A 115,343-nucleotide genomic window follows, 5' to 3' on the forward strand; every position below is an offset into this window, starting at 1 on the left:
CGGGATCCGGAACCCCAGGGCCGCGAAGGCCGCCGTGCAGTCCTCGTAGCTCTCGCGATCGAGGGAGTCCATGTCCGCGATGGACACCACGGCCTGTTCGGCGAGGGTGCGGAAGCGGGGGAGGGATCGACCAGGGAAGTCCTCTCTGGTGAAGCCCAGTTCCCCCATGGCCTCGCGATAGGCGCGGACGACGGAGGAGTGGACGCTCGCCGAGAGACGGTGTCCGCGATCGTTTCCGAGACGCTCCTGGGCGGCCACGACGCGACGCAAGTATTCCGCGTGCGGCAGCTCCTCCCAGAGCCGGTGCACGAGATCTGGGCTGATGGCGCGCAGCTGGTCGAGGAAGTCCTGGACCTCCGCCGTGCGTGATCCTGCATACGGTGTCGGCATCGACATCCTCCCGAGGCGAGGAAGTGCGCGACCGGCCCTGCCGTGAGCGAGCGCGCAGTGTTCGTGACGGTCAGCTCGACTATCCCACACCGTCCGGCTCGCCGGGGGCGTCGCGGTGCCCCCGGGGTCCGGCCGCGGCGGCGAGGCCGCCGGCGGCGTGAGGCCGGGCGGCGCAGTTGTCGAATCAGGGCGAGGCGACGGGCCCCGCGGGCGAGGCGCTCGGCGACCCGCAGCTCCTTCTTCCCGCCGTCCCCGCTCCCGGTGCCCGTGTCCCGGTGCCCCGCACGTCTCCACACGCCGCGATATCCCCGACGCCCACTTCACCCCGGGCCCCACACCACATGGCAGTTGCTCCAGGGGTATGAGCGCCTCTCTTCCATGGATGGACGCAGCGTGCACAGAACTCGCCAGTCACCGAGTATCGGGCGCGGGGCGCGGGGTCACGTGGCCGTCTTCACTCCTTGACGCCTCCCTCAGCGACGCCCCGGAAGAAGACGCGCTGCAGGGCCAGGAACAGCACGACCAGGGGGAGCACGGCGATGATGGTCCCGGCGGCCACCACCTGGGGGTTGTCCGCGAAGGTGCCCTGGAGGTAGTTCAACCCGACGGTGAGGGTGTACTTGTCCGGGTCCGAGAGGATCAGCAGCGGCCACAGGAAGTCGTTCCAGCTGCCCATGAACGCCAGCAGGGCGACGACGGCGACGGTGCCCTTGACGGCGGGCAGCCCGAGACGCAGGAAGCGCTGCCAGACCGTGGCGCCATCCATCAGGGCGGCCTCGTCGATCTCCCGGGGGATCGCCAGGAAGGCGTTCCACATCAGCAGGACGCTGATCGCGCTCATCATCGTGGGCAGGAAGACGGCGACGAGGGTGTTCCCCAGGCCCAGGGCGTTCACGACCTGGGTCAGGGCGATCATCGAGCTCTCCTGGGGGATGAGCAGCGTGGCTCCGAAGATCGCGAGCGCGATGATCCGACCGCGGAAACGCAGTCGGGCCAGGGCGTACCCGGCCATCGCGCATCCGACGACGCTGAGCGAGACGTTGAAGAACGCGACGAACAGCGAGTTGCCGATGTAGGACCAGACCGGGATCACGTCGGTGACCGCCATGTAGTTGGCGAGGGTGGGGTCCGAGGGCAGGAACTCGGGCGGGGAGGCGTAGGGGTTCTCGCCGACGCCCTTCAAGGAGGTCGAGAGCTGCCAGATGAACGGTCCGATCGAGATGACCACGACACCGAGCAGCAGCAGATAGCGCATGACCAGCTCGGGCGTCCGTGCCGTCTCGCCGTCGGACAAGAGGTGCTGGCGGGGACGACGGCGCCTCGGGGGCAGGGTGGCGCTCGCAGGGGCGTCGGTGACGGTACCGGTGGCCATCTCAGCTCTCCTTCCGGGAGGACAGGCGCAGGTTCGCGATCATCAGCAGGACGGTCAGCAGGAACAGGACGATGGAGATGGCCGAGGAATAGCCCAGGCGACCGGAGAGCCCGGTGCCCGACTCCCGGATCAGCATCACCAGGGAGCTGGAGCGGCCTCCCGGCCCGCCGGTGCCCCCCGAGAGCACGAAGATCTCGGAGAACACGCGGAATGCGGCCAGGGAGGAGATCACGCCGATCAGGAGCATCGTCGTCCGCATGGCGGGGAGCGTGACGGTGAAGAAGCGCCGCACGGGCGAGGCGCCGTCCATCATGGCGGCCTCGTGCAGCGAGGTCGGCACATTGGCGAGCACGGCGAGGTAGACGACCATGTAGTACCCCAGGCCCTGCCAGACGGTCACGATCATCGAGGAGGCCAGCAGCAGGAACTCGTCGGTCAGGAACGGGATCGGGCTGCTGATCACGCCCAGGGAGGACATGACGGAGTTGACCAGCCCGCGGGAGTCCAGGATCCAGGTCCAGATCAGACCGGTCACCACGACGGAGGCGATCACGGGGGTGTAGACGGCCGTCCGGATCGCGCCGATCCCCGGTACCGCCTTGCGCACCAGCATGGCCAGCAGCAGCGGCAGGACCACCAGCGGCGGGACGGCCCCGACCACGTAGAGCAGGCAGTTGCGCAGAGCGACCCAGAACATGGGATCGGCCAGCAGGTCACGGTAGTTCTGCAACCCGGTGAACGAGCCGCCCACGAGCGGCTGGGCATCGGTGAAGGAGAGCACGATCGTGTTCAGGAAGGGGAAGAGCACGAAGACGATCGCGGCCAGCAGCGCCGGCGCCATGAGCAGCCAGGGCGAGAGCGGGGAGTGGGTGCGCAGCCCGCGACGGCGCTGAGGTCGCGATGCGGCGCGATCGATCGCCGGGGCGTCCGCTGTCGCGGGGGCGACGGTCGTGGACGATGAGGTCATGAGCTGGCTCCGATCAGTCGGTTCGCCTGGCTGACGGACGCCTCGAGCGCGTCCCGGGCGCTGGTCCGGCCGACGACGGCATCCGAGAGCTGGCGCTGCAGTTCGATCCGCATCTCCTCGGTCCAGACCACGGGCTGGTGGTTGCGGGCGTCCTCGACCTGAGCGGCCGAGATGACGCGCACGTGGGTGCCGTCGGCGCCGTCCTCCTCGGTGAAGTAGGGGTCCTCGAGCGCGCCGACGGTCGAGGGGAAGACGTTCACCAGACGGGAGAACTCGGTCTGCTTCTCGGCCCCCGTGACGAATTCCGCGAAGGCAATGGCGACCTCGGGGTGCTCGGTGCGGGAGCTGACCGCGATGCCCTGCGAGGTCATGTTGGCGTGTCCGGTGTTCGTGATCGCCGAGGAGATGCCCAGGTTCTCGTACAGCTGCGGGGCGTTCTCCTTGAAGTTCTCCAGGTCGTAGGCCGAGCCGGGGGAGAAGGCGACCTGGCCGCTCTGGAACCGCTCGCCGGCGGTGGTCGCCGTGAGCACGGTCGCATCGGGCAGCAGCCCCTGGCGCTCGTAGGCCTCGCGGAAGCGCTCGACGAAACCGACGGCGAGATCGTCGTCGAAGATGAAGCGTTCCTCCGCGTCGTCCATCAGCGGCACCCCGTACAGCCCGAAGTCGGCGATGACGGGCAGCTGGCCGATCATGTAGTACTCGCCCTGCGCCGCATCGCCCATCACCAGTGCCTGGTCCAGCAGGTCGTCCCAGGTCTCCGGTGGAGCATCGGGGTCGAGACCGGCATCGGCGAACAGGGAGCGGTTGTAGTACGTCGGACCGGTGTTGAGATACCAGGGGTAGGCGAAGGAGCCGTCGGCGGCCTCGTAGGTGTAGTCCTGCCAGGCGCCGTCGAGATAGGCCTCCGCGGCCTGCGGCCGGGCCTCGGAGAGGTCCAGGAGCAGTCCGGCCCGCGCCAGGGGCAGTGCCAGATCGGGGGCGACGTTGATGACGTCGGGCAGGTCCAGGTTGGCGGCGTCGACCTGGAGGCTGTCGGCGTAGCCGTCGGCGGGTTGATCGACCCAGTCGATCGCGGTTGCCGGGTGAGCTGTGACGAACTCGTCGATCAGCCCCTGGAAGTAGTCGAGATACCCGCTGCGCAGGTTCCAGGTCTGGAAGCGGATGCTCCCTTCCAGCTCGCCGTCGGCAGCGATGGGGCCGGAGGGCACCGTCGGTCCTCCGGTGGGTCGCAGTCCGCAGCCGGACAGGAGCAGCAGGCCGCCCAGCGCGCCGCCTGCCACGAGTCCTCGACGAGTGAGCATGTGCTCCTCCTTTCTCCCGCCATCGGGAAGGGTCGTCAGCACCGACGGTCGGCCTCGGCGATTCGGGAGCCCCGGGGTGCTCCGCACGGACGGAACACCGTGCGGCAGCGCTGACGTCGGAAATCACTGTAGCGCTTAAGTTCGCCACCACTGTAGCGCTTAAGCAAGGAGTTGGTGCGCCGTGGTCGCCCGGTCGTGAAGTGTTGGATCTCACGGTCACGGCGCGAGAGGGCGGAGGCCGGCGAAAGGGTCGGATCGCGACGAGGCCGTGGGCTCCGTGGCGCCCGCTGCTCGCGGGGCGGGAGGCGATGCTAGGGTGCCTTAATCGCTTTAGTCGACACGTTGTGAAGGTGATCCCCCCGTGCCGCAGCCCATGCTCGGAGCCAACTACACACCCCGACGAGGGTGGTTCCACTCCTGGGGCTCGTTCGATCCGTCCCCGGTGCGGGAGGATCTCGCCCAGATCGCGCAGCTGGGACTGGACCATGTGCGGATCTTCCCGCTGTGGCCGGTGCTGCAGCCGTCCCGGACCCTGATCTCCCCCACCGCGGTGGACGACGTCCTCCGGGTCGTGGACCTGGCGGGGGAGCAGGGCCTGGACATCTCGGTGGACCTGCTGCAGGGCCACCTGTCCAGCTTCGACTTCCTGCCCGCATGGATCTCGACCTGGCACCGCCGCAACCTGTTCACGGACCCGGACGTCATCGCGGCCCAGCAGGAGCTGGCCCGTGTGCTGGGCACCGAACTCGACCGTCGCCCGCACGTCACGGGCATGACGCTCGGCAACGAGGTGGGACAGTTCGCGGCGTCCTATCACCCCGATCCGCACCCCGTCACGAGCCGGCAGGCCACCGAGTGGACCCGCGCGCTGCTGGAGACGGCCGACCACCACCTTCCCGGCCGTCGCAACCACCACAGCTTCGACGACACGCTGTGGTTCAAGGACGACCATCCCTTCACCCCGGCCGACGCGGTCACTCTCGGGGCCTCCACCACGGTCCATTCCTGGGTGTTCACCGGCGCCGGCCAGACCTTCGGCGAAGGGCATCCCGCGCTCGCGCTCTACGGGCGCTACCTCATCGAGGTCGCCGATCTGTGGCGGCGGCACCTCGGGGCCCCGGCGGACCGGCGGATCTGGCTGCAGGAGATCGGTGCGCCCACGCCCTGGGTCGAGGCCGAGGACGCACCGCAGTTCGCGGACACGAGCATCCGCGCGGCCGTGGCCCATCCCGCCGTCGAAGCGGTCACCTGGTGGTGCTCCCACGACGTCAGCCGCGGCCTCGGCGACTTCCCCGAGGTCGAGTACAGCCTGGGCCTGTTCGACGAGCATGGTCGCACCAAGCCGATCGGCGAGGCGATCGGCGCCCTCGCCGCGGAGCTGCGGGCGGGAGGCGCCGACGCCGACGGCCCGGCCGGTCGAGCCGACCGCACCACCGAGGCCGATCCGTCCCGCCCTGAGCTGCCCGTCCCCGACCTCGCCCGGGACGGCTCCGATCGCTCCGTCCTCGGGCCCCGCGGAGAGGTCTTCGCACAGTGGGTCGCCGAATCGCTCGAGGGCAGGTCCTGCCGCCTCGTGGTCTCCGACGACGACTCACCCGCCGTCGAGGTCACCGACCACAACGCCAGCCCGTCGGCCCCGATCAACCTGCGTCGCGTCGCGCGGCGCTGACCCGTCCGCCACCGAGGAGAATCCATGCACGACAACCGTCCCACCAGCGAGGACCGGGTCCGTCGCTTCCTCCGGGAACTGCTGCCCGCCCGCCGGCACCTGGACACCGCGCCGCTCACCATCGACGCCTGGGAGGCGCCGGACGAGCCGGTGCCCTTCGAGGTCGCGCGCGAGCAGGACTACACCCCGATCTCCGTGGGCGACCGCTGGGGCCGCCCCTGGTCGACGCTGTGGCTGCACGTGACCGGGACCGTCCCCGAGACCTGGACCTGCGACGAGCAGAAGGACATCGAGCTGCAGCTCGACCTGTCGTTCACGAACATGCCTGGCTTCCAGGCCGAAGCGCTCATCTGGACCCCGGAGGGCGAGACGGTCAAGGCGATCAACCCCTACAACCAGTACCTCACGCTCGAGCCCGGCCAGCAGGTGGACTACTACCTCGAGTGCGCCGCGAACCCCAATGTGCCGGGCGACTGGACCTTCGAGCCGACGCCCCTCGGCGACAAGGCGACGGCCGGAGAGGACCCGATCTACGACCTCACCCGGCTGCGCCTGGCCTGGCGCAGCCGCAGCATCTGGGAGCTCGAGCAGGATGTCGTGGCGCTGGACGGACTGATGCACACGCTGCCCGAGCAGTCGCCGCGGCGCTTCGACATCCTCGCGGCGCTGACCGCCGCGCTCGACGCAGCGGACCCTGACGACCTGCACGCCAGCGCGCCCGACGCCCGGGACGCGCTGCGGCCCGCGCTCCGGGCACCGGCCAATGCGTCCGCCCTGACCGTGATCGCGACCGGGCACGCCCACATCGACTCCGCGTGGCTGTGGCCGCTGCGGGAGACCCGCCGCAAGTGCGCCCGCACCTTCTCCAACGTGTGCTGGCTGCTGGAGCACTACGAGCAGCTGACGTTCTCCTGCTCCTCCGCCCAGCAGTACGCCTGGATCCGCGACGAGTACCCCGGTCTCTGGAAGCGCATCAGCCGTCACGTCGCCGAGGGGCGCTTCATCCCTGTCGGCGGCATGTGGGTCGAGTCGGACACCAACATGCCGGGCTCCGAGGCGCTGGCCCGCCAGTTCCTGCACGGCAAGAAGTTCTTCCTCGACGAGTTCGGGATCGAGACGAAGGAGACCTGGCTGCCGGACTCGTTCGGCTACTCGGCCTCCCTGCCGCAGATCTGCGCGCTCGCCGGCAACGACTACTTCCTGACCCAGAAGGTCTCCTGGAACCAGTACTCGACCTTCCCCCACCACACCTTCCGCTGGGAGGGGATCGACGGCACCACGCAGTTCACCCACTTCCCGCCCATCGATGCCTACAACGGTCAGCTGACGGCCGCGGAGCTCGCCTACTTCGAGACGAACTTCAAGGACAAGGGGGCCAGCCACATCGGCCTGACCCCGACGGGCTGGGGCGACGGCGGCGGCGGGCCGACCCGGGAGATGATCGCCTCCCAGGAGCGCTTCGCCGATCTCGACGGTGCCCCCAGGGTGGAGTGGTCCACCCCGACGGACTTCTTCACCCGCGCCCAGGAGGAGCATCCCGAGGCGCCGATCTGGAACGGCGAGCTGTACCTCGAGCTGCACCGGGGCACCTACTCCTCGCAGATCCACGGCAAGCAGGGCAACCGCCGCACCGAGGCGCTGATGCACGACGTGGAGCTATGGAGCGCGACGGCAGCGCATCTCGTCGCCGGCTTCGAATATCCCCACGAAGAGATCGACGCGCTCTGGGACAAGCTGCTGCTGCTGCAGTTCCACGACATCCTGCCCGGCTCCTCGATCGCCTGGGTGCACCGCGAGGCGGAGCACTCCTACGCGCACATCACCGAGCGGGGCGAGGCCCTGGTGGCTGCGGCGCTGCAGGTCCTCGGCGACGACGGCGGCACCGAGCAGCTCGTCAACTCCCGCTCGCGCGCGGTACAGGGCGTCGTCCCGCTCGGCGCGGACGTCCCCGAGCGGCCCGAAGGTGCTCCGGCGCTGTCCCGCGAGGGCGGGAGCCTGGTCGTGGAGACCCCGGAGCTGCATGTCGAGATCGACGAGCGTGGTCTGCTCACCTCGCTGCGCGCAGGACGCGAAGGCCGAGAGGCCATCGCTCCCGGCGCCGGGGGAGCCCTCCTCCAGCTGCACCGCGACGCCCCCAACGCCTGGGACTCCTGGGACATCGACGAGTTCTATCGCCATGTGCACCGGGACCTCGAGGCCGAGTCCGTCCCCGAGGTCACGACCGACGACGACGGCACCGTGCGCGTGGCGGTCGCCTACCGGACCCGCCCGGACGGCTTCCCGGAGCGTCCGTACGAGGGAGCACCCTCGGTGGGCGCGGGGTCGAGGATCGTGCTCACGTACTCCGTCGTCCCCGGAGCGACCGAGCTGGGAATCGACCTCGACGTCCACTGGCATGAGCGCAAGAAGGTCCTCAAGCTCGCCTTCCCCCTGGACGTGCGGGCTGCGGTGATGAGCAGCGAGATCCAGTTCGGGCACATCGACCGACCGATCCCGGTCAACACGAACGAGGACTTCGGTCGGTTCGAGACCTGCGCGCATCGATGGGTCCGGGTCGCCGAGCCGGACTTCGGCATCGCCCTGGCCAACGACTCCTCGTACGGGCACGACGTGCGCCGCGTGCTTCGCGGGAGGAACGGCGCGGGCACGACCACCGTGCTGCGGGCGACGGTGCTGCGGGCAGCGGAGTTCCCGGATCCCCTCGCCGAGGAGGGCGAGTACACCGTGCGCTACGCGATCCGCCCACGGGCGGCCGTCGCCGACGCGATCGACATGGGTGAGGCGCTGAACCAGGCGGAGCGAACGCTCCACCGCTCGGCACCGCTGGAGCCGGTGGCGACCCTCGAGGAGAGCAGCGCGCGCATCCAGACCATCAAGCGCGCCGAGGACCGCTCCGACGATCTGCTGGTGCGGCTGTACGAGTCCGAGGGCCGACGGGCGCTCACCGCGCTCTCCGTCCCCGGGGCGCGCTCGCTCACCGTCGTGGACCTGCTGGAGCGCCCGCTCGATGAGCGCTCGCCCCTCGCGGAGCGGGCGGCGCAGGCACAGGGGGAGCGGATCCCGCTGACACTGAACCCCTTCGAGATCACGACGGTGCGCGCGACGTTCTGATCTCCCTGGTTCTCCGGCGCGGCGGCTGGCCCGCAGCGTAGGCCCAGGCGTCAGCGCGGCCCCGGGTTGCGGGGGTACCCGGGCGGCAGCGGAGACCCGATCGGCGGCGCAGGCCCGGGCGCCGCGCCTGCCGATCGGGCCACGTGCGCCGTTGCCGTGCGCCGTTGTGCGCTCCGCTTCCACACATGGAAGCACAGCGCACAACGGCGGCCGGCCCCGGCCCCACGAGCCTGGCCCCCACGAGCCTGGCCCCCACTAGCCCGCCCCACGAGCCTGGCCCGCGCGAGATGCCGGCGGCAGGATGCTGCTCGGAACTCAGGCGCCGCGACGATTCCGTGAGCGGCCGGCTGAGTGGCCGGCCGCGCGGGCGATGAAGCGGCGCGTTCCGCGGGTGCAGAGCGCTGCGGTGTTGTCGAAATGTGACGGCCCGAGGTGCCGTCGGACACCGTCCGGTGGAATACTCATCAACGCTCCGCTTTGGACGACCGAAAGCATTCGTGATGACGACCAGTGACGCCCTCCCGGTCGAGGCTGCTGCCTCGGCGGAGGAGCGACCCTCGCGCGCGCCCGTCTGGCGCTCCTTCCTGCGCCCGGCGCCCCTAGCCGCCGCCGTCGTCATCGCCCTCAGCCTGCTCTCCGCGATCTTCGCCTCGCAGCTGAGCGCCCTGTCCGGGAACGACCCGTTCACCTTCCACGCGGACGCCCTCGGGCCCGACACCGCCCCCATCGGGGTGCTGGGCGGCATCAGCGCCGACCATTGGTTCGGGGTCGAGCCCGGGACCGGGCGCGACCTGTTCTCCCTGGTCGTCCACGGCGCCCGGGTGTCACTGCTGGTGGGCATCGCGTCGACGGTGATGGCGACGGTCATCGGGGTGGTGCTCGGCGTCATCGCGGGAGCCGTCGGCGGGATCGTCGAGAAGCTGGTGGACTTCGCCACCGACGTCACCCTGGGCTTCCCCTTCCTCATCTTCGCCATCGCGCTCAGCGCCCTGTTTCCGCTGGAGGCGCCTCGGGCCTTGCTGCTCACCCTGGTCATCGGCATATTCGGCTGGCCCGGGATAGCCCGCGTGGTCGCCGCGGAGACCCGCGTGATCGTGCGCCAGCCCTATGTCGTCGCCTCCCGCGTGATGGGCGCCCGCTTCGGGCACCTCTTTCGTCATCAGGTGCTCCCCAACGTCGCCTCGACCGTGATCGTGTACTCGTGCATCTCGCTGCCGGGCAGGATCAGCGCGGAGGCCACCTTGTCCTTCCTGGGCGTCGGCGTGCTGCCGCCCACTCCGTCGTGGGGCCGGTCAATCGGTGACGCCATCAGCTGGCTGCTCGTGGATCCCGCCTTTCTGCTGTTCCCCGCCGCGGCACTGTTCCTGGTGACCTTCTCCTTCAACATCCTCGGCGACACCCTGCGTGACGCCCTCGACCCCCGAGGGGTGCGCTGATGCTCCTCTCCCTGCAGCGCGTCGCCCGCAGCCTGGGCGTGCTCCTCGTCGTCGTCGCCCTCACCTTCGCGATCTTCTACGTCGCCCCGATCGATCCCGCGCTGCGCATGTGCGGAAAACCCTGCTCCCCGGAGGACCTCGAGGCCGCCCGCGGCTTCATGGGGTTCGACCAGCCCTGGTGGATCCAGCTGGGGACGTTCCTGATGGCGATCGTCACCGGGCGCACCTTCGGCTCGGCCGACGTCGTCGTCGAGTGCGCGGCTCCCTGCCTCGGGTACTCCTTCCAGCTGCACCAGCCGGTGACCAGCCTGCTCGCTGACCGTTTCCCGATCTCCCTCTCGATCGCGCTCGGAGCCGTCGCCCTGCAGGCAGCGTTCGGCATCGCCGCCGGCGTGCTGGCCGCACGCCGACAGGGCGGCCCGCTGGATCGGATCGTGACCGGGGTGTCCGTCGTCGCCGCTTCGGCCCCCGCCTTCGTCGTGGGGCTGCTCGCCGTGGTGGTGTTCGCGTTGCGTCTGGGCCTCCTCCCGAGCGGTGGGTACGAGCCCTTCACCGACGGCCCGCTCCAGTGGGCACGCCACCTGGTGCTGCCCTGGGCGACCCTCGCCTTCCTCAACGGCGCCATCTACGCACGGCTCGTGCGGTCCTCGATGATCGAGCAGCTCGGCCTGGACTACGTGCGCACCGCGCGTGCCACCGGACTATCCGAGCGGCGCATCGACGGGTACGCGCTGCGCAACCTCGCCCTGCCGCTGACCACGCTCATCGCCCTCGACCTCGGTGCACTCCTCGGAGGCACCGTCATCACCGAGCGGATCTTCGGCCAACCCGGCCTGGGGGCGCTGCTGCTCGATGCGACCTCCACCGCCGACCTCCCGGTCATCGTCGGCACCACCCTCGTGGGCTCACTGCTCATCGTGCTCGCGAACCTCGGTGCCGATCTCGCCCGCCCTCTGCTGGACCGACGCCTCGCCCGCGGCGGCCGCTCCTCGCGCCGCCCCACAGCCACCACCCCGTCTGCTCAGAACCCTCAGGAGAATCCTTCATGACCACGGCATCCTTCACGCGACGCGGCATCCTCGTCGCCACCCCGCTCGTGCTCGGCGCCGGAACCCTCGCCGCCTGCTCGAACAGCGGGTCCGCCAGCTCCCCCGACGACGGCGGCAAGAACGGGGGCACCCTGACCATCTTCACCACCGGTGAGGAGATGAGCTTCGACCCCGCGACCAGCCAGAACCTCGCGATCACCACGCTGGGGCTGACAGCGCGTCGGCTCACCTCCTGGAAGACCCCGGCCGACGCCCCCACCGAGCTGATCCCAGATCTCGCGACCGACGTCGGCACCCCGTCGAAGGGCGGCCAGACCTGGACCTTCACCCTGCAGGAGGGCCTGCAGTTCGAAGACGGCACCCCGATCACCGCCGGCACCGTCAAGTACGGCCTCGAGCGGTCGTTCGCCTCCGAGCTCACCGGCGGACTCACTTATCACAAGGTGCTGCTCGAGGGCGGCGCCGACTACGCCGGTCCGTTCTCCGACGAGCACCTCGACTCGATCGAGACGCCCGACGACCTCACCCTCGTCTTCCACCTCAACCGCCCCTACGGCGACTTCGGCTGGATCGCCTCGACCCCGGCGTTCGCACCGGTCCCCGAGGACTCAGGCGAGCCCGAGACCTATGCGACCGAACCCGTCGCCAGTGGCCCCTACCGGCTCGAGTCCTACTCCCCGGGCAGCCACGCCACACTGGTGCGCAACGAGACGTGGGACGTCGAGACCGATCAGGCCCGCCTCGGCGGCCCCGACTCGATCGAGTTCTCCCTCGCCCAGGACGCGAGCGTCGTCGCGCAAGCGATCATCGCCGACCGTTCGGACTCCCAGGACGCGTTCCTGGCGAGCTTCGTGCCCACGGCCCAGCTGGTCCAGGCCCAGAACGATCCGAACGTCGGCGACCGTCTGGTCACCTCCGGCCCTGGCGCGCTCGAGTACCTGGCGCTGAACACGGAGTCCGATGCGCTGAAGGACGTCAAGGTCCGCCAGGCCATCCAGTACGCCGTGGACAAGGAGGCCTACCGCACCGCCAAGGGCGGCGAGATCTCCGGCGACTACGCGACCACGCTGATCACCCCGGGCATCGCCGGCCGTGAGGAGTACTCGCTGTACGCGGACGATCCCACCGGTGACGTGGACCAGGCCACCGCGCTGCTCGAGGAGACCGGCGCCGGAGACCTGACCCTGCGCCTGGTCATCACCGACGACCAGACCGGCACCGCCGAGTCCGTCCAGCAGGGCCTCAAGCGCGCCGGGATCACCGTGACGATCCAGCCGCTGGACGAGAACGCCTACTCCTCCGAGGTCACCGCCGGCGATGGCAGCGCCTACGACCTGGTGCTCAGCTCGTGGCAGCCGGATGTCCCCTCGCCGAACGCGAACCTCACCCCGCTGTTCGACTCCAGCCAGATCGGGCACGGCAACTACAACCTCGCTCGCTACGACAACCCGGACGTGGATGCGGCGATCCTCGAGGCCTCCTCGACGCTCGACCCCGAGGAGGCGCACGCGAAGTGGGCCGCCGTGGATCAGCAGATCCTCGAGGACTCACCGGTGGTGCCGCTGATCTACTCGAAGAACTCGTTCATCCACGGCTCCGGCGTGGAGAAGTTCGTGATCGGCGAGTTCCCGGCCTACCCGAACTACCTCACGGTGGAGCTCGGCTGATGAGCACCGCCGACGAGCTCCTGGTCCTCCATGACCTGCAGGTGAGTATCGCCGGCCGGTCCATCGTGACCGGCTTGGACCTCACCGTGCGCGCGGGGAGGATCACCGCGCTGGTGGGCGAGTCGGGATCCGGCAAGAGCATGACGGCGCTGGCCACGATCGGGCTCCAACCGCGCGGCGCCGAGGCGCGGGGCGGCGCCCGGCTGGACGGTGATGAGCTCGTCGGCCGTTCCGCCCCGGAGATGCGGCAGATCCGGTCCGGGCGGATCGGGATGATCTTCCAGGAGCCGGGGCAGTCCCTGTCCCCGGTGATGAAGGTGTCCACCGGCTTCCGGCATGGCCTCGCCGTGCGCGAGGGCATCCGCTCCCGGGCGCATGCCGCGCAGCGCACCCGCGAGCTGCTGGCCTCCGTCGGCCTGCCGGACCCGGACCGCACCGCCGCCTCCTACCCGCACGAGCTCTCCGGCGGCGAACTGCAGCGCGTGGTCATCGCCCTTGCGCTGAGCGGCGATCCGTCGCTGCTGATCGCCGACGAGCCCACCACCGCGCTCGACGTCACCGTGCAGCGCGGGATCCTCGAGCTGCTGGTGAGGATCGTGCGGGAGCGGCAGATCGGGATCCTGCTCATCACCCATGACATGGGCGTGGTGGGCGAGATCGCCGACGAGGTCGTGGTGCTCAAGGACGGCGACGTGGTGGAGACGGGACCGGTGCGCCAGGTGCTCTCCGCGCCCGATGCCCCGTACACGCAGGCCCTGCTGTCCGCCGTTCCGCGGCTCGCCGAGAGCCTCGAGCGGGCCGACGGGGGAGCGGTGCCGGAGCAGCGGGAGGGCGAGCATCCCGTCGTCCGCGTCGAGGGACTGACCGTGGAGTACCACCGTCGCGGCGGCTCGCACCGGGCGCTCGAGGATGTCGGCACGGAGATCCGGCGCGGGGAGATCCACGGCCTGGTCGGCGAGTCCGGCTCCGGTAAGTCCACGTGGGGGAAGGCTCTCGCGGGCCTGGTCCCGGCGCAGGCGCGCACCCTCGAGATCGAGGGCGTCGACCCGCGCACGCTCGGCGCCGCGCAGCGTCGGGCGGCGTACGCGCGGGTGGGGCTCGTGTTCCAGGACCCCGCCTCCTCGCTGAACCCGCGCCGCACCGTGGGCTGGAGCATCGGGGAGCCGCTGCAGCTGGCCGGCGGCATCTCGCGCACCGACATCGCGAGGCGCGTGAAGCGGGCGCTGGAGATCGTGCATCTGCCTGCCTCGTACGTCAGCCGGCTGCCGCATGAGCTCTCGGGCGGTCAGCGCCAGCGGGTCTCGATCGCCCGCGCCCTGATCCTCGAGCCGGCCCTGCTCATCGCCGACGAGCCCACCAGCGCCCTGGACGTCACCATCCAGGCGCACGTGATCGACGTGCTGCGCGACGCGATCGAGGAGACCCGCTTCGCCTGCGTGTTCATCAGCCACGACCTGGCCGTGGTCGGGACCCTCGCCGATCGCGTGACGGTGCTGCAGGCCGGGAAGGCGGTCGAGCAGGGCGCCGCGCGCGATGTCCTCGGGAACCCGCAGCACGAGTACACGCGCACCCTGCTCGCGAGCGTGCCCGACCCCGCCCGGCGGCTGCGCGCCGGCGACCGGCCGGCCGCGTAGACCCGGACGGCAGGGCAGACCCGGACGGCGCGCCAGCCGAGCGGGCCACGTGCGCCGTTGCCGTGCGCCGTTGTGCGCTCCGCTTCCACACATGGAAGCACAGCGCACAACGGCGGACGGCCCCTGCCGCCACGAGCCAGGCATCCACGAGCCTGGCCCCACGAGCCTGCCCCCACGAGCCTGCCCTCACGAGGTGCCCGGAAGCCGGCAGGACGCTGTGGGCACCGGGGCGGTGTGGGCACCGGGGCGGTGCAGGTCAGACCGCCGGCACGGCCTCCCACGCCCGGGACGCCGCGGACCGCACCACGGCCTCGCACACCTCGGCCGCCGCGAGCCCGTCGGCCGCGTTCGGCGCGAGCTGCGTGCCATGGGCGACGTCGGAGAGGAATTCCGCCGCCTCGATGGTCTTGAGGTCGTCGAAGCTCATGGGGATGCCGGGGCCCGGCTGGAAGCGGGAGTACTCGCCGTGACCGGGGCCGGCCAGCACCGTGGTGTAACCGTGCTCGCTGCCGCCCTCGCCGAGCATCACCTCGAACTCGTTCATCCGGGTGAAGGACCAGCGGGCCGAGCCCTCGGTGCCGAACAGCTCCAGGGCGTAGTCGCTGCGGTGGCCGCGCGCCACGCGGGAGGACTCCATCGTCGCGTGGGCCCCGCCGGACAGATGCGCGAGCGCCGCGACCCAGTCCTCGTTCTGCACCGGACCGCGTTCGCTGCCCACCTCGATGCCGCCGTGGCCGACCCCCGCGGAGGTGGGGATCGGACGCTCGGGGATGAACACGTCCGAGGTGGCGGTGACCTCGGCAATGTGCTGACCGGTCACGTAGGAGACCAGGTCCGCGCCGTGGGAGAGCAGATCTCCGATCACGCCGCTGCCCGCCTTGTCCCGGTCGTAGCGCCAGGTCAGCGGACCATCGGGGGAGGAGGCGTAGTCGGCGTTCAGCCAGCAGCGCACGTTCGTGATCCGGCCCAGGCTCCCGTCGGCCACCAGGGAGCGCAGGTGCTGGACGGCCGGCGCATGGCGGTAGTTGAAGCCGACGGCCGTGGCCACCCCGGCGGCGGCCGCGGCGTCGTGGATCTGGCGGGACTGCTGCGCGGAGACGCCCATCGGCTTCTCGATCCAGAAGGGCTTGCCGGCCTCGGCCGCCTTGACCGCGAAATCGCGGTGCAGGAAATTCGGCGAGCAGATCGAGACGGCCTCGACCTCGGGATCGGCGAGCACCTCGTCGATGCTCGCCACTGCCTTGTCGAACCCGAACTGCTCGGTGGCAGCGTGCTGGTTCGCCTCCAGCGGGTCCGCCGCGACCACCAGGCGCGGCCGCACGCCGAGCTCGGGGAAGCGGGACGGGATCCGCTGGTAGGACGTGGCGTGCAGACGTCCCATCCAGCCGAGGCTGACGACGCCGATGCCGATGTCTTCCATACTCACTCCCCGTCGAACTCCGCGAGCAGGCGCTCGCGCATGCGCACATTGATCGCGTCGGCCTCCTCCTCCCAGCCGAACACGCACACGGACATCGGCCCGTCGTACTCGCGCTCGCGCAGGTAGGCGAAGGCGGCGTCCCAGTCGATCTCGCCGCGACCGATCTCGTTGTGCTGGTGGATGCGGGCGTCGACCCCGGGCGGGTTCATGATGTAGCGGTTGCCCACGTTGGCGGTGTGGTCGAAGACGTCCGCGATGTGCAGGTGCTTCAGGCGGTCCCCGGCGTAGTCCATCATCTCGCGCGGGTCGCGAGCGCCCTGGCCCAGGTGGTAGGCGTGCGGGAAGCAGAACTCGTAGTTCAGCCAGTCGCGGTCCACGCCCCGGATGATCTGCACGGCCTGGTCGTTCTCCTCGACGAAGTCGTAGGGGTGCGCCTCGATCGTGCACTCCAGCCCGTACTTCTCGAAGACGGGGATCAGCTCCTCCATCGAGCGGTAGAACTGGTGCTCGCTCTGGAGCGCGCGGTTCGGGTCCCCGGAGAACTCGGTGGCGATCAGCGGCACCTCGAGGGCGTCGGCGATCTCCAGCATCCGCGTCCAGCTGCGCACCTGCGCCTGGCGCTCCTGCTCATCCGGGCTCGCCCAGTCGAAGACGGGGTTGAAGGTCCAGATCTTCACCCCGGTGTCCTTCATCGCCTGCTTGACCTCGGCGATCTGGTGGCGATCCACCTTGGGGTAGTGGTGCCACTCGTGGAAGTCTGCGCGCGGGGACAGCTCGAGATAGTTGAAGCCGAGCTCGCGGGCCTTGTGCAGCTCCTCGGCGACCGAGAGGTGCGGGTGGTACATGCTCGGGTCCAGCAGGATCTTGACCATGGTGTCTCCTGAGGGGTCGGGCGGCCGACGGGGCGTCGTGCGCGATGCGGCGGGTGTGCGGGTCCGGTGGACCGGGGATCACCTGATCCCGAGGCCGCACTCGGCCAGGAACTCACGGGTCGCGATCGCGTTGGGCAGCGGCAGACCGGGATCGCAGGGGTAGAGGTCCTGCTCGCAGATCACGTACAGCTCCTTGTCCATCGCTGCGAGCTTCGCGACCAGGTCCTTCATGTCCGGCAGGCCCTTCGGCGGGCACACCGAGGCGCCCTTGGCGACGGCCTCCCCGAAGGGCCAGTCCTTCTCGTGGGCCTCGCGGGTGAGGTCCGGGTCGAAGGCCTTGATGTGCACGTAACCGATGCGCTCGGGGTACTCGTCGATCATCGCCAGCGGATCGCCGCCGCCGTAGACGATGTGCCCGGTGTCCAGGCAGAAGCTCACCAGCTCCGGATCGGTGGCCTCGAAGATCGCGGCGATCTCCTCCGGGGTCTCGATGTGGCTGTCCCCGTGGGGGTGCAGCACCATCGTCAGCCCGTAGTCCTCCTTGAGCAGCTTGCCCAGGCGGTTGGCGTTGGTGACGTACCGTTTCCAGGCGTCTCCGGTGAGCTTGCGATCATCGGTGAACTCCCAGGTCTTGTCATCGCGGTACAGCGGCGGGAGGTGGACCATGTACTCCGCGCCGACGGCCGCGTGGGTCTCGGCGATCGCCCGGAAGGTCCGCTCCGTCTCCGCCCAGGCCTCCTCCTGGTGCAGGATCCCCCAGCCGGTGCCGGCGACCACCTGGAATCCGTGCTCGTCCATCACGGACTGCAGCTGCCTCGCATCCTGGGGGAAATAGCCCCAGGGCCCGGTCTCCATGACGGAGAAGCCGGCCTCGGCCATCTCCCCGAGCGCCGTGCGCCAGGGGATCTGCTTCTCGTCCTCGGGGAACCACACGCCCCACTGATCAGGGCACACCCCGATGGTGAGCTTGTCGAACGGCGGCTCGGGGTTGCGGGAACGGTCGGTGCGTGGGGCGTCGGTGGAGGTCACGGCGTTGCTCCTTCGATGGTCAGGGCGAGATTGTTCCGGACGGTGGGGTGGCGCGGGGCAAGGCGCGGCGGCTGGTGAGGGATGACAGAGCTGGTGAGGGATGACCGAGGGGTGACAGGGGGCGACGGACGGGCGACCGAGGGGTGACAGGGGAAGTAGTGGACTCCTTCGATCGGCCAACCCGTATGGGCGGTCGGCCGATCGACTACGTCCACTGCTTCCCCGGCCCCGCCGGCGGACCTGACGTGCCCGGCCCGGCGGCGGACCTGACGGGGAAGACTGTCGGGCCGGGCCGGGCCCGATGTGGCCGGGCCCGGCGGCGGCCGCCGTCAGTCGTGGGTCGGGAAGCTCATGGAGGACTCGACGGTCTCGTTCTGCGCGGGCCAGCGCGTGGTGACGGCCTTCTGGCGCGTGTAGAAGCTCAGCCCCTCGGGACCGTGCGCGTGGTGCTCGCCGAACAGCGAGTCCTTCCAGCCGCCGAAGGAGTAATAGCCCACCGGCGTCGGGATCGGCACGTTGATGCCGATCATCCCCACCTGGATCTCCTCCTGGTAGCGCCGCGCGTAGTGCCCGGAGTCGGTGAAGATCGCGGTGCCGTTGCCGAACGGCGAGGAGTTCACCAGCTCGACGGCCTCGTCGAAGTTGTTCACGTGCATGACCACCAGCAGCGGCCCGAACACCTCGTCGGTGTAGGTCGGATGGGTGCTCTCCAGGTCCGTGATGACGATCGGGCCGACGAAGTTGCCGTTCTCGTGGCCTGCGACGACCAGGTCGCGGCCGTCGACCAGGATTCTCCCGCCGGCTGCCTCGGCCTCGTCGGTCATGCGGATCACGCGCTCGCGGGCGTCGGGCGTGATCACCGGCGGCATGTCGGTGCGGGGGTCGTCGCCGGGGCCGACGACGAGCTTCTCGGCCTCGGCCTTGATGGCCTCGAGGAACGGCTCGTGCGCATCGCCGACGGTGACCGCGACCGGGACGGCCATGCAGCGCTCGCCGGCGGAGCCGAAAGCGCCCGAGGCCACCTGCGAGGCGGCCGAGGGGATGTTCGCATCCGGCATCACCACGGCGTGGTTGTTGGCGCCGCCGAGGGCCTGGACGCGCTTGCCGGCGGCCGAGGCGGTGGCGTGGACGTGCTTCGCGATCGGGGTGGAGCCGACGAAGGACACCGCGGAGATGCCGTCGTGGGTGCACAGCGCGTCGACCGTCTCCTTGCCGCCGTGGATCACCTGGAAGACGCCGTCGGGCAGGCCGGCCTCCTGGTAGAGGCGGGCGACGACGTTCGAGGCGGACGGGTCGCGCTCGGAGGGCTTGAGCAGGAAGGCGTTGCCGGTCGCGATCGCGATCGGGTGCATCCAGAAGGGCACCATGGCCGGAAAGTTGAACGGGGTGATGCCGGCGACGACGCCGAGCGGCTGGCGCATGGTGTGCGCGTCCACGCCGGTGGAGACGTTCTCGGAGAAGCCGCCCTTGAGGTCCTGGGTGATGGAGGTGGCGAACTCGAGGGTCTCCAGGCCGCGGGCGATCTCGCCCTTCGCGTCCCCGAGGGTCTTGCCGTGCTCGCGGGAGATGTGCGCGGCGATCTCGTCGCTCGCGTCGATCAGCAGCTCGCGCATGCGGTACAGGACCTGGGTGCGCTTGGCGAGGGAGACCTGGCCCCACTCGCGCTGCGCGGCGGCGGCGACCTCGACAGCGCGGTCGACGGTGGCGGCATCGCCGAGGTGCAGCGTGCCGACCTCCTGACCGGTGGCGGGGTCGAGGATCGGCTGGGTGGAGCCGGTGCCGGCGGTCTCGGTGCCGCCGATCCAGTGCTGGACGTCGTATCCCATGGGTGTTCTCCTCGGTGCGGTGGACGGGGTGGTCTGTGGGGAGCCGGGGTGGCTCGGGTGGGTCAGGTGGCCCGTGTGGGTCAGGTGGGGCTGGCTGCGAACTTTCGTCGCCCTCCGTGACCTCACGGCCTGTACGGCGTTGAGGTCACGCTCAGCGACGAGAGTTCGCAGCCGCGGGTGCTCGGCGGGGTGGCGATATCGGTGGCCGGGAACGATGTGCCCCGGAGCCCGGAGCCCGGAGCCCGGACCCCGGAGCCCGGACCCCGGAGCCCGGACCCCGGAGCCGGGGACGGTCAGAGATAGTGGCGCTGGGGCGCCTTGTCCGCCTCGTACTCGGTCGAGGCCTGCTGCGTGGACTCCAGGCGGGAGACCTGGGGGACGGGCACGTCCCACCAGCCGTTGCCGGGCGGGTTCGGGCCGTACAGGTCGGTGTTGACCACGATCGCGGTGGCGTCCTCGGAGGCCTCGGCCCGGCGGTAGGCGTCGCGGAAGTCGGCCGCGCTGGAGACCTCCTGGACCTCCAGGCCGTAGGAGCGGATGTTCGCCGGGATGTCGAAGGGCAGCTTGTCACCGTCCAGCATCCCGGTGCTCTCGTCGCGCATGCGGTACTTGGTGCCGAAGCGCTGGGAGCCGTGGGACTCCGAGAGGGAGCCGATCGAGGACCAGCCGTGGTTCTGCAGGATCACCAGGATGACCTTGACCCGCTCGGCGACGATCGTGGCGATCTCCTGCGGCGCCATCTGGAAGGTGCCGTCCCCGATGATCGCGACGACCTCGGATTCCGGCCGGGCCATCTTCGCGCCGAGGGAGGCGGGCAGCTCGTAGCCCATGCAGGAGTAGCCGTACTCCAGGTGGTACTGGATGGGGGAGCGGGCCTTCCACAGCGCCTGCAGGTCACCGGGCATGGACCCGGCGGCGTTGATGACGATGTCCTCCTCGCCCATCAGCTCGTTCAGGGCCCCGAAGATCTCGGTCTGGGCGGGCAGCTCCTGGTCGTGGGGCTGGAAGCAGGGCTCGATGAGTTTCTCCCATTCGGCGCGCCTCGTCTGTGCCAGGGCGCTGTGCTCGGCCGGGGCGCGGTATCCGGCCAGCGCCTCCCGCAGGGCGTCGAGCCCGGCGCGGGCGTCGGTGACGACCATGGTCGCGGAGTGCTTGGCGGCGTCGAACGCCTTGACGTTGAGGTTCACGAACCGCGCGTCGGGGTGGCGGAAGGCCGTGTGGGAGGCGGTGGTGAAGTCGGTGTAGCGGGTGCCGACGCCGATGATCACGTCGGCCTCCGCAGCGAGATCGTTCGCGGCATCGGTGCCGGTCGCGCCGACGCCGCCGATCGCGAGCGGATGGTCGGCGCTCAGCGCCCCCTTGCCGGCCTGGGTGTCCAGCACCGGGATGCCGGTGGCGTCCGTGAACGCCGCCAGCGCCGCGCTCGCCTCCGAGTAGATGGTGCCTCCGCCGGCGATCAGCACGGGCCTGCGGGCGGAGCGGATGACCGTGGCCGCACGGTCGAGGGCGGCCGGCTCGGGGACGGGCCGGGCCACGTGCCAGGTGCGCTCGCGGAAGAACTCCAGCGGCCAGTCGAACGCCTCGGCCTGCACGTCCTGGGGGAGGGAGAGGGTCACGGCGCCGGTCTCGGCGGGATCGGTGAGCACCCGCATCGCCTGCAGCGCCGCGGGGATCAGCTGCTCGGGCCGGGAGATGCGGTCGAAGTAGCGCGAGACGGGGCGGAAGGCGTCGTTGACGGAGACGTCCCCGCCGGTCTCGTCCTCGAGCTGCTGGAGCACGGGATCCACGGCGCGGGTGGCGAAGATGTCGCTGGGCAGGAGGAGCACCGGGATGCGATCCACGGTCGCCAGCGCCGCGCCGGTGATCATGTTCGTCGAGCCCGGCCCGATGGAGGCGGTGCAGGCGAGGGCCTGCCGGCGGTTCTTCGTGCGGGCGTAGGCCACGGCGGTGTGCACCATGTTCTGCTCGTTGCGCGCCTGGTAGTAGGGCATCGGGTTCTCGCCCTCGCCCGGGTCGGTCGCGTTCTGCAGCAGCGCCTGGCCGAGCCCGGCCACGTTGCCGTGGCCGAAGATCCCGAAGGTGGCGGGCAGGAAGCGCTCGCGGACGCCGTCGCGCTCGGTGAACTGGGCGGCGAGGAAGCGGACGAGGGCTTGGCCGACGGTGAGTCGGATCGTGCCGGCGCGGGCCGACGAGGGGTCGCTCATGCTGCCTCCGTGATGCGCGATCCGTGACGGGGACGGATCTCGAGGGACACCGTGCGTCGCGAGGGACTCGACGGTGAGTTCATGGGCTCCAGCATGCCCACGCGCTCCGCGCTTGTCAACACTTTGTCAGGACAAGAATCCCACAGGAGGTCTGCAGGTGAGGCGCCGCTGCCTGGAGGTCCGTGCGCGACGCACCTTCCGCGGGGCCCGATCCCTGTGCTAGCTTGCCGGTTAGTCAGTGAGTCCTAGACACTTAGACCGAACATATTGCATCCACGTGGTGACACACGCATGACATGTGGTGCGTGCCCTCGGACCCCGACTCGCCGCCGGTCACCGGATCGACGCCCGGCACGATGAGCATCGCTCGCGCGCCGGACTCACGTTCCAAGGAGGGAACATGAGCCAAGCCCACCACGCGGAACGAGCGCGCATCACCGACCTCGTCCGCACCACCGCGGCCGCCGGCCCCAAGCGCTCGATCGGCTTCCTCGCCGTCGTCGCCTGCCTCGGCGGCTTCCTGTTCGGCTACGACACCGGCGTGATCTCCGGTGCGCTGCCCTACATGTACATGCCGCAGGAGGCCGGCGGTCTCGCCCTGACCTCCCTCGAGGAGGGCCTGGTCGGCGGATTCCTGCTGGGCGGCTGCGCCGTCGGGGCCGTCGTCGGCGGTCGCCTCTCGGACCGCTACGGGCGACGGAACAACATCGTCATGCTCGCCGTCGTGTTCTTCATCGGCGCCGTGGCCTGCGCCCTCTCCCCGAACCTGTGGGTCCTCTATCCCGCGCGCTTCGTGCTGGGCATGGCCGTCGGCGGCGCCTCGACCACCGTGCCCGTCTACCTCTCCGAGACCGCTCCCAAGGAGCAGCGCGGCATGCTGGTCGCGGTCGACCAGCTGATGATCGTCACCGGCCAGTTCGTCGCCTTCGTCATGAACGCCCTGATCGCCTCGCTCCAGGGCGGGCCCCGGGCCGTCGTCGCCGAGGACCCCTCGGGGACGTACGCGGCGGGGGAATCCGTCTCCTGGTCGCTGCTGGCCGGGATCGGCGGCGTGGCCGTCTCCGACGGCAACGGGCACGCCTGGCGCTGGATGCTGGTGCTCTGCTCCATCCCCGCGATCGCCCTGTGGCTCGGCATCCGGATGATGCCCGAGTCCGCCCGCTGGCACATCGGCCGCGGCGAGCTGACCGCGGCGATCGCGAACCTCAAGCGCGTGCGCATCGAGGGCAGGCACGACGTGGCCGTCGAGATCGCCGAGATGGAGGCGAACCGGCGCGCCGAGGAGAAGCGCGAGAAGCTCAGCCTGCGGGCAGGGCTGCGGATCCCCTGGCTGCGCTCGATCATCATCTTCGGCGGCATCTTCGCGATCCTCCAGCAGCTCACCGGCGTGAACACGATGATGTACTACGCCCCGAAGGTCCTGATGGCCGCCGGCTTCGACGCGCAGGCCTCGATCGTCCTGAACGTCTTCACGGGGGTCGCCTCCGTGATCGGCTCGGCCGCCGGGCTGCTCGCCCTGCGTCGGTTCGGCCGACGCCAGGTGCTGCTGGTGGGCCAGACGATCCTCACCCTCTCGCTGATCGCGATGACCGCGATCTTCCTGTTCGGCATCCATCCGTACCTGACGGCCGACGGGGCGGTCTCCGAGGACATCCCCGGCTTCGTCCCGTACCTCGTCGTAATCGTGATCGTGCTGTTCATGCTCGGCATGCAGTCCGGTCCCGGCCCGGTGATGTGGGTGATGCTCTCGGAGATCTTCCCCAACGCCATCCGCGGCGCGGCCAACGGCTTCGCGGTGATGATCCTGTGGATCGCGAACCTGGCGGTCACCGTGACCTTCCCCGTGATGATGTCCGGGATCGGACCGGTGGCGACCTACGGCATCTTCGCCGCGATCAACATCGGCGCGGTGATCTGGTACTTCGTGCGCATCCCCGAGACCAAGAAGTTCACCCTCGAGCGCATCGAATGGGAGTTCCGCGAGGCCGGCGGCGTCATCCGCCTGCGCTGAGCGACGAGTGCCCGCGCACCCGGCGCCGACCTGCACCGCACACGCGGACCACCAGCAACGCACCTCACGCACCACCTACCCCTTTTCGGGAAAGGATCTGACATGACCGCAGCACCCCTGTCCGTGGCCGTCATCGGCGCCGGCATGGCCGGCACGACCCACGCCAACGCCTGGCGCCAGGCCGGCACCGTCTACGACCTGGGCCTGCCACCGGTGCGCCTGGCGACGATCGCCGACATGCACCTGCCCTTCGCCGAGGACGCCGCCGCCCGCTACGGCTACGAGAAGGCCGTCGGCGACTGGCGCGAGGTGGCCGCCGACGACTCCGTCGACATCGTCTCGATCGTGGTCGGCAACGCCCTGCACCGCGAGATCGCCGAGGCCATGGCCGCCGCCGGCAAGCACGTGCTGTGCGAGAAGCCGCTGGCCGGGACCCTCGAGGACGCCGAGGCGATGGCGGCGCTGGAGCAGGAGCACCCGGACCTCGTGCTGGCCACCGGCTACACCTTCCGTCGCAACGCGGGCGTCGCCATGCTCGCGAAGCTCGCAGCCGAGGGCTCGCTCGGGCAGATCGCCCACCTCGACGGCCGGTACTTCGCCGACTACGGGGCCGACGAGAACGTGCCCATGGCCTGGCGCTACAAGGGCCCGATGGGCTCCGGGGCGCTCGGCGACGTCGGCTCCCACCTGGTCGACTCCGCCGAGCTGATCCTCGGCCCCGTGGTCGAAGTCTCCGGCGCACAGCTCGTGCAGACCATCGCAGAGCGCCCGGTCGCCGGCGGCGCCGTCGCCGGCGGCCGCGGGGTCACCGCCGCGGCCGACGCCCCGAAGGAGGCGGTGGAGAACGACGACGTCGCCACCTTCACCGCCCGCTTCGCCTCCGGGGCGGCGGGGACCTTCTCCGTCTCCCGCGTGGCCCACGGCCTGCCCAATTACAAGGCGCTGACCGTGCTGGGCACCGGCGGCACGGCCAGCTGGTCCCTGGACCGCACCGGCGAGATCCAGATCGCCGACGGCTCCTCGCCCCAGGGCCTCGGCGGCATGCGCCAGGTGCTCGTGAACCCTGAGTTCCCCTACTTCGCAGGCGGCTCCTCGATGGCCTTCGGCGGCGTCGGCCTGAACCAGATCGAGCAGTTCACCTACCAGGCGCACGCCTTCCTGCAGCAGGTCGCCGGCATCACCGAGGGCGCCCTGCCGCCGTGCGCCACCTTCGCCGAGGGCCACCGCCAGATGCGCGTCCTGGACGCCGTCGCCCGCTCCGCCGGCGACGGCGGCCGAGCGATCTCGATCGACTGACCCGACCCCTGAGACCCTCGCTGGAAGGACCCCATCCATGACCTTCACCTACGGTGCCTACACCGCCTGCCTGCAGGACCGCACCCTCGAGGAGGCGCTCGACGTCCTCGCCGCGGCAGGACTCACCGGCGCGGAGATCAACACGGGCGGGTTCATCCCCGCTCCGCACGCGAACGTCGACGCCCTGCTGGGCGGCGAGCAGGCCCGGCGCGAGTTCCTGCGGGTCTTCGAGGACAGGGGGATGGCTCTGACCGGGCTGACGGTCTCCGGGAACCCCCTGTCCCCGCTGCCCACCGAAGGCATCGGCCATGCCCAGGACCTGCGCCGCACCATCGAGCTGGCCGGGAAGATCGGCGTGCGCGACGTGGTCGCGATGTCCGGGACGCCGGGGACCGACCCAGGGGCCCGCTACCCGGCCTGGATCGTGAACCCGTGGAACGGCATCGACCTGGAGATCCTTCAGTACCAGTGGTCCGTCGCCGTCCCGCTCTGGCGGGAGATCGACGCGCTCGCCCGGCAGCACGACGTGCAGATCGCCTTCGAGATGCACCCGCGCAACCTGGTCTTCTCCCCGCCGACGTTCGAGCAGTTCCTGGATCGGGTCGAGCCCACGAACATCGGGGTGAACCTCGATCCGTCCCATCTGTTCTGGCAGCAGATGGAGCCGATCGACTGCATCGAGCGCCTCGGCACCCGCATCACCCATGTCCATGCCAAGGACACCGCGGTGCTGCCGGGCGCGGCGACCCGCGGCGTGCTCGACACCGCCTTCGACCCGGTGCCCGAGGATCCCGCCCAGCGCACCCCCACCGGCATCGGCCATTACTGCTCGACCTGGCCGGAAGACCCGGCCTGGCGCTTCGTGGCGCTCGGCGAGGGGCACGACGTCGAGTACTGGACCCGCTTCCTCACGGCGCTGGCCGCGGTGAACCCCGACCTGCACGTGAACATCGAGCACGAGGATGCCGCCTTCGGACAGGTCGAGGGCCTCGAGCGCGGTGCCCGCACCCTGCTCGAGGCCGCCGAGCGCGCCCAGGCGTGAGGCGCGGCGGCCGTCGGGCGGGGCGCAGTGGGCGCCGACCTCCCTCCGACGCGCCAACCGTCCTCGACCGCCCCGCCCCCACCCATCAGATATCCAGGGCCGTCGGGCCCGGACAAGGAACCGATCATGCCTCTGGTCCGCATCACCCAGCAGGACGTCCGCACCCCCGTGCAGTCCCGGGCGATGGCCGACATCGTCCAGGACGTCATGCTGGAGCTGTTCGCCGCCCCGCCCGGGGACCGCTACCAGATCCTGGAGACCCTGCCCGTCGGCTCGATCCTCGCCGAGGACACCGGGCTCGGCATCGAGCGCAGCGACGGCGTGGTGATCATCCACGTCACCCAGCAGGGCCGCAGCACCGAGCAGAAGCAGGCGGTCTACGCCGCGCTCGCCGAGCGTCTCGCGGCCGCTGACCTGGTCCGGCCCGAGGACCTCATCCTCTCCGTGGTCCACAACGACCGCGAGGACTGGTCCTTCGGCCACGGCCGGGCGCAGTTCCTCACCGGGGAGCTGTGAACGCCCTTCATCCGGGGAGCCCTGAGCCCCCTCCCGCCGGGTGCTCCGAGCATCCACCCCACGGGGAGCCGAGAGCGACCGCGGCGGCAGGAGACTCCGAACGCCATCCCGAACATGTTCCATAGTTTGTCTGGACAAAGAGTCCCAAGAATGGGACGATAGGACCATCGAGCGGCACGACCCAGCGGAACGCCCCTGGTCACCGCCCAGATTTCGACGCAGAGAGGCTCTGAGATCATGGCAGCACCCGACCTCGACATCATCACCTTCGGTCGCAGCGGTGTCGACATCTACCCCTTGGAGATCGCCAAGGGCCTCGAGGACATCTACAGCTTCGGCAAGTTCCTCGGCGGCAGCCCCACCAACGTCGCCGTCGCCGCCGCGCGCCTCGGCCACACCCCCGCGGTGATCACCGGCGTGGGCAACGATCCCCTCGGCCGCTACGTGGTGCAGGAGATGGAGCGCCTGGGTGCCTCCGGCCGGTTCGTCGTGACCGACGACGAGCTGAACACCCCGATCACCCTGTGCGAGATCTTCCCGCCGGACGACTTCCCGCTGTACTTCTACCGCCGGCCCAGCGCCCCGGACCTCCAGGTCGCTCCCGAGCACCTCGACCTCGACGCGATCAGAGAGGTCCCGCTGTTCTGGTTCTCCGGGACGGGGCTGTCCGAGGAGCCGAGCCGCTCGGCCCATTTCGCGGCGCTGGAAGCCCGGGGCCGCACCGCCCACACCGTCTTCGACCTCGACTACCGGCCCATGTTCTGGGACTCCGTCGACGACGCCCGCGCGCAGTACCGCGAGGCGCTGGCGCACACGACGGTCGCCGTCGGCAACAGGGAGGAGTGCGAGGTCGCCGTCGGCGAGACGGAGCCCGAGCGCGCCGCCGACGCCCTGCTCGAGGCCGGCGTCGAGATCGCCATCGTCAAGCAGGGGCCCAAGGGCGTGCTCGGCAAGACCCGCGAGCACCGCGTGGAGGTCGCCCCGAACCTCATCGAGGTCATCAACGGCCTCGGCGCCGGTGACAGCTTCGGCGGCTCCCTGTGCCACGGCCTGCTGGCCGGCCAGGACCTCGAGACCATCCTGACCCGCTGCAACGCCGCCGGCGCGATCGTCACCAGCCGCCTGGAGTGCTCCACCGCCATGCCCACCTCCCAGGAGATCGACGCGCTGATCGCGGGCGAGGACCCCAACCACGGCCGGACCGTCGACCAGATGCTCAGCGCCCTGCGCAACCGCGGCGTCGCCGAGGAGGAGAGCGCATGATCACGACCGGCACCGGCTTCGTCAGCACCTACGAGGAGGTCACCCGCGTCCGCCTGGAGGACCCGGGCCGGATCGCCCGGCTCGCGGCCACCCGTCGCCGCCGCACCGTCGCGGACACCGACGGCACCATGATGGTGATCGCGGCGGACCATCCCGCTCGCGGCGCCCTCGGCGTCGGCAGCCGCCCGCAGGCGATGGCCAGCCGGCTCGAGCTGCTGGACCGCATGCGCGAGGCCCTGGCCGTGCCCGGCGTCGACGGGGTGCTCGGCACCGCCGACATCCTCGAGGACCTGCTGCTGCTGGGCGCCCTCGAGGACAAGATCGTCTTCGCCTCGATGAACCGCGGCGGGCTGCAGGGCAGCTCCTGGGAGATCGAGGACCGCTTCACCGCCTACGACGCCTCGGCCATCGCCGCCTCCGGCTTCGACGGCGGCAAGATGCTCACCCGCATCGATCTCGACGACGACCGCACCTCCTTCATGCTCGAGGCCAGCGCGCAGGCCGTCACCGATCTCGCCCGCCACGAGCTGATCGCCATGGTCGAGCCGTTCCTCTCCAGCCGGCCCGGCGGCGGGAAGATCGTCAACGACCTCACCCCCGAGGGCGTCATCACGTCCATCCACATCGCCCAGGGCCTCGGCGCCACCAGTGCCTATACCTGGCTGAAGCTGCCGGCGGTCGAGGACATGGAACGCGTCATGGACGCCACCACGCTGCCCACCCTGATCCTCGGCGGCGACCCCGCGAACGATGACCCCGACCTCCTGCGCGCGACCTGGAAACGCGCACTGGCCAGGCCGAACGTACGCGGGCTCGTCGTCGGTCGCACCTTGCTGTACCCCGCCGACGACGACGTCACCGCTGCGGTGAGCGCCTCCGTCGACATGCTCCGCTGAGGCCCGGGCCGACGGGGCGGGGCCGACGCCGCACCGTTCACCGTGGCCCCGCCCCATCGGCCTCGCCCCATCGACCCCGCACCATCGATCGGCCCCTTCGACAGGAGAGAGATCATGACGACCGTCCCCGACAGCTCCGAGCTGCACCTGCCCGCCGGCTCCACCGGCCGCGGCACCTACGAGACGATCATCGACCCCGGGGCACGCGACGGCTGGGTCCACACCGGCCTGCGCGTGCTCGCCCTCGGCCGCGGGGAGAGCGAGATCGTCACCGCGAACAGCGTCGAGGTGATGGTCGTGCCGCTGTCCGGCGGCTGCGACGTCTCCGTCGGCGGGCAGACCCATACGCTGCGCGGACGGACCGACGTCTTCGCCGCCGCGACCGACGTGCTCTACGTGCCCGTCGGCTCGCAGCTGACCGTCTCCTCCGCCGAGGGCGGACGCTTCGCCCTGGCCACCGCCGTGGCCACGACGGAGCACCCGGTCGCGCTGATCCGCGCCGAGGACGTGCCGGTCGAGGTCCGTGGCGGCGGGAACATGACCCGCCTCGTGCGCAACTTCGGGACCGTCGGCTCCTTCGACGGGATGGACAGCCTGATCGCCTGCGAGGTCGTCACCCCTGGTGGCAACTGGTCCAGCTACCCCGCCCACAAGCACGATACGACCGTCGACGACGGCGAGCACCGCGAATCGGAGCTCGAGGAGATCTACTACTACGAGATCCAGGACGCCCCCGACGGCGGCCCCGGCTTCGGGTACCACCAGACCACCTCCAGCGGCGAGGACACCGAGATCGACGTGCTCAGCGAGGTGCGCAGCGGCGACACCGTGCTGGTCCCGCACGGCTGGCACGGCCCCTGCGCCGCCGCCCCCGGCCACGCCATGTACTACCTCAACGTCATGGCCGGCCCGGAGCCGGTGCGCGCCTGGAACATCACCGACCACCCCGAGCAGACCTGGGTGCGCGGCACCTGGGACGAGCTCGGCACCGACCCCCGCGCCGGCGACTTCCGCTGACGCCCCCGGCCCAGACGCCGGCCCAGACGCCGGCACAGACGCCGGCACCGACCCGCCCCCGTCCTCGGCGCAGACCGTGTCCGAGACATCGATACCACCGCAGGAGACCCTCATGACCTCCACCGCCCGCAGCGAGATCCCCCCGGACGTGCGCGTCGGCGTCATCGGCGTCGGCCAGATGGGCGCCGACCACGTCGCGCGGATCACCGAGCGCATCAAGGGCGCCCGCGTCAGCGTCGTCGACGATTACGTGCGCGAGACCGCCGAGAAGGTGGCCGCCGGGGCACCCGGCTGCCGCGTCGCCGACTCCTGGCAGGAGCTGATCGCCGCCGACGACGTCGACGCCGTGCTCATCGCCAGCCCCGGCCGCTTCCACCGCGAACAGGCCACCGCCGGCATCGACGCGGGCAAGCCGGTGCTGTGCGAGAAGCCGCTGGCGATGACCCCCGAGGACGCCTACGCCGTCGTCGAGGCCGAGAAGCAGGCCGGAGGCGCCTACGTCTCCCTCGGCTTCATGCGTCGCTTCGACCGCGAGTACGCCGAGCTCAAGGACGCCCTGGACGCCGGAGAGCTCGGCGAGATCAGCGTCATCAACTGCAAGCACCGCAATGCCCACACGCTGCCCGGCTTCGACGACACGATGATGGTCCACGACTCCGCGGTCCACGAGATCGACGCGATCTCCTACTTCCTCGGCGAAGCGGTCACCGAGGTCCAGACCGTGCTGCCGGTGCCCGGGCCGCGGGCCGACGACGGCCAGCACGATCCGATGATCCTGATGTTCCGCACCGCCTCCGGTCGGATCATCACCGACGAGCTGTACGTGAACACCGACTCCGGCTACGAGGTGCGCACCGAGGTGCTCGGCTCCGCGGGGATCGCCACCATCGGGATGGGGATCGACCGGGTGACCACCCAGCTCAGCGGCGGCAGCTGGAGCGGCGCGATCCACCCCGACTTCCGGCCGCGCTTCATCGATGCCTACGACGCCGAGGTGCAGGCCTGGGTCGCCGCCGTCGCCGACGGCAGCCGCGTCGCCCGGCGCTCGGCGACCACCTGGGACGGCTACCTCGCTGCGGCCACCTGCGCCGCCGCCGAGGAGTCGCTGACCGCGGGCCGGTTCGTCCCGGTCACCACGCGGCCGCGTCCCTGATGCTCTACTGGGAACGACGCAACCGGGAACGACGCACGGCGCGCGCAGGATGCTCGGGCTGATGGTGCCGACCATCGGCACCGCCACCGCACGGACGACGAGGAGGGGTCATGGGCCCACGCACTGACGACGGCACCACCCCCCTGCAGGTCGACATCGACCGCGGCTCGTCCGACCCGCTGTACCTGCAGCTGGCGCGGGCGATCGAGCGGGCCATCCACGACGAGTACCTCACCCCGGGCTCCCGCATCGAGAACGAGGTCGCCCTCGCCCGACGCCTGGGCCTGTCCCGGCCGACGGTCCGCCAGGGGATCCAGGAGCTCGTGGACAAGGGCATGCTGGTGCGCAAGCGCGGCGTCGGCACCCAGGTGGTGCAGGCGCCGGTGAACCGGCAGGTCGCGCTGACCTCGCTGTACGACGACCTGCGCACCGCCGGCAAGGCGCCGCGCACCGAGATCATCGAATACCGCGTCGGCCGGCCCTCGGCGGAGGCCGTGGACCGCCTCCGGCTCGCCCCCGGGGAGCAGGTGCTGGACCTGATCCGGGTGCGGTACGCCGACGACGAGCCGCTGGCCGTCATGCGCAACACCCTGCCCGAGCGGATCGCCCCCTCCCGGGCGAGCCTGGCCGACAGCGGCCTGTACGCCTCGCTGCGGGAAGCCGGCATCGTCTCGGTGCTCGCCCACGAGCGGATCGGCGCCACCGTCGCCGACGAGGAGCACGCCGAGCTGCTCGACGAGGAGGTCGGCGCGGCGCTGCTGACCATGGAGCGGAAGTCCTTCGCCAACGACGGCAGCGTCGTCGAATTCGGGTACCACGTCTATCGGGCGTCCCGGTACTCCTTCGAGGTCACCCTCGTCGACTCCTGAGGGTCACGGCCGTACGGCCTCCCCACCCGTCCCGGCCCTCGGACGGGGCCGCTCAGCGGCGAGAGAGGGGCAGGGGGAGCCACCGGAAGGACCCCACCTCGACCGTCTCGCCGGTCCGGTGCATCGTGCGCGCCCCATCCGGGCGGTCCGCCCCGCTCGGCGTCCTGTCGTCATCCGCCGCTGATCCGTCCAGGCGCAGCGTGACGCGCCGCGTCCGGGACGACAGGTTCGCGACCAGCACCTCGGCATGATGGCCGCGCTGTGCACCGATCGCCCACAGCAGCCCGTCCGGGCTCCCGGAGACCAGCAGCTGTCCGCCCTGCAGGTCGGCGAGGGCCTCGAGCGCGGCACGGACGAGGAGGGCGGACCCGTCCGCGGTGGACAGCCCGCGCGGTCCCCACTCCTCGAAGAAGGCCAGCGACGCGACGCCGGGGACCGTCAGGGCCGCTGCGCTCGCGATCGTCCACGCGGCCAGCTCCGGGCTCGCCTGGCGCGGATCGTCGCTTCCCGTGCGGTGGGCACCGTAGCCCGCGCACAGGTCCGTGCGGGTCGGCGTCGGGCGAGATGTGGTCGCGACATTGTTGAAGCGCGGGCGCAGGGTGACCGGGCCGATGTGCACGGGGACCCCGGGAGCCCGGGCGGTCACGTCCTCGGCGATCACGCGCTGCATCGAGACGGCCTCGACGAGCTGCTCCGTCTCCCGGGTGTGGAACAGAGGCGTGGTGGCAAAGACCAGCCCGTCCAGGTTCCCGCGAGGCACGCGGTCCCACTCCCGATTGAGCTCCGTGAAGTGGGAGCGGGAGCCGCCGACGACGGGGACGTCGGCCGGCAGCGCCGAACGCAGCGCGGCGACCAGGTCGGGCTCGGATACATGGGAAGCGGCATCGACGATCGCGGCCCAGCGCAGCGGAACGTCGCCGAGAACGCGTGCGATCTCGCCCAGCGCGGTCTCGTCGACGGGGGAGGGGGTGACCAGGAGCAACGAGAGATCCTCGATGCCGGTCAGCGCGCGATGGTGAGCTGCGGGCCAGGCCGGATCGGTCAGCTCGAGCTCGACGTGCCGGTGGACGGCGAGGGGGTCGGAGCCCGACGGGCCGGGATCCGGTGCGGTCGCCGCGCCCACGGCGATCGTGGGGAATGCGCCGGCCTCGATCAGGTCCAGCACGTCGGGACCCGATGGGTCGACGGCGGGCGCGCTGATCGCGGATCTGTCATCCGCGGGCGAGCCGAGCACGGGGGAGCCCTGCGCGGGCGCGTCGACCTCGGAGGAGTCGCGAGCACCCGCGGTGAGGACGACCCGCTGGCGGATCCGCTCGCCGGCGGCCAGCGTGTACGGGAAAGGCTCATCGAGCGAGCGGTTGTAGGTCTTGTAGGAGGCGTCGGACCAGTTGCGCTGGTCCTCCATCTCGAACACATCGCCCTCGAGGTCCAGGCGGAAGCGCGTGCCATGATCGCTCCAGGTCAGCGCGGCGATGTCGCGGGCCGGCTGGTGGGGGCTGATGGCAAGGGGGAAGTGCATCGACTCCTCGCCCCCTTCGGTGTGGTCGACGATGAGCGGCCGCCCGGCCAGGCGGGGCGGGTGCAGCACGACGAGTCCGGTGCGATTGGTGGAGGAGTCCGAGACCGCTGCGACGTCGAAGCTCACGACGAGGCGATCCCCGTCGGCCTCGGCGCGCACGGTGCCCCGGAGGTCGAGACCGAGGTCCTCGATGTCCAGGTCGATCGCCAACGACGAGTCGTCGCGGTGGAGGCGCACGTCGTGCGGCCGGGCGGACTGCCAGTCGACGTCGCGTGCCACGGCCCGGATCCCGCGCAGCACGATCCGATCGTCGCAGCGGATGTCGGCGAGATCGTCGGCCCGCACGTCCAGCGACCAGCGGCCGCTGCGCCAGCGTTCGCCGGAGGGGACGGGGCCCCAGGGGTCCGGGTCTGCTGCGGTGGGGTCCGGCGGGACGGCGCGATCCGACGGGACGCTGGGGCCCGGCGGGACGGCGGGATCCGACGGGACGCTGGGGCCCGGCGGGACGGCGGGATCCGACGGGACGCTGGGGTCCGGCGGGACGGTGCGGCTCGGCGCGGCGACGGGCGGGCGGTCGTCGCCCCCGGCCGGTCCGGAACGCCCGTCCCTCACAGCGAGGTCATGCCGCCGTCGACGGCGAACAGGGAGCCGGTGGCGAAGGCGCCGTCCTCGCTCGCCAGGAAGACCATGATCCCCTCGACGTCGTGCGCCGTGCCGGCGCGGCCCAGCGGTATGCGGCCCACGATCGCGGAGCGTTCGGCGGGATCGTCCGAGATCGTCGTGACCAGCGGGGTCTCGGTGTAGGCGGGCACGACGGTGTTCACGCGGATCCCGTCGGCCGCATAGGCGGCGGCGACGGTGCGGGCCAGGCCGTGGATACCCGCCTTGGTGGCCGAGTAGGCGGTGAAGTCATTGCCCTCCCCGGTCAGGCCGGTGGGACTGCCCGTGAGGATGATCGACCCGCCGCCGGTGGCCAGCATCGAGCGCACGGCGTGCTTGACGGTGAGGAAGGTGCCGGTGAGGTTGACGTCCACGGTGCGCTGCCAGACGTCGAGGTCGAGCTCGGCGATCTTCGCGTCCTGGCCGAACAGCTGCACGCCCGCGTTGGCGACCACCACGTCGGGCGCCCAGCCCGCGGTGCCGAGTTCCGCGAAGCCTGCTTCGACGGCGGCCTCGTCGGAGATGTCCACGGTCAGCGCCCGGACGGTGCCGTCCCCGGTCCCCTCCGCGATGCTCGCCGCGGCGCGGGTGGCGGCTTCGCCGTCGCGGTCGGCGAGCACGACGCGTGCTCCTTCTCGGGCGAAGCGGGAGGCCACGGCGAATCCGATGCCGGAGGCGGCGCCGGTGACGAGGGCGGTGCGAGAGCTGAGGCGAGTCATCGGGAACATCCGTTCGACGGGGGCGGAGCAGCACTGCTGTCGGACGCGACCCTGTCACCGGCCACGCGATCTCCAGTCTGCCCAACCGGTTGACCAGTTGCAAGGCACGCCCGGCTCATGGCGAAATGCCCTGCGAGTCATGAGCGTCGAGCTTCCACATGATGGAAGCAGCACGCTCATGACTACGCAGTAACCCCGCTCGGGCGTGGATTGTCCCGCTCAGGCGTGGATTGCCCCGCTCAGGCGTGGGTTGCTCCGGTCAGGCGTGGGTCGCCCGCTCAGGCGTGGAATGCCCCGCTCGGGCGTCGATGGCCCTGCTCAGTCCTCGATCTCCAGCAGGTCCCGGGCGTTCTTCTCGAGCTCCGCGCCCTCCTCGGGTTCCTGCTGCATCCGCTCGAGGTAGGGCTGCGCACGCTCCACCTGGTGCTCCAGCGCCGTGACCGTGGACAGGAAGTTCTCGTTGGCCTGGCTGCGGAAGGCATCGATCCCGTCCATCGTGGTGAACAGGTTGTCGAAGGCCTTCTGCAGCGTCTCGGGAGAGACCCCCGAGGTCGCGGCCTGTTCCTGGATCTTCACCGTGTTGTCCGCGAGCATCTGCGAGGTGCGGTCGATGAGCGAATCGGTCGTGCTGTTGACCGCGTCGATCTGGTCCAGGACGATCTTCTGGTTCTCCAGCGCCTGGGCCGTGATCACCGCGGTGCGCAGAGCCGTGACCGTGGTGGTGCGGGCGCGGTCCACGCCCTGGGCGAGCTTGGTGTTGTTGTCCTCGATCAGGCCCATCGCCAAGTAGGCCTGCACGGTCACGGCGATCTGCGTGGCCACGTCCTGGCGGCGCTGGCGCACCGCGAAGAGCACGTCGCGCTCCAGGGCGTTCGCCTCGTCGGCCTTCCCCGCCGCGCGTGCCGTCTCGGCGCGGCGCACGGCCTGCTGGTCCAGCAGTCCCAGCAGGTGGGAGGCCTTCTGCAGGGCCCCGAGGTCGTCCCACAGGGCCCGACGCTCCACCGCGAGCTCGGCGTTGTCGCGCTGGAGCATCTCCTGGCCACGGCCCAGGGCCGCGATCACCTCGTCCAGCTGCTTCTGGTTCGACTCGAAGCTGCGGAAGTAGCGCTTGGCCACGTTCCGGCCAGGCAGGAACGACAGCGCCTTGTCGACGAAGGTCTCGTCGGCGGGGGCGAGATCCTCCATCGTGGTGCGCAGCTCGGACAGGGACTTCGAGACCGACTCCTGCGCACTGCCGGAGCCCTTCGCCTCGCGCAGCGACTGCTCCATGAAGCGGGAGGAGGTCCCGGAGGTCCGCTCGAAGGTCCGACGGGCCACGGACCCCAGGGCGTCGACCTGTGCGGAGAACTCCTGCGAATGCGGGTTCAGCGTGGTGATCTGGTCCAGCCACTGGTCGGCGCGGTTCTCGAGATCCTGCTGCTGCTCGGCCGGCAGCTCGGTCAGCATCGAGACGGCCTCGTCCTCCTCGATCTGCTCGACGGGCTCGGAGGCCTCGATCTCGGGGGCGGGTGTGGGCGGTTCGAGCTTGTTCATCGGGGTCTCCTCGACGGTGTCGGGTGCGGTGGAAGGGTGAGATCAGGATGGAGGGGACGACGGGGTGCTACACGTCGATGATCGGGTTCAGGTGCTGGTCTGCGAAACGGGTGCGCAGGAACTCGGCATGGACCTCGAGGGAACGGGAGACGCCGGCGACGAGGTCGCTCTCGATCTGCTCGAGCCCGTCGCCGAGCACGGCGAGCTGGCGGTCGATGCCCTCGAGGTTCTCCAGCGCCTCCTGGCGGGCGCTGCCGGCGAAGGTCTCCAGGAAGCCGATGATGTCGGCGGCGGCATCGACCAGCTCGGGCAGGTACCTCGTGGCCATCCCCTCGAGCATGGTCACCTCGCCCTCGTAGGGGCGCTGGGCGCGCAGCTGCTCCGAGTCGGCGAGGGCGTCGATCCGACGCAGCAGGGTCTCGACGTGCTCGAGGGTGAGGCCGACGGTCGGCTCGGAGGCGCGGCGGCGCAGCGCCCGGGTGCGCTCCCGGGTCTCGGCGGTCGCGCTGCGGACCTTCTCGAGCATCTCTGCGGTGCCCTGAGGTCCTTCGGTCCCGGCGGTGACCTGAGGGGTCTGCGGGGAGCGGAGGGCGCGCACGGCCACTCCGCTGCCGCCGGCGGCGAGCAGTCCGGCGCCGGCGGCGATGCCGAGGGCACCGAGCGGACCGAGGATCGCGGTCCCGAGGCCCACGACGAGGCACGCCGCACCCACCAGGCCGCCCGCCAGAAGGGGGATTCCCAGCGAGAACAGGCCGGAGCGACGGCGGCCGACGGCGCCGGAGGTGGGGTCGTGGACGGTGCCCTCGAGCGGCTTCTCGATCGGGCCCCACAGGTTCCTGCGCTCCGGGGTGGCCTTCCAGGGCAGGTCGACGTCGCCTGGCGCGACGGGGTCCCCGGATGAGGCGGCGTCCCGGGGCGTTGCGTCCCTGGGTGTGGCGTCTCTGGGTACGGCGGCGTTCTCGGGCGCGACGGGGCCGGGGGACGCGTCGTCCCCGGTGCTCGGCCTCTGGGCCGGCTCTCCGTTCCCGTCACTCACACGGACCCGCTGCTCCCTCCGGACGGCGGAGACGAGGCCGTCCGCGGAGTCCGGGACCGGGCCGGAGCCTGGTCGATCCCTCGCGCGGGCGCCTCGTCATGGCGTGCTGGAAGGCTATCGCGAGCACCTGGACGGCTCCAGGGGGCCTGCTCTACGACAGCGGGGAACAGGTGCCTCGGCGGTCACTCAGCGCGGTCCTCCACGACCGAGGCGAGGGCCGCGAGGGAGCGGTCCAGGAACTCCGTGCCGACGGCGGGGAGGCCACCGACCTGTTCGGCGACCTCCGGCGGGGTCGCGCTCCAGTCGTAGGTGAGGCGCACGCCCGTGCCGTCCGGTGCGGGATCGAGGTCGTACCGCCAGGTCCAGCCTCCGCTGGTCAAGCTGCCGTCGGGCATGCGCTGGGAGGGCCGCCAGGCGATGGCTCGGTCCGGCTCGAGGTCGATGACGAGGTTGTGTATCTCGTACCGTCCTCCGGCACCGACGTGGAACATCTCGATGCCGAACACCTGGCCGACCTCGGTGATCCGTGGCGGGGCGGTCTCCAACGATCCGCGCACCCAGTCCGTCGGCTCCGTCAGGTGATGCCGGGACGGGTCGGTGAGCAGGGCGAAGATGGTCTGCGGTGTCGCGAGGACGAACCTCTCGGCGTGCAGGTGCGTCGTCTCGGCAGAGGTGTGCCGGCCGGTGCTCATGCAGGGTTCCTTCCGTAGAGTGCGGCGACCTCGGGGGAGTCGAGCCATCTCTCACCGGTCCCGGCCTGCGGCCAGCCCTCCGGCACGTCCTGCCACGTCTCTTGGCGGCCGAATGGCAGCACGTCCATCAGGGCGAAGGTGTAGGAGAGCTGTTCGATCCCACGGCTGGTCGTGTGCCAGGTGCGATAGACGGTGTCGCCGTCGCGGAGGAACACGTTCAGGGCGAAGCCGCCTCCGGGCGGGGCGTCGACGTCGGCCCCGAAGGAGCTGTTCACGCTCGAGTACCAGTCCATCTCGTTGCCGACCTTTTCCCGGTAGGCGAGCGCTTCCTGGATCGATCCCTGCGTGACGACGACGAAACGGGCGTCATAGCGGCGCAGGAAGTCGAGACGGGTGAACTGGTGGGAGTAGCTGGTGCATCCCCCGCACTGCCACTCGGCTCCCGGGGACCACATGTGGTGGTAGGTGATCAGCTGGGACTGGCCGTCGAACAGGTCGACCAGCCGCACGGGCCCGTCCTTCGACTCCAGCGTGTACTCGGGCATCTCCACCATCGGCAGTCGGCGGCGCAGGGCGGCGATCGCGTCCAGCTCGCGGGTCGCGGCCTTCTCTCGCGTCCGGAGGTCATCGAGGTCGCGCCGCCAGCTCTCGGGGTCGACGACGGAGGGAAGCGCGGTCGGGGTCGTGGTCATCGTGCTCTCCTTCGAGACGGTGCGTTACAGTCCAATGTGAACGCTGTCCACTTTCAGTGTGAACACCGTAAACTTCGTCAGGAGGGCCGTCAAGGGTGTCGGAGAGATCTCGTCCCTATCACCACGGTGACCTGCGGGCGGCGCTGCTGGCCGAGGGGCTGGAGATCGCCCGCACGGATCCCGGAACGCTGTCATTGCGCGAGGTGACACGTCGGGCGGGCGTCTCGCCGGCGGCCGCGTACCGTCACTTCCGCGACCGCTCGGCGCTGATGAGCGCTCTCGCCGAGGAGATCCAGGTCCGCATGGTCACCCGGATGCGAGCGCGGGACAGGAGTGCCCGGCCCGCAGATGCGGCCCCGGCAGCCCTGCGGCGCCTGCGTGGCGTGGGTCTGGGATACATCGACTTCGCGATCGAGGAGCCGGGCTGGTTCGAGCTGGCGTTCTTCGGGACGGCCGACGAGCAGGGCGGGTCCTCGGCGGCGCAGGGGCGACTGGCGGACGGCGGCCGTCCGGGGGCCGTGACTGCGGGTGAATCCGGTCCGGGCGGCGCGCCCGCGAGCGGCACCGATCCGGCGAGCTCGCCCGCCCTGCGGCAGGTCCCGCCCTTCGCGGAACTGGTGGCTGCGCTGGATGAGTGCACGGCGACCGGTGCGCTGCCCGCTGAGCGCCGGTCCGGGGCCGAGTTCTCCTGCTGGTCGGCCGTGCACGGGTGCGCCGAGCTGATGGTCCACGGCCCGCTGCGGGGCGCTCCTGCCCCCGTGGTGCGCGAGGTCGCCGAGCGCGTCGTCGACGACATCATCGCCGGGATCCGCTGAGCGGTGCGCCGCCCGGCGGTTGGGCTCCGTCGATCGCGCACCGGGGCCGTCGCGCACCGGGGCCGTCGCGACCCGCGGCCGTCGCGCACCGGGGCCGTCGCGCACCGGGGCCGTCGCGACCCGCGGCCGTCGCGACCCGCGCACGCCATTGTGCGCTCAGCTTCCATGGGTGGAAGCACAGCGCGCAATGGCGACTCGGGTCAGGGAGACGGGCCGACCGGCTCAGGGACACACGGGCCGACCGACTCAGGGACGCGGGCCCGGGCGGCTCAGGGGCGTGGGCCCGGGCGGCTCAGGGGCGCGGGGTGCCGCCGCCGGCGCGGACGTCGGCCGCCCCGGGCGCCGGGATCTCCTTGTCGAAGGGGATCATCGGACGGCGGATCCGGGAGTGCCCCAGACGCACCAGGTCCTGGTCCACGCCCCCCGGGGTCAGGGCCAGCATCCAGTCCGCGGCCGCCTCGTACTGCTCGGGCTCGAGGTAGCCCATCTTCACGGTGACGACGTCGAAGCCGGTCATCGACAGCCCGAGCCGTTCGAACATCTCCTGCCGCGCCCACTGGGAGCGGCGCCCCGTGACCACCACGGTCAGTCCCGTCGGCCGCTCCCCGTCGAGCACCCGCAGCGCCGCGGCACGGCCCGTCGGCCCCGACTCGTCCAGCGCCGCCACCTCGGCGCGCAGCGGCACCGGGCCCGGATCGCGGGCATCGATCCGGCCGCCGACGGCGAACTCCCCGCGGCCGCCGACGCCCAGGTCCCACGCCGCGTCGGCCGAGACCGGATCGACCAGGGAGACCATCAGCGCGCTGACCTGCCCGGAGAGGATCTCCTCGCGATCCAGGAGCCGGGCCAGGCAGTGGGTGGTGTCGTCGGCCCCGCCGGCGCCGGGATTGTCCCCGGAGTCGGAGATCCAGAACGGGCGTGCCTCGGAGGCGATCGCACGGTCCAGGCACTGCGTGAAGCTGCCGGTCGGGGCGACGAACTCGAAGCGATGACGGGCCTGCCACAGGGAGCCGGCCAGCTCGAGGGCCGCGTCCTCGACCGCAGAGGCGTCGTCGCCGAACGCGACGATCGCGGCCTGGCAGCGGGGCTGATCCGCCCAGGCGAAGCCGATCCAGCAGGAGACGTCGGTGACGCCCTCGCGCTCGGTGAGCGCAGGGATCCCGCCGTAGATCGACGCGGCCGGTTCGATGCGGGTGGAGGTCATCTCCCCGGGCAGCAGGATCGGCACGTGCACGAGCGCCTTGTGCGGCAGGGCGCCGCCGTCGCGCACCCGGGTCGCGGCGGCGACGAGATCACGAAGACCGCGTTCGCGCGTCTCCCAGGCGTCGATGTGCGGGGCGTGGCGGTAGCAGGTCAGCAGGTCGCAGGCGTCGAAGAGGGTCTCGGAGACGTTGCCGTGCAGATCCATGGCGGTGCCCACCACCACGTCCGGGCCGACCGCGCCGCGGATCGCGGTGATCAGGTCCCCCTCGGCGTCCTCGAGCCCCACCACGCTCATCGCCCCGTGGATGTCGAAGAAGAAGCCGTCGAGTGCCTGCTCCGCGTGCGCGGCGGCCAGACCCTCGGTGATCTCGCGCTTCCAGCCCTCGTAGACCTCGCGCTCCAGCTGCCCGCCCGGCAGGGCGCGGGCGTGCAGCACGCCGACGTAGTCCGCCGCCTCGTGCAGCACTCGCCCGGAGTCGGAACCATCGGTGAAGAAGGGGAAGCGGTCCAGGATGTCCGCGGTGCCTCGCCGCACCTCGAAGTCGGAGGCGGAGGAGCGGTAGGGGGTGAAGGTCGAGGACTCGATGGCGATGCCGGCGATGCCGATGCGGGGACGTGCGGGACCGTCCTCTGCCGTGGGGCGGGTGCGTCCGGTCGGAGGCGGGGACGGCGTCGTCGCAGACATGGATGCTCCCGAGGGTTAAACGGTTGATACTGGGGTGCGGACATCCTTCCACCCCGACCGTCGTTCCCGCCATGAGCGCGCCGAGGCGCTCGCAGGAGCCTGCCCATGATCAGCTTCGATGACCGCCACGGTCCGGCCGACGCCGCCCCGGCCGAGGCCTACCCGGATCTCACCGTGCCCGCCTGGTATCGCGACGCCAAGCTCGGGCTGTTCGTGCACTGGGGCCTGTACTCCGTGCCCGCCTGGGCCGATGTGCTGGACCGGAGCGACGTCACCTCCGAGACCGCCTACGCCCGCCACCAGTACGCCGAGTGGTACGCCAACACCGTGCGCATTGCCGGCAGCCCCACCCGGCAGCGGCACGAGCGGCTCTACGGCGTCGGGCATTCCTACGAGGACTTCGCCGATGACTGGCATCCGTCGGCCGACGCCGTGCCGGGGATCGTCGAGCTGGCCGGGCGCGCCGGCGCCCGCTACGTGGTGCCGACGACGAAGCACCACGACGGGTTCTGCCTGTGGGACTCCGCGACCACCCCGTTCACCACCGCCCGCCGCGGTCCGGGCCGGGACCTGATCGCCGAGTTCGCCGCCGCCGTGCGCGCGAAAGGTCTGCGCCTGGGCCTGTACTACTCCGGCGCCCACGACTGGCACGCCAGCGAGTTCCCGCCGCTGACCTCGCACCACGAGCTGTTCGCACTGCGCCGCAACGATCAGGAGTTCGCCGCCTTCGCCGCCGCGCAGCTGCGCGAGCTGATCGACCGTTTCGCCCCCGACCTGCTGTGGAACGACATCGACTGGCCCGACGCCGGCAAGGCCGACGGGCCCGACGCCCTCCAGGAGCTCTTCCGTGAGCACCTCGCCGCCGTGCCGGACGGGCTCGTGAATGACCGCTGGGGCGTGCCCGTCCGCGGCGTGCTCACCCGCGAATACCAGGAGATCACCGAGGTGCAGGAGGAGGTCTTCGAATCGACCCGTGGGCTCGGGCTCTCCTTCGGATACAACGCCGACGAGTCCGCCGAGCACGCGCTGGACGGGACCGCGCTGATCCGCCTGCTGGCCGACGTGGTCTCCAAGAACGGGAACCTGCTGATCAACGTCGGTCCCCGCGCCGACGGCAGCATCCCCGAGCTGCAGCGTCGCGCCCTCGAGGAGCTGGGGCAGTGGCTGGGCCTTCATGGCGCGGCGATCTATGGGACGCGGCCCTGGTTCCACGAAGCGGTGCGGGTGCCGCCGGAGGGCGTGCGCTTCACGCTCGGGCCGGGGGCCCACCGGGCCGACGGCCCCCACGGCCCCGATGGGGCCGATGGGGCCGACGCGGCCCGCGGGGGTGGCGGGGTCGGTGGCGCTGTCCGGACCGACGAACCCGAGACGCTGCACGTGCTGCTGCTCGACCCGGCAGTCGGCTCCGTGACGCTCGACGAGGAGGTCTCGGCCGCGATCCGGGAGGTCGCGCAGGTGCCCGGCGCCGGCGACGGAGCCGGACCATCCGGCACGACGGGCGCTGAAGATGCCGTGCCGCCCGGGGCTCTGGACGCAGGAGGGCGGATCACGCTGACGCCGGAACCGGGGGAGCGGGCCGTCTCGGTGGTGAGCCTTTGTCTGCGCTGAGTCGGGCGCGGCGCTGAGCGCGAGGGCAGGGCGACCTTCATGGAAGCTAGAGCGCGCGGCGAGTTCTGCGCAGTTGGGGGCTCCGGGCCCGGAGAGAACAACTGCGCAGCAGTCGATGCCCTCCGGGGGCCTCTCTCGCCCGATCGGGCCGGATCAGCCCACCAGCAGCCGTACCCCGGTGCCCAGCGCGAGCAGCGCGCCGATGAACCCGAGCGCCATCACGCCGCGCTGGATGGTCTTCTCCCGCAGCCGCTTCTGCACCGCCTCGCCGAGGAAGATGGAGCCGACGACGATCACCACGATCGCGATCCACATCCAGACGGGCATGTCGGGCAGCTGACCGTCGTCCCACGCCAGCTTGGAGGCGAAGGAGACCGAGGAGATCAGGATCCACAGCGGCTGCAGCGTCGCCACCATCGGCAGCACCGGCCAGCGCGAGAGGACCGCGTACACGGTCACGGCCGGACCGCCCACCCCGCCCAGGACGGTGCCCAGCCCCGAGCTGATGCCGGTGATCACTTGGGCCCGTCGGCCGCCGACAGTCACCTCCACCCGGACCAGCGCCACCGAGATCACCAGGCTCAGCAGCACCAGGGAGGCGACGACGAGATACAGCGGGCCGGGCGGGGAGATCGAGGAGACCCAGGCTGCCCCGGGCATCACCGCCACGGCGGGCAGTCCGATCCAGGCCACCGTGCGCCACTCGATGTCGGACCAGATGCGGGGCAGCAGCAGGATCGGCATCAGCGTGCCCAGGAAGTTGGCCAGCATGATGCCCTCATGCGCCCCGATCAGCACCACAGCGTAGGGCGCGAAGAGCATGCCCAGGCCCAGGCCGACCACACGCTGGATGGTCGCGGCGATCAGGACGAGGGCGAGGAGGGAGAGTGACAGGGTGATGCTCACCGGATCAGCTCACTCGGCACGGGTTCTCCCTCAGAACGGAGACGGGGCTGGCCCCGCAGGATAGGAGATCGGTGCCGGACCCGGGCCCAGGATCAGGACCTGGACGAGGGCCGCCGGGTGCACGGCGGGGCCAGGGATCCGAACGGCTCGATCCGGCCGTCGGTCACCCGCGGCCCAGCAGCTCTGCGATCTGCGGATGACCGGCGACGTACCCCTCCAGCAGCTTCGCCCCCAGTTCCGGGGAGCTGACCAGCGGATGCGTGGCGAAGCCCTGCCAGGCGGCGTCGCGGGAGCCGGTGGTGGCGGCCTCGAGGATCTTCCGCTCAGCCGCGCGCAGGGAGCTCATCATGCCCAGCCGCCCCAGCTCCACGGGGGCGACCGGCAACGGGTGCACGCCCGCGCCGTCCACCTCGCACAGCACCTCGAGCACGGCGTCGGCCGGGAGCTCCGGGACGATCCGCTCGGCGGCGGGCGCTCCCTGCCGATCGGCGGCGATGTTGCCGACGTCCAGGATCATCCGCTCCCGACGCCCCGTGGCCAGCGCCGTCATCAGCCGCAGCGCCACCTCTTGGTAGCCGCCGCCGGCGACGTCCTCCTCGCGGCGCTCCTCGTCGCGGGACTCGGCCATGTAGGTCGCCTCGCGCTCGTGGAGGGTGGAGCGCCAGAGCTCGACGGGGGAGGAGCAGCAGGATGCTTCCGTCGGGTCGGCCGGATGCGCGGACGTGGAGCCACTCGCCGACGTGACCGGCGGGCCCGGCGCGATGGCGTCGGCCGCCGCGAGGTAGAAGTCCCCCTGCTGCTTGGCGAGGAACTCCCCGCGCGTGGTGGCGGCGGCGGTGATCCGCTCGATGGCCGCGGTGGTGTGGAGGTAGTAATACAGGTACTCGTTGGGCAGCGCCCTGTCGGCCCGGACCCAGTCCTTGCCGATCAGGCGCGCCTCCTCGATCTCCTCCAGCGCGGCGTCGTCGGCCAGCAGGCCCGGCAGGCGGTCGACCCCCTCGACCGTCACCGAGCGCAGCCAGCCCAGATGGTTCAGCCCGACGTAGTCGACCTCGGCGCCGCGCTCGCCGGCCACCAGGTCCACGTCCAGCAGGCGGCCCACGCGGCGCACCAGCCCGATCGGGGTGTCGCAGATGCCCACCACGCGGTCCCCGAGGATCGAGCGCATCGCCTCGGTGACGATGCCGGCGGGATTGGTGAAGTTGATGGTCCACGCCGTCGGCGCGGCCTCGGCGATCGTGCGGGCGATGTCGAGTGCGACGGGGATGGTGCGCAGGGCGTAGGCGAGGCCGCCGGGACCGATGGTCTCCTGGCCCAGCAGCCCCAGGCCCAGGGCCACCCGCTCGTCGATCGTGCGGGCCTCGGCGCCGCCCACCCGGACGGCGCTGAAGACGAAGTCGGCGCCGGTGACGGCCTCGCGCAGCTCGGTGGTCGCACTGACCTGCGGCGGGTGGGCGAGTCGTCCCTCCGCCTCGAGCCGTTCGCGGACCCCGGCGATGACCTCGGCGATCGTGCCCAGACGCGCCGCGTCGACGTCCTGCAGGGCGATCTCGTCGACCTGCAGGCCGGTGGCGCCGGTGGCCACGGCCTCGTACACCAGCGGCACGCGGAAGCCGCCGCCGCCCAGGATCGTCAGCTTCATGGCAGCAGGACCTCCAGGTCCTCCCCCTCGGAGAGGGCGAGCGCGTCGGGATCGGGGGAGCGGTCGGTGATCAGGCCCGTGAACCGTTCCAGGGAGGAGACCTCGAGGAACCCCGAGCCGGGCAGCTTCTCGTGGTCGGCCAGGAGGAACGCCGAGGTCGAGACCTCGAGGAGGCCGCGCTTGACCGGCACCTCGCTGGGGGTCGAGTCGAGCACGGTCCCGTCGGGCCGGATCCCGGAGGTGCCCAGGAACGCGACATCGACCCGGACCTGCCGCAGCGCGGATTCGGTCAGGGTGCCCACGAGGGACTGGTAGTTCGGGCGCAGCAGACCGCCGAGCACGACGATGTCGACGTCGGGGGCCTCGGCGAGCGCCTGGACCACGGCGAGCGAGGCGGTCACCACGGTCACGGACCGGCGCGCGAGCAGGGGGCACATCGCGGCGACGGTGGTGCCGATGTCCAGGGCGATCACGTCTCCGTCGGCGATGCAGGCCACGGCGCGCTCGGCGATCTGCCGCTTCGCCCTCGAGGCGGAGGTGGCGACGTCGGCGAAGGCCCGCACGTCGGCCTCGGGGCGGATGCTGCCGCGCACGTCGCAGGCGCCGCCGCGCACCCGGCGCACCGCCCCGGAGTCCGAGAGCAGCTCCAGGTCGCGGCGGATGGTGGCCTCGGAGACGGCGAAGTCCGTGCTCAAGCGGCCGACGGTCGCGGAGCCGTGGCGGCGCACGAGGGCGACGATGGCCTCGTGGCGTTCTTCGCTGAGCATGGCGTCACCGTAGCACCGTCCGCGCAATATCGAGCATGAACGAACAGCATTCCGCACAAGACTGCATATGCGAGCATGGTGTGACACCATGGTGCTCTGCGCCACAGCACCGCGGCTGTCGCCGCCCGCCTCCAGGAGGACCCCATGCGTCGTCTGTCCCGTCGTCATCTGCTCGGCTCGAGCGCCGCCGTCGGAGGGCTCGGCCTCCTCGCGGCCTGCGCCCCCGGCTCCGAGACCGGTTCCGGCGCGAGCGACGGGGGTGGCTCCGGCCCCGCCGCCTCCGACGTGGAGACCGACCCGGCGGCGATGGGCGAGATCACCCTGAAGGTCTGGGACCAGGAGGTCCGCGGCGCCCAGAACGACGCCATCGAATCACTCATCGACGCGTTCGAGAAGGAATACCCGAACATCACGATCGATCGGGTCAAGCAGTCCTTCGACGACCTGCAGCAGCAGTCCGGTCTGGCGCTGTCCGGCAACGACGTCCCGGACGTCCTGCAGGTCAACAACGCCCGCGGCGACATGGGCGAGTTCGTCAAGGCGGGGCAGCTCACCGACCTCACCGGCTACGCCGAGGCCTACGGCTGGGAGGAGCGCTTCCCCGAGTCGGTGCTGTCCAAGATGCGCTACTCCGCCGACGCCGTCACCTTCGGCAAGGGCTCCCTGTGGGGCCTTCCGCAGACCGGCGAGGTGTGCGGCATCTTCTACAGCACGAAGAAGCTCGAGGCGCTGGGGGTCGAGCCGCCGACGTCCTGGGACGCGGTGTACTCCCTGGTCGAGACCGCGCTGGAGGCCGGAGAGCTGCCGATCAAACTCGGCAACCTCGAGCAGTGGCCCGCCCTGCACGTCTTCGGTCCCCTGCAGGCCGCCTTCGTGCCCACGGACGACATCGTGAAACTGGCCATGGGCAACGAGGGCGCGGACTGGACCAGCCCGGAGAACCTCGAGGCCCTCACCCAGCTCGCCGACTGGGCCGGCGGCGGCGCGCTCGGCGACTCGCCCAACGGCCTCGCCTACGACACCGCGTGGGCGGAGTACACCGAGGGCGACGGCGTGCTGCTGATCGGCGGTTCCTGGCTGGGCCCGGACATGGAGGCCGTGATGGGGGAGGACCTGCGCTTCATGGCTCCGCCGGAGGGGGCCGACGGGACGATCGCCACCACCGGCGGCACCGGACTGCCCTTCTCGATCCCCGCCGCCGCCGCGAACGCCGATGCGGCCGCCGCCTACATCGACTACATCACCTCGGACTCCGCGATGGAGCTGATCGCGGAGGCCGGCGGCATGCCGGTGCTGCGCACCGCGGAGCTCTCCCCGGACTCCGGCGTGAACAAGGACATCTACGAGGCCTTCGACAAGGTCTCGATCGACGGGGTGCTGCTGCCCTACCTCGACTACGCCACGCCGACATTCGCCGACACCGCCGGCTCTGCCCTGCAGCAGGTCATCGGCGGCGAGAGCGACCCGGAAGGTGCCGCGGCGGAGCTGCAGACCGACTACGTGGAATTCACCGCGGAGGACTGACCCCGCCGATGTCGAAGAGCCCGCCCTCGGCGGTCGTGCGTTCGCGCGTGACCCCGTACCTGTTCATCCTGCCCGCGTTCGTCGTCTACGCGGCGTTCTCGCTGTACCCGCTGGTCCGGGCCGCCCAGTTCTCCCTGTACGACTGGCCCGGCTTCGGGCCCTCGACCTTCGTGGGCCTGGCGAACTACGTCGACCTCGCCGGGGACGAGGCGTTCCGGGCCGCCATCGGCAACGCCCTCGTGCTGATCGCGTTCTACGCCCTGCTACCGCTGGTGATCGGACTGGTGCTGGCGGCGATCTTCCGCCGCGGGCAGGTGCGCGGGATGGGCTTCTTCCGTTCCGTGATCTTCCTGCCGCAGGTGATCGCGCTGGTCGTGGTCGCCGTGGCGTGGCGGAACATCTACGCGCCCAACGGGCCGCTGAACGAGCTGCTGCGCGCCGTCGGGCTCGAGGAGCTGGCCCGCGGCTGGCTGGGCGACCCCGGAGCGGCGCTCCCGGCGGTCGGCTTCATCGGCACCTGGCTGGAGATGGGGCTGGTGATGCTGCTGCTGCTGGCCGGCATGAGCCGCATCCCCGATGACCTCTTCGAGGCGGCGCGCCTGGACGGCGCCGGCCCGGTGCGGGAGTTCTTCGCCATCACCCTGCCCTCGGTGCGCGGCGAGATCGTCGTCGCCCTGGTCCTGACCATCATCGCCGCGCTGAAGACCTTCGACCTGGTCTACATGACCACGTCCGGGGGACCGGGCAACGCCACCACCGTGCCCAGCTACGAGGTGTACTACCGGGCGTTCCAGCTGCGCGAGGTCGGCTCCGCCAGCGCCGTCGCCGTGGTGCTCACGATCCTGGTGTTCGCGATCAACGTGCTGGTCACCCGGATCGGGGAGCGATCACAGTGAGGGTCTCCGCCGGTGAGCGCACGATGAACTACATCGTGCTGGTGCTGTTCGCCCTGTTCGCCCTCGCCCCGATCCTCACGATCCTGGCCACGGCGTTCTCCCCGCAGATCGGCGAGCCGGCCGGACTGCATCCGGGCAACTTCGTCGAGGCCTGGCAGGTGGGCGGCTTCGGCCGCTCGCTGGGCAACTCGCTGATCGTCGCCGCGATCGTGGTCACCGCCGCCGTGACGCTGTCGGTGCTGTCCGGCTACGCCTTCGGCACCATGCGCTTCCCCGGCTCGACGGTGCTGTTCTACGTGTTCCTGCTGGGGCTGATGATCCCCACCGAGGCGACCGTCATCCCGCTGTTCTTCGACCTGCGGTCCCTGGGCCTGACCGACACCTACGCCGCGATCGCCCTGCCGCAGATCGCCCAGTCCGTCGCCTTCGGCACCTTCTGGCTGCGAGCCCAGTTCCGCACGATGCCGGTGAGCCTGCTGGAGGCGGCGGCGCTGGACGGGGCGGGCCCGATGCGCTCCCTGCGCAGCATCGTGGTGCCCTCCTCGGTGCCGGCTCTGACCACGCTGCTGGTGCTGGTGTTCATGTGGACCTGGAACGAATTCCTCATCGCCCTGGTCATGGCCCCCGGCGGAAATCTGCGCACCGCCCCGCTGGGTCTGTCCAACTTCCAGGGCCAGTACACCGCCGAGCTCGCCCTGCTCTCGGCCGGAGCCGTCATCGTCGCCCTGCCGATGGTGATCATGTTCCTGTTCCTGCAGAGGCACTTCATCCGCGGAATGCTCGAAGGAGCCGTGAAGTGATGACCGAGAACCGACCGACCCCTGACAGCCCGGACCTCAACAGTCCGACCCCAGATCTCCCGACGCCCGGCGCACCGACTGCCGGTGCATCGACCCCCGCCAGCCCGAGCCCCGACCGCCTCGCCGCCGATCCCGACCGGCCGACCACGGACAGCGCGCCCTCGGACCCGGCCCCGCCGACGTCGGCCGTCGAGCGACCCTGGCTCACCGCCCGGGAGGCCGCCGCCGTCGATGCCGCCTCCGACTGGGACCCCCTGGCCGGGACCCGCGGCCAGGAGGACCCGCCGTTGGACGTGCTGCTGAGCGGGACGGTCTTCTTCGACATCGTCTTCACGGGGCTGGACCGCCTGCCCGCCCCCGGCGAGGAGCTGTGGAGCAAGGGCATGGGATCCAGCCCCGGCGGCATCGCGAACCTCGCCGTGGCCGCCGCTCGCCTCGGCCTGCGCACCGGACTGGTGGCGGGGTTCGGCGACGACGCCTACGCGGACTGGATGTGGCACACCATGGCGCACGAGGAGGGCATCGACCTCTCCGCCTCGAGGCGCTTCCCCGACTTCCACTCGCCGCTGACCGCCTCCGTCGCCGCCCAGGGTGACCGGGCGATGGTCACCCACGGCCACGACCTGCCCGAACCGCTCTCGGTGATGATCGCGCGGGCCCCCGCCGCCCGGGCAGCCGTCGTCGACCTCGCCGGAGAGACCGGCTGGTGGGCGGACCTCGCCCGCCGCGGCTCGAGGATCTTCGCGGACATCGGCTTCGACGAGACCGGTCGCTGGGACGTCGCCGACCTCGCGCCGCTGGCCCACTGCCACGCCTTCACCCCCAACGCCGTCGAGGCCATGGGCTACACCCGCACCGAGAGTCCCGACCGGGCCGTGCGCGCGCTCGCCGAGAAGGTGCCGCTGGCCGTGGTGACCGACGGCGCCGCCGGCTCCTACGCGATCGACGCCACCACCGGCGAGGAGGCCTACTGCCCCGCCGTGCCCGTGACCGCGATCGACACCACCGGCGCCGGAGACGTTTTCGCCGCGTCGATGGTGCTGGGCACCCTCGCCGACTGGCCGCTCGACGAGCGGCTCAAGTTCGCCTCGCTCTGCTCCGCATTGGCCGTCCAGCAGTTCGGCGGGTCGCTGGCAGCCCCCGGCTGGGGCGACATCACCGACTGGTGGCGCCACCTCTCCGACGCGGCCGACGGCGGGGACCTGCGCGCCGCCTACACCCGCGACGGCTACTGCTTCCTCGACGGCGTCGTCCCCGACCACCAGGTCCAGGGCCGGCGCCGCGCCCAGGGCACCTTCGCCCTGCGCTCGGACGCCGGCAAGCACTGAACGGGGACATCGACAGCTGCCGAGGCCGCGCGATGTCGCGAGGCCGCGGGAGCCGCCCGAGACCATCTCGACGAATCCCGACCTCGCGCCGCATCGCCGCGGCGCCCTGTGAGAGACGAGAACCCCATGTCGCATCCTGCCCCCGTGCACGACTCCTCCCGCTCCGACGCCTCCCGGATCGACCCGGCAGCGCCCACCGACCCCCGATCCGGCGACGTCCGGCGTGGGCCGTTCAGCAGGCGCCGGCTGCTGCAGGGCACCGCTGCCCTGGGCCTCGCCGCCGGCGCCACCGCCCTGGACCTCACGTCCCTCACCCCCGAGGAGCGGGCGCTGGCCGACGGGACCGTCGACCTCGACATCCTCTACATCGGGGCCCACCCTGACGACGAGGCGTGGACGCTGGCGGCCCTCGGCCAGTGGAACGAGTTCGCGGGGCAGCGGGCGGGCGTCATCACCGTCACCCGCGGGGAGGGCGGCGGCAACGCCGTCGGTCTCGAGGAAGGGCCGGCCCTGGGGCTGATCCGGGAGACCGAGGAGCGCACCGCCGTCGGCTATGCGGGCATCGAGCACGTCTTCAACCTCGACGCGGTCGACTTCTTCTACACCCTCTCGGCCCCGCTGACCTACGACGTGTGGGGCGGCGCCGAGGTGCTCAGCCGCATCATCCGGGTGGTGCGCGCGACCCGGCCCGATGTCATCGTCACCATGAACCCCTCCGCCGTCGAGGGCAACCACGGCAACCACCAGCAGGCCGCGATGTTCGCCGTCGAGGCGTACCTGCTCGCCGGCCGCGAGGACGTGTTCCCCGAGCACTTCGATGAGGGCCTGCGACCCTTCTCGCCGCGCCGGATCCTCCGCTCGGGCTCCAACGGCACCTCGAGCACCGGGCCCGACGCGGTCGCCGAGGGCTATGAACCGGAGGTCGCCAGCGATGTCGTGTTCGGCGCCTGGAACGGCACCCCGTCCGAGCGCCACGGCAAGCGCTGGAGCGCCGTGCGGGACGACGCCGTCCACAGCTATCGCACCCAGGGCTGGTTCGCCAACCCGCCCTCGCCCACCGACCCCGCGCAGATCCCCGCCACCTGGTTCACGCTGCTCGCCTCCCGGACTCCCCTGGCGGACCCCACCTCCTCCGACACGGCCGCGCTGGCCGGGGCGAGCCTGCCGATCGACGGCGGCTTGCCGCTGGGCACCACCGTGGAGATCGACGCCGGCCGCTTCGCCGTCCTGCCGGGCCAGGACCTCGAGGTGACCGTCACGGTCGGCTCCCCGGGCCGCGCCCTGCCCGGCGCGGCCGTCGAGCTCGAGGTGCCGCAGGGCTGGTCCGTCGGCGGCGCGCAGGAGATCGGCACGGTGCCGGCGAAGCAGCAGCGCGCCGCGACCTTCACCGTGACCGTCGCCGAGGACGCAGCCCCCGGCGAGCACGTCTTGCTGCGCGCCCGGGCCACCTCGCGGGGAGCGAGCGGGCAGAACGTGCTCCCGCTGCGCACTGCCGGACCGGTCGAGGCGGGCCTCGCCGAGCGTCCGGAGATCGCGGAGTTCCTGGCGTGGACGGAGGAGCTGGGGATGCAGCGGTTGGACACGCTGGTGCCCACACGGCGCGCGATCGGCTCGGGCCGTGCCGAGACCCTCGAGGTCGTGGCACGCAACCTGTCCGAGGCCGAGCAGGACGCCGAGGTGGTCCTCGACCTCCCCGAGGGGTTCGCGGTCGATCCGGCCCAGCTGCTGGTCGAGGCGATTCCCGCGGGCGGGGAGAGCACCGTCGAGGTGCGGATCGAGAACACCGACGCCTCGCTGCCCACGGCGAATCGTGCCCCCGACGGTGGCGTCTACCCCGTCACCGTGACGGCCACCGCCGCCGGAGTCACGGCACCTCGCTCCCAGGGGCTCCACCTGGTGCCCCGCCTGGTGGCCACCCGCACCGAGGGCGTCGAGATCGATGCCGCCCGCGGCACCGGGGAGTATCCCGGGGACAGCATCGACATCGGGACCCTCTGGGAGGGCGAGGAGGTGACGCCCGAGGATGCCTCCGGCACCACCTGGGTGACCTACGACGACGAGAACCTCTACGTGTTCGTGAAGGTCGTGGACGACACGCTCGGGGCGCTGCTGCCGCCGGAGGACAACAAGCAGCGCTTCCGCACGGACTCGATCGAGATCATGGTCGACCCTCGCGCCACCTCAGAGAACACGGCCAGCACGTTCATCCTCGGCGCGCTGCCCGGCACCGCGGTCGACGGCGGCATCGGCGGCCCCGTCGCCGGCCGCGACCACGACAACCGGCAGGGACCGATCGATGAGACGGCGCCCGGCGTGCGGATCGACGCGATCGTCTCCGACCCGTACGAGGGCTACGTGTTCGAGACGCGGATCCCGTTCGCAGAGCTGCCCGACGGCATCGTCCCGGAGCACCTCGGCTTCAACGTCGTCGTCTACGACTCGGACACCCAGGACAAGACCGGGCAGTCCCGCATCGGCTGGTCGACCTTCCCCGGCGTCCAGGCCGACCCCTACCGATGGGGGCTGCTCGAGCTCCCCGGGCTCACCGAGTCCCCGTCGGACCCGGCCGAGCCGCAGATCCCGGACACGGCGGCGCGGTCGGTCCAGTCGCCGGCCTCGATCATCCAGGCGGCCGAGGACGGCACCGGTCTCGGCGGTGCGCCCGCGCTGTCCGCCCAGGCCCTGCGGCTCGACAAGGTCTCGCGCACGGCCGACGGGGTCTCCGCCCGGGTGCGCACCCGGGAGGCGGGCACGGTGCGCCTGTACCTGTGGGGCGGCGGCGAGATCGTCGGCGCCCTCGATGCCCAGGAGGTCGGCGCCGGCAAGGAGACGCTCGAGGTGCTGCTGACCGGGGACGTGTCCGAGGATGACGGGCTGCGTCTGGCGGCATCGCTGGAGACCGAGGGCGGCACGGCCGCTGCGGACGCCGCCGTGTGAGCTGGTCCGTGCCGTGCCGTGCCGTGCCGTGCCGTGCCGTGCCGTGCCGTGCCGTGACGTGACGTGCCGTGCCGTCGGGGCGGGGTCGTCGGGGCGGGGCTGTTCCGGCGCCCCGCCGTCGGGGCGGGGCCGTTCCGGCGCTCCGCGGTCCGCGCCCGTCGAGCATCACTCCGCCCCGCATGGGGAGAACTCCCCGGGGACTTCTCCCCGGGGAGTGCTGACGGGGGAGTTCGGCCCATCGCGCTCCCGGGCGGATGGCCCTAGATTTCAGGTACTGGGTGCGGGCCCCACACGGGGACGTGAGGACAGGGCTCGGGATCGCCCGCTGCGTGAGCCGATCCCGACGGCAGGGGGCCGTCGGGACGGTGGGGACCGCGGCGGCGCCGATCCCGTGACCCTCCTCGGGGACCGGGTGGGAGAGTCGACGATCGTTCGTAGGGGGAGCGGTCGTCGCCCCCGTGCTCGGTGGAGGCGGGATCCGGGCCGAGGGGCCGGGGTCCCGCCTTCGGTGTTCGGCGCCCGGTCCTGGGATCGATCCCGTCAGATGTGTCGTTGAGGAGGGGCTCAGCGGCACATTCGACGGGATGGACGCGCGCAGCACGTGCGGCGCGGGGATCGGGCGCGCGGAAGGGTGCTCGGCGCCGGGTTGGCGCAGGACGAGCGGCGGGAGGACTCGGGCGCACGGGGTGTGCGGAGGCGGACTCGGGCGCTGGGGTCAGGCGCGCAGGTGGGCGAGCGCGCCGGTCACGGCCGCCTCGGTGGCGACGCCCAGCGTGGGCTGGAGGTCCGGGGACCACAGCGGGCTGTGGTTGGGGTAGGTCTCCCGCCTCTCGGCGTAGGCGCCGACGCCCCAGTAGCAGTACGGCGCGCCGAAGGCGTCCGGCACGATCGAGAAATCCTCCGAGGCGGTCACCGGGGACATCTCCTCGACGCGCTCCTGCCCGAACTGCGCCAGGAAACCGTCCCGCACCACGTCGGCCGCCGCCTCATCGTTCGTGGTCAGCGGGTAGCGATCGTAGATCTCGATCTCCGGCTCGTGCGGGGACCGGGCCGCCTCGCACTCGGCCCGCACCATCCGCCGGGCGCCCTCGATCAGCCGTTCCAGGATGTCCTCGTCGTAGGCGCGGAAGTTCAGCAGCATCGTCGCGCTGTCGGGGATGATGTTGGCGCTGGCGCCGGCCTGCAGGGAGCCGACGGTGACCACCCCGAAGTCCGCCGGGGACAGCTCCCGCGCCACCAGGGTCTGGATCCGGGTGACGATCGCGGAGGCCAGCACCACCGGGTCCACCCCGAGGTGCGGCATCGAGCCGTGGGAGCCGGCGCCGTGGACCACGATCCGGGCCGAGGCCGCCGTGGACATCACCGGCCCCGACGTCACCGCCACCCTCCCGGCCACCGGGTCGGTGAGGACATGCTGGCCCAGGCACACGTCGGGCGTGGGTATCGCGTCGACCACGCCGCCTGCGACCATGGAGCGGGCCCCGGCGGCCTTCTCCTCGCCGGGCTGGAACAGCGCGATGTACGTCCCGGACCAGTCCTCGCGGTGCTCAGCCAGCAGCTGGGCGGCGCCGAGCCCGGCGGTGATGTGGAAATCGTGGCCGCAGGCGTGCATCGTCGGCTGCTCGACGCCGTCGCCGTCGGCCTGCGTCTCCGTAGAGGCGTAGTCCAGGCCGGAGGCCTCCTGCACGGGCAGACCGTCGATGTCGGCGCGGAACAGCACCGTGCGGCCTTCCCCGCCCTTGCTGCCGGCGAGCACCCCGACCACGCCGCCGCCGATCTCATGGACCTCATAGCCGTACTTGATGAGCTGGGCGGCGATCACGTCGCGGGTGCGCTCCTCTCGCATCGACAGCTCCGGGTGGCGATGGAAGTCCTTCAGCAGCGCCTCCTGCCAGGAGGTCTGCTCCTGAAGAGCGTCGTTCATCGCGGCGCTGAGCACGGTCATGAGTTCTCCTTGTCGATCGGGTCGATCTGCACGGCACGAGGGGACGCCCCGTCACTCGTCGTCGAAGCCTTCGTCCTCGTCGCCCTCATCATCGTCCTCGTCGTCGTGCCGACGTGAGGCGGGGCCGAAGAATGCGAGCTTCACCAGGGCCGCACCGACCACCAGCAGCACGAGGACGACGATGACCATGCCCACCAGCATGATCAGCTCCCACCCACCCAGGCCGAAGAAGGTATTCACGTCTCCACCCACTCTCCATCCGGCATTGCGGTCGGTTCCAGCGCGGCCGCCGCTCCGGGCCCCCGCTGGACGCTCTGGTGAGTGTCAACCTACCTGCCGTGCGTGGCGCCCCGGGGGCGCGCCGCACGGTTCGAGCACGGAACGTGCGGTCGTGGTGAGAGGCTGGGACCCGCCACCGCGCTCGATCCGCGGTACACCATCCGACAGAGACGACGGAGCCGACCCCCATGACCAGCAGCGAACCCACCCGGCCCGGGACGACGTTCACCATCGTCGGCCACCGCGGAGCGATGGCGAGCGTCCTCGAGAACACGATCGCGTCGTTCGAGGAGGCAGAGCGCGTCGGCTGCCAGGAGATCGAGCTCGACATCCGTCCCAGCGCCGACGGCCGCCTCGTGCTCACCCACGACCGCAGCCTGGACCGCATGATGGCCGAGCAGGACCGTGGGCTCGGCCCCGTCGACACCATGAACTGGGCCGCACTGCAGAAGGTGGAGCTGCGCGACGGCCACCGGGTGGCCACCCTCGAGGAGGCCGTCGCGGCCACCAGCGTCTTCCTGCAGGTCGAGATCAAGGACCCGGCCGTGGTACCCCTGCTGGCCGATCGCGTGGACAAGCTCCCCGCGCTGACCCAGCGGGTGCGCCTGACCAGCTTCGACACCGAGGCGCTGGTCCACGCCCGGCAGCTGATGCCGCAGATCCCCCGCGGCCAGATCATCCACGGACTGCCGCTGCCCGAGGACCGCCGCGAGGATCTGGAGAGCCTGCTCCAGCGCACCGGCGCGGATGCCCTGTACTGCGGATGGACGGGGCTGACCGCAGAGGTGGTCGCCGACCAGCACGCCGCGGGCCGACTGGTCCACGGCTGGCCCACCCGCAGCGAGGAGGACCTCGCCCTCGCCCTCGAGCTCGGCCTGGACGGCACCACGGCCGATGACCCCGAGGCTGCGATCGGGTGGTACGAGCAGGCCCGCGCCGCAGCCGGCTGACCCGGGGGCAGCGTCACCAGCAATGGGGTTTCACCTGCGGCGCCCGTGAAGAGGGAAGGCGCCCCGTTCGAGCCCTCCTCGGACGGGCCGCCACTCCCGGATCAGACCTCGGGCGGCTTCTCCACGAAAGCCCTGTCGGGCTGGTCCTCCCGACGGACCTTTCGCATGATCACGCCCTTCGGCGCCGCCGAGTACGGGAAGCTGATCGAGAGGTGTACGGCGACGTCCTCCGGCGGCAGGCTCGACCCCGCCGGGAAATCGGAGAGCTTCGTCCCCGACTTCGGATCGAAGTCACCGGAGAAGCTCAACAGGAGACCGCCCCGTCTTTCTGCGGCGAGCTCCTCGGCGAGCTCGCCACCCTGACCCATCGCGTCGGGGAGCATCGCGATGCGTTCGACAGCGGGGCGCTGACGCCTGGACGATCCCGAGAAGCCGTCTCGATCGCGACGACGGTTACGGGTGATGAAGTCGAGCTCCACGTCCGGATGGCCCGCGACGGTCCCGGGGAGCACTTGACGGCCGCCCTTCAGCTGCGGGACCACGACGCCGAAACTCGTCAACTTCCCGGAGTCGATGAGCCCCCGGAAGAACTCCTCGTCGGGTCGGTACATCCCGCGACTGATCCACGGCATCACCGAGAACAGCTCGAGAACACGCTCCGCAGGGACTGTCCCGAAGTGCGCTCCGTAGGGATGGCCGGCGCCGGCATCGGTCAGGAAGGCCTTGTCGTCGGTCGGTGAAACGATCTCGCCGAGCGAGCGCACGAGACCGAGAGCGTTCTCCACGGCGCGACGGTTGCCGTTGCCGTTCCCGCGGGGTGCCTGGAATGGGTAGTCCTGGAGTCGTCCGCCGATGCCCTTCGAGGTGATTTCGCTGTTGTACATCTTGCTGGGGCTGGTCGGTTTGAGCCACGGGAGCCTCTGGACCACGAGGGGTGGGACGTCGATGGGTAGCACGCGGGGGGACCCGTCATCGTTGAACCCCGCGTACTGGTCCAATTCGACACGGAAGTCCTCCTCGTCGCGTGCTATCGAAGTGAAGGCCTCGTACAGGTCCACGCCCCCGGGGACTCCCCGCCGCTCGATCTGGGATCCGAGATATACGCGCACGAGGTCGCGGTAGCCCTTGCGGTAGCCAAACCACCGCCCCATTTGCATGAGGGTGTCCGCGGCGAGCGTCACGCGCGTGTACACGGAGACGGTCAGGCCCTCGACGGTGAAGCCTCTGCTGAGCTTTGCGCCACCGACGAGGATTTTCCAGACGCTCCGCTTCTCGAAGGCAATGTCCTCCTTGGCGTAGTCGGCGTCCTTGGACCCGTTGACGAGCACGACCGGTGAATCGCCGCGCTCGATGAGACGCACGGCCGGGCCGATGTACGGCCAAAGCTCGTCGAACGTCGGGACAGGGGCTCCCTCCTCTGCACGGGCTCTCGATACCTCGACGAAGTCCTCGACCCAGAGTGCGCGGAGGCGAGCCTTTGTCGAGGGAACGCCGTAAGCGTTCCTACGCCAGAGATCTTTGAGTTCCTGCTGGGTGTCCGAGTGCACTCCCGTGGACTGGGACTCGTGGACCAGCATCGTGTGGTGGCGGTACTTCCCGAACCCTTGCTCCTCCCTCAAGAGCTTCGTCGCGCCTGTGAGGACATAGGAGTCGAGGGCATCCCGCAGTGCCTTCTCGCGATCAGCCTCGGAATCGAGCGGGACGGGGCGATGGAACGCGGCCCGGTTGGAATGCCGAGGGGTGTCGTCGATAGGCGATTCCAGGTCGTGGAGCTCCTTGGCACCCATGTACTCCGGAGATGTCTTCAGAGAGAGGATGAAGTCCTTCGGGAAGATGTCGTGGTCGTCCTCCATGTCCACGAAGACATTGGCGAACGGTGTCGCCGTGTACGCGACGTACTGGGAGCGCGGGAGTGTCCGGAGCATGTCGGAGATGTGCCCATTGATCGCAGTGCGTTCCTTCTCCTCCGCGGTCTTGCTCGTGCGCTTCGTCCGTTTGGTGTTGATCGACGCCTGATCTGCCTCGTCGTCGATGATCAGTGTGGGAACGTCCTCGAGCTTGGTGCGGATCTTGGCGAGGTCGCCTGCGAGTTTCTTGAGGACGCTCGAGTTCTTCTTCATGATCGCCAGCCGGACGTTGACCCGGGGGAGGTTCGCGGCGTCGTGCAGCGGGAGCATCGGGAAAGGAAGGTTGTTCTGGAAGTCCAGAGCGTCAAGACCGGTCTTCAGTGCCCTGTAGTCGAACTTGTTGTTCGTCAGGCGCGTGATCCACGGGACGTCGATGTGGTCGAGGGGTTCTGGTGTTTCGAGGAAGTTTCCTTCTTGCCAGTCAGCGTCCTCCGTCGAGGCGTAGTCGTGGGTACCAGCCAGCTCGGCGAGCCGCGCCGCGGCCTCGCTCTTCTCCCGGTCCGACGTCGCATCCTTCTTAGCTTGTTCGGCCGCGAGATAGTCCTGGAACTGACCCTGAAGAATGTTCTCGCGTCCGACGAGCTCCATGTCCAGTCGTTTCTGCGTCTGTGAGCGTAGGTTGTCATAGGTGCCAGTTAGGACGATGACGAGCTTGTAGCCGGCGTCGATTGCCTTGGCCAGAACCCCGGTGAAGTTGGCCGTCTTCCCGCTCTGCACGTGTCCGACGACGAGTCCCTTGGTCTGCCAGATATCGGGGTCCGACGGATTTGCGAGGCGCTCCACGATCTCGTCCGTCGCCAGATCCAGGCCCATGATCGCGTCGGGGTCGAAGTTCTTTCGCGCCAGGAGTTCCCGGTAACGTGGCCAGTAGTGCCCCTGCAGAGACTCGGGTGAGTACCACTGCGACCATTCCTGCTTTTTGGAGATGACTGTGGGGGAGTTGTCCTTCAGGTGGAAGAACGAGGACAGCTGCCGGACCGAGGTCTCCTCGAGGCCGAGCGCCTTGTAGATCTGGGCACGCCGCTCGGGCGTGAACGGCTCGGTCTCACCACCGGTGACTTTTTCGTGGAGGGCCGGCGCGGCGTTCCAACTGTTAAGCAGCAGATGGAAGGCGCGCTGCACTGGGTCGTTCGCATCCCCCGGAGTGAGCCTCCTGACGAGGTCGGTCTCAGCGAGAGGATCCAGATCGTCGTCCTCGAGCTGCCGATCGATCGCTCGGAGCAGGTCCTTGGGCCGATCGCCCGGGAGCTGCTTGATGGCGTCGAGCACGGACCGGCTGATGACGTCAGTCAAGGGGGACCTCCTGGAGGAGAGTGGCGATCTCGGGACCGGGTACATCGTGTCGTAGAGGGCTGACATCGACGCGGTAGGCGACGTCCTGGCCGATCAGACCCGCGTTCGGGACGACGGTGTCGACGCGACGCCGGGTGATCGCCGGGAACTGGTCGTCGATCGGGTAGCTCCGGGGTGCCGTCCGTTGCACGTATCGCTTCGTGTAGAGCTCGGCGTCGGCCTCTCTCCAGCCCACTGCCTCGAGTGCGCGCTCCACGTCCGCACCGTGAGCTCCGGCTGCTTCGACGGTACGGCGTGCCAGGAGGGTCAAGGACTCACCGGTGCCGCGGCCGGCAGGCGTGAACTGCATGGAGATCAGCCAGAGTGCGCGCCCGTAGGTCGGCTCGAGTTGGTCGAGTCCGTGTACGACGTGCTTCCTCTCCTCGGAGAGGGTGGTCTTCACCTCGAGGTCGTAGGCCTCGAGCGAGAAGTCGTGTTCCTCGGCCTCCGGTCCGAGCCAGGCCTCGATCGCGTGCTCGATACCGAGCGTGGAGAAGAGATGCAGGAGCACGGTGAGCTCACCGATGAGTCCCGTTTCCTGTGAGGGGGAGAGACGTCGTCGGGCCCGCAGCAGGTTCCGGAACTGCTCGACCGCTGCGGTCAGGGCGTGCGTGTAGGAGTCGCCGGTGTCGGTCTGCCGAACGACGGCGTATGCCAGGGCGTACGCGGCGTCCGGGGCGTCTTCCGTCGAGACAGTCAGGACGTAGCGCGCGGGGTCCTCGGACTCGTCGAGTTCGATGCTGACGTTCTCGAGGTCCTTGGAGTCCTCGAAGGTGCCGTCCGCTGGGGAGGCCAGGACGATCTCGCGTCGGCGGGGGTCGATCGTGAGGAGATGGTCACCATTCACGCCGTGCGGCAGGAGGGAGGTCTCGTCGATGGAGAGGTAGTCATCCAACGCCTCGGGGGAGAGGGACGTCGTCTGGCCTCGGACGGGCTCTGTCATCGGGAACTCCACTTCGTCGTAGTTGTCGTTCACTTCTTCTTGAACTTCCGGCGTCGACGCTGCTCCTCGGCCTCTGCGGCCAACCACAATGACTCCTGCATCGTCTCCATACGCAGCTTCTGCGCGACACCTACGTACTGTCCGGAGAAGAAGTCGGCGGTCAGGAGATACACCAGCGTCCGCGTGAGCGGGCCGCTCTTCCCGTCGGCGACGGGCTCCCCGCTCACCAGTTCATGGAATCGTTTATTGATCGTCAGGATCTGCGCATCCCGATCGACCTCGAAGAACCTTCGACCGGTGATGCGTCCCCACTGCACCGTGAACTCCTCCGCGTCTTCACGAAGGTGCCCGCGCTCCTCGAGGTTCCGGCGGACCTCGGTGGGGATCCCCGATGCCGGTGTGAAGTCAAGGGGACGCCGGCTCCGGCTCCGAGACGCCCGATCCTGCTGCCTCGCGGCGGTCTGGAAGTCGCGGAACACCGTGCCGTCGGGGGCCGTGGCGCTGTGGAGGGCGTTCCGGAGTGTGGAGTCGAACTCGACGCCGGACTTTTCCGGGTTGATGCGTGCGTGGTTTTCGACGTCGTCGATGTCCAGACGGATACGAGCGAAGCGAAGGTCCTCCGAAGGAACGAGCACCCCGTTCCAGCCGCCGACCTGGAGGAGGCGATCCCGGCGGTAGACGAAGAATCCCTGTCGCCCCTCTTCACCCCCCATGTCGAGCCGGTAGTTGGGGCTGGTCCGGTCCACGTAGGGAACGACGTGCGCGCTGAAGGAGAACTTGGCGTCGGGGAGCGAACTGTGGAAATCCTTGGGGTACTCGCTGGCCGGGTCCTCCGAGTAGGTGAACGGGTCCAGCGGCTCTACCGGGAACTCCATGCCGATCTCGCCGAAATCTTCGTCGTAGGTGTCTACGACCACCGATGGGACACCATCGCCCAGGAGCCGGTGGTGACGGGTCCCGAGGCTGGCGGCGACGTTCCGGAGAGTGGCATCGAGCCAACTGTTCTGCGCGTTCTGGTCCGGGTCCTGGGGAAAGGCGCGTACGTCGTTCCATTCGATCACCGTTCCGTGGTGCAGCGGCTCGGAGAGGGAGATTGCGTCGAGGTGGTTGATGACGGAGTCCGCCGAGTAGTCGGACACCCGGGGAGAACCTCCTTGCGACGGGGAATGTCGCATCTTTCGCCCCACGGGCGTGGCCCCGTCCTTGTGGGAGAAGACGAGGAGGGCGTCGGCCTGGCTGAGCGAGGCGGCCTTGAAGCCGACACCGAAGTGACCGAGTTCCTTGAGACCGTAGTCGCGGGTCGCCCCCATGACCATCGCCTCGTCGACTTCTTCAGCCGACATACCGGGGCCGTCGTCGATGATCTGCAGAGCCGTCGCGGCGCCGCCGCGCAGTAAGAATCTGATCCGGATCAGGCGCGCGCCGACGGAGACGGAGTTGTCAACGATATCGGCGATCGCACTCTGCAGGGAGTGATGCGCACCGATGTACCGGGCTAGGGACGGGTCCGGAGGGACGTCCCTCTCCTTCGTGATCCAGAGTTCCGTGTCGTCGGTCATGAACTGTCTCTCCCATGCTCTGAGTGGCTGTCTTCGGCACCGAGCGTCCGGTCGTTGTCCGAGACGACGCGGGAGACGGAGTCGTCGAATCCGTCGCCATGCTCGGCGAGTCTCATTACCGAGACGGTCGTCCGGGCAGGATTTTCTGAGGCTATCGCTTGGTGCTGACTCGCGACGACCGGTCTCGGCCGTCGCCCGGGGCAAGGAACCGGTGGCTTATCAACTGAGCTCGTAGCGGTACTGCACCGGGACCAAGGACGAGATCGAGGGTTGCCAGCCTCTACGGGCGTCGAGATCTCCGTCGGACGTGATCATCTCGGTACCTTCACGCCAGCAAGGGATGTCGTGTACAAGAACCAAGTCCGTCGGAGCCCGGTAGATGTCGTCGACCGCGGCCGATGACAGATCGACGGCTCGCACGCGTTCGGTGCTGCCTCGCACGATCACCTGGCGGTCCGCTCCGCCGCGCGCGGGTGACAGAAGGAGGTCGAACGACCTTGAGGGACCCACGTCGGTGACGAGCGACCCGTCGGCCTCCAGGTGAGCTTTCACCTGTCGCAGCGCTCGGAGCTCCACGGCGTGCCGGAAGGTAGCGTCGCCCAGGTCTCCTGCCTCACGGGCCCTCCGGCGGTCCAGGCGGGTCTCGACGGCCGCCTTACCGGCTCGCTCCGCGGTCAGGACGAACTCGTTGTGGGCGTCAGAGAGGTTGGCGGTCGGGAGCAACTCGGGGAGGTGTTCGAAGAGCGCTGCAGGGAACTTCGACAGGTACGCGCCTTGGTGGACACGGATCTCCCTTCCCTGCCCGTACGGGTCGAAAGGGAAGAGGAGCGATTGCTTCCAGGTGTGCCGTCGGTCACGAACCCTCTTGGTAAGGGACGACTTGAGATCGAAGATCTTCTTGCGACGCTCGTGGAGCATCGTGCGGGTTAGCGGTTCCGGGATCTCGGTGAAGTCACGGAGTAGAGCGGCGCGGCCAGGGAGAGGGTCTGCGACTTCGTACTCGACCGCCTCGGTGGGGAACGGGAGACCGTTCACGATCGAGTACCCGACGAAGCCCTGGACCGCATGGTGAGGCCCTGTCGCCCAGTGGAGGACGACGTCGCCGTCGCGCACCATGTCCACTGTGGCGTGGAACGGCATGTCGGTCCCGTCCCGGCCACGGTCGTACGGAGCGAGGAGCCGGGTGCCGAATTCCGGGCGTGCGATGGCCTCCATCCAGAAGCGCTCTTCGGGATCGTCCTCCCACCAGTACGACTTCTGTGCGCTCATCGGTTCTCCCGAGTGGTCGTCGGTCAGTCGAAGAAGGGCTCGAGATGCTTACCGATTGCTGTGCCGAGCGGGATCGGGACGGCGTTCCCGATCTGCTTGACGATCTCGGTCATCGGCCCCACGAACTTGTACCCCGCTGGGAAGCCCTGGAGCCGCGCCCCCTCCCACGCGGTGATCGCACGATCCGCGGTCGGATGGAGATAGCGACCCTTCTCGGGCTTGGTGAACTCGGTACGGATCGTCACGGAGGGCTTGTCCCACCGGAGCCGGCCCATCACGTCACCGCTGCCGGAAGTGTGCTTTTTCCACGCCTCGCACTTCAGGTCTTCGGGCAGGTTCATGCGATTGCCGCCCTCGGGGATCTCCGCGAACCGGTCCAGGGAGAGCTGGGAGTAGTTCCGTCGCACGTGTAGCTCCTTGGCGAGGAACGGTCCCGGAGTCCGCTTCCCGTTCACGTCGGTGAAGACGTCTCCCGGGAGCTCGGCGAGGGCACCGGGGAGGGCCCCGATCGCCGACTCCACATCCTTCCAGCCCACGGGTTCGGGATGAGACTTCGCCGGAAAGCCGGGATCGGTCTGGTCACGTCGGTGACCGATGACGATGACCCGCTTCCGTACCTGCGGTGCTCCGTACTCGGCGGCGTTCAGGACATGATGCTCGATCTCGTAGTTCTCGAGCTCCCCGTCCGGCTCGGTCATCCGCTGGAGCAGCGGGAACTGCGGCGACGTGAGGAACTGAGGGACGTTCTCGAGGACGAAATAGCGCGGCCTCGCCCGCTGCACCACCTCGGCATACGTGCGCCAGAGCTCGTTGCGGGCGTCGTCTGCGCGCTGCTTGCCGAGCGTCGAGAACCCCTGGCACGGGGGGCCACCGATCACGAGATCGGCGGCTGGTACCTCCTCGTCGCGGAGCCAATCCTGGATCGGTCCACAGTAGACGTCGGCGTCATGGTTCAGGCGGTAACCTGCTGCAGCACGAGGCTCCATCTCGACGGCCTTCAGCACCTTGTACCGGTCGCTCGCCCGATGGAACCCCTCGCTGAGTCCACCGACGCCGGCGAAGAGGTCGATGATGGTGATGGCATCGCCTCGCACCGAGGTGTCCGGGGAAGAGGTGAGTGACGAGGTCATGTCAACAGATCCTAGCCGGCGGGAGGGTCAGCTGAGCGCAGACTCGCTGACCGAGAATGAGCGTCCGACCTCGTCCCTTTCTTCCGAGGAGCCGGTCGAGGAGACGGTCCGAGCACGGATGGCCGTCCAGCGCCGGCGAGACACGGCTCCGGAACTCGCGCTGCGCCGTTCGCTCCATCGTGCAGGACTCCGTTTCCGAGTCGATCACCCTCTGCCGGGGATCCCCAGGCGACGAGCCGACGTGGTGTTCACGCGGGTGAATCTTGCGGTGTTCGTCGACGGGTGCTTCTGGCACGACTGCCCCGAGCACGGGACCAGGCCGAAGTCCCGGGCTGCGTGGTGGGAGGAGAAGCTCCGTCGGAATGTCGAACGCGATCATGACACCGACACACGGCTCGGCGAGGCGGGATGGACGGTCCTCCGATTCTGGGAACACGAGGACATGGCGCAGGCTGCGATCGAGGTGCTACGCACGTACCGATTCCTTCGCGTCACCGGGCAGCGCCGGCGGGGACCTTCTTCGACCACAGGTGGTCGAAGTGGGTGAACGCCAGCTTCGTCCCGAAGTTATCGGCGTTGTCCTGGACGTTCACGATGTCCACGCGCTCGGTCCCCCCATTCTGGGGCCCTCGCAGCCCGCGCCCGATCATCTGCAGGTAACGGTTCGGGACGAAGGTGGGACGGCACACGTACACCGCGGAGACGTCGGGGACGTCGAAGCCCTGCGAGAGGACGTTGAAGTTCGTGAGGACCTTCAGGTCTCCTCTTCTGAAGCGTTCGACCGCTGCGCGGCGGGCCCCCGGGGACATGTCAGCGTGGACCGCTACCGACTCGATCCCCTCGTACGAGAACACGGCCGCGAGTGCGTGGGCATGCTGGACCGAGGCGGCGAAGAGCAGCGTTCGCTGGTCCTCCCCCCGGGACAGGATCGAGCGGATGATCTGGTTGTTGCGCTCGGTGGAGCGGGCGACTGCAGCGAGATCGAGCTGGGCCTCACTCATCCGAGTGAGGGGTGAGGAGATCTCCTCGTCCACCTCCTGCGCAGCACGCGTCTTGGGGAGGGCGATGCCGTCGAGTATGTGGTGGTCCACCTGGGACAGGTATCCGTTGGCCTGGAGGTACTGGGTCGCGTCATCGGGCCCGAACTGCGAGGGTGTCAGGAGGTTCCGGTCGAAGATCTCGACGAGGCTCTCCGTGCTCCGTTCGTCCGTCCCCCGGTAGGGGGTCGCGGAGAGACCGAGGACGGGGGTACGGGCAGTCCCTCTCCTCTTGAAACGCGAGAGCATCTGCTTCGTGGTGCGGGCCTCGGCGCCGTGGGCTTCGTCGATGATCACGATTCCCGGACGTTGGAACCAGCCATCCTTGGCCTTCGTGGACTCGAACATCCTCGCCGCGGTCGCCGGCGTGGACACGATGACATGGAGTCCTGCGTCCTGAGTGACGACCTCGCGAGGGTTACCGTCCCAGAACCGGCTCACCACCATGTCGGTGTTCTCGCTCCCGTGCGCCCGCCAGACGGCCATCCAGGTGCCGACTGCCTGCTCGCACAGCTCCTTGGTCTGGGCGATCCACATCACGTGGCCCTTCAGTGGCTCCTCCGACCCCGCGACGTGACGTACCACGGACTCGACTGCGACGCGTGTCTTGCCGGCGCCCGTGGGCAGCTGCACCATTGCACGGCGATCGTCCTGACCGGAGAGCACGTCCCGGATCAGGCCACTGACGTCCTCCTGGAAGGGGTGTAGCGGCTTGAGCCGAACCGGCCCTGTCACGACCTCCTGGGCGGGAAGGCGCACGTACCGCTCGCCCGCGAACTCGGGATCGATCCCGAGTTGCTCCACGAAATCCTTCGCGTCCCTACTTCCGCTGAACCGTGTCGGTCCCGCGGCGTCCCCACGCTCCTGGAGCGACTTGCTCAATTGACGGACGACGTCCGCGCCGTACATTGCCTTGGCGACCTCGAAGAGTTCCTTGGCGGAGAGCTCCCGGCTGAGGTACTCCTCGACCATCGCTCGGGTCTGTTGGGGGACGACGGCGTTGATGGAGTCCGCTCCGAAGTAGGCGAGGAGCTTCTCCCACTCGTTCTGCTTCGCGGACGCTTCCTTGAGGCGGGCGTCTTCGAGGGCCTTGCGCATGAGTAGGCGGGCGTCCTCCACCGACCTGCTCGAGTCCACGGCGCGGAGGGCGTACTGGAGGACATTGCTCTTGAGCTCACGGTCGACGACCAGCAGCTCCTGCGCGCGGAGGAACCGCGCCTTCTTCGAGACGTCCTCAACCACGACGTCGTCGAAGTCGTTGGTCGTCCGCAGAAGAACCGAGTCCGCCAGGGCGACACGGAGCCGCTTGAGCCTCGGGTCGACGACACCGATGTGCGGGTGCAGCTCGGCCATGTGGACCGGGGAGTCGTAGCTGTCCTCGGGGAGGTACGAGTCGAAGGCGATGTCGACCACGTCCAGGGACCACTTCTCACCAAGAGCGCGAGCGAGCGCTTCGTCGTCCACCTGGATGACGCCGACGTCCTGGTGGGTGAGTAGATGGTCCGTCGTCGCCTTTCTGGAGGTCACCACACAGAACTCACTCTCCACGAAGCGTCGCTCGTCCTTGTCGAGTGCGCGGAGGCGAGCCGGGCGCCGAGCGCCCTGCGTCGCGGCGTGTGCGTACAAGCGATGCACGGAGGTCAGGTTCCGCATCGCGTCGACGACGGTGCCGAACAGGAAGTCCCACGCCTTCGCGGTGACCATTGGAGTGAGTACCGGCCGCGCGAAATGGCCGAGATCATGAGGAATGGGCAGGAACTCCCGCGGGAAGGACGACGCGACCTCTTGCCCGCTCGTGCAGTGCTCGACCGGGAGGGCGCCCAGCGGGGTCTCCGCAACCCCGTACTCGAGAACCCACCACGCATCGGGCGATAGCACACGTGTGTCCCACGTCCTGTAAGAGGCCGTCGTGCGCAAACTGGCTTCCGACCCTTGCCGCTCGACGAGCAGCTTGACGATCCGCTCCCTGGTGCGGGTGGAGGCGTGCGCCAGGTCCAGCAGTCCTGGCGTGAGAGTCGTGGGGGAGAGGTCAATATCTCCGGCGCTGATCTGGTAGCCGAGGCCGCGCGCATCGGTGAGCGCGGTGCGTTTCACCGAGTCCCTCCAGGCCCTTTCGAGGCTTGGGTCGTGAGCTAGCGGAGCGGTGTCGGGCAGGTTCTGGCGAACGCCCCACCGTGCGAGCAGTCCGAGGTCCGGGCCGTGGAACGCGTCGTCCAGCAGGAGGCTCGGATCGGTTCCTCGGGAGCTCGGGACGAAGACGGACCCGATACGCCACGCACTCGTGACCGGCTTCCACGCACCGTCGAGCATCTTCACGAACACCTTGCCCGGATCCGGGAAGCTCTGCGATAGCAGCGCCTCGACCGACCGTCGGTCCCGCAGCTGGTGGGCGGTCTCCCACAGGTTCTTGAACGCCTGGGCGTTAGGGGACTGCACCGCAGCCCTGATGACCCGGCGGAGCCGGCCCTCGTCGTCGTGGCCCGTGATCCCGAGCAGCTTGAGATGCGGAAGGCAGACCGGATCGTGTGCGACCTGCGGGAGGACGACGGGCCCGGACGGCGCATCGTCCTCCGGGTCCGGAAGAGTCAGCCTGCCGGCTTCCGGAGCCTCCAGCCTCCCTTCGAGGGTCGGGATGAACGCAGCGCGGTACACCTCGGAGTGCCATGCAGCGTAGGAGCGGAGGACGACCGAAGCGAACGTCAACGCGTTTCGGTACCCCGTCATCGTCCTCGACGCGGCAAGTCCTTCGACCAGTTCGCGGGGCTCCTTCGCCGCCACTCCCGCGAAGTCCAGCAGTCTGCGCACCTTGGCGTGCCGGCCTGTCCCGTCGTTCTTGAGCGCGGACTCGTGAAGCCATGGGGCGAGGGTCCCGGATTCTTCGTGAGCGAGGGCGTACCAAGCATCACGGGCATCGCGGAGCTCGGTGTCCTTCACTGCTTCGAGAAGGGGTGGTACGAGGAGTTCGTCGGCGCGCCGGAACGTCCCGTCCAGGTCGGGGAAGCAGGAAGTGGTGGCTACGGCACGCATGACGGCGTCGTTGCTCACCTCGTCCGCCCAGCTGTCGACTTCCCGGTCGCGGGACGGCAACCAGCCGAAGTGCCGGCTCGGTGCCGACGGCTCCGCGACCTCCGGGAGCCCGGAGGCGATCACCGCGGGAAGGGTCCGCGCGAGGATCTCCTCGTTGTACTCCCCATTGATGATGTCGTGGCGGTCGTCGGCCGTCTGGAACTGTGCATTCACGATCCCGCGGACGGACAGGGTGCTCGCGGTGGGGAAATGTGACCAGAGCTGTCCCTTGGATGTACTTGAACCATCAGCGGGAATCGCCCACTGCACAGCCAGTTCTTCGCGACTGTTCCGGACACCGGCGAAGGCTGCTGCCCTCGGCGACGGGTGGTGCTCGGCGGAGAACACGCGCCAGCGGACGGTGCCGGCCCGGGGTGTGCCCTCCGAATGCGACTCAGCGGTGTGGAGATCAAGCGTCGTGTCGTCGAGCCGGTCGACGCGCCATTCCCTCCGGGTCCCGGACCGACGATCGTCGAGCTCGAGCCGCCCGATGCTGTCGGAGAAGAGGACGAACTCGCCGCTGAAGGTGGCGATGGAGTGGGAGACCTGCTCTGCCACGCCGTCCACGAGGGGGAGTCGGACGACCGTGTCGGCCCACGCCATCATCTCGGTGAGGACGACGTCCGACTTCGCCTCGGATACCGGATCGAAGATCTCGGCGATTCGGAGAACGGGGAGGTGTTCGGCGCCATACTCCACGGCCGCTGTCGCGAGGGCCCGCTGCGTGATCTCCTCCGACCAACGGAAGGACCCGGAGCGCGAGAGAATCTCCGGTCGGTCACTGATCTCAAGGACCGACTTGAAGCCCAGGCCGTAACGGCCGATCTCCTTGCCACGCTTGCTCGATCGATGGGCCATCATGATCGCGGTGACGCCCGAGCTCTTGAAGGGTTGGCCTTCGTTCGCGCAATAGAGGGTGTCGTCGGTGAGGACCATCTGCAGACGTCCTTCGAGCCCGAGCATCGCGTCGGCGGCGTTCTGGACGAGCTCGTTGAGCTGCGCCCGGCGATAGCCGCTCTCCACGACCGATCGCTCGATGCCGTACTGCTCGTCGAGGAGCCCCGGCTGGGCCTTGAAGCTGTTCACGGCCTTGCGAGATTGCTCCCGGACCTCGTCAGCGACCTGTGACGTTCCGGCGTCCCACGACTTTTCCTGCGGCAACTCTGCACACTCCTAGCTCCAAGGGTTCCGACCAACTCAGATTAACGGGACCCCAGGACAAACGAACGGCCTTCCATGAAATCGGTTCCTGACCGCCACTTGTCGGACGGACGCGATAGCTTGACGCTACGGATCTTTTCTCCTCGTTGGCGGCGACCGGTATCCCGGCTCGTCCGGAATGGCCGAGGAACTCAACCGTGAAGGAGCAACGTGACGACCACACCCCGGCAGACCGTCCTCTCGGCGACGGACCATCTCGCAGCGCGACTCGACGGCATCATCGCGGCCGTGCTCGCCCCTCATTTGAACGGCTTGGAATGGACGTCAGTCCTTGTCGAGCTCGACAAGCTCAAGGGGAGGAGGCCGTCGGTCACCACGGCGAACGACCTTCAGTCCCAGCTGAGGATGCTGACAGAACGACTCGGAGGCCTCGGATTCCCGTTCGACGACGAATCGCGGACGGTGAGCACTGTGGCGAGCGACCTCCGTGCGGTGCGGAGGAACCTCGCTCACACGAACCCCTTTACGACGTTGGAGGCATGGAGGGCTGCTGACCACTGCGTGCGCCTGCTCGAAGCACTCGGCGATGCAGACGGCCTCATCCCCGCGACGGAGATCCGACACCATGCGTTCCTGGAGTACGCCAAGGAGTCGGGACTCGGCCCCGCCCCGGCACTTCCGGAAGGTGATAAGGCCGCCGAGACGTCGCACGGCCCGGTGGGAGTCGGATCTGCCACGGCCGAGCAGAGCCGGCGATCGATGGAGGAGGTCGTGCGCGGGGACCGAAGTGAGCTCGTCTACGAGGAGTGGGTGGGCCACCAGGCAGGGGATGTGACGGTTCTCGACACGATCGCGCGCAATGAATCGAAACTGAAAGTCCGAGCCCTCGCGGAGGAGATCGTCGACCTGGAGTGGCCCATCGCGCTCGCCCGGCTCGCCAAACTGGTCGGGAGGGGCTTCGGACTCGGGAAAGTCGTCTCGGGGCGACAGAGGAAGATCGAACACCAGATCCGCAACGCCAACTTGTTCATCGATGAGCACGGATTCGTGTGGTCCACTGTGGCCGACGCGGAGGACTGGACAGAGTATCGGGTCGACAATGGGGACCGACCACGCGACTTCAAGGAGATCAGCCCACGAGAGGTCGCCAATGCTCTCGCTCGGGTGCGGGAGGAAGACCCGTCGCTCGACGACGACGATCAGGAGCTCGCGGTGCTGCGCGCGTTCGGACGGGAGAGGAAGACCCAGGGTGTACGCCACCAGCTGGATCTCGCATGGGAGCTGCTCTAAGCACTCGTAATCGATCGATCCCTAGCCTCGGGATTTCATGGGGGCGTGGTCCCGACCGGCGGACGGCATGGAGAAAGGTGCTCCTGACCTGGAATGATACGGGGTGTTGAAGCTCGTATCGATCCACCGGAAGGAGCACCTTTCAGGTGTCCCAGCCTACCTTGTTCTTCTACCCCCGTCCGCGCGTGGACATCGCTGAGGTCCCGGCGGTCTCGCAGGCGGGTGCGGTGCTGCTGACCGACACGCTCCATGCCACTGGCCTGGCCGCTTCGCTGCGCGAAGCGCTGGGTCCCTGGACGAAACCGCTGGCCGAGCATCACGCCGCGAAAGTCCTGCTGGACCTCGCGATGACTCTCGCGATCGGCGGGGAAGTCGCCCGCGACACTGACCTGCTGCGGTGCGAGCCGGGACTGTTCGGGTCCGTCGCCTCTGCGCCGACGATCTCCCGCACACTCACTACCTTGGCCCAGGACGCCCCGGCGGTGGTCGAGGCGATCTCGAGGGCTCGCCGTGCCGCGCGCGAACGAGCCTGGACCATGGCCGGTGACCACGCCCCTGGCCACGGGGTCAGCGCGAAGAACCCGCTGGTCATCGACCTTGATGCCACACTGATCAACGTTCACAGTGAGAAGGAGCAGGCCTCACCGACGTTCAAACGCGGGTTCGGCTATCACCCTCTATGCGCGTTCCTCGATCACGGACAGGCCGGCACCGGGGAACCCCTCGCCATCGCCCTGCGCCCGGGCAACGCGGGATCGAACACCGCCGCCGATCACATCGCCGTCACGCGCGAGGCTCTCGCCCAGCTCCCGCCAGCCCTGCTGGGCCGGGGCGGGCGGGGGTCGAAGAAGATCCTGATCCGCACCGACGGAGCCGGCGGCACCAAGGACTACATCCAGTGGCTGACCACGCGGCGTCTGGCCTACTCGGTCGGGTTCACCCTCCCCGCACATACTCCTGACCTGCTGAAACGAGTTGACGAAGCAGACGCGTGGACGCCGGCCTATGACAGCGACGATGACGGGATTCGAGACGGGGCCTGGGTCGCAGACCTCACCGGGCTGCTGGACCTCGCAGGCTGGCCCGACGGGATGCGCGTCATCGTGCGGAAAGAACGACCGCACCCCGGGGCACAGCTGCGAATCACTGACCACGACGGGATGCGGATCACCGCGTTCGCGACCAACACCAGCCGCGGACAGCTCCCCGTTCTCGAGCTGCGTCACCGTCGCCGCGCGCGCTGCGAGGACCGGATTCGCAACGCGAAGGACATGGGCCTTGAGAAGTTCCCGCTGCAGGGATTCGCGCAGAACCAGATCTGGTGCCAGATCGTCCAGCTCGCCTCTGAGCTTGTCGCCTGGATGCAGACCATCGCCTTCACCAGCGGCGACGCAAGGAGATGGGAGCCCAAACGACTCCGCGCGCGGTTGTTCGAGATCCCCGCGACGCTCGTGCGGCGCTGCCGACACAAGGTCCTCCACCTCGCCCGGCACGCCCCGGAAGCCTCCACCGTCCTGACCGGCGTCAACCGGCTCCGCACCGCCGTCGCCCAGACCTGACCAGACGACTCAGCCGTCCCTACGATCTCCAGCTGCACGACCTCGGGCGTGGAACCCGACCGCCCGCAACGGACACTGCGACAGATCGTCACACCCAGATGCCAGAATCAGCAGCTGAACACCGGCAACGACGCCGGCCCACCCCACTCACGGGCGTCATGAAATTTCGAGGCTAGGGCGCGTCCTAGCGCGGTGGGGTGAGGCTCCCTACGGCGAGTTCGCGCGTCGTGGTTCAAATATCCGCCCCGCATCCGAGCTGTTGCCGATCACGCTGGCCGCGAAGCGGGCAGGACGGATCACCCAGGCCTCGTGGCTACGGCCGATCCGCACTTCGGAGGTCGTGCTCGACAGGGAGGCCGCGACGACAGGCGTTCGGGGAGGCGTCCCGGACAGCTCTCACAGGACGTCGCCTCTGCGGGAAGTCTCGCACTCGGTACTCGTCGGAGGCCTCCTCGGCGCCGGGCGTGCAGAGGAGGCGATTGACGTCTTGAGGCAGGAGTTCACGCGGCGCCCAATTCCTGAAGCCATCCTTGCCCTGCAGACCTGGTGGGAACGGATCGGGACCGGCGAGGACGTCGTGGCGTGGTCCCGAGAGGTGATGCTCGGGAGCTAGCGTGCGGGCCTGCTCGACGGCGAGCGCGAGGAACCGGTGGTCGTCATCAGCCGTAGGGGTCCAGGTCATGATGTGTGCGGTCCCGTGGCCGACGGGATGGCCGCCCGGCACCGTGGAGGGAATGCCGGGAGGGACGCACCCCGGTTTTGGGGGCAAGACTGCCTTGTGACCAGCCGTCTGCGAAATGGGAGCACCGGCTCAGCCCGACAGTGCCTCTCAGCCCAGATACGCCTCGGCGAGCAGCTCGGCGGACCGCAGCCGCTGCTCCACCCGTGGTCCCTGGTGGGCGATGATGAGCTCGTCGGCGCCGGTCTGCTCGGCGAACTCGGTGACCTTGTCCCGGACCACCCCGGGGGTGCCGACGGCGCTGTAGGTCGCCATCTGGTGCAGGTGCTTGGCCTGGGGCGCGGCGAGCAGCTCATCGGCCTGCTCGTCGGTGTACTCGGTGCCCGGTTGCAGCAGCAGCGCCACCCGGCCGCGCATCATCTCGTGCTGCTGGCGTTCGGCGTCGGCCTGGTCGTCGGCGGCGATGACGTTGAAACCGGCGATCACATGAGGCGCCTCGAGCTGCTCGGACGGCTGGAACTCGCGGCGGTACAGCGCGATGGCCTCGTGCAGGGCGCCCGGGGAGAAGTGCGAGGCGAAGGCGTACGGGAGGCCGAGGGTGGCGGCGAGGCCGGCGCCGAACAGTGAGGAGCCGAGGATGTACAGCGGGACGTCGGTGCCCTTGCCCGGGTAGGCGTTCACGCCCGGGATCTGGGACTCGCCCTGCAGGTACGCCTGGAGCTCCATGACGTCCTGGGGGAAGGTGTCGGCAGCGGCGCCGCTGCGGCGCAGTGCGCGCATCGTGTTCTGGTCGGTGCCCGGCGCCCGGCCCAGCCCCAGGTCGATTCGCCCCGGGTGGAGCGTCTCGAGGGTGCCGAACTGCTCGGCGATGACCAACGGGGCGTGGTTGGGCAGCATGATGCCGCCCGCTCCGAGCCGGATGGTCTTGGTGTGCGCCGCGACGTGCGCGATCAGCACCGACGTGGCGGAGGACCCGATCGACGCCATGTTGTGGTGCTCGGCGTACCAGACTCGCTCGTACCCGCTCTCCTCCGCTTTCTGGGCGAGAGCGACCGTGCCCTCCAGTGCCTGTGCCATGGTCTGGTCGCGGCCGGCGGTGGCGAGGTCGAGGACGGAGAGCGGGACAGTCATCAGGCACCTTTCGTGGGCAGGCGGCACCGGACGGCGCAGCACCTCCCGGGACAACGCCCACGGCGTCCCTTCTCTTCCTGGCATCGGTGCCGGGCCTGAGTTTGGCGATCGTGGTGACGATGCCGTGCCCACAGGTGAGGCAGGAGCCGACCCTCGGGGCGTGAGGCGCTGCCGCAGCCGTCAGGCGATGTTCGAGTCGTGGTGCTTCGCGGCCTCGACGACGACCTCCTCGGTCCACTCCTCCTCGGGCGCCATCCGCGCGAGCTCCCAGCGCTGATGCACCGGGCACTTCTGGAACCGTCGACTGCCGAGGCGAATGGCGGTGAACGAGACGAGTGGGAATCACACGATCTCGTCGTAGGCGCCTTTGCTCCACTGCACGATCGTCCGATCGACATCCATATCCGCAGGTTAACGCCGCTGCGGAGCAGTCTCCGCCCTCAGGCGTGGTCTGGAAGACTGGTCTGTGCACCTGGCGCCGTAGTTCAGCGGCCCCCTGATGAACTGAGGTCAACGATGTCCATGCAGCACCGCACCCCCTCCCGCCTGGGCCGTCCGCTGTCCGTGATCGGCCAGGGCTGCTGGCAGATCGGCGCCGACTGGGGCGAGGTCTCCGACGACGCCGCCCATGCCGTGCTCGATGCCGCCCTCGAGGCGGGAGTGAGCTTCTTCGACACCGCCGACGGGTACGGCGACGGCCGCAGCGAGCGCCTGGTGGGCCAGATGCGGAACGCGGCCGCGGACGGGGCCGAGAGCGCCGGCCCGTCGGCCCCGCTGTTCCTGGCCACCAAGGTCTCTCGTCGGGCCGATCCCTTCGCACCGGAGTCCTTCACCGAGGAGAATCTGCGCGGCTGGGTGGAGCGCTCGCGGCAGAACCTCGCGATGGACACCCTCGACCTCGTCCAGCTGCACTGCCCGCCGGCGGAGATCTACCGCGACGAGGCCGTCTTCGACGTGCTCGACACCCTGGTCCAGGAGCAGAAGATCGCCGCCTGGGGCGTGAGCGTGGAGACGTGCGAGGAAGCGCTGATCAGCCTCGAGCGCGAACACCTCGCCTCGATCCAGATCGTCCTGAACCCCTTCCGCCTCAAGCCTCTCGAGCAGGTCGTGCCCCGGGCCCGCGAGAAGGGCGTGGCCGTCATCGCCCGCGTCCCGCTCGCCTCCGGTCTGCTGACCGGCAAGTTCTCCGCGGACACCACCTTCGCCGCCGACGACCACCGCAGCTTCAACCGCCACGGCGAGGCCTTCGACCAGGGCGAGACCTTCGCCGGTGTCGAGTACGAGCTGGGCCTGGAGTCCGTCGCACGCCTCGAGCACGCGCTGCGCTGGGAGATGCCGCTGCCGGAGGCGTCGCTGCGCTGGATCCTCGCCCAGGACGGCGTGACCGCCGCGATCCCCGGAGCCAGCAGCGGCGAGCAGGCCCGGCGCAATGCCGCCGCGGGAAGCGTCGCCACCGACGAGCAGCAGCAGATCCTCGCCCGCTTCGACGAGGCCGTGCGCGAGACCTACGACGAGCTGCTGCGGGAGTCGATCCACCCACGCTGGTGAGCAGGGGCGGTGCCGCGGGCCGGGCCCGACCACGAGGGCCCGGTGGGCGGTGGGCGACGAGCGTCCGCCCACGCGAACTCACGCGTCGTCAGTCACGTCCTGGACCGCATCGGTGGTGTCGTCGGCTGTGACGTCGTGGCGGGTGTCGCCGCGCAGATGCGCACCGCCGACGGGGTCGTTGATCCATGAGCTCAGCTCCCAGCCGTGATCGGGATTCCCGCTGAGCACCACCATGCCCGTGTTGTACAACGGCTGGTCGTCCAGTGTCTCGAGATCCAGCCCCGCGGCGACGGTGGCGTAGATGCGGATCGCGGCGCCGTGGCTGACGACGGCGACGGTGGCCTCCTCGGGATGCTGCGCGGCGATCGTGCGCAGCGCGGCGTCGTAGCGGCCGAAGAAGGTGTGCCCGTCCTCGCCGCCGGGGATCGCATGGTCGAGGTCGCCCTCTGCCCAGCGCACGAGGTTCTCCTGGTAGGCGGCGACGGCCGCGTGGTCGCGGCCCATCTCGTGGTCCCCGGCCGCGATCTCCTCGAGGCCCTCGGTGACTTCGGCGGTGAGCCCGCGTGCGGACGCCAGGGGAGCGGCGGTCTGCTGAGTGCGCAGCAGCGGGGAGACGTACAGGCCGGCGATCTCCTCCCCGGTCAGCGCCTCCGGCACCGCCCGGGCCTGTTCGCAGCCCAGGTCGGTCAACCCCGGGCCGGGGCGAGCGGTGTCGAGCGCACCGCGGACGTTGCTCGGGGTCTGGCCATGACGGATGAGGAGAAGACGCATGGCCAGGACCATAGGACACCTGGACCATCACCGCTCCCAGCGGGCCGCGTCCGGACTCGGCCACGTCACGGGGGCGCCCCCCGGCACGGCGTAGCCTGAGCGCAACCCTGTGCGAAAGGAGCGCCCGTGCGCCGCAGCATCGTGAACGACGTCGATGACCTGATCCCCGAGGCCCTCGAGGGCCTCGCCCTGACCCATCCGTCGATGCTCACCCTGGACACCGAGCACCGCTTCCTCACCCGCGCCGAGCCCGCCCGGGACAAGGTGGGCCTGGTCTCCGGCGGCGGCTCCGGCCACGAGCCCCTGCACGCCGGGTTCGTCGGCACCGGCATGCTCGACGTGGCGGTCGCCGGCGCCGTCTTCGCCAGCCCCACCGCTCTGCAGGTCCTCGCGGCCACCAAAGCGGCCGATGCGGGCCGCGGCGTGGTCCAGATCGTCAAGAACTACACCGGCGACGTGCTGAACTTCCGCATCGCCGGAGAGATCAGCGGCGACGACGCGATCGACACCGAGATCGTGCTCGTGGACGACGACGTCGCCACCGACAGCGGGGACGACGGCCCCGGGCGACGTGGCACCGCCGCCACCGTGATCGTGGAGAAGGTCTGCGGAGCGGCCGCGGAGGAGGGCGCGAGCCTCGCGGAGGTCGCGGCGATCGGACGTCGCGCCGCGGCGTCGGCCCGCACCATGTCCCTGGCGCTGGCCGCCGGCACCCACCCGGGCGATGACCGCCCCCAGTTCGACCTCGGGGACGACGAGGTCGAGCTCGGTGTGGGAATCCACGGCGAACGGGCCGCGAAGCGCGCCTCCTTCACCGACGCGAACGGGCTCACCGACCTCCTGCTCGAGCCGTTGCTGGCCGAGCTCGACCTGAGCCGCGGCGACGAGGTCGTCGCGATCGTCAACGGCCTGGGCTCCACCTACCCCCTCGAGCTGCAGCTCGTCGCCCGCGCCCTGCACCACCGCCTCGGCGACGCGGGGGTCGAGATCAGCCGCTGGCTCGTCGGCTCGTATGTGACCAGCCTGGACATGCACGGGGTCTCGATCACCCTGATGCCCCTGGACGACGAGCTGCGCCGCCTCTGGGACGCCCCCGTCCGCACCCCGGCCCTGACCTGGTAAGGAGCACGCCATGAACGATCAGACCTCCAGCATCACCCTCCCCGGCGGCTTCGGCCGCGCCTTCGTCCTCACCCTGCGCGAGGCCCTCGAGGGCGCCGCGGACGACCTCGGCGACCTCGACCGCCGCGCCGGCGACGGCGACTTCGGCACCAACGTGCGCACCGCGATGAAGCTCCTCGACGCGACCCTCGAGGCCGACCCGCCCACCAGCTACCGCGAGTGGCTGACCGCCCTGTACATGGCGTGGCTCGGCGTGGGCGGGACCAGTGGGCCCCTCTTCGGCATGTTCTTCCGCGACCTCGCGAAGGCGGGGGAGGACGCGGGCGCCGACGTGCCCACCGTCGCCCAGTTCGCGGACGCGCTCGCCGCCGGCCAGGCCACCGTGCAGCGCTATGGCGAGGCGAAGGTGGGCGACAAGACGATGATCGACTCCCTCGACCCGGCGATCACCGCCCTGCGCGCGGCCCTCGAGGCCGATGCGGAGACCAGCGCCGTCGAGGCGCTGTTCGCGGCGGAGGACGCCGCGGTCGAGGCGGCCACCGCGACCGCGCAGACTACCGCCCGCCGCGGTCGCGCCAGCTACGTCGGCGACGCCTCCCAGGGCGTCATCGACCCCGGCTCCGCCGCCATGGCCCTCGTGATCGGCTCCGCCCGCGCCGGCGCCGACGGATCGGGAACCGTCGACCTCTCCTGGATCGCCTGACGCGATCCTCTCTCCGTCGCGTCCCGCCCCGGGGATGCCCCGCGCCCGAGCCCGACCCACCCGACCCGCCCCGGGGACGCCTCGGAGAGCTGCGGGGTGAGGTGGCGGGATCGACCGTTGCGTTCAGGGTGTTCCGGCCATCGACCGTTGCGTTCAGGGTGTTCTGAGGTGCTCGAAGCGCCGACAACGCAACGGTCGCGCGGAGCCTGCCGGTCATCGCGACCGGGGAACGGCACATCCTGCATCCCGGGACCGGCACATCCCGCTCCCGCGGACCGGCACATCCGACGCCTGCGGACCGGTACATCCCGCATCCGCGGACCGGCACATCCCGCTCCCGCGGGCCAGCACTTCCTGCCCGCGGACCGCTGCGCCTCGTCCCGTGAGCGCTGGTAGCTTCGACTCCCGTGTCCGACCTCGCCTCCCTGATCCCCACCCTCGCCACGGCCTCCTGGCTGTTGGTGGCGGTCGGTGCCGTCGTCGTCGGCCTGTCCAAGACCGCGATGCCCGGCGGCGGCACCATCGCCGTCGGCCTGTTCGCCCTCGCCCTGCCCGCCAAGGAATCCACCGCCGCGCTGCTGCTCCTGCTCATGGTGGGCGACGCGACCGCGCTGTGGGTCTACCGGCGCGAGCCGGACGTGCGCACCCTGGTGCGGCTGATCCCCAGCGTACTGATCGGCATCGTGCTGGGCACGATCTTCTTCGCGAACGTCGGCGGGGACACGGTGCGCACCACCATCGGCGTGATCCTGCTGGCCCTGATCGCCGTGACCGTCTGGCGCCGCCGCGCCGCCCGGACCAAGGCCCCGAGCGCTGACGGAGGGCAGGCGACGACCGACTCCCCGTCGGCGACCGGCTCTCGGTCGGAGACCGGCTCCCTGGCGGTGAGCGGCTCTCGGTCGGCGGCCGGCTCCGAGGTGGCGACCGGTTCCGGCTCGGCGAACACGGTGGGGTCCGGAACGAGCACGGCACCTGCGCCGACGGCGGGGTCCTCCCGTCTCGGCATCGCGCTCAGCCGCGCCGGGTACGGGGCGCTCGGCGGCTTCACGACCATGGTCGCCAATGCCGGCGGCCCCGTGATGTCGATGTACTTCTACGCGATGCGGATGCCGGTGCTGACCTTCCTGGGCACCTCCGCCTGGTTCTTCGCGATCGTCAACGTGGTCAAGCTGCCGTTCTCCGCGGGTCTCGGTCTGATCACCCGGGACACCCTGGTCATGGACCTGATGCTGGTGCCGCTGGTGCTGGTGGGTGCCTACTGCGGGACGAAGATCGCCCGGCGGATACCGCAGCGGGTCTTCGAGTCCGCGGTGCTGGTGCTCACCGTCGGTTCGGCGCTCGCGCTGCTGATCATCTGAGACCCCGAGACCCCGAGACCCCGAGACCCCGAGACCCCGAGACCCCGAGACCCCGAGCTCCCCAGCCCCCGGCCCCCGTCGACGATCGCTGCCTCGACGTCGCCGCGCCCCAGGCCTCGCACGTGCCTGGTGCCTGGTGCCTGGTGCCCGGTGCCCGGTGCCCGGGGACATGGCGCGGCCGTGCAACGGATCAGGGGCCGGTGAACCAGAACCCGTCGAAAGCATCCTTGTAGACCCGGTAGGCCATGTTCGAGGAGCCGTAGCGGAACGTGCCCACCAGCTGCCCGTCGGCCGTGTGCTCCGCGAAGACGTTCGCCTTGCCGGAGTTCACCGCCATCGGGTTCTCGACGGAGTCGCCGCCGATGCGCTGCACGTTCGAGACCACGGAGGAATAGGCGACGTCGACGCGCTGGTCCTCGCGGAAGGTGCCGGCGTCCTCGTCGACCAGGTAGCGCAGGATCTGGCTGACCCCCTCGAAATCATCGCCGGAGGCGCCCTCCGGGCCGACGTCCTGCCAGACCTCGTCGTCCCGGGTCCCCAGGAACCAATGGTTGTTGTTGAACATCTCGACGTAGTACTGGCCCGCCGGCAGCGCGTCGTCGTCCAGACGCGCCACGGAGTGCTGCCCGGCGTTGCCGGTGGGGGAGCCGTCGGGCGCCAGGAAGAGGTCCTCGTAGCCGGTGCCCTCCCAGATCTCCTGGGCCCCGATCATCCACCGCACGGACGGCGTCGAATCCGGTTCCAGGGCGTCGTCGAGGGCGAACACGGTGGAGGTCTCGCGGGCCGAGAGGTACATGATCTCGTCGACGATCTGCACGGAGTTGATGTGGATCCAGTCCTTGCCCGTCGCGTCGGTGCCGCCGGCGAACCCTTCCTCGCGGGCATGGGCGAGCTTCTCGTACTCGGGGAAGACCGTCTGCAGGTTCACCACTTCGGTGACATCGCCCGTGGTCAGGTCGATCCGGGTGATGCGGTCCTCGACGCATTCGGCGCCGGACTTCGACGTCGGCACGTAGACCATGTCGCCGACGACCTCGAGGTCGTGATGGATGACCTGGTCGCCGGTATCGATGATCGGATCGGCGTGGCCGAAGGGGTCGATCACGCTGACCTGCTGCGATCCCGTGGTGACGACCAGCCTGCCGTCCTCCACCCGGATGTTGTGGTTCGGGTGGTCGGTGGACAGCAGCTCTCCGCGGCCCACGCCCTCGTTGTCGAACAGGAAGCTGGCGTTCCCGGAGCTGGAGACGCCGGTGAGCGCGAACAGTCCCGGGCTGAGCGCCTCCGGGTCCGGCACGTCGATCGAGAGCTGGGTCTGGTAGACGCTGCTCGCGCCCGGAGGCTGGATGTCCAGCTCGCGGGTGATCGGCTCACCACCGGTCGGGGTCCAGGTCAGCCGCAGGTGGTTGCGGGCGCCGGGGACGAGGCCGACGAGCAGCCCGGTGAAGCCGGTCCCGTCCTCGGCGTGGTTCGCCGCGGTGCGGTGGTAGTCGGCGGTGGCGTCGGCCGTGATCGTGAACTCGAGGGCGCCGGGGTCGGCCGCGGCGAAGTGGACGTACAGACCGGTGCGCGTCGTGCCGTACGGATCGAGCACGAGCAGCGGGTCGTTCGCCGTCCAGTCCTGCGCCGAGCGCTTGTCCTCGAGGGCGGCGTGCCGAGCGGCCTGCGCGGGGCCGGAGTACGTCTCGGGGGAATCCTCGTCCTCGTCGATGTCGTAGGTCATCTGCCACACGGGGACGTCGCCGCCGGCCTTGCCGTACTCGGACAGCGAGGCGGAGAGGCCGCCCGGTTCGGCCGACTGCTTCCCGCTCGGCTCGCCGTCGCACGCCGCGAGGGCGAGGGTGGTCGCCGCGGCACCGGCCCCGACGAACAGCGTGCGCCGCGACAGAGGTCTCGGGACGACGGGGTGGATCGGGGCAGGGCCCTGCGGCATGGCACGTCCTCAGGTCGGGTGGCACGAGTCTAGGCACGTCGGCCCTCGACGTCGTCGACGCGCCCGACGCTCACGGCGCGTCGGGGGCCAGGTGGGCAGTGGCCGCCCGGGCGCTGATCTCCTGCAGCACGGTGACCAGCTCGGGCGGCTCGATCACCTCGATCGGAGCGCCCAGCCGACACAGGTGCAGGGCGATCCAGTGCAGGTCGTCGGCCTCGGCCCCCGCCCGCAGGATGCACGCGCCGTCTCCGTCGGGCGTGACGGTCGCGGTGCGCGGCGGGACCTGGTCGGCGACCTCCTCGTAGGGGGCGAGCAGCCGCACGGTCACGTTCTGCGCATAGGCGCCGTGGGTGATGGAGGCGCGCACGGTGGCCTCGATGTCGGGCGTCGGGCGCGGAGTGATCCGGAAGGTGCTGGCATGGACCGCATGCATGCGGTCCAGCCGGAAGGTGCGCCAGTCCTCGCGCTCCAGGTCCCAGGCGAACAGGTACCAGTGCCCGTCGATCGAGAGCACCCGGCGCGGCTCGAGACGGCGATCGAAGCGCTGCCCGTCCCCGCGCTGGTAGTCCACGCGCACCCGCAGCCCGTCGCGCACGGCGGTGGCCAGCGCCAGCAGCACCTCCGAGCGGGCGGCGGGCAGCGGCCGGGCGACCACCCCCATCGCCTCGGCCACCGCGGAGACCTCCGAGCGGACCTCGGGCGGGAGGATCCGGTCCAGCGCCGCGAGAGCGCGCAGCGCGTCGGCGTCGAGACCCTCGAGACCGGAGGTGGCGGTCAGGCGGAGGCCGACGGCGACCGCGACGGCCTCGCGGGCGCCCAGCAGCAGCGGCGGCAGCTCCCGACCGGCGCCGAGCTGGTAGCCGCCGCCGTGCCCGGCCGACGTGAGCACCGGGTACCCCATCGCACGCAGACGATCGATGTCCCGCCGCACCGTCCGCACCGTCACGCCGAGCTCGGCGCCCAGCTCCGGCCCGGTCCAGACGGTGCGGGACTGCAGCAGCGCGAGCAATCGCAGGGCTCTGGTGGTCACGTCGCTCATGGGAACAGTCTGACCCACTTCGCGGACAGGATCTGTCCGCCCAGGACGGAAGAGTGTGGTCCGACAGCACGATCAGGGGCCCCTCGGCCCCGCCCCGTCAGCGCCCGTCGCGAAAGATCCTCGCCGTGGACGCACCGATCGAAGGAGAGCACGATGCCGTTCCTGACCGCAGAGACCACCGATGAGCTCGACAGCCTCGCGACGTTCGCGGGCCAGCAGATCGCGCAGGTCGCGACGGCCCTGCACGGGCTCAGCCGCGAGCAGATCCGGCAGATCCCGAGCGCGTCCGCGATGAGCCTCGGAGCCCTCGCCCGGCACGTCATCCTCATCTCCGAGAGCGCGGCCTCCCGCATCGGGGCAGCCCCGGGAGCGGGGGCCGACCCCGAGCGCACGCCGGCGCAGTTCCTGGCCGAGGGCACCATCGCCCCCGACGCCGTGCGGGAGGAGGACACCGCCGACTCGCTCATCGTCGAGCTCCAGCAGGCCGCAGGGAATCTCACCGCCGCCCTGCGGACGTCGGATCCGGAGGCGGAGGGCCAGTTCCCCGACCAGCCGTGGTTCGAGGGCCGGACCACCTGGACCGTGCGCTGGTACGCCCTGCACCAGATCGAGGAGAACGCCCGACACGCCGGGCACGCCGACATCCTGCGCGAGAGCATCGACGGGAAGGGTGCCTATGAGGTCAACGCTCTCGCCGCCGGTCAGGAGTGGCCGCCGGCGGGGTGGTGAGGTCCGTGCGCCCGGAGCCCCCTGAGGGCACGCTGAGGGGCCGGTCCCGTCGGACGGACCGCCCCCGCGCGAGGATCTCCGCGTGGGCTGTACGACGTGCAGCCCGCGCCGAGGGCCCACAGGATCACCAGAGCAAGGAGATGTGCCATGACCAGCAACGATTCACCAGACACGTCCGGAGAGCCCACCGGGAAGGACGGCGATTTGCCCACCGTGCTCCTCGAGCAGATCGAGTACCACGTCCGCGAGTTCGCACGACCTCGCCTCGTGGGGCTGACCGACCAGGAGTACTACTTCGACCCGACCCCGGGCGGCACCGCGTGGACCATCCACCCGCGCGTGGGCGACGGCGAGACGCCACCGACCTCGATCCAGGGCGGCTCCGGAGACGTGGTCATCGACTTCGAGTTCCCCGAGCCGGACCCGGCGCCGCTGACCACCATCGCCTGGCGGCTCGGCCACATCATCGTCGGCGTGCTCGGTGCCCGCAGCCATGCGCACTTCGGCGGACCGGCCGCGGACTACATGAGCTGGGACTATCCCGACACCGCGCAGGAGGCGCTGGCGCAGTTCGACGCCGCGTACGAGCGGTGGATCGCCGGGGTGCGCACCTGGAGCGAGGAGGACCTGCAGGTCGCCGTCGGCGAGGCGGAGGGGCCGTGGGCCGAGTACTCCCGCGCCACCCTCGTCGCCCATATCAACCGCGAGCTCATCCATCACCTCGCCGAGATCGCGCTGCTGCGCGACCTGTGGGCGCACCGGGGGTGAGGGAAGCTGCGGGCGCGTGACGTGGCGGGCGCTGCGGACAGCGCTACCGCGTCCGGTGGCCCGGCGGGCGCTGCGGAAAGTGCCCCCGCGTCCGGTGACCCGTCGGTATCCCCTCGGATGTGTCGTTGAGAGGGTGGCATTCCGACACATCTGACCGGGTCGAACCGATCTCGCCGGTCTCTCTCAGCGCGCAGGCCCCGGCCGTTCAGCTCCTCGCCGCCGCGGCCCGGGTCCAGCGGGCCACCAGCAGGTGGAGCGGGAGCGTCAGCGCCAGGACTGCCGCCGCGATCAGGGGGAGATGCCCCGGGGAGAGCCCGGTGGCCAGTGCCAGCCCGCCGACGCCGCCGCCGAGCGCGCTGCCCAGCGAGATCGCGCTCGCGTTCAGCGCCATCACCACGGCGACGGACGCCGGGGCCATGGCCGCCAGGCGGGCCTGCTGCGGCACCGCATGGCCCCCGTTGCCGATCCCCGCCAGCAGGAACCACACCAGGCTCAGCACCGCCACGGCCGACGGCACGGCCAGCGAGAGGGCGAGCGCCCCGAACAGGGAGTCGACCAGCAGACCCGCGAGGACCACGGTGAGCACCCGCACGGGCGAGAAGCGGTCCACCAGACGCCCCGTGACGGCATTGCCGAGCATGCTCGCCAGCCCGTAGCCGCACATGATCACGATGATCATCCATCCGGCCGGATGGCTGGGCCGCAGGATCAGCACCGCGTAGGTGAAGCAGGTGTAGCTCGCGCACAGCACTCCGGTGGACACCAGCAGCCCGGCCACCAGGTGAGGCCGGGCCAGCGGCCGCAGCCGGTCCAGAAGCGAGGAGGAGGGGTAGCGCAGCGGCGGCAGACGCAGTCCGATGCCCACCAGGGCGACGGTGCCGACGACCGAGACGAGCACCAGCGGCAGCCGCCAGTTGGACTGGCCCAGGATCAGCCCCACCGGCACCCCGAGCGCGGTGGCTGTCATCCAGCCGCCGAGCACGAAGGACAGCGCCCGCCCGCGATCACGCTCCGCCACCAGGTGCACGACGTACCCGGTCACCGCCGCGGCCAGGAGGCAGCCGCCGAGCGCCGCGAGCACGCGTCCGCCCAGCGCCAGCGCATAGGTCGGGGCGACGGCCGTGATCAGGTTGCCGAGCACGAAGGTCGACAGCGCGGCCAGGATGGTGCGGCGCTGCTCCCAGCCGCTCGTGGTCGCCCCGAGCACCGGTCCGGCGACCGCCGAGGTGAGGGCGAAGACCGAGACCAGCTGCCCGGCCAGGGCCGCGGTGACATCGAGATCCGTGGCTATGTCCGGCAGCAGACCGGCCAGGACATAGCCATCGATCCCGGTGGTGAAGGTGGCGACCGCCAGCCAGATCAGCGTTCGGTAGGGGACCGAGGGCGCAGTCGTGCCGGGGCCCGCCTCGGGGTCCGTGCCGGGTTCCGCACGGAGCTCTTCGTCGTGGTCATCGCGAAGCTCCCCGGGCTCGTCGCGGGGATTCACGGCGGCGGTGTCGAGTTCATCAGCAGGCGTCGTCCCTTCGCTCGCCTCGGCGGTTCCGGCTCCGGCCCGGCCATGCTCCGGGACGCCTCGCGAGGTCCCCGCTCACGATCGAGCTCTGCGGTGCTGTTGCCACCGGCGCGGGTGGGAACGGTACCGCAGAACTCGACCGGGCGGGAGCGTCTCAGAGGCTGATGACGTCGGCGACCTTGCCGGTCGTGGAGGACTCGTAGGCCGCGAGGATCACGCCGAGCACGCTGACGCCCTCGACCTGGTTGTTCAGCGGGCGGTCGCCCGTGGTCAGCACATCGACGAAGTGGGCGATCTCGGCGGCGAAGGTGTCGACCTGCTCGTGCTCGAACACCTGCACCTCCTCGCCGCGCAGCTGGACGCGCAGGGTGGAGCCGTCCGAGCTCAGCGAGCCCTTCTCACCCACGGCGGAGAAGCGGTCGGTGCCGGGCGCGGCGGCGTAGGCCCAGGAGGTGACCATCTGGCCCACCGCGCCGTTGTCGAAGCGCACCAGCACCTGCGCCGAGTCCTCGCCCTCCATGAACTTCAGGCGGTGGGTCGAGAGCATGGCGAAGGCGCTGACCGGGGTGGCGCCGGCCAGGTGCAGCATCAGGTAGGTGGGGTGGTAGCCGGTGTCGATCAGCTCGCCGCCGCCGGAGGTGGCGGTGTGCCCGCGCCAGCCCATCGACTCCGGGTCGAAGTCGTTGAAGAAGGAGTCGGTGGTGCGGACCTCGTAGATCGGACCGAGGGCACCGGAGTCGATGACCTCCTTGGCCTTGGCCACAGCCGGCATGAACAGCTGGTTGTGGGCGCACATCAGGGTCACGCCGGACTTCTCGATCACCTGCGAGACCGTCGTGGCCTCCTCGGGGGACAGGCACAGCGGCTTCTCGCACAGGATGTGCTTGCCGGCCTCGGCGGCCGCGACGATCGCGGGGGTGTGCAGGTGATGGGGCAGGCAGATGTCGACGGCGTCGACGTTCGGGTCCTTCACCATCTCGGTGAAGTCGGCGTAGCCGGTCGCGCCGGTCTCCTCGACGCGCTTCGCCAGGGTCTCCTCGCTGGCGTCGGCGATCGCGGTGATGGTGACGCGGTCGGGGATCTGCCGGTAGCCGTTGAGGTGGGCGTTGGCGATGCCGCCGCCGCCGATGATGCCGATGCGGACGGGGGACTTCACGGTGCTGGTCATGGGGTTCTCCTCGGTGGGGTCGAGCTCGTGATCACAGGGGTCGGGGTTTCGGGTATCGGGGTCGGCGGCACCTGGCACGTGGGAAGGGCCCGGTGTCGCGGGATGTCGGGGCGATCGGGGTCGGTGGCGTGGATGGTCCGACGGGGGACGGGCCGACAGGCCGACGGGCCGACGGGCCGACGGGCCGATGCGTGACGGGTCGACGGACCGGGCGCGAGCGGCTCGCGTCCGCGCCGGCCGGGCCGCCCCGTCGGCCGGGTTCAGGCGGCCGCAGCGGTGTTGGCCGCGACGACCAGGGCGGTCAGCGCCCGGGCGCGCTCGAGGTTCTCGGTGGTCTCCTCACCGCTGCGGATCGCCTGGACCCACAGGGCGAAGGGGTTCGGGGCGTCGGCCGGGATGTCGAGGGCGACGGCCCCGTCGCCGGTGTCCAGGAGCATGCCGCCGTCGGCCCCGAGCCCGTAGGTCAGGGTGCCGGAGGTGCCCTGCACCTCGATGGAGAACGGGCTGGCCGGGGTCACGAAGCCGGTCTCGACCACGCCGATCGCGCCGTCGGGGCTGGTCACGGTGACCACCGCGTTGTCCTCGACGCCGCGACCGGTCATATCGGTGTAGGTGGCCGAGGCGACGGTGACGTCGGTGCCCAGGATCAGCTGGGTGAGATAGGCGGGGTGTGCGGCGAGGTCGCTGAACGCCCCGCCGATGGCCTCGGCCGGGTCGTAGAAGCGCGGCGGCAGCCAGTCGGCCGTCGAGCCGTTGTGGGCCAGGCGCACCCGCGAATAGCTCAGGCGACCCAGCGTGCCGGCCTCGAGCACCTCCCGCAGCGCCACGGTGTAGCCGTGGGACAGACGCGGCAGGGACACGGTGACCTGCACGCCGGCGGACCGTGCGGCCTCCAGCAGGTCGTCGCACTCGGCGAGCGTGGGGGCCAGCAGCTTCTCGGTGAACACGTGCTTGCCGGCGGCGATGACCTTCCCGATCACCTCGCGGTGCACGGTGGTGGCGGTCGTGATGGTGACGCCGTCGAGGTCCTCGCGGGCCAGCAGGGCGTCGAGGTCGGGGGCGAAGTCGACGCCGACGGCCTCGGCGAGGGCCTTCCCGCGCTCGGCGTCGTCGTCCCAGACGGCGACCAGCTCGGTCTCGGGATGGTTCTGGGCTTCTCGGGCGTATTCCTCGGCATGGACATGCCAGGCGGAGAGCGCAGCGATGCGCAGCGGTGCGGACACGAATCCTCACGATCCAGGGTCGGGGGAGCGGCGTGCCCGCAGGACTTACAGCCGCGAACGGTGTGAACCAGCCTACAGAGATTTCAGCAGATCGCACCCCCTCGGAGCGACCTTTTTTGCCAAGACTTAACCGCTTCGGACTGCGCGGTTGGTGGCGAAGGATGCTCTCGGGGGTGGCCGATCGGGAGGTGGTGGGCGCGGATCAGCAGGTGGCGAGTCGATTCGAATCGTCCGGCCGGGGGTGCGCGATCCCGTGGGCCGGCCTGGCGTCGGCCTGACGTCGGCCCGTGGGTCCGCGGGCGCTCCTCGTCCTGGCGACGGGTGCGGGGCCGGACGGTGCAGTTCCGGAGTGGTCACGGTTGTGCGAATTCCTTGCCCCGCCGTCGCGTTCCGGGGGGAGGATGAGACATGTCCCTGGACCTGGATCCCCTCGAGCTCCTCGCCGCCGCGCTGATGGCCGTGATGCTCGCGATGCCGATCGCCTTCCCCGTCGCCGCCGGCGTGATCGCCGCGCCGCGACGGATCTGGAGCGGCGCGGGTCTCGCCCTCGGCCTCGGCCTGCTGGTCGGCGTCGGTGCGGTGATCGCGGCGCACTTCGCCGATCGCCAGGGCGTCGTCGCCGTCATCTCCGGGATCGCCCTGGTGCTGGGTCTGCTGGGAGCGGTCGCGTCTGCGGTGTTCATCGTGGTCCGCTCGGACGGCTCGATGCTGACGGCGGTGGTCGGCATCCTCACCTGTGTGCTGATCGGACTCGCCGAGCCCGCGCAGGTCCTCCCGGCGATGTTCGGGCTCACGCAGTCCGCCCTCGTGGCGCTGACCGCCGTGGTGATCGAGGCCGTGGTGGTGGCGCTGGTCGTCGCCGCCCTCGTCGCGGCCGGGGGTCGCGTCCGCGCTCTGCAGATCGGGGTCGCGGCGGCGAGTGTCGTGGCGGCCATCCTGATCGGGGTCGGCGCCCTCGTGGTCGCGACGGGCGATGCCGCGACGGGCCCGCTGCTGAGCGTCCCGCTGTCCACTCAGCTGATCGTGATCGTGGCCGTCCTCGTGCTCGGCACGATCGGGGGAGGCGTGGCGTCCGGGGTGCGCTCCCGGCGGGACGCCGACGCCGAGCCGGTCACCGACCGGTGAGCACCCTCGATCGCATCCTGAGTTTTCTGGCGTACGACGCCGGCCATGATGCCGTGCGTGTCCTGGCGGCCGCGCTGGTTCTCGTCGCTGCGGTGCACGCCGCCCCGCACCGACAACGGCGGCGAACGATTCTGATCGCGGCGGCCGGATTGCTGCTCGGCAGCGCTCTCGTCCTGTTCGTGCGCGTCCCTGTCGGGGACGGGCCGGGTCTCCTGGGCGGGCTGACGGGGGCGGGCGCCGTGCGACGCGCGCTCGAGGCGGTCCTCATCGGGGGAATGCTCTGTGCCCTGACCGCGGCCGGCGCGGCCCATGGGAGGGCGTCGCGTTCCGGGCGCTCCGGCAGCTGGAGCGCGCTCGCCGGTCTGCTGGTCGGCCTCGCGGTCCCCTATGGATTCCGGCCCCGGGGCGAGCAGATCTTCTATCCCGTGTTCCCGGGTCGAGTCGTGTCGGTTCCCGATGGGGACGGTGCCGAGATCATCGTGCACCATGGCATCGCGGAGACGGGCCTGGGCGTCGGCAGCGGAGTGCTCGCGATCGCTGTGCTCGTGGTCGCTCTGCTGCTGCTGGGGCGGTGGGCCGAGCCGACGAAATCGGGCGTCCTCCTCGGAGCGGTCGTCGCGACGGCACTGACCCTTCTGCCCGTCATCGCCGCTCCGGGCCCGAAGCTGGTCCTCCGCCTTCTTGCGCTCGCCCTCGCCCTCGTTCTCGGCACCGTCGCCGGCTGCCTCCTGGGGCGGGGATCACGCCGTCGCGGCGACCTCGAAGCCCGCCGGAGCGAGGTGTGAGAGCTCCTCACGCAGCAGGGCGCCGATCTCGGCGCGGCGCCGCTCGTCCATGCGCTCGATCGGCCCGGTGACGCTGACCGAGACCGAGCGTCCGCCCGGCCGCGCCAGGGCCACGCCCACACAGGCGATGCCCGCCTCGTTCTCCTCGATCTCCATCGACCAGCCGCGCTCTGCCGTCCCCTCGACGACGTCCGCGAGCTCGTCCAGGGTGATGACCGCTCCCGGCTGCGCCGCCGACGACTCGGTGGCACGGGCGTACGCCTCCAGCGCCGGACCGCGGACCCCGTCGGCCGCGAGCAGGGCCCGACCCATGGCGGTGCGAGCCGCGGGGGCGCGCTTGCCGATGCTGGACCACACACGCAGCGTGCGCTCGGGCTCGACCTTGTCGAGATAGAGCACGTGGGGGCCGTCGAGCCTGCCCAGATGCACGAGCTCCTGGGAGCTGTGGGAGATCGCCGCGAGCGCCGGGGCGAACAGCACCGGCAGGTTCTCGCCGCCCCCGAAGGAATGGCCCAGCTCGAGCACAGCCGTGCCGAGCCGGTAGTGCTGATCGCCCGGGGACTGGTCCGCGAAGCCTCGGTGCATGAGCGCCCGCAGCAGGCGGTGCACGGAAGCCTTGTTGAAGTCGCCGGCCGCGGCGATGTCCCGCAGGGTCATCCCTTCGGGGCCGGCCGACGCGAGGATCTCGAGGAGGACGAGGGCTTTGTCGACGCTGCCGACGGGCGAGGCGGCGGGCTCGGGGTTCGTGGTCATGGGGTCCATTCTCTCCGTCGGTCCCACGGAGGGGACGTCGTTGCCGAGGCCGGTCGAGAGGCCTATGCTGATCCCGCACTACGGAACGCAGGTTCCATCATACAAAACATCTGGCCGTTTCGGTCATCGGCGGGGTCGATGATCGGGCACCGCATCGGTGGTGCCGGGCCCGCGCGAAGGAGCACGATGAGCACCCACTCGACCGCCGCTGCGTCGGCCGGCCATCCCGAGGAGCCCGCGGGCCCTGTCGACCCCGCATCCCCGTCGCCCCAGCCGACGCGCTCCGTCGGGGACCTGGTGCGCGCCGCCGTCTCCGGATGGCTCGGCACCGCGCTGGAGTTCATGGACTTCCAGCTCTACTCCCTGGCCGCCGCGTTGGTGTTCAGCGAGATCTTCTTCGCCGCGGGGGACCCCGGCATGGCGGTGATCGGGGCGATGGCCACGTACGGCGTCGGGTACGTCGCCCGCCCCGTCGGCGCCTGGTACTTCGGCCGTATGGGCGATCGCATCGGCCGACGGAAGGTCCTCTTCTACACGATCGTCCTCATGGGCATGGCCACCACCCTGATCGGCGTGCTGCCCACGTACGGACAGGTCGGTCTGCTCGCGCCGGCGCTGCTGGTGCTGCTGCGCCTGCTGCAGGGACTCGGCGCGGGGGCCGAGATCTCCGGAGCGGGGGTCATGCTCGCGGAGTACGCGCCGGTCAAGCGCCGCGGTCTGGTCGCCTCCCTGGTGGCGCTCGGCACCAACTGCGGCACCCTGTTCGCCTCGGCGATCTGGGCCGTTCTGCTCGTGGTTGTGACCGAACAGCAGCTGTTCGACTGGGCCTGGAGAATCCCCTTCATCGCCAGTGCCCTGGTGATGGTGTTCGCGGTGTGGGTGCGCCTGAACCTCAAGGAGAGTCCGGTCTTCGAAGCCCGTGACGACGTGGTCGAGGGAGAGGCCGTCGGCACGGAGGAGGTCGAGACCGGGGAGGCCCCGGTCGAGGCGCAGGAGTTCGCGGCGACCCGCTCGCTGACGGTGAAGTCCGTCGCCGTGGCGTTCCTGCTGCGGTTCGGCCAGGCCGGCAACTCCGGCATGATCCAGACCTACCTGATCACCTTCATGACGGTGTTCCTCCTGCTCGACAAGCAGCTGTCCACCGATGTCGTCATCATCTCCTCGGTGGTGGCCTTCGCGACCGTGCCCGGCATCGGCCTGCTCGGCGACCGTTTCGGACGCAAGACGATGTACATGATCATGAGCGCGATCGGCGTGGTGGCAGCGATCCCGTGCGTCCTCCTGATCGTCTCGGGGGCCACCTGGCAGGTCATCGTCGGCTACGTCGTCCTGCACAACATCGGCGTGATGTCGCTGGCCTCGATGGAGAATCTCGCTCTGCCGGAGATCTTCGGTGCGAAGAACCGCTACCAGGCCACCGGCGTGGTGCGCGAGATCGCCGCCATCGTCGCCACCGGCGCGACCCCGGTCATCGCCGCCGCTCTCGTCGCCGCCACCGACTCGTGGATCCCGGTCGCCGTGATCATCATGTTCTTCAGCGCGTGCGCGCTGTTCGCCGCGATCTGGATGAAGGAGGTCGCCGGACGCGACCTCACCGATCCGAACCCGGCGATGTGAGCGTGGAGCCCCTCGGCCCTGCCCCCATCGACCAGACTGACATCCACACCGACTCGCCCCAGGAGAGCACCCGATGAGCATCGCCCGCATCGACGTCACCGTCACCAGCCCCGGCCGGAACTTCGTGACCGTCCAGGTCAGAACCTCCGACGGGATCGTCGGCCTCGGCGACGGCACGCTGAACGGCCGGGAGCTCGCGGTCGTCTCCTACCTGCGCGACCACGTCGCCCCCACCCTCATCGGCCGCGACGAGTCGCAGATCGAGTCGACCTGGCAGTACCTCTATCGCAGCCCCTACTGGCGTCGCGGACCGGTCACCATGGCCGCCGTCGCCGCGATCGACATGGCGCTGTGGGACATCGCCGCCAAGAAGGCCGGCCAGCCGCTGTACAAGCTGCTCGGCGGCGCCTCCCGCACCGGACTGCTGACCTATGCCCACGCCTCCGGCACCACCATCGACTCGCTCAACGAGGCGATCCGCGGGTACGTCTCCCAGGGGTTCCGGGCGGTGCGCATCCAGGCGGGCGTGCCGGGGCTGGGCCAGATCTACGGCGTCCACGATGCCGCGCCCGGCGGGAAGTACGAGTACGAGCCGGCCGGGCGCGCCGCGGAGGGTGCTGCCATGCGCCCGGCGGAGGAGACCTGGGACACCGCCGCCTACCTGCGCCATCTGCCGACCGTCTTCGCCGCCGTGCGTGAGGAGTTCGGGCCCGAGCTGCGGCTGCTGCACGACGGCCACCACCGGATGAGCCCCATCGAGGCGGCGAAGCTCGCGAAGTCCCTGGAGCCCTACGATCCGTTCTGGCTCGAGGACGCCACGCCCGGGGAGGATCAGAGCGTGCTGCGCCTGGTGCGTCAGCACTCGGTGACCCCGCTGGCGATCGGCGAGGTGTTCAACTCGGTCTACGACTACCAGAGCCTGATCACCGAGCGGCTGATCGACTACGTGCGCTCCTCGGCCACCCACGCCGGCGGCATCACCGGGCTGCGCCAGATCATGACCTTCGCAGGGATCTACGGCATCCGCTCCGGCTTCCACGGGCCGACTGACGTCTCGCCGGTGGGCATGGCCGCGAACCTCCACCTGGGCCTGGCGATCCACAACTTCGGCATCCAGGAGTACATGCCGCACTCCGAGACCACCCTGTCGGTGTTCCGCACCAGCTATCGCTTCGAGGACGGGCAGCTGCACCCGGGCGAGACCCCGGGTCTGGGCGTCGAGCTCGACGAGGCGGCCGCCGCCGAGCACGAGTACGTGCCCGCCTACCTGCCGGTGAACCGCCTGCGGGACGGCACCGTGCACGACTGGTGAGCCGGCCCGGCGGGGCGGGCGGCGGGAACGGTGCTCGCTTGCCTAGGCTGACGCCATGCTGAGCGACCGCCCCCTCCCGCCCTCCGGTCCGTCCCCGGACCGCTCGCCGCTGCGGCGTCGGAGCCTCCTCGCCGGCGGCGCGAGCGCCTCCCTGGCCCTGCTGGCGCTGTCCGCCTGCACCGACGAGGACGCCGAGCCCGGCCCCCAGGAGCCCGACACCGAGGCGGTCTCCGCCCTGAAGGTCGTCTACAGCGAGAACCCCAGCGCCCGCGGTGACTGGACGGTCTGGTCGGTCTCCTACGAGCTGGCGGAGGACCAGGAGACGCCGCCGCTGTACGACGCCTCGACCCAGCAGGCGCGGCACGAGGCCCTGGAGGCCAAGAAGGCCGAGAAGCAGTGGACCGTCCAGGACCCCCTGGTGGTGCTGGACCCCTACGGCAGCACCCGCACCGGGTTGTACGTCTTCTTCGAGGACGCCGTGAGCGGGCAGCTGGACGTTCTCTGCCGGGCGGCGGCGACCGAGGACTTCGCCCACACCGCCGCCAACCACGCGGGCGAGACCGGATTCGAGGGCCTGGTCATCGGGGCGATCCCCGGCGCTCACAACACGCTGGCTGTCACCTGGCGGCCCGAGGGCGGCGCGGAGACCTCCGCCGAGCTGCGGATCAAGGCCCCCACCACCGCCTCCGGGTACGGCACCGCCGTCGCCGCCGAGATCGTCGACGCCGACGCCCTGACCCCGGGCCTCTTCGCCCTCAATGGCGTCACCGACCTCAGCAACAACACCTACCTGTTCGACAACGCCGGCATCTTGCGCGCCGAGCTGCACTCCGGGGACACCGCCGCCCACCACGTCGTCCCCGAGGACGGCCGCATCGTGACCACCACGGGATCGCGCCAGCTCGGCGTCCTGGACCCCTTCGGCCACGCCACCACCCTGATCGACCTGGGCGAGCACAGCGTCCACCACGACCTCGCCGTCGTCGACGATCTCGCCTACCTGCTGACCTCCCTGGCCTCCTCCGGCCGGGTCGAGGACCGGGTGATCCGCGTGGACCTCGGCTCCGGCGCCGTCGAGGAGGTCGTGGACCTGCAGAAGGTCCTGCCCGAGTACGAGTCCCTCGCCCATGCCCAGGAGGGCGAGGCCGGTGGCTCCGTCGTCCAGGGCAAGGACTGGATCCACATCAACTCGATCGACATCGCCGACGGGGTCATGATCCTCTCCGCCCGTGAGACCTCGACGATCATCGCCCTGGACGACGCGCTCGACCCCGGAACCGAACCGTCCGTGCGCTGGATGATCGGGGTCGAGGCGCTGTGGGAGGGGACCGGCTACGAGGAGCATTTCCTGACTCCCGAGGGCGACGTGATCGGCAACGCCGGCCAGCACACCGTCCACCGGATCGACGACGACGCCCTGCCCGCGGGGCAGTTCTATCTGGAGATGTTCAACAACAACTACTGGCGGGTCAGCACCCGTGAGGACGCCGATTGGCAGGACGTCGGCCCCGACGACGCCACCACCGACGAGCACGACGGCGTCAGCCACGCCCTGCGCTACGTGGTCGACGAGAACGCCGGCACCTTCCGCCAGGACGAGGCCGTCGAGCTGCCCTACTCCTCGGTCGTCTCCAACGTGAACCGGCTCGGCGACGGCGGGATCGATCAGCCGATGGTCACCAACTCCGGACGCGCCAACGAGTACTCCGAACGGTCGGCCGACGGGACGGTGCTGGCCTCCTACCGCTACGACTCCGCCAGCCACGGCTACCGCGTCTACAAGGCTCCCTTCGACGGGTTCTGGTTCACCGCGACCTGACGGCCCGGCCGGGGTCGCTTCGTCGAGCAGGCTCTCGCAGCTCGTTGCGCAGCTGGGGCATGTGATGCCGCGCTCGGTTTCGGGTTCCATGGATCGAGAACGCCATGGTGGGCGCCTCGGGCGAGGCGGAGGCGCCCACGATGACGTTCTCGATCGGCGCCAGGGGACCGGCGGGGACCAGCTGCGGAGGAAGTGGCCGGCGGAGGAGGGGGCCGACGGGGACCAGTTGCGGAGGGGGCGGCCGGCGGAGGAGGGGCCATGAGGGGCCATGCGCCGACGCGCGGTTCGGCGATCCCCGACACCCGTCCCCATCCGACCCATCCGCCTCGGACACAATGGCCCCGTGACCACCTCCCCCGTGACTCTCGATTCCGTCCTCGCCCTGCTGCGCGCGCAGCCGCACGACGAGGACCAGCTCGAACAGATCGCCCAGGAGGCGCGGCTGCTGCCGATCGCCGAGCTCGTGTACCTGGTCGGGTCGCGCCCGGCGACCGAGGCGGCGCTGCTGTTCCGGGTGCTGGACAAGGAGCTGGCGCTCGCCGTCTTCGAGGAGCTGCCACCCCTGCACCAGGCCGAGCTGATCTCCGGTCTGCGCACCCCGCAGGTCGCCGAGATCATCGGCGATCTGGACCCCGACGACCGCGCCCTGCTGTTCGACGAGCTGCCGGCCTCGATCGCGGAGCGCCTCCTGCACGGCCTCGATGCCGATGAGCGCGCCATGACCACCGCGGTGCTGGGGTACTCACGCGATGCGATCGGGCGGTACATGTCCCCCGAGGTGCTCCCGCTGCGCCCGACGATGACCGCGGGCGAGGCCCTCGAGCACGTGCGCACCCACGCCGCGGAGCCGGAGACCATCTACATGCTCCCCGTCGTGGATGCCACCCGCCGCCTGCTCGGCGTGATCGGGCTGCGACGCCTGCTGCTCAGCGAGGGCGACGAGGTGATCGGGGACCTGGCCCACGAGGCCGTCCACGCCCGCGCCACGGACGACCGCGAGGAGGTGGCCCGACGCTTCTTCGGCGCGAAGCTGCTGGCCATGCCGATCGTGGATTCCGAACAGCGGCTGGTCGGGATCCTCACGGTCGACGACGCCGTGGAGATCCTGGAGCAGGAGAATGCGGAGGACTCCGCTCGCACCAGCGGCTCCGAGCCCCTGCCCCGGGCCTACCTCTCCACCCCGATCCTGCGGATCGTCCGCAGCCGCGTCGTGTGGCTGCTGGTGCTGGCCGTCTCCGCGATCCTCACCGTCCAGGTGCTCGAGATCTTCGAGGACCGCCTGGACCAGGTGGTGATCCTCGCTCTGTTCATCCCGCTGCTGACGGGCACCGGCGGCAACACCGGCAATCAGGCCGCGACGACCGTCACCCGCGCCTTGGCGGTGGGGGAGGTGCGAGTACGCGATCTGCCGCGCGTGGTGTGGCGCGAGCTGCGGGTGGGCGTCACGCTCGGCAGTGTGCTCGGGGTGCTCGGCCTGCTCGTCTCCGGGTTGGTGTACGGCTGGCCGATCGGCCTGGTCATGGGCACGACGCTGCTCGCGGTGTGCACCATGGCCGCGATCGTCGGCGGCCTGATGCCGATCGTGGCGAAGAAGGTCGGCGCAGACCCGGCCGTGTTCTCCAACCCGTTCATCTCGACCTTCTGCGACGCGACCGGTCTGATCATCTACTTCACGATCGCCACCGCCGTGCTGGGGCTGTGAGGGCCACGGCCTGGGACCAGGCTCCTCGCACGGGGGCCCGTTCCGGCCTGCCCGGGTCGGCCACCCTGCCCCATCACGGACTGTCCCGCCCTGCATCGCCCTGCCCGCTCTCGGCTGTGGATTCCATGGATCGAGAGTGTCGTTGTAGGCGCCTCCACCCCGGGCGAGGCGCCCACCATGACACTCTCGATCGGCGGCAGTGACCGGCAGTGGTCGGCAGCGGAGGTAAGCCGGGGACCGCGGAGGTAGAACGGGGACCGCAGAGGTGGATCGGCGGCCACTGGGGTGGGCAAGGGACCGCGGAGGCGGGCTGGGGATCGCGGAGGTGGGCCGCGGACCGCGGACGTGGACCGGCGGCCGCTGGGGTGGTCCGGCTGCCGCGATGGCTGAGAGGTATCAGACCTCGTCGCCGACGGTGATCGCTTCGGCCTCCTCGGCCGCATCCAGCGGAGCGGCCTGGTGCTGGCCGACCGCGCGGAGGTGGCGTCGGCCGATCACCAGCATGGCGATCGCGACCACCAGGGCGAGGGAGGCCATCAGGTACGGGGCGCCGGAGTTCGTGGCCTCCGCCAGCGGGCCGGCGACGGCCGGGGCGATCGCGCCGCCGAGGAAGCGCACGCCGGAGTAGGCCGAGCTCGCCACCCCGCGCGGGAGGTCGGTGGCCTCCATGACCGTCTCGGTCAGCGCGGTGTTCATGATGCCCAGCAGCAGGCCGCCGATGATGATCAGCGTGACGATCCCGGCCATCGAGGAGTGGAAGAAGGTCAGCGCCAGCATCAGCACCGTGAGCAGGGACAGCGTGGTCACCAGCGTCGGGATCAGGCCGAGGCGGCGGGTGAGGACGGGGGCGACGAAGACCGAGGTGATCGCCAGACCCAGGCCCCAGCCGAAGAACACGCCGCCGATCCCCATCGCGCCGAACTCGGTGCCCCGAGCGGCGGCCGCGGCTTCGAGCGGGAAGGGGGAGTAGGCCAGCAGGACGAAGAACGCGAAGTTGTAGAAGATCGCGGTCAGGGCGAGGGTGCGCAGCGCCGGGTGGCTCAGGGCGCGCAGCGAGGCCAGCGGGGACACCGGGGCGGGCAGCGGTTCACGCCGCAGCAGCAGCACGATCGCGAGGAAGCCGACGGCCATCAGCACGGCGGTGCCGGCGAAGGGGGCGCGCCAGGAGACGGAGCCGAGCAGCCCGCCCACCAGCGGTCCCAAGGCCATGCCGATGCCCAGGGCGGTCTCGTACAGGATGATCGCGCCGCCGGAGGGGCCGGAGGTGGCGCCGACGATCGCCGCCAGGGCGATGGAGATGAACAGGGCGTTGCCCAGGCCCCAGCCGGCGCGCAGCCCGATGATCTCGTTGACCGACCCTGCGGTGGCGGCGAGCGCCGCGAAGACCACCACGAGCGCGAGGCCGATCAGCAGCGTGCGCTTGACGCCGACGCGGGAGGCGAACCAGCTGGTGAAGAACATGGCGATCGCCGTGATGAACAGGTAGCTGGTGAACAGCAGCATCGCCTGGGACGGGGTGGCGTCCAGCTGGGTGCTGATCGCCGGGAGGATCGGGTCCACGAGCCCGATGCCCATGAAGGACACGGTCGCGGCGAAGGCGATCGCCCACACCGCCTTCGGCTGGCGGAAGGCGTCCTTCAGGGTGGGGGCGGCCGATGGGGGCGTGGGCTGCGGTGCGGCGGCCGACGCCGTCGATTGGGGAGCGTGCGAGGTCATGCGGAGCAGAGTCCTTCGATCGGAGGGGAGCGTCGAGGCAGGGATGGATGAGGGGCGGTCGGTGCGAGGCGGCAGGTGCCGCGCGACGGGGCGTCTATCCGCCGTGGTCGTCGACGAGTCGCGCGAGGATCTCGGCGGCCCGGTCGAGCGTCGCCCGATCCTCGGCGGACAGCGGATCCAGCAGCCCGCCGACGCCGACGGCCAGCTGAGCACGCCAGGCCGCGAGCTGCGCGGCCCCTCGCTCGGTGGTGCTCACCAGGGACGAGCGGGAGTCGGAGGGGTCGGGCTCTCGCCGGACGAGCCCCTCCTCCTCGAGCCGTTTGATGACGGTGGTCGCCGTGGGGCGGGAGACCCGCTCGCGATCGGCGATCTCGCTCAGGCGCAGCGGACCGTGCCGTTCGATGGTGGCGACCACGCGCCAGGACACGGTCCCGACGCCGACGTCCGAGCGCCGGGCGGCGAGCCGGGAGAACTGACTGCACACCAGCGCGAGGTGCTGGGGGAGGTCGCCGTCGGGCGCGGGGTTCGTCGTCACGTCGAGCCATGATAGTTAGCAATGCAAACCAGTGCAAGTGATGTACGTATCGCCTGTTCACCGGAATAGTCGCCCTCCGCCTGCCGTTGTCGTCGGCGGGTGCGCCGTTCCTTCCGGGATCGACGGCCCCGCACTCGACCAGCGGCCGCGCGCCGTGAAGGAGGACCTCCCGCATGTCCGTTCTGACGACCCCGCTCGACCTCGGAGCGCTCACGATCCCGAACCGGATCGTCATGGCGCCCCTGACGCGGGCGCGCTCCGGCGACGACCGCGTCCCCACCGAGCTGATGGCCGAGTACTACACGCAGCGGGCCGGAGCCGGGCTGATCATCAGCGAGGCCACCAGCGTCAGTGCGCAGGGGGTCGGCTATCACGGCACCCCGGGCATCTGGAGCGACGAGCAGGTGGCCGGGTGGCGGACGGTCACCGAGGCGGTCCACGCCGCCGGTGGCCGCATCGTCCTGCAGCTGTGGCATGTCGGGCGGATCTCCGACCCGGAGCTGCTCGGCGGCGAGCTGCCCGTCGCCCCCAGTGCGATCGCGCCCGCCGGACGCGTGAAGCGACTGCGCCCGATGCGGCAGTACGTCCGGCCCCGAGCGCTCGCGACCGACGAGATCCCCGGCATCGTCGAGGACTTCCGACGCGGCGCCGAGAACGCGCTGCGCGCCGGCTTCGACGGGGTCGAGATCCACGCCGCCAACGGCTACCTGATCGACCAGTTCCTCCAGGACAGCACCAACCATCGCGAGGACCGGTACGGAGGCTCGGTGGAGAACCGGGCACGCTTCCTGCTGGAGATCACCGACGCCGTGATGGACGTCTGGGGCGCCGACCGCGTGGGAGTCCACCTGCGCCCGCGCGGGGAGGAGCACGACATGGGCGACAGCGACCCGCGCTCGATTTTCTCCCACGTCGCCGAGGAGCTGGGGGCGCGGAGGGCGGCCTTCCTGTTCGTCCGCGAGATCGAGGCCGCCGACAGCCTCATCGGCGAGATGCGGACACTCTTCGGCGGACCGGTGATCACCAACGAGGAGATGGATGCCGAGGACGGTCGTCGCCACCTCGAGGACGGCACCGCCGACGCCGTCGCCTTCGGCCGCGACTACATCGCCACCCCGGACCTGGCCGAGCGCATCGCGATCGGTGCCGCACCGAACACCCCGATTCCCGCGACGTTCTATCCCGACACGGGGGAGGGCCTGGCGGTGGGCTACACGGACTACCCGACGATGGCCGAGGCCGCGCTGACCGTCTGACGGGGCAGTCAGGCCTCGTCGGGCCCCGCGGTGGTCACCGCGAGGCGCCGCGCCGGAGAAGCTGTCATCCCCGTGGCACCGAATTCGACGTGGCGGGCGCCGGTCAGCGGCTGACGGGGTCCGCGCCGCCTCCGGCGAGCATGCCGTCGAGGTCGGGTCTGCGCGGTGCGCCCTCCCAGTCCCCGGGGGTGGTGCAGGCCAGGGCCCCGCACGCGTTCGCCCGGGCCAGACGCGCCGGCACGTCGAGCCCGTCGAGCTGGGCGCTGAGATAGCCGGCGACGAAGGCATCGCCGGCCCCGACGGTGTCGACCACGTCGACCCGGTGCCCGGGAGCCACGATGATCTCTGGGTCGGCCGGCGCTGTCCCGTCGCCGGCGGGCCCTGTCCCGGCGCCGACCAGGGCGGCACCGCCGTCGGCGCCGAGCTTGGCGACCACCTGGCGGCCGTCGACCGCGAGGGACCTCAGCAGGCCGCGATGATCATCCTCGGCGACGCCGGGGGCGAGGATCGACAGCTCCTCCGGGCCGCCGAAGAGCACGTCCACGTGCTCGAGGATCTCGCCCAGCAGCTCGGCGAGGTGCTCGCGGGAGCCCAGGCGGGAGCGGTAGTTCACATCGAGGCTGACCAGCGTCTCGGCGGCCGCGGCGCGCTGCACGGCGGCGACGTTGGTGGCATGGGCGGTGGGTGACAGCAGCGGGGTGATGCCGCTGAGATGCAGGATGTCGGCCTGTTCGATGAGCCCCGCGGGCAGGTCGTCCGCGGTGAGCGCGGAGGCTGCCGATCCGGCCCGGTAGTAGTCCACCCGCGTGGTGGTCCCGGTGGGGCGGGACTTGACCATGAGGCCCGTCGGCCGCGTCGGATCGATCGCGCAGTGCACCTCGACCCCCTCGGCGCGGATCTCCCGCGTGACGCGGGTGCCCAGCGGGTCGTCGCCCACTCGACTCACCCAGGCCACGGGCACGTCCAGACGGCGCAGCCCGATCGCGAGGTTCGACTCCGCGCCGCCCAGGGAGATGTCCACCGAGGGCAGGTGGGCGAGAGAGCCGATGGTGCCGCTGCGCATCATCGCCATGGTCTCGCCGATCGCGACCACCCGTGGGCCGGAGCCGGTGGTGGTCGCGTCGGCGACTCCGGCCTCGGTGCTCATGCGCCGGCTTCCCGGGTGGTGACGCCCACGAACTGCGCGGCGCGGTCGGCCAGGGCCTCGAGGTCTCCGCCCCTCAGGGCGTCGCCCAGCAGGGGACCGCCGACGGAGACCGCGTCGGCACCGGCCTGCAACCAGGCCGCGGCCGCCTGCAGATCCACGCCCCCGGAGGGGATTACGCGGATGCCGGGGAAGGGGCCGCGCAGGTCCTTGACGTAGCCGGGCCCGACGACGCTCGCCGGGAACACCTTGACCGCGGCGGCGCCCGCGGCCCAGCCGGCGTGCAGCTCGCTCGGGGTGAGGCCGCCGGGGACGATCGCGACGCCGGCCTCGGCGGCCGCCTCGAGCAGGTCGGCCCGGGTGATCGGGGTGACGATGTAGTGGGCGCCGCGGGTGACCGCGGTGCGGAGGTCCTCCGGATCGGTGACGGTGCCGATGCCGATGTCGAGCTGGTCGCCGAAGCGCTCCAGCAGGTCCGGCAGCTCCTCGAGGGTGCCGGGGGTGGACAGGGTCAGCTCCACGGAGCGGATCCCGGCGGCGGTGAGGGTCTCGAGCACGGGGGCGTACTGGTCGGCGCGCTCGCCGCGGATCACGACGATCAGCCGCGCGGCGGCGGTGCGCTCGGGAAGGACGGGACGCTCAACGCTGGTCATGACGATCTCCTGGGCGGGTGTCGGGGATGTGGGTGACGGGGGCGGATGGGCTGCGGTCCGGGATGCCGGGATGCCGGGATGCCGGGATGCCGGGTGACGGTGCCGGGTCGGGAGGCGACGGTGCGAAGCCGGAGGGCCGACGCGCTCGGTGCCGGCCCTCCGATTCTCACAGCTCCAGCAGGACCTTGGCGGAGCGGGAGGCGTCCTGCGCGGTCGCGAACGCCTCGACCGCGTCGGCGGCCGGGAGGGACTGGGTGACCACCGCATCGAAGCGGGCGTCGGAGGCCAGCACCTCGATGGCCTCGTCGATCTCGTCGTGGAAGCGCTGGGTGCCGCGCAGCTGGACCTCCTTGGCCACCAGCGCCGCGAGGTTCACGGGGATGTCCGTGTTCGGCAGGATCGCGACCTGCACGATGATTCCCGCGGGGCGCACGGCGCGCACCCCGGAGGACAGCGAGACCGGGGCCGAGGAGCACTCGAGCACCACGTCGTAGGCGTTGTCCGCCGGGCCCTGGTCGGGCACCTGGAAGGTGGTGGATGCGCCCAGGGCGATCGCGCGCTCGAGCGGCTCGGGCCGCACGTCGGTCACATCGACGGAGGCGGCCCCGCGGTGCAGCAGGGCGGCCACGGCCAGCAGTCCGATCGGACCCGACCCCAGGACCAGGCACTTCTTGCCCGCCACGTCCCCGGCGATGGTCACGGCGTGCAGCGCCACCGCGAGCGGCTCGGCCAGCGCGCCGCGGCGCAGCGGCAGCGATTCGGGCAGGCGGCGCAGGTTCGCGCGGTCGATCACCATGAACTCGGCGGCGGCCCCCTGGCGGTGCGGGGTGACGCTCGCGCTGCCCAGGTAGTCGCCGCCGGGCCACAGGTGCGGCCGGTCCTCGATGTCCGCGGCGCTTCTCCCGTAGCGGGCGGGGTGCACGGTCACCGGAGTGCCGGGGGCGAGCTCGCCCCGGGGATCGAGATCGACCACGGCCGAGAGCTCGTGGCCCGGGATCAACGGCTCGGTGATCACGAACGCCCCGTTCGCACCGTGGAAGTAATAGTGCAGGTCGGAGCCGCAGATGCCGACGTACGCGATGCGCAGGCGGACCTCGTCCCCGGTCGGCTCGACGTCCGGGGCGTCCTCCCAGCGGATGACCTCGGCGGCGTGGATGGTCAGGGCCTTCATCAGCGGTTCTCCTTCACGGATACGGCGAGGGCGTCGGCGGCCGCGGCCCGCGGTCCCGAGGTGACGATAGTGGTGAGCAGCTCGCCGACGGCGACGACGAAGTCATCGCGCTCGGCCAGGGGCTCGGACAGGCAGCCGCTCTCGAGGAGGGCACGGGCGTGCTCGGCAGGGGTGGTGGCGCGGGCGGCGATCCCGGCCAGGCGCGACTGATCCGGATCGCTCATCGCCCGTGCCTGCTCGCCGGGCTCGAAGCCGCGGGGCGGGACGACGCAGGCGAACCAGGCGGCGACGGTCAGCGCGAGCAGAGCCGGCATCCGCCCCTGCTCCAGATGGAACAGGGCCGGCGTCGGGATCCGCTGCGGCAGTCGCATCGACCCGTCGGACCCCACCTGACGGGTGCGATGACCGAGGTCATGGTTGTGCCAGCGGTGCGTGAGGTCCTCGATGTACTCCTCGACGTCGAAAGCCGACGGGAGGTCGATCGTGGGCAGGTTCTCGCCCCGGATCAGCGCCAGGGTGGCGTCCGCGATCCAGTCCTGCTCGAAGGAGGCGGGGATCGTGGCGCGGCCATCGAGCGCCCCGAGGTAGGCGATCAGGGAGTGCGGCCCGTTGAGGATCCGCAGCTTGACCTGCTCGTACTTGCCCACCTCGTCGGACATGATCGCGCCTCCCAGATCCCAGGCGGGACGCCCCGCGGGAAAGTGGTCCTCCATCACCCACATGGAGAACTTCTCGGCGCGCACCGGGGCGCCGTCGCGCACTCCCAGCAGCTCGGCGACCTGGTCGGTGGTGCCGGGCGTGGTGGCCGGGACGATGCGGTCCACCATCGCGTCGGGGAAGGCGACCTGCTCGCGGACGTAGGACAGCACGTCCTCGGCGGCCCCGGAATGCTCGAGGAACTCGGTGACCATGGACCGGGCGGTCTGCCCGGCGGCGGAGACGTTGTCGCAGGGCAGCACGGTGAACGGCTCCCCGCTGGGCGCGCGTTCGGTGAGGCCGCGGGCGAGCAGGCCGATCACGGAGCGGGGATTTCTCGGGTCAGAGAGGTCCGCACGGATGGGAGCGGAGTCGACGTCGAGGTGGCCGGTGCGCGGGGAGACCGCGTAGCCGCCCTCGGAGACGGTCAGGGTGAGGATCCGGCGCGCGGCGGTCGCGATCTCGCGGACGACGGCCTGCGGCTCCTGCGCCATCACGCCGAATCCGCGGTGCACGTCGACCAGGTCGGCGCGGGTGCCGGTGTCCGCCAGCTCGAGCACGCCGTACAGGCCGTCCTGCGCGGCCATCGGGTCCACCACGGAGCGGGAGCGGTTCGCGAAGCCGATGATGCCCCAGTCCCCCTCCTCGGCCGCGAGCGCCCGGGCCGTGTGCACCGCGGCATGGGCCCGATGGAAGGCACCGAGCCCGAGGTGGATGATGCCGGCGCGGGCGGGGTCGCGCGGGGCGGAGGCGCCGAGGCGGGGCAGGCCGGAGGCGCTCGTCCGGTCGAGGGCGGGGATGGAGCCGGAAGACGGCACGGGAACCTCCTGGTCGATGGCCGGTCATGCCGCTGCACCCGAGCCGCCGTCGGACGGTGGCCGCAACGGACGGGAGCGACGTGCTGGACCGGGAGCGCGGAGTCCGTCGCCGACCGTCGGGGCCTCGCGCTCCCTGTGTTCGTTTTGTGATGCGGAACCACAATTTCGGGACGCGTAACAGTCTAGCAATGCGGCGGCCCGGTCCGGTGGCGGGATCCCGGGGATGGGCGTCGGGGCAGGCGGTACGTGCCTCTCGGTGCGGAGTGCGCGGCACTGTCGGCGTGACCCCGACGGGCTCCGGCGCTCGCGAGCTCCGGGAGCTCGCGAGCGCCGAGCCGTCGGTGCTCAGGCTCCGGGGGCGCGCAGCACGCGGGCCTGCTGCTGGGCCTGCAGCGCCAGCTCGACGGCCTTGAAGGCGTGCTCCTGTGTCATCGCGTTCTCGGTGCGGTTCAGCACGTCGAGCACGAGCTCGCCGAAGAACGGGTAGCCCACCTTTCCGGTGGCGTCGATGCGGTGCTCGCCCTCGCTGTCGACGAGGATGACCTGGCCGCCGCCGTTGTCGGTGGTGACGTCCACGTACTTGCGCAGCTCCATGTAGCCCTCGGTGCCCAGGATGAAGGTGCGGCCATCGCCCCAGGTCCGCAGCCCGGCCGGGGTGAACCAGTCCACGCGCACGAAACCGCTCGCGCCGGAGGACAGGGCGATGTGGGCGTCGCCGTAGTCATCGAGCTCGGGGTAGTCCCCATGGGCGAAGTTGCCGATGGAGCTGGAGAGGATCTCGGCATCGTGCGAGCCGGTGAAGGTGAGCATCTGCTCGAAGTTGTGGGAGCCGATGTCGGTGAGGATGCCGCCGTAGCGGGAGCGCTGGTAGAACCAGTCCGGCCGCGTGGTCGGGTCGCCGAGGCGGTGCGGGCCCATGCCCTGGACCTGGATCACCTCGCCGATCGCGCCGCGGTCGATGTACTGGCCGGCCAGCACCGCGGCCTCCACGTGCAGCCGCTCGGAGTAGTAGACCATGTACTTCTTGCCGGTGCGCTGCACGGCGGCCTCGGCCTCGGCCAGCTGGTCGAGGGTGGTCAGCGGGGTCTTGTCGGTGAAGTAGTCCTTGCCGGCCTCCATCACGCGGATGCCCAGCGGGGCGCGGTCGGCGGGCACCGCGGCGGCGGCGACCAGCAGCACCTGCTCGTCGGCGAAGATCTCCTCCTCGCTGCCGGCGATCTTCACCTCCGGGAACTGCTCGGCGAAGGCCTGGGCGCGCTCGGGCTGGGGGTCGTAGACCCACTTCGGGGTGCCGCCGGCGCCGATCAGGCCCTGCGTCATCCCGTTGATGTGGCCGTGGTCGAGATGCATGACGGCGAAGACGAACTCGCCGGGCTCGACGACCGGCTTCGGCATCGCGGCCGGCGCGTAGTTGGCTCCTTCGGAGACAGCCATGAGGGTCCTTTCGAGAGATGTACAGGAACGGGACGGAGGCGAGATCGGTGTCGGCGCAGGGCAGGCGAGGTGCATCGGCCCGGAGGACGAGGGCGGCGAGCCGCGGCATCGCGGATGGGCACCCCGACGCGGGAGAGGGATACATGCAGTGTCCTGCACCACGTTACTGGTCACAGCGTCGTGCCAAGGGTTGCCAGCGCCGGCCTCGAGCAGCGGGAGGCCAGCCGCAACGTCGTGACCTCGGACAACTGTCCGGGGCACGGCCCGTCGGCCCCGACTATCGTGGAAGCTGCTCCACACCGCAGTGCCCGCGCTCGACGCGCACCGGCCCGGTGCACGGCTGCGGGCCCGGGAAAGGTTGATCGTGATCGAGGTCCTCGAGGGGAGCCCGCTGCTCACGCTGTTCCTGGTCGTCGCCACCGGGGCCGTGCTGGGCGCCATCCCCTTCGGCCGCGTCCGCTTCGGCGCCGCCGGCGCGCTGTTCACCGGCCTCGCCCTCTCGGCGGTCGCGCCCCACCTGGGCGCCGGCATGGAGATCGTGCAGTCCCTCGGCCTCGCCCTGTTCGTCTACACCGTCGGGATCTCCGCCGGCGCCGCCTTCTTCGCCACCCTGAACCGTCAGCTGCCGCTGCTGGCCGCCGCCACGGCCAGCACCGTCCTGGCGGCGATCGCGACGATCGTGCTGGGGCACGTGCTGGGGATCGCCCGGGACCTGTCCCTGGGCCTGTTCACCGGCGCGCTGACCGCGGCCCCCGCCCTGGACGCCGCCGGTCGCGTGACCGGGAGCTCCGCCCCCTCGGTGGGCTACGCCTTCGGCTACCCGCTCGGCGTGATCGTCGGGATCGTGCTGGTCTCGACGGTCGTCTCCCGCAGCTGGCCCGGCCGCAAGGACACCCCGGCCCTGGCCGGCACCGGCCTGGCCTCCACGACGGTGCACGTGCTGAGGACCGTGAACCTGCGGGAGGTCCCGCAGTGGAGCGAGCAGCAGGTGCGCTTCTCCTACCTGCGCCGCGACGGGAAGGTGCGGGTGATCGTGCCGGGGGAGGACCTGCTGGCCGGCGACGAGGTGGTGGCCGTCGGCATGCCGGAGGCGGTCGAGGCGGTCACCCAGGAGCTGGGCGAGCACAGCGACCAGCACATCGCGCACGACCGCTCGCTGGTGGAGTTCACCCGGCTGACCGTCTCCAACCCCGATCTGGCCTCGCGGTCGATCGCCGAGCTGAACCTGTCGGTCCGCTTCGGGGCGGTGGTGACCCGGGTGCGGCGCGGCGACCTCGAGCTGCTCGCCCGCGACGACCTGGTGCTGGAGCCCGGCGACCGCCTCGCCGTGGTCGTGGACCGCTCACGGCTCGACGCCGTCCACGCCCTCCTGGGGGACTCCGACCGCAAGGCCAGCGAGCTCGATGTGCTCTCCCTCGGGCTCGGCCTGGTGCTGGGCTTCGCGCTGGGCCTGGTCACGGTCCCGATGCCGGGCGGCGGCAGCTTCTCCCTGGGGCCGGCGGCGGGGCCGCTGCTGGTGGGCATGGTCCTCGGCGCCCTGCGCCGCACCGGGCCCGTGGTGTGGGCCCTGCCGGGCAGCGCCAACACCACGCTGCGCCAGCTGGGCCTGCTGCTCTTCCTCGCCGGGCTGGGCCTGACGGCAGGGCCCGACGTCGCCTCGGTGCTCGCCTCGCCGACGGCCTGGCGCGCGGCCCTGCTGTCCGTGGTCGTCGCCGCGCTCAGCTGCATCGCGATGCTGCTCGCGGCGCGGTGGGTGCTGGACCTGTCCGCCCCGCGGGCCGCCGGGGCCGTCGCCGGCTTCCTCGGCCAGCCCGCGGTGCTCGAGGCCGCCAACGCCAAGCGGGCCGACGAACGCATCGAGACCGCCTATGCCACGCTGTTCGCCTTCTCCATCGTGGTGAAGATCCTGCTGGTCCCGGTCATCTGGAACCTGTAGCGGCGCACGCGGCCCGGGGTGATGGCGCCGGACCGGTTCTCTGGTGCGCCGTTGCCCCCGGCGGGGTGGGGGTACGAGCAAAGTTTCGTCGCTCAGCGTGACCTCACGGCCTTAGGGCGGTTGAGGTCACGCTGAGCGACGAAAGTCAGTCGGCGGCCGGGGCTGCGCTGCGTCGCCGGTCGGATCAGGCCGTGACCCGCACGTCCTGAAGGGCGACCGCCGCAGGCCGCTGCACGGTGCTGGTGATCTCCTCGCGAGATCCGCTGCGGGAGGACGCCAGCACCGCGTTCATCACCTCGAGCACGTGCTGGCCGAGCTCGCCCGCGGCCCGCAGGTCGCTCCCGCGCGTCGCCATGTCCTGCAGCCCGATGCCGCGGGAGGCCTCCGCGTAGCCGGCGGCCACGGGCAGCGTCTCCCAGCCGTCACCGCCCAGTCGGCGGACCTCCACGTCCCCGGCGAAGTGGTTCGGATCCGGCACCGCGAGCGTGCCGCCGGTGCCGTGGATCTCGATCGGGTGGATCGTGGTGGCGACCGCGTCGAAGCTCATGACCAGCGTGGACAGCACCCCGGACTCATGCACGAGCACTCCGGTGACGTGGGTGTCGGTGCTGACCGGGATGACCTCGCCCGCACGGGGGCCGGAGCCGATGGTCCGTTCGCTGCGCAGACGGCTGGAGGCCCCGATCACCTCGGAGACCGGCCCCAGCAGCGTGACCAGGGCATGGATGTAGTACGGGCCCATGTCCAGCAGCGGACCCCCGCCGGGGACGTAGTAGAAGTCCGGCTGCGGGTGCCAGCGCTCGTGACCCGGGGTGACCATGGTGGCCATCGCCGCGATCGGGGTGCCGATCGTGCCGTCGTCGATCGCGGATCGCGCCGTCTGGGTGCCGGTGCCCAGCACGGTGTCCGGGGCGCTGCCGACGACCACGCCGGCCTCCGCGGCGGCCGTCAGCACTCGCTGCCCCTCCTGGGTGGTGACCGCGAACGGCTTCTCCGAGTACACGTTCTTGCCGGCGGCGATCGCCCGCAGGTCCACGTCGGCGTGCGCGGCCGGGATGGTCAGGTTCAGGACCGTGTCCACCTCGGCATCGGCGATGAGCTCGTCGACGCTGAGCACCCGCACCCCCTCGCGCCCTTCGGCGGCGGCCTCCGCACGGGCCCGGTCCAGGTCGGCGACGGCCACCAGCTGGACGTCCGGCAGCTCATCGAAGCTCGCCAGGTACTGCCGCGAGATGACCCCGCAGCCGATCATGCCGACCTTCATCGGGTCGCCTCCGTCCTGCTCTGATCGCTGTGGCCGCTGTGGCCGCTGGGGCCGCTGTGGCCGCTGGGGCCGCTGTGGCCGCCGTGGTCGCCGTAGGGCTGGTCGCTGCCGCGCGCGGCCCACAGCAGGCCCCGCTCGATGATCGTGCGGACATTGGAGTCCTCGAGCACCTCGACGCGGTGGCCGGGCGTGGACACGAAGATCCGGCCCTCGCCCCACTGTCGGGTCCAGACGGCCGGGGAGGTGATCTCGCGGTGCCAGGGGTCCCACTCCCGCACCTTCTGCGTGGTGGTCGCGAGCACGTCGACGTAGTCGTCGGACAGCACCCAGTACTGCTCGGTGAGCAGGTCGAAGTCGCTGATCCCGCGGGTGATCGGATGATGCGCGGCAGCCGGGAGCATGTTCACGGTGTGCGGCACGTAGTTGTCGGCCTGCTCGCCCCGGCGCTCGTCGGGGTGCTTGCCCGGGTGGCAGCCGAACTGGCCGCCGATCAGGGTGAGGTAGTCGGAGTTGTTGCGGTAGGAGTCGGCGATGCCGCCGTGCCAGCCGGCCAGGCCGGTGCCGGCCTCGACGGCGGCGCGCAGCCCCTCGAACTCCTCCTTCTCGATCGTCGACATCGTCACGCACTGGAGGATCAGATCCACGGTGCCCATGTACTCGGCGTCGGCATAGATCGCGGGGGATTCCTCGACCCGCACGGTGAAGCCGTTCTTCTCGAGGAAGGGGATGAACATCTCGGTCGCCTCGACGGGCTGGTGGCCGTCCCAGCCTCCGCGCACGACGAGGGCGGTGCGGGGCGTGGGGTCCTCCTCGACGAAGATCCGGGTCGAGGCGGTGGTCTCAGGGTCGGTCATCGGGTGTGCTCCTGCGTGGTGGGGGTCTGTGAGGTGGTGGGGGCGCCGGCCGACGGCGCCGACGGGTCTCCGGCCGGGGCGCTCGGGGCGCCGCCCGGGACGTCCGCGGCCGACGGGGGAACGTCCTGCCAGTGGGAGCCGTCCGCCGAGCTGCTCTCGACGGCGGCCAGGACGCGCTGGACCTGCAGCGCCTCGTCGAACGACGGGGAGGGGTCGGTGCCCTCGCCGATCGCTCGGACGAGGTCGGCGATCTCGTGGGTGAAGGTGTGCTCGTAGCCCAGGCCGTGCCCGGTGGGCCACCACGCCGCGGCGTAGGGATGCTCGGGCTCGGTGGTCAGCACCCGGGTGAAGCCCTGTCGGCCGCCGGGGGCGGTCGCGTCGTAGATCTCCAGCTCGTTCATCCGCTCGAAGTCGAAGGCGATCGACCCTGCCGAGCCGTTGATCTCCACGCGCATCGCGTTCTTGCGGCCCTGCGCCATGCGGGTGGCCTCGAAGGAGCCCAGCACGCCGCCGGCGAAGCGGGCGGTGAACAGGGCGAGGTCGTCGACCGTGACCCGGCCGCGCGCGCCGGAGGCGTCGCCGGTGCCGCCGAGACCCTGGGACGTGCCGGCGGCCGGGCGCGTGGGGACGACGGTCTCCAGGGTGCCGGCGACCGCGGCGATGTCCTGTCCGGTGATCCACTGGGTGAGGTCGATGATGTGGGCGCCGATGTCTCCGAGCGCCCCGGATCCGGCGGTGTCCTTGTCCAGGCGCCAGGTCATGGGGGCGTCGGCGTCGGAGAGCCAGTCCTGGAGGTACTGCGCGCGCACCTGGCGGATCTGCCCGACGAAGCCCTCGGCGACGAGCTGGCGCGCGTAGGCCAGCGCCGGGGTGCGGCGGTAGGAGAACCCGCAGATCGAGCGCACGCCGTGGGAGCGGGCGTCGGCCGCCGCAGCGGCCATCCGCTCGGACTCCTCCACGGAGTTCGCCAGCGGCTTCTCGCACAGCACGTGCTTGCCGGCCGCGAGCGCCGCCAGCGCGATCTCCGCGTGCGTGTCCCCCGGGGTGCAGATGTCGATCACGTCGATCTCGGGGTCCTCGACGAGGTCCTGCCAGCGGGTGGTGGTCCGCGCGAAGCCGTAGCGCTCGGCGGCCGCGGCCAGCGAGCTCTCGGTGCGCCCGGCGAGAGTGCTCAGCACCGGGGTCAGCGGCAGATCGAAGAAGCGGTGGGCGGTGCGCCAGGCATGCGAGTGGGCGGCGCCCATGAAGCCGTAGCCGACCATGCCGATGCGCAGCGGTCGGGCGGGGGCGGAAGGGGTGGTCACTGCTGGTCTCACGACTCCTCGGTGAGTGGGTGATACGGGTGGGGCGAGCGGTGCGCGGAACGGATCGGGACCCTCATTTGCCGGCCCCGGCGGTCATGCCGCTGACCAGGTATCGGCGGCCGACCGCGTACAGGATCACGATCGGGATCGACGACAGGGTCACGGCGGCCATCACGACCGGGATGTTCGTGGCGTACTCGCCCTGGAAGGACCACAATGCCAAAGGAAGGGTCCTCTTGTCCGGGCTCTGCGTCAGGATCAGCGGGAACAGGAACCCGTTCCAGGACAGCAGCGCCTGGTAGACGGCGACGGTGACGAGCGCGGGGCTGGTCATCGGCAGGGCGAGTCGCCACATCTTCTGCCACTCGGTGCACCCGTCGATGTCCATCGCCTCGAACAGCTCCTTGGGCACGTCGCGCATCGAGTTGGCGATGATGAGGATGCTCAGCGGGAGGCCGAAGGCGATTCCCGGGAGCATCAGCGCCACCAGGCTGTCGTACATGTGCAGGCGGATGATGATCAGGTAGATGGGGACGATCGTCGCCTGCACCGGGATCGCCAGCCCCAGCAGAAACAGGTTGCGCACGGGGCTGAAGAGGCGCCGATGGCCGCGGACGATCGAGTACGAGGCCATGAAGGACATGATCACCATCGGGACCACGGTGCCGACGGCGACGATCACGCTGTTGACGAGGTACATCCCGAAGTCCGCTTCGAGGACCGCGATGAAGTTCTCGATGACGGGCGGGATGGCCGGGACCACGGGGTTCGAGCCGAAGTAGGTGGCCATCGACTTGAAGCTGGTGATCAGCACGAAGTAGATGGGCAGCAGCACGACGACCAGCCAGAGCCAGCCGAGGGTGCCTCCGAGCCAGTTGCGCTTCATCTCAGGCTCCTTCCATCTGGCTGGCGTTCGCGTCCTTGCCGCCCAGGCGCTGCACGCCGAGGGCGAGGCCGAGGCCGATGACGACCAGCAGCACCGCGAGGCCGCTGGCGACGCCCATCTCGTTGCCGCGGAAGCCGGTCAGGTACATGTCCAGCGGCAGGATCCGGGTGGCGACGCCCGGCCCGCCCTGGGTGAGGACGAAGATGAGGTCGAAGTAGGTCAGGGCGCCGACGACCATCAGCGTCGAGCTGGTGATCATCGTGTACTTCAGCTGCGGGAGGGTGATCGAGAGGAACTGTCGCACCCGTCCGGCGCCGTCGATCTGCGCCGCCTCGTACATGCTCTGCGGGATCTGGCGCACGGCCCCCTGGTAGATGAGGGTGTGGAACGGGATGAACTGCCAGGCGATCACGAACAGCACCACGTACCAGACCAGGGTGGTGTCGCCCAGCCAGTTCAGGGCGAAGACGTCGAGGTTCAGTCCGCTGGCCAGGCCGAAGTTGGGGTCCAGCAGGGACTTGTAGGTGATGGCGATCGCGGCGGAGGACAGCAGCAGGGGCAGGAAGTACAGCACGGCCAGCAGGTTCCGATAGCGCTGCGGCCCAGCGAGGAAGGCCCCCAGCAGGATGCTCAGCGGGGTCTGCGTGAGCCAGGTGGCGACCACCATCAGCAGCACCAGCACCAGGCCGTTCCATGTCGAGCTGCGGGTGAGCACCTCCTTCCAGCTCGTCAGACCGGTGAACTCGATCGGGCCGATCCCGTTCCAGGTGGTGAACGACAGCGCGATGACCCCGATCAGGGGCAGCAGCGCGAAGACGCCGAACATCACCAGGGCCGGCAGGGCGAACAGGACGTGCGAGAGCTGGGGCCGGTCCCTCGCCCGTCGTCCGGACGTCGACGCGGCGCCGTCCTGAGCGGCGGAGGGCAGTGGAGAAGGGGCGGTGGTGGTCATGCTCAGCTCGCCGATGCGGCGTTCATGTTCTCGGCGAACTGCTCCGGCGTGATCGAGCCGAGGAAGAGCTGCTCGGTGTTGACCAGGAGCTCCTCGGCGACGGTGGGCTGGAGTGCCTGGTCCCAGGATTGGGTGAAGTCCGGAGCCTCCTGGATCGCGCTGTAGATCCACTCCAGGTAGTCGGAGTCCTCGCTCGCGGCCATGGCCTCGTCCTGACCGGTGACGACGGGGACCCCGCCGGTCTCGATGATGGACTCGGCCACCGCGTCGGTCATCACGCCATCGGTGAAGTAGGCCCGGGCGACCTCCTTCTCCGCGTCGCTCGCGTCGGCGGAGATCGACAGGTAGCCCGCCGGGTTGCCGACGAGGTTGGCCAGATCGCCCTTGCCGCCCTCGATGGTGGGGAAGGGGTCGTAGCCGAGCCGGCCGTCCTGGACGAAGCCGTCCCCGCTGGTCTTCATCGAGCCGTAGGTCCAGCCGCCCTGGAGCATCATCGCGGCCTGGTCCGTCCACAGCAGCGCCTGGTC

At 70.6% G+C, this 115,343-nt stretch carries 88 protein-coding genes (2 of these 88 running past the window's edge); 40 read left to right on the top strand and 48 right to left on the bottom strand.

All coding sequences use genetic code 11. From position 1 onward, the window contains the following. From JOF44_RS13120 to JOF44_RS13135, 4 genes are all read right to left on the bottom strand, one after another. Positions 1-390 carry the 5' portion of a hypothetical protein gene (locus JOF44_RS13120; protein ID WP_209892139.1) on the bottom strand. 54 nt of this gene lie to the left of the window's left edge, so 390 of the gene's 444 nt are visible here — the first part of the coding sequence; its start codon is at positions 388-390; the stop codon falls past the left edge of the window. 454 nt (positions 391-844) lie between these two features. After that, entirely contained in the window at positions 845-1,762 is a 918-nt protein-coding gene (locus JOF44_RS13125) for a carbohydrate ABC transporter permease (protein WP_209892142.1), read from the bottom strand. A gap of 1 nt (position 1,763) precedes the next feature. Continuing rightward, positions 1,764-2,729 carry a carbohydrate ABC transporter permease gene (locus JOF44_RS13130; RefSeq protein ID WP_209892145.1) on the bottom strand — a complete coding sequence of 322 codons (966 nt, stop codon included), beginning with the start codon at positions 2,727-2,729 and terminating at the stop codon, positions 1,764-1,766. Next, the gene (locus tag JOF44_RS13135) at positions 2,726-4,030 is read right to left on the bottom strand and encodes an extracellular solute-binding protein (protein ID WP_209892148.1); all 1,305 of its coding nucleotides are present in this window, start codon (positions 4,028-4,030) and stop codon (positions 2,726-2,728) included. Before JOF44_RS13135 ends, JOF44_RS13130 begins: the two co-directional genes overlap by 4 nt. 361 nt (positions 4,031-4,391) lie before the next feature. Between JOF44_RS13135 and JOF44_RS13140 the strand changes: the two genes are divergently transcribed. The 6 genes from JOF44_RS13140 (at position 4,392) to JOF44_RS13165 (ending at position 14,596) form a co-directional block, all read left to right on the top strand. Then, on the top strand, positions 4,392-5,699 hold the full coding sequence (locus JOF44_RS13140; RefSeq protein WP_209892150.1) for a glycoside hydrolase 5 family protein: 1,308 nt from the start codon (positions 4,392-4,394) through the stop codon (positions 5,697-5,699). Positions 5,700-5,723: 24 nt separating this feature from the next. Further along, complete coding sequence (locus JOF44_RS13145; RefSeq protein ID WP_209892153.1) at positions 5,724-8,810, top strand: alpha-mannosidase; 3,087 nt, start codon at positions 5,724-5,726, stop codon at positions 8,808-8,810. A gap of 500 nt (positions 8,811-9,310) precedes the next feature. Then, positions 9,311-10,246: an ABC transporter permease gene (locus JOF44_RS13150; RefSeq protein ID WP_209892156.1), complete on the top strand. Its 936-nt coding sequence runs from the start codon at positions 9,311-9,313 to the stop codon at positions 10,244-10,246. Further along, positions 10,246-11,295, top strand: a complete 1,050-nt coding sequence (locus tag JOF44_RS13155; protein WP_209892158.1) for an ABC transporter permease — start codon at positions 10,246-10,248, stop codon at positions 11,293-11,295. The genes JOF44_RS13150 and JOF44_RS13155 overlap by 1 nt, the downstream gene beginning before the upstream one ends. Beyond that, entirely contained in the window at positions 11,292-12,962 is a 1,671-nt protein-coding gene (locus tag JOF44_RS13160; protein ID WP_209892163.1) for an ABC transporter substrate-binding protein, read from the top strand. Before JOF44_RS13155 ends, JOF44_RS13160 begins: the two co-directional genes overlap by 4 nt. Continuing rightward, positions 12,962-14,596, top strand: coding sequence for an ATP-binding cassette domain-containing protein (locus JOF44_RS13165; protein ID WP_209892167.1), 1,635 nt, complete (start codon positions 12,962-12,964; stop codon positions 14,594-14,596). The genes JOF44_RS13160 and JOF44_RS13165 overlap by 1 nt, the downstream gene beginning before the upstream one ends. 256 nt (positions 14,597-14,852) lie before the next feature. Here JOF44_RS13165 and JOF44_RS13170 read toward each other — a convergent pair whose 3' ends face one another. From JOF44_RS13170 to iolD, 5 genes are all read right to left on the bottom strand, one after another. Next, positions 14,853-16,016, bottom strand: a complete 1,164-nt coding sequence (locus tag JOF44_RS13170) for a Gfo/Idh/MocA family protein (protein WP_209892171.1) — start codon at positions 16,014-16,016, stop codon at positions 14,853-14,855. A 2-nt stretch (positions 16,017-16,018) separates the two neighbouring features. Further along, the gene (locus tag JOF44_RS13175; protein ID WP_209892174.1) at positions 16,019-16,888 is read right to left on the bottom strand and encodes a sugar phosphate isomerase/epimerase family protein; all 870 of its coding nucleotides are present in this window, start codon (positions 16,886-16,888) and stop codon (positions 16,019-16,021) included. A gap of 78 nt (positions 16,889-16,966) precedes the next feature. After that, positions 16,967-17,917 carry a TIM barrel protein gene (locus JOF44_RS13180; RefSeq protein ID WP_209892177.1) on the bottom strand — a complete coding sequence of 317 codons (951 nt, stop codon included), beginning with the start codon at positions 17,915-17,917 and terminating at the stop codon, positions 16,967-16,969. Positions 17,918-18,246: 329 nt separating this feature from the next. Beyond that, positions 18,247-19,743 (bottom strand): CoA-acylating methylmalonate-semialdehyde dehydrogenase, encoded by a 1,497-nt coding sequence (locus JOF44_RS13185; protein WP_209892179.1) that lies wholly within the window; start codon positions 19,741-19,743, stop codon positions 18,247-18,249. Between the two features lie 293 nt (positions 19,744-20,036). Beyond that, positions 20,037-21,947: a 3D-(3,5/4)-trihydroxycyclohexane-1,2-dione acylhydrolase (decyclizing) gene (gene iolD, locus JOF44_RS13190; RefSeq protein ID WP_209892182.1), complete on the bottom strand. Its 1,911-nt coding sequence runs from the start codon at positions 21,945-21,947 to the stop codon at positions 20,037-20,039. A 400-nt stretch (positions 21,948-22,347) separates the two neighbouring features. On the opposite strand from iolD, the gene JOF44_RS13195 reads away from it, so the two are divergent. The 9 genes from JOF44_RS13195 (at position 22,348) to JOF44_RS13235 (ending at position 32,010) form a co-directional block, all read left to right on the top strand. Continuing rightward, on the top strand, positions 22,348-23,958 hold the full coding sequence (locus JOF44_RS13195; protein WP_209892185.1) for an MFS transporter: 1,611 nt from the start codon (positions 22,348-22,350) through the stop codon (positions 23,956-23,958). Positions 23,959-24,060: 102 nt separating this feature from the next. Further along, positions 24,061-25,254 (top strand): Gfo/Idh/MocA family protein, encoded by a 1,194-nt coding sequence (locus JOF44_RS13200; RefSeq protein WP_209892188.1) that lies wholly within the window; start codon positions 24,061-24,063, stop codon positions 25,252-25,254. Between the two features lie 37 nt (positions 25,255-25,291). Next, complete coding sequence (locus JOF44_RS13205) at positions 25,292-26,296, top strand: sugar phosphate isomerase/epimerase family protein (RefSeq protein ID WP_209892191.1); 1,005 nt, start codon at positions 25,292-25,294, stop codon at positions 26,294-26,296. Between the two features lie 126 nt (positions 26,297-26,422). Next, positions 26,423-26,812: a tautomerase family protein gene (locus tag JOF44_RS13210; RefSeq protein ID WP_209892194.1), complete on the top strand. Its 390-nt coding sequence runs from the start codon at positions 26,423-26,425 to the stop codon at positions 26,810-26,812. Positions 26,813-27,049: 237 nt separating this feature from the next. After that, on the top strand, positions 27,050-28,075 hold the full coding sequence (gene iolC / locus JOF44_RS13215) for a 5-dehydro-2-deoxygluconokinase (RefSeq protein ID WP_209892197.1): 1,026 nt from the start codon (positions 27,050-27,052) through the stop codon (positions 28,073-28,075). Then, complete coding sequence (locus JOF44_RS13220; RefSeq protein WP_209892200.1) at positions 28,072-28,971, top strand: Cgl0159 family (beta/alpha)8-fold protein; 900 nt, start codon at positions 28,072-28,074, stop codon at positions 28,969-28,971. Before iolC ends, JOF44_RS13220 begins: the two co-directional genes overlap by 4 nt. Positions 28,972-29,085: 114 nt before the next feature. Beyond that, complete coding sequence (gene iolB / locus JOF44_RS13225) at positions 29,086-29,988, top strand: 5-deoxy-glucuronate isomerase (RefSeq protein WP_209892203.1); 903 nt, start codon at positions 29,086-29,088, stop codon at positions 29,986-29,988. A gap of 112 nt (positions 29,989-30,100) precedes the next feature. Next, positions 30,101-31,141 carry a Gfo/Idh/MocA family protein gene (locus JOF44_RS13230; protein WP_209892206.1) on the top strand — a complete coding sequence of 347 codons (1,041 nt, stop codon included), beginning with the start codon at positions 30,101-30,103 and terminating at the stop codon, positions 31,139-31,141. 110 nt (positions 31,142-31,251) lie between these two features. Then, a complete protein-coding gene (locus JOF44_RS13235) occupies positions 31,252-32,010 on the top strand; it encodes a GntR family transcriptional regulator (RefSeq protein ID WP_209892209.1) in 759 nt (252 codons plus the stop codon). A 52-nt stretch (positions 32,011-32,062) separates the two neighbouring features. On the opposite strand, the gene JOF44_RS13240 is transcribed toward JOF44_RS13235, so the two are convergent. From JOF44_RS13240 to JOF44_RS13265, 6 genes are all read right to left on the bottom strand, one after another. Further along, positions 32,063-34,141 (bottom strand): D-apionate lactonase family protein, encoded by a 2,079-nt coding sequence (locus JOF44_RS13240; RefSeq protein WP_209892212.1) that lies wholly within the window; start codon positions 34,139-34,141, stop codon positions 32,063-32,065. Then, positions 34,138-34,908, bottom strand: coding sequence for an SDR family NAD(P)-dependent oxidoreductase (locus JOF44_RS13245; RefSeq protein ID WP_209892215.1), 771 nt, complete (start codon positions 34,906-34,908; stop codon positions 34,138-34,140). The genes JOF44_RS13240 and JOF44_RS13245 overlap by 4 nt, the downstream gene beginning before the upstream one ends. A 318-nt stretch (positions 34,909-35,226) precedes the next feature. Then, a complete protein-coding gene (locus JOF44_RS13250; RefSeq protein WP_209892218.1) occupies positions 35,227-36,441 on the bottom strand; it encodes a toxic anion resistance protein in 1,215 nt (404 codons plus the stop codon). Between the two features lie 67 nt (positions 36,442-36,508). Beyond that, the gene (locus tag JOF44_RS13255; protein ID WP_209892221.1) at positions 36,509-37,477 is read right to left on the bottom strand and encodes a hypothetical protein; all 969 of its coding nucleotides are present in this window, start codon (positions 37,475-37,477) and stop codon (positions 36,509-36,511) included. Positions 37,478-37,659: 182 nt separating this feature from the next. Next, complete coding sequence (locus JOF44_RS13260; RefSeq protein ID WP_209892224.1) at positions 37,660-38,169, bottom strand: SRPBCC family protein; 510 nt, start codon at positions 38,167-38,169, stop codon at positions 37,660-37,662. Continuing rightward, positions 38,166-38,861: a DUF899 family protein gene (locus JOF44_RS13265; protein WP_209892227.1), complete on the bottom strand. Its 696-nt coding sequence runs from the start codon at positions 38,859-38,861 to the stop codon at positions 38,166-38,168. Before JOF44_RS13265 ends, JOF44_RS13260 begins: the two co-directional genes overlap by 4 nt. A 95-nt stretch (positions 38,862-38,956) precedes the next feature. Here JOF44_RS13265 and JOF44_RS13270 point away from each other — a divergent pair, with 95 nt between their 5' ends. Further along, a complete protein-coding gene (locus tag JOF44_RS13270) occupies positions 38,957-39,676 on the top strand; it encodes a TetR/AcrR family transcriptional regulator (protein ID WP_342591782.1) in 720 nt (239 codons plus the stop codon). A 292-nt stretch (positions 39,677-39,968) separates the two neighbouring features. Here the strand turns inward: JOF44_RS13270 and JOF44_RS13275 are convergent, their stop codons facing one another. Beyond that, entirely contained in the window at positions 39,969-41,564 is a 1,596-nt protein-coding gene (locus JOF44_RS13275) for a M81 family metallopeptidase (RefSeq protein WP_209892230.1), read from the bottom strand. 105 nt (positions 41,565-41,669) lie between these two features. Between JOF44_RS13275 and JOF44_RS13280 the strand changes: the two genes are divergently transcribed. Then, positions 41,670-43,172, top strand: coding sequence for an alpha-L-fucosidase (locus tag JOF44_RS13280; RefSeq protein ID WP_209892233.1), 1,503 nt, complete (start codon positions 41,670-41,672; stop codon positions 43,170-43,172). Positions 43,173-43,325: 153 nt separating this feature from the next. Here the strand turns inward: JOF44_RS13280 and JOF44_RS13285 are convergent, their stop codons facing one another. The 3 genes from JOF44_RS13285 to JOF44_RS13295 form a co-directional block, all read right to left on the bottom strand. After that, positions 43,326-44,078, bottom strand: coding sequence for a TSUP family transporter (locus tag JOF44_RS13285; RefSeq protein WP_209892235.1), 753 nt, complete (start codon positions 44,076-44,078; stop codon positions 43,326-43,328). 163 nt (positions 44,079-44,241) lie between these two features. Then, the gene (locus tag JOF44_RS13290) at positions 44,242-45,720 is read right to left on the bottom strand and encodes a family 4 glycosyl hydrolase (RefSeq protein WP_209892238.1); all 1,479 of its coding nucleotides are present in this window, start codon (positions 45,718-45,720) and stop codon (positions 44,242-44,244) included. Beyond that, positions 45,717-46,487, bottom strand: coding sequence for a DeoR/GlpR family DNA-binding transcription regulator (locus JOF44_RS13295; protein WP_209892241.1), 771 nt, complete (start codon positions 46,485-46,487; stop codon positions 45,717-45,719). The genes JOF44_RS13290 and JOF44_RS13295 overlap by 4 nt, the downstream gene beginning before the upstream one ends. 144 nt (positions 46,488-46,631) lie before the next feature. Here JOF44_RS13295 and JOF44_RS13300 point away from each other — a divergent pair, with 144 nt between their 5' ends. The 5 genes from JOF44_RS13300 to JOF44_RS13320 all read left to right on the top strand — a co-directional run bounded on the left by JOF44_RS13300 (position 46,632) and on the right by JOF44_RS13320 (position 53,972). Beyond that, positions 46,632-48,011: an ABC transporter substrate-binding protein gene (locus tag JOF44_RS13300; protein WP_245348941.1), complete on the top strand. Its 1,380-nt coding sequence runs from the start codon at positions 46,632-46,634 to the stop codon at positions 48,009-48,011. Positions 48,012-48,019: 8 nt separating this feature from the next. Then, positions 48,020-48,907 carry a carbohydrate ABC transporter permease gene (locus JOF44_RS13305; RefSeq protein ID WP_209892245.1) on the top strand — a complete coding sequence of 296 codons (888 nt, stop codon included), beginning with the start codon at positions 48,020-48,022 and terminating at the stop codon, positions 48,905-48,907. Beyond that, positions 48,904-49,707 (top strand): carbohydrate ABC transporter permease, encoded by an 804-nt coding sequence (locus JOF44_RS13310; RefSeq protein WP_209892250.1) that lies wholly within the window; start codon positions 48,904-48,906, stop codon positions 49,705-49,707. The genes JOF44_RS13305 and JOF44_RS13310 overlap by 4 nt, the downstream gene beginning before the upstream one ends. Next, complete coding sequence (locus JOF44_RS13315) at positions 49,707-51,035, top strand: carbohydrate kinase family protein (protein ID WP_245348942.1); 1,329 nt, start codon at positions 49,707-49,709, stop codon at positions 51,033-51,035. The genes JOF44_RS13310 and JOF44_RS13315 overlap by 1 nt, the downstream gene beginning before the upstream one ends. A gap of 126 nt (positions 51,036-51,161) precedes the next feature. After that, positions 51,162-53,972: a sugar-binding protein gene (locus JOF44_RS13320; protein WP_209892253.1), complete on the top strand. Its 2,811-nt coding sequence runs from the start codon at positions 51,162-51,164 to the stop codon at positions 53,970-53,972. A 715-nt stretch (positions 53,973-54,687) separates the two neighbouring features. Here JOF44_RS13320 and JOF44_RS13325 read toward each other — a convergent pair. Beyond that, a complete protein-coding gene (locus JOF44_RS13325; protein WP_209892256.1) occupies positions 54,688-55,917 on the bottom strand; it encodes an amidohydrolase in 1,230 nt (409 codons plus the stop codon). Positions 55,918-55,968: 51 nt separating this feature from the next. After that, positions 55,969-56,157 (bottom strand): hypothetical protein, encoded by a 189-nt coding sequence (locus JOF44_RS13330; RefSeq protein ID WP_209892259.1) that lies wholly within the window; start codon positions 56,155-56,157, stop codon positions 55,969-55,971. A gap of 227 nt (positions 56,158-56,384) precedes the next feature. On the opposite strand from JOF44_RS13330, the gene JOF44_RS13335 reads away from it, so the two are divergent. Further along, positions 56,385-57,146 carry a glycerophosphodiester phosphodiesterase gene (locus JOF44_RS13335; RefSeq protein WP_209892261.1) on the top strand — a complete coding sequence of 254 codons (762 nt, stop codon included), beginning with the start codon at positions 56,385-56,387 and terminating at the stop codon, positions 57,144-57,146. A 101-nt stretch (positions 57,147-57,247) separates the two neighbouring features. On the opposite strand, the gene JOF44_RS13340 is transcribed toward JOF44_RS13335, so the two are convergent. The 5 genes from JOF44_RS13340 to JOF44_RS13360 form a co-directional block, all read right to left on the bottom strand. Beyond that, the gene (locus tag JOF44_RS13340) at positions 57,248-60,346 is read right to left on the bottom strand and encodes a Z1 domain-containing protein (RefSeq protein ID WP_209892264.1); all 3,099 of its coding nucleotides are present in this window, start codon (positions 60,344-60,346) and stop codon (positions 57,248-57,250) included. Continuing rightward, the gene (locus JOF44_RS13345; protein WP_209892267.1) at positions 60,339-61,328 is read right to left on the bottom strand and encodes a PD-(D/E)XK motif protein; all 990 of its coding nucleotides are present in this window, start codon (positions 61,326-61,328) and stop codon (positions 60,339-60,341) included. The genes JOF44_RS13340 and JOF44_RS13345 overlap by 8 nt, the downstream gene beginning before the upstream one ends. A gap of 29 nt (positions 61,329-61,357) precedes the next feature. Next, on the bottom strand, positions 61,358-62,887 hold the full coding sequence (locus JOF44_RS13350; protein ID WP_209892270.1) for an ATP-binding protein: 1,530 nt from the start codon (positions 62,885-62,887) through the stop codon (positions 61,358-61,360). Positions 62,888-63,106: 219 nt separating this feature from the next. After that, a complete protein-coding gene (locus JOF44_RS13355; RefSeq protein WP_209892273.1) occupies positions 63,107-64,156 on the bottom strand; it encodes a hypothetical protein in 1,050 nt (349 codons plus the stop codon). A 23-nt stretch (positions 64,157-64,179) separates the two neighbouring features. After that, positions 64,180-65,286, bottom strand: coding sequence for a DNA cytosine methyltransferase (locus JOF44_RS13360; RefSeq protein WP_209892276.1), 1,107 nt, complete (start codon positions 65,284-65,286; stop codon positions 64,180-64,182). Between JOF44_RS13360 and JOF44_RS13365 the strand changes: the two genes are divergently transcribed. After that, positions 65,285-65,833, top strand: a complete 549-nt coding sequence (locus JOF44_RS13365; RefSeq protein ID WP_209892279.1) for a very short patch repair endonuclease — start codon at positions 65,285-65,287, stop codon at positions 65,831-65,833. The genes JOF44_RS13360 and JOF44_RS13365 overlap by 2 nt on opposite strands. Here the strand turns inward: JOF44_RS13365 and JOF44_RS21180 are convergent. Further along, on the bottom strand, positions 65,778-70,475 hold the full coding sequence (locus tag JOF44_RS21180) for a sacsin N-terminal ATP-binding-like domain-containing protein (protein ID WP_209892282.1): 4,698 nt from the start codon (positions 70,473-70,475) through the stop codon (positions 65,778-65,780). The genes JOF44_RS13365 and JOF44_RS21180 overlap by 56 nt on opposite strands. A 285-nt stretch (positions 70,476-70,760) precedes the next feature. Between JOF44_RS21180 and JOF44_RS13375 the strand changes: the two genes are divergently transcribed. Next, positions 70,761-71,840 carry a Swt1 family HEPN domain-containing protein gene (locus JOF44_RS13375; protein WP_209892285.1) on the top strand — a complete coding sequence of 360 codons (1,080 nt, stop codon included), beginning with the start codon at positions 70,761-70,763 and terminating at the stop codon, positions 71,838-71,840. Between the two features lie 146 nt (positions 71,841-71,986). Then, positions 71,987-73,399: an IS1380 family transposase gene (locus tag JOF44_RS13380; protein WP_417281547.1), complete on the top strand. Its 1,413-nt coding sequence runs from the start codon at positions 71,987-71,989 to the stop codon at positions 73,397-73,399. Positions 73,400-74,228: 829 nt separating this feature from the next. Here JOF44_RS13380 and JOF44_RS13385 read toward each other — a convergent pair. Further along, positions 74,229-75,209, bottom strand: a complete 981-nt coding sequence (locus JOF44_RS13385; RefSeq protein ID WP_209892289.1) for an LLM class flavin-dependent oxidoreductase — start codon at positions 75,207-75,209, stop codon at positions 74,229-74,231. Between the two features lie 522 nt (positions 75,210-75,731). On the opposite strand from JOF44_RS13385, the gene JOF44_RS13390 reads away from it, so the two are divergent. Further along, entirely contained in the window at positions 75,732-76,757 is a 1,026-nt protein-coding gene (locus JOF44_RS13390; protein WP_209896013.1) for an aldo/keto reductase, read from the top strand. A gap of 78 nt (positions 76,758-76,835) precedes the next feature. On the opposite strand, the gene JOF44_RS13395 is transcribed toward JOF44_RS13390, so the two are convergent. Then, positions 76,836-77,528 (bottom strand): histidine phosphatase family protein, encoded by a 693-nt coding sequence (locus JOF44_RS13395; RefSeq protein ID WP_209892292.1) that lies wholly within the window; start codon positions 77,526-77,528, stop codon positions 76,836-76,838. A 126-nt stretch (positions 77,529-77,654) separates the two neighbouring features. Here JOF44_RS13395 and JOF44_RS13400 point away from each other — a divergent pair, with 126 nt between their 5' ends. From JOF44_RS13400 to JOF44_RS13410, 3 genes are all read left to right on the top strand, one after another. Further along, positions 77,655-78,650, top strand: coding sequence for a dihydroxyacetone kinase subunit DhaK (locus tag JOF44_RS13400; protein ID WP_209892295.1), 996 nt, complete (start codon positions 77,655-77,657; stop codon positions 78,648-78,650). A gap of 10 nt (positions 78,651-78,660) precedes the next feature. Next, positions 78,661-79,353 (top strand): DAK2 domain-containing protein, encoded by a 693-nt coding sequence (locus JOF44_RS13405; protein ID WP_209892298.1) that lies wholly within the window; start codon positions 78,661-78,663, stop codon positions 79,351-79,353. 407 nt (positions 79,354-79,760) lie between these two features. Continuing rightward, complete coding sequence (locus JOF44_RS13410; RefSeq protein WP_209892301.1) at positions 79,761-80,711, top strand: sulfite exporter TauE/SafE family protein; 951 nt, start codon at positions 79,761-79,763, stop codon at positions 80,709-80,711. Between the two features lie 190 nt (positions 80,712-80,901). Here the strand turns inward: JOF44_RS13410 and JOF44_RS13415 are convergent, their stop codons facing one another. Both JOF44_RS13415 and JOF44_RS13420 read right to left on the bottom strand, forming a co-directional pair. Further along, positions 80,902-82,644, bottom strand: a complete 1,743-nt coding sequence (locus JOF44_RS13415; protein WP_209892305.1) for an aryl-sulfate sulfotransferase — start codon at positions 82,642-82,644, stop codon at positions 80,902-80,904. Between the two features lie 70 nt (positions 82,645-82,714). Continuing rightward, positions 82,715-83,683 (bottom strand): helix-turn-helix transcriptional regulator, encoded by a 969-nt coding sequence (locus JOF44_RS13420; RefSeq protein ID WP_209892308.1) that lies wholly within the window; start codon positions 83,681-83,683, stop codon positions 82,715-82,717. Positions 83,684-83,836: 153 nt separating this feature from the next. Here JOF44_RS13420 and JOF44_RS13425 point away from each other — a divergent pair, with 153 nt between their 5' ends. After that, positions 83,837-84,412: a mycothiol transferase gene (locus JOF44_RS13425; protein WP_209892311.1), complete on the top strand. Its 576-nt coding sequence runs from the start codon at positions 83,837-83,839 to the stop codon at positions 84,410-84,412. A gap of 147 nt (positions 84,413-84,559) precedes the next feature. Then, positions 84,560-85,180 (top strand): DinB family protein, encoded by a 621-nt coding sequence (locus JOF44_RS13430; protein WP_209892313.1) that lies wholly within the window; start codon positions 84,560-84,562, stop codon positions 85,178-85,180. Between the two features lie 205 nt (positions 85,181-85,385). Here JOF44_RS13430 and JOF44_RS13435 read toward each other — a convergent pair whose 3' ends face one another. The 3 genes from JOF44_RS13435 to JOF44_RS13445 form a co-directional block, all read right to left on the bottom strand. Beyond that, positions 85,386-86,666, bottom strand: a complete 1,281-nt coding sequence (locus JOF44_RS13435; protein WP_209892316.1) for an MFS transporter — start codon at positions 86,664-86,666, stop codon at positions 85,386-85,388. Between the two features lie 181 nt (positions 86,667-86,847). Continuing rightward, on the bottom strand, positions 86,848-87,861 hold the full coding sequence (locus tag JOF44_RS13440; protein ID WP_209892319.1) for a Gfo/Idh/MocA family protein: 1,014 nt from the start codon (positions 87,859-87,861) through the stop codon (positions 86,848-86,850). A gap of 260 nt (positions 87,862-88,121) precedes the next feature. Continuing rightward, positions 88,122-89,084: a Gfo/Idh/MocA family protein gene (locus tag JOF44_RS13445; protein WP_209892322.1), complete on the bottom strand. Its 963-nt coding sequence runs from the start codon at positions 89,082-89,084 to the stop codon at positions 88,122-88,124. 408 nt (positions 89,085-89,492) lie between these two features. Between JOF44_RS13445 and JOF44_RS13450 the strand changes: the two genes are divergently transcribed. Both JOF44_RS13450 and JOF44_RS13455 read left to right on the top strand, forming a co-directional pair. Beyond that, a complete protein-coding gene (locus tag JOF44_RS13450; protein ID WP_209892325.1) occupies positions 89,493-90,209 on the top strand; it encodes a hypothetical protein in 717 nt (238 codons plus the stop codon). After that, positions 90,206-90,994, top strand: coding sequence for a hypothetical protein (locus tag JOF44_RS13455; RefSeq protein WP_209892328.1), 789 nt, complete (start codon positions 90,206-90,208; stop codon positions 90,992-90,994). Before JOF44_RS13450 ends, JOF44_RS13455 begins: the two co-directional genes overlap by 4 nt. Here the strand turns inward: JOF44_RS13455 and JOF44_RS13460 are convergent. Next, a complete protein-coding gene (locus tag JOF44_RS13460; protein WP_245348944.1) occupies positions 90,950-91,747 on the bottom strand; it encodes an IclR family transcriptional regulator in 798 nt (265 codons plus the stop codon). The genes JOF44_RS13455 and JOF44_RS13460 overlap by 45 nt on opposite strands. A gap of 186 nt (positions 91,748-91,933) precedes the next feature. Between JOF44_RS13460 and JOF44_RS13465 the strand changes: the two genes are divergently transcribed. The 4 genes from JOF44_RS13465 (at position 91,934) to mgtE (ending at position 98,197) form a co-directional block, all read left to right on the top strand. Then, complete coding sequence (locus JOF44_RS13465; protein ID WP_209892334.1) at positions 91,934-93,364, top strand: MFS transporter; 1,431 nt, start codon at positions 91,934-91,936, stop codon at positions 93,362-93,364. Between the two features lie 73 nt (positions 93,365-93,437). Then, positions 93,438-94,676, top strand: a complete 1,239-nt coding sequence (gene manD, locus JOF44_RS13470; RefSeq protein WP_209892337.1) for a D-mannonate dehydratase ManD — start codon at positions 93,438-93,440, stop codon at positions 94,674-94,676. Between the two features lie 55 nt (positions 94,677-94,731). After that, positions 94,732-96,495, top strand: a complete 1,764-nt coding sequence (locus JOF44_RS13475) for an aryl-sulfate sulfotransferase (RefSeq protein WP_209892341.1) — start codon at positions 94,732-94,734, stop codon at positions 96,493-96,495. A gap of 343 nt (positions 96,496-96,838) precedes the next feature. Next, on the top strand, positions 96,839-98,197 hold the full coding sequence (mgtE, locus tag JOF44_RS13480) for a magnesium transporter (protein WP_342591783.1): 1,359 nt from the start codon (positions 96,839-96,841) through the stop codon (positions 98,195-98,197). 396 nt (positions 98,198-98,593) lie between these two features. On the opposite strand, the gene JOF44_RS13485 is transcribed toward mgtE, so the two are convergent. Together JOF44_RS13485 and JOF44_RS13490 are read right to left on the bottom strand one after the other, a co-directional pair. Next, positions 98,594-99,913 (bottom strand): MFS transporter, encoded by a 1,320-nt coding sequence (locus tag JOF44_RS13485; RefSeq protein WP_209892347.1) that lies wholly within the window; start codon positions 99,911-99,913, stop codon positions 98,594-98,596. Positions 99,914-100,007: 94 nt separating this feature from the next. Beyond that, positions 100,008-100,448: a MarR family winged helix-turn-helix transcriptional regulator gene (locus tag JOF44_RS13490; protein ID WP_209892350.1), complete on the bottom strand. Its 441-nt coding sequence runs from the start codon at positions 100,446-100,448 to the stop codon at positions 100,008-100,010. Between the two features lie 173 nt (positions 100,449-100,621). Here JOF44_RS13490 and JOF44_RS13495 point away from each other — a divergent pair, with 173 nt between their 5' ends. Beyond that, positions 100,622-101,704, top strand: coding sequence for an alkene reductase (locus JOF44_RS13495; RefSeq protein WP_209892352.1), 1,083 nt, complete (start codon positions 100,622-100,624; stop codon positions 101,702-101,704). Positions 101,705-101,807: 103 nt separating this feature from the next. On the opposite strand, the gene JOF44_RS13500 is transcribed toward JOF44_RS13495, so the two are convergent. The 5 genes from JOF44_RS13500 to JOF44_RS13520 form a co-directional block, all read right to left on the bottom strand. Then, positions 101,808-102,851: a sugar kinase gene (locus tag JOF44_RS13500; RefSeq protein WP_209892355.1), complete on the bottom strand. Its 1,044-nt coding sequence runs from the start codon at positions 102,849-102,851 to the stop codon at positions 101,808-101,810. Next, entirely contained in the window at positions 102,848-103,501 is a 654-nt protein-coding gene (locus tag JOF44_RS13505) for a bifunctional 4-hydroxy-2-oxoglutarate aldolase/2-dehydro-3-deoxy-phosphogluconate aldolase (RefSeq protein ID WP_209892358.1), read from the bottom strand. The genes JOF44_RS13500 and JOF44_RS13505 overlap by 4 nt, the downstream gene beginning before the upstream one ends. Before the next feature lie 166 nt (positions 103,502-103,667). Beyond that, entirely contained in the window at positions 103,668-104,672 is a 1,005-nt protein-coding gene (locus JOF44_RS13510) for an L-idonate 5-dehydrogenase (RefSeq protein WP_209892361.1), read from the bottom strand. Beyond that, the gene (locus JOF44_RS13515) at positions 104,672-106,186 is read right to left on the bottom strand and encodes a mannitol dehydrogenase family protein (RefSeq protein ID WP_209892364.1); all 1,515 of its coding nucleotides are present in this window, start codon (positions 106,184-106,186) and stop codon (positions 104,672-104,674) included. Before JOF44_RS13515 ends, JOF44_RS13510 begins: the two co-directional genes overlap by 1 nt. A 345-nt stretch (positions 106,187-106,531) precedes the next feature. Then, positions 106,532-107,620 (bottom strand): Gfo/Idh/MocA family protein, encoded by a 1,089-nt coding sequence (locus JOF44_RS13520; protein ID WP_209892367.1) that lies wholly within the window; start codon positions 107,618-107,620, stop codon positions 106,532-106,534. A gap of 364 nt (positions 107,621-107,984) precedes the next feature. On the opposite strand from JOF44_RS13520, the gene JOF44_RS13525 reads away from it, so the two are divergent. Next, on the top strand, positions 107,985-109,556 hold the full coding sequence (locus JOF44_RS13525) for an aspartate:alanine exchanger family transporter (protein ID WP_209892370.1): 1,572 nt from the start codon (positions 107,985-107,987) through the stop codon (positions 109,554-109,556). A 184-nt stretch (positions 109,557-109,740) separates the two neighbouring features. Here JOF44_RS13525 and JOF44_RS13530 read toward each other — a convergent pair whose 3' ends face one another. From JOF44_RS13530 to JOF44_RS13555, 6 genes are all read right to left on the bottom strand, one after another. Beyond that, positions 109,741-110,820: a Gfo/Idh/MocA family protein gene (locus JOF44_RS13530; protein WP_209892373.1), complete on the bottom strand. Its 1,080-nt coding sequence runs from the start codon at positions 110,818-110,820 to the stop codon at positions 109,741-109,743. Then, positions 110,817-111,674, bottom strand: coding sequence for a ThuA domain-containing protein (locus JOF44_RS13535; protein ID WP_209892376.1), 858 nt, complete (start codon positions 111,672-111,674; stop codon positions 110,817-110,819). The genes JOF44_RS13530 and JOF44_RS13535 overlap by 4 nt, the downstream gene beginning before the upstream one ends. Beyond that, entirely contained in the window at positions 111,671-112,936 is a 1,266-nt protein-coding gene (locus JOF44_RS13540; protein ID WP_209896015.1) for a Gfo/Idh/MocA family protein, read from the bottom strand. Before JOF44_RS13540 ends, JOF44_RS13535 begins: the two co-directional genes overlap by 4 nt. A 115-nt stretch (positions 112,937-113,051) precedes the next feature. After that, positions 113,052-113,864 carry a carbohydrate ABC transporter permease gene (locus JOF44_RS13545; protein ID WP_209892379.1) on the bottom strand — a complete coding sequence of 271 codons (813 nt, stop codon included), beginning with the start codon at positions 113,862-113,864 and terminating at the stop codon, positions 113,052-113,054. Between the two features lies 1 nt (position 113,865). Beyond that, positions 113,866-114,816, bottom strand: coding sequence for a carbohydrate ABC transporter permease (locus JOF44_RS13550; protein ID WP_209892382.1), 951 nt, complete (start codon positions 114,814-114,816; stop codon positions 113,866-113,868). Between the two features lie 2 nt (positions 114,817-114,818). Then, positions 114,819-115,343: the final stretch of an extracellular solute-binding protein gene (locus JOF44_RS13555; protein WP_209892384.1), read on the bottom strand. Its footprint extends 801 nt past the window's final position; only the last 525 of its 1,326 coding nucleotides appear in the window; its start codon lies off the right edge, out of view; its stop codon occupies positions 114,819-114,821.

This window comes from Brachybacterium fresconis, assembly GCF_017876515.1.
Classification (GTDB): Bacteria; Actinomycetota; Actinomycetes; order Actinomycetales; family Dermabacteraceae; genus Brachybacterium; species Brachybacterium fresconis.

Bases quoted from the DNA above. Each gene is read 5' to 3' on its own strand.
- JOF44_RS13125 (WP_209892142.1), bottom strand. From the start codon at position 1,762: ATGGCCACCGGTACCGTCACCGACGCCCCTGCGAGCGCCACCCTGCCC.
- JOF44_RS13130 (WP_209892145.1), bottom strand. From the start codon at position 2,729: ATGACCTCATCGTCCACGACCGTCGCCCCCGCGACAGCGGACGCCCCG.
- JOF44_RS13135 (WP_209892148.1), bottom strand. From the start codon at position 4,030: ATGCTCACTCGTCGAGGACTCGTGGCAGGCGGCGCGCTGGGCGGCCTG.
- JOF44_RS13145 (WP_209892153.1), top strand. From the start codon at position 5,724: ATGCACGACAACCGTCCCACCAGCGAGGACCGGGTCCGTCGCTTCCTC.
- JOF44_RS13150 (WP_209892156.1), top strand. From the start codon at position 9,311: ATGACGACCAGTGACGCCCTCCCGGTCGAGGCTGCTGCCTCGGCGGAG.
- JOF44_RS13155 (WP_209892158.1), top strand. From the start codon at position 10,246: ATGCTCCTCTCCCTGCAGCGCGTCGCCCGCAGCCTGGGCGTGCTCCTC.
- JOF44_RS13160 (WP_209892163.1), top strand. From the start codon at position 11,292: ATGACCACGGCATCCTTCACGCGACGCGGCATCCTCGTCGCCACCCCG.
- JOF44_RS13165 (WP_209892167.1), top strand. From the start codon at position 12,962: ATGAGCACCGCCGACGAGCTCCTGGTCCTCCATGACCTGCAGGTGAGT.
- JOF44_RS13170 (WP_209892171.1), bottom strand. From the start codon at position 16,016: ATGGAAGACATCGGCATCGGCGTCGTCAGCCTCGGCTGGATGGGACGT.
- JOF44_RS13175 (WP_209892174.1), bottom strand. From the start codon at position 16,888: ATGGTCAAGATCCTGCTGGACCCGAGCATGTACCACCCGCACCTCTCG.
- JOF44_RS13185 (WP_209892179.1), bottom strand. From the start codon at position 19,743: ATGGGATACGACGTCCAGCACTGGATCGGCGGCACCGAGACCGCCGGC.
- iolD (WP_209892182.1), bottom strand. From the start codon at position 21,947: ATGAGCGACCCCTCGTCGGCCCGCGCCGGCACGATCCGACTCACCGTC.
- JOF44_RS13195 (WP_209892185.1), top strand. From the start codon at position 22,348: ATGAGCCAAGCCCACCACGCGGAACGAGCGCGCATCACCGACCTCGTC.
- JOF44_RS13200 (WP_209892188.1), top strand. From the start codon at position 24,061: ATGACCGCAGCACCCCTGTCCGTGGCCGTCATCGGCGCCGGCATGGCC.
- JOF44_RS13205 (WP_209892191.1), top strand. From the start codon at position 25,292: ATGACCTTCACCTACGGTGCCTACACCGCCTGCCTGCAGGACCGCACC.
- JOF44_RS13210 (WP_209892194.1), top strand. From the start codon at position 26,423: ATGCCTCTGGTCCGCATCACCCAGCAGGACGTCCGCACCCCCGTGCAG.
- iolC (WP_209892197.1), top strand. From the start codon at position 27,050: ATGGCAGCACCCGACCTCGACATCATCACCTTCGGTCGCAGCGGTGTC.
- JOF44_RS13220 (WP_209892200.1), top strand. From the start codon at position 28,072: ATGATCACGACCGGCACCGGCTTCGTCAGCACCTACGAGGAGGTCACC.
- iolB (WP_209892203.1), top strand. From the start codon at position 29,086: ATGACGACCGTCCCCGACAGCTCCGAGCTGCACCTGCCCGCCGGCTCC.
- JOF44_RS13230 (WP_209892206.1), top strand. From the start codon at position 30,101: ATGACCTCCACCGCCCGCAGCGAGATCCCCCCGGACGTGCGCGTCGGC.
- JOF44_RS13235 (WP_209892209.1), top strand. From the start codon at position 31,252: ATGGGCCCACGCACTGACGACGGCACCACCCCCCTGCAGGTCGACATC.
- JOF44_RS13245 (WP_209892215.1), bottom strand. From the start codon at position 34,908: ATGACTCGCCTCAGCTCTCGCACCGCCCTCGTCACCGGCGCCGCCTCC.
- JOF44_RS13250 (WP_209892218.1), bottom strand. From the start codon at position 36,441: ATGAACAAGCTCGAACCGCCCACACCCGCCCCCGAGATCGAGGCCTCC.
- JOF44_RS13260 (WP_209892224.1), bottom strand. From the start codon at position 38,169: ATGAGCACCGGCCGGCACACCTCTGCCGAGACGACGCACCTGCACGCC.
- JOF44_RS13265 (WP_209892227.1), bottom strand. From the start codon at position 38,861: ATGACCACGACCCCGACCGCGCTTCCCTCCGTCGTCGACCCCGAGAGC.
- JOF44_RS13275 (WP_209892230.1), bottom strand. From the start codon at position 41,564: ATGTCTGCGACGACGCCGTCCCCGCCTCCGACCGGACGCACCCGCCCC.
- JOF44_RS13280 (WP_209892233.1), top strand. From the start codon at position 41,670: ATGATCAGCTTCGATGACCGCCACGGTCCGGCCGACGCCGCCCCGGCC.
- JOF44_RS13290 (WP_209892238.1), bottom strand. From the start codon at position 45,720: ATGAAGCTGACGATCCTGGGCGGCGGCGGCTTCCGCGTGCCGCTGGTG.
- JOF44_RS13295 (WP_209892241.1), bottom strand. From the start codon at position 46,487: ATGCTCAGCGAAGAACGCCACGAGGCCATCGTCGCCCTCGTGCGCCGC.
- JOF44_RS13300 (WP_245348941.1), top strand. From the start codon at position 46,632: ATGCGTCGTCTGTCCCGTCGTCATCTGCTCGGCTCGAGCGCCGCCGTC.
- JOF44_RS13305 (WP_209892245.1), top strand. From the start codon at position 48,020: ATGTCGAAGAGCCCGCCCTCGGCGGTCGTGCGTTCGCGCGTGACCCCG.
- JOF44_RS13315 (WP_245348942.1), top strand. From the start codon at position 49,707: ATGACCGAGAACCGACCGACCCCTGACAGCCCGGACCTCAACAGTCCG.
- JOF44_RS13320 (WP_209892253.1), top strand. From the start codon at position 51,162: ATGTCGCATCCTGCCCCCGTGCACGACTCCTCCCGCTCCGACGCCTCC.
- JOF44_RS13325 (WP_209892256.1), bottom strand. From the start codon at position 55,917: ATGACCGTGCTCAGCGCCGCGATGAACGACGCTCTTCAGGAGCAGACC.
- JOF44_RS13335 (WP_209892261.1), top strand. From the start codon at position 56,385: ATGACCAGCAGCGAACCCACCCGGCCCGGGACGACGTTCACCATCGTC.
- JOF44_RS13345 (WP_209892267.1), bottom strand. From the start codon at position 61,328: ATGACAGAGCCCGTCCGAGGCCAGACGACGTCCCTCTCCCCCGAGGCG.
- JOF44_RS13350 (WP_209892270.1), bottom strand. From the start codon at position 62,887: ATGACCGACGACACGGAACTCTGGATCACGAAGGAGAGGGACGTCCCT.
- JOF44_RS13355 (WP_209892273.1), bottom strand. From the start codon at position 64,156: ATGAGCGCACAGAAGTCGTACTGGTGGGAGGACGATCCCGAAGAGCGC.
- JOF44_RS13365 (WP_209892279.1), top strand. From the start codon at position 65,285: ATGTCAACAGATCCTAGCCGGCGGGAGGGTCAGCTGAGCGCAGACTCG.
- JOF44_RS13360 (WP_209892276.1), bottom strand. From the start codon at position 65,286: ATGACCTCGTCACTCACCTCTTCCCCGGACACCTCGGTGCGAGGCGAT.
- JOF44_RS13385 (WP_209892289.1), bottom strand. From the start codon at position 75,209: ATGACTGTCCCGCTCTCCGTCCTCGACCTCGCCACCGCCGGCCGCGAC.
- JOF44_RS13390 (WP_209896013.1), top strand. From the start codon at position 75,732: ATGCAGCACCGCACCCCCTCCCGCCTGGGCCGTCCGCTGTCCGTGATC.
- JOF44_RS13395 (WP_209892292.1), bottom strand. From the start codon at position 77,528: ATGCGTCTTCTCCTCATCCGTCATGGCCAGACCCCGAGCAACGTCCGC.
- JOF44_RS13405 (WP_209892298.1), top strand. From the start codon at position 78,661: ATGAACGATCAGACCTCCAGCATCACCCTCCCCGGCGGCTTCGGCCGC.
- JOF44_RS13415 (WP_209892305.1), bottom strand. From the start codon at position 82,644: ATGCCGCAGGGCCCTGCCCCGATCCACCCCGTCGTCCCGAGACCTCTG.
- JOF44_RS13420 (WP_209892308.1), bottom strand. From the start codon at position 83,683: ATGAGCGACGTGACCACCAGAGCCCTGCGATTGCTCGCGCTGCTGCAG.
- JOF44_RS13425 (WP_209892311.1), top strand. From the start codon at position 83,837: ATGCCGTTCCTGACCGCAGAGACCACCGATGAGCTCGACAGCCTCGCG.
- JOF44_RS13430 (WP_209892313.1), top strand. From the start codon at position 84,560: ATGACCAGCAACGATTCACCAGACACGTCCGGAGAGCCCACCGGGAAG.
- JOF44_RS13440 (WP_209892319.1), bottom strand. From the start codon at position 87,861: ATGACCAGCACCGTGAAGTCCCCCGTCCGCATCGGCATCATCGGCGGC.
- JOF44_RS13450 (WP_209892325.1), top strand. From the start codon at position 89,493: ATGTCCCTGGACCTGGATCCCCTCGAGCTCCTCGCCGCCGCGCTGATG.
- JOF44_RS13460 (WP_245348944.1), bottom strand. From the start codon at position 91,747: ATGACCACGAACCCCGAGCCCGCCGCCTCGCCCGTCGGCAGCGTCGAC.
- JOF44_RS13465 (WP_209892334.1), top strand. From the start codon at position 91,934: ATGAGCACCCACTCGACCGCCGCTGCGTCGGCCGGCCATCCCGAGGAG.
- manD (WP_209892337.1), top strand. From the start codon at position 93,438: ATGAGCATCGCCCGCATCGACGTCACCGTCACCAGCCCCGGCCGGAAC.
- JOF44_RS13475 (WP_209892341.1), top strand. From the start codon at position 94,732: ATGCTGAGCGACCGCCCCCTCCCGCCCTCCGGTCCGTCCCCGGACCGC.
- JOF44_RS13485 (WP_209892347.1), bottom strand. From the start codon at position 99,913: ATGACCTCGCACGCTCCCCAATCGACGGCGTCGGCCGCCGCACCGCAG.
- JOF44_RS13495 (WP_209892352.1), top strand. From the start codon at position 100,622: ATGTCCGTTCTGACGACCCCGCTCGACCTCGGAGCGCTCACGATCCCG.
- JOF44_RS13500 (WP_209892355.1), bottom strand. From the start codon at position 102,851: ATGAGCACCGAGGCCGGAGTCGCCGACGCGACCACCACCGGCTCCGGC.
- JOF44_RS13505 (WP_209892358.1), bottom strand. From the start codon at position 103,501: ATGACCAGCGTTGAGCGTCCCGTCCTTCCCGAGCGCACCGCCGCCGCG.
- JOF44_RS13510 (WP_209892361.1), bottom strand. From the start codon at position 104,672: ATGAAGGCCCTGACCATCCACGCCGCCGAGGTCATCCGCTGGGAGGAC.
- JOF44_RS13520 (WP_209892367.1), bottom strand. From the start codon at position 107,620: ATGGCTGTCTCCGAAGGAGCCAACTACGCGCCGGCCGCGATGCCGAAG.
- JOF44_RS13530 (WP_209892373.1), bottom strand. From the start codon at position 110,820: ATGAAGGTCGGCATGATCGGCTGCGGGGTCATCTCGCGGCAGTACCTG.
- JOF44_RS13535 (WP_209892376.1), bottom strand. From the start codon at position 111,674: ATGACCGACCCTGAGACCACCGCCTCGACCCGGATCTTCGTCGAGGAG.
- JOF44_RS13540 (WP_209896015.1), bottom strand. From the start codon at position 112,936: ATGGTCGGCTACGGCTTCATGGGCGCCGCCCACTCGCATGCCTGGCGC.
- JOF44_RS13545 (WP_209892379.1), bottom strand. From the start codon at position 113,864: ATGAAGCGCAACTGGCTCGGAGGCACCCTCGGCTGGCTCTGGCTGGTC.
- JOF44_RS13550 (WP_209892382.1), bottom strand. From the start codon at position 114,816: ATGACCACCACCGCCCCTTCTCCACTGCCCTCCGCCGCTCAGGACGGC.